Here is a 110,736-nt window from a genome sequence, read left to right as displayed (position 1 = left end):
CGGTCACGCTCACGTCGAGCGCGCGGCCATAGCCGTTCGGCAGCAAATCGTCGATCACGAACGGGCCGGGCGGCACCGCGCGGTCATAGATCAACGTGCCGCCCTGGCGTATTTTCACGCGTGCGTTGCTCTTGGCCACGCCGCGCACGGTGGGCGCGTAACCTTGTTGCGAGGTCGGCAGCATCCGGTCGTCGCTTTCGACCTGCACGCCGGTGTAGCGGTAGGTATCGAACAGTTCGCCGCTGGTGTTCGACTGGCCGAGCGTGAGCCGCCCGCGCAGCGTGGTCAGATCGCGCTCGACGTAGGTCAGTGCGTTCTGGTATCGGGCGGCGCTTTTGGGCTGTGTGCTGAGCGAGCCGTCGTGGCGAACGTGCCATTCGCCGATGTTGAGGCCGGCCGAGAGCGACGTGAAGGTGCTCAGGTCGGCGTGGCCGTGCGTCTGGTTGCGGTACGCGCTGAACGTGTAGCCGACGTAGCCCGCCGTCACGCCGTCCTGCCATTGCGAGGTGTCGACGTAGCCGTGCGGCGTGCGCACCGTCAGCGCTTGCGGGATCGTCACGGCGAGCGTCAGCGTGTCGGGATCGAAGTGCGCCTGCGCGCCGTCGACGAGGTCTTCCAGCTCCAAGCAGGCGCTCGGCGCGTCGAGCTGCCGTAGCGCGGCGGCGTCGAGCTGCGCGGTGTCCACGCCGAACGTCGCGAGCTGCGCGCGCGACGTGCAGATCGCCGGGCGTGCGCGGGTGTTCTCGCCGCGCCGTGCGATATCGATGGTGTGCATCCCGATTTCCTTGCCGTTGACCGTGACGGCCGCGTCATAGCGCCCCGGCGCGATCGGGTTGCCGAACGCGAAGCGGGCCAGATCGACCTTGCGCGAGTCGGCCGCGCGCAGGAAGCTGCTGTTGAATTCGACGGGGGGCTGTCCGTCGGCGCGCGCAGCGTCGCACGATATCGCCAGCATCGTCGCGATCGCAATCGCGAAGGCGGTCGGGCGCGTGACGAAGACAGGCGTGGCGCAAGCGCGCGGACGAAGGGGCGACATGGCCAGGCTGGAAACGCGAAACGCGGGATCAGAACGGCCTGCGCTTCGCGACTGGAAGGCGGCGGAGCACGGGGATGGGAACCCGATGGCGTGGCGCCGGGCGAACGGCAGTGCGGCGCCGGCCGGGGGCGCTCAATGGCGGGTTACGGCTGGCCGAGCGCGGCATCGGCTGGCGTGATTGCGCCGAAGTCATTGATGCTTTCGTAGTGGACCGTCGCGCCGGCTGGCGCGCGATCGACGCCGGGCACCGGCACCGTGACGGTGTCGAACGGCGGGATCATCGGCGGATTCTCGATGCGACGTCCTTTGCCGCCTACCTCGATCGATGCGAGGCTGACGTGGAACGGCGTGGGGTTCACGATGCGCAGCGCGTGACCCGGCACCGCGTGGCGTGGCACGAGCGACCAGGTGAGCCGGGCCGCCGCGGCATTGGCGCTGCCGGGCAGATCGGCCGGCCGGAAGAACAGTTTCAGGCGGTTGCGGAACGCGAACTGCAGATGGTTGCGGTTCGTGCCGTCGGCCGGTTTCGCGGGAATTTCGAGCACGTTGAGCCAGAACACCGATTCGCGGTCGCCCGGTAGCGTGGCGCCGGTGTAGGCGATGCGCAGCGCCTGGCCGTTGCCGGCCTCCACGCGTGCGATGGGCGGTGTGATGACGAACGGCACGTCGATGGCTTCGGGCTCCGCGTCGCGGCGGCCATCGTCGATCCAGTTCTGCACCAGCACGGGCGAGGCGCCTTCGTTGCGGATCTGGACAGTCACCTGGCGGTCGTGCGCCGGGTAGACCACGCGGGTGCCGTCGAGGACCACACCGGCGAAGGCGGGCGCGACGGGCGAGAGCGTGAGCGCTGCGGCGGCGATGGCCGGCGCGGCGGGGCGGAACAGGGCGAGAGGATTCACGGATGGGGGCGTTGGGTGGGCGGCGCCCGTCTCACAGGGCGGCGCGCCGCAACCGGGTTACTGGTAGATGATCGAGTACGTGACGGCGCTTTGCACGTTGCCGCCGGTGGTCGCGCCGGTTGCGCGGTAGGCCACCGAAACGGGCATCGAGGCCGTGCCGTCCGGCTGCACTTCGACTGCCAGGTTGTTGGCCATCTGCGACGGGTCGCCGATCTTGATGTCGGTGTTCGTTTGCGGATCGATCAGCGCGAGCTTGACGTTCTTGGCTGCTTCGCCGTCGGCGGCGGTGTTGTTCAGCAGGCCGGTGGCCAGATCGACGTTCGGGCCGGACTCGAAATACGTGCGCACCGTGACCTTGTTGCTTTCGTCGTGTGCGCAGCCGGTGAGCTTGATCGAGAACGCCGTCTTGCCGGCCGTCGAGCCGTTGGCGGCCAGCGCGTTGGTCGACACCACCGGCAGCGTGACCGAGGTGGATGCACCGCCGCCGTTCACGTCGATTTTGCAGGTCGAGGCGCTGAGCTTGCCGGTGAACGTGATCGTGCCGTCGGCGGCGTGCGCGGCGGGCGCCGCGGCGAGCAGCGCCGCCGCGGCGCAGGACATGAGCGTCGATTGCTTCATCGAGAATTCCATCGAATTAAACAGGTGAGGGTTGCGATATGAGCGCCCAGTGCCGGTTGCCATGACGATGGCAATGAAAAGCGGATCGGATGCCGGACGGGGCGTAGGCGGGTGGCTCGACGAGTTGAGTCGGAATTGAGCGCGGAGCGAATTCTAATAATTGGATCGGCTCGATCTCGGACAAGTACCCCACAGATTCTGCCGATTTACGACAAAACGTCGCACAGTAAAGGCGCACGGCGAGCGTCGTGCGGCCGAAGCGAATTCGGCGATTTTCGCTTTCGATGGATGAATCGATCGGTGATTGGCCTGTTGTTTTTAGAGCGCGATATTCATTTTTATTGAATAACGATCGAATGAAGAAATCATGCGAATCGACGTACGTGAATAGCAATGTCAATGCGCCGTTTCTTTCGGAAATGGCTGGTTTTCGGAAAAACTTCGGGCGGTGCGAACGATCGAGATGACAGCTCGTGGATACGTCGTGAATTCCGCTTTATCCGATCACGGTCGCATTCAATGGCGCGCTGTGCGTGCCATTGAATGCGACTATGGCGATTGGCGTCGTGAATGGAGACGCAACCAGGATCATCATGCACATATGCAATCGATTTGCAGGGTGTCCGTCTCGATGGCTCGCGAAGTCCGAATGTCGCTTGACCGGAAGCCGGTGATCGGGGAGGGGGCGATGAAGGCCTCGTTCGTTTTTTCAAGCAGCAATACAAAAATGAGCGCTGCGCGAATCGAGCAGGCCGGCTAGTCGATGCTCACGACCGCGATCGCCGCCGCTCACGAGCGCGGCGACCGTATGTTGCGCGCGAGCAACCAGTGGGGCGGCCCGGCGCAGAAGGAACGCAAATCCCGCTACCTGTTTCGGGGCGACGGCGTGGCCGGCGAGGACGACTCGCGCGGCATCATCGTGCCTGAGCACCCGGCACTCGCCGTCGTCGTCCGGTCACCCGGTCGTACGCGCTGCCCGCATCCCGCGACGGATGCGGGCAGCTACGTTTTGAGGTATCACTGCGTGCTCAGGTTTTTACCTATGCAGCCGTCATACGAATCAACATCCCTACGCCCAAAGTGAGCCCGATGACCGAAACCCGTCCCGTCCTGCCCGTTGTCGCCACCGATCTGACGGCCGATGCGCCGCTGCCCTGGCCGCTGTTCGACGCCGGCGGCGCGCCGCTGATGCCGGCCGGCGCAACGCTCGACGCCGACGCCATCGCCTTCCTGTTCGCGCGTTTCGCGCCGGTGCGCCGTGTCGAACGCGACAGCGCCCAGGCCGACGGCCTGTCCGATGCGCAACTGGCCGACGCCGAAGCGAATGCGGCGGCGCTGCAATCGGCAGCGTCCGCGTCGGCGGCGCCGCGTCTGGCGTTGCCTGCGGACGCGATGATCGGCCTGCGCCGCCGCGGCTCGACGATGCGCCAGTTGAACCGCTTCCGCCTGCTCGGCACCCATCCGTCCGGCCCGCTGTTCGTGCGGCCGCTGCAGCCGCGCGCCGTGGATTTCTCACCGAACGATCAGGTCGATGCGATGGCGATCGGTCAGTCGGCCGTCTACTGGTTCACGTCGGTGGTCGAGGCGGTGGCGTACGAGCCGGCGCCGTATCTGATCCTGTCGACGCCCGCCAACTTGAAGCGCGTGCGCGAACGTCGCGATGCGCGCGTGCCGGTGCGGCTTGCCGCGCGCTACACGGCCGGCGATGTGCAAGGTGTGGGGTTGGTGCTCGACGTCAGCCCGAGCGGTTTTTCGATCGCGGCCGACCGTGCGCTGGCCGCCATTGGCGAAACGCTCGCCGTCGTGCTGCCGGTGGCCACCGAAACCGGTCATGTCGAGGCACTGACGTTGACGGGCATCGTGCGCGGCGTGGGCGAGCAAAACGACGCGTCGCCGGCCTGGCTCCACCACGTGGCCAACGAGACGATGACGGACGAAGCGCTGATGCGCCTGAAGGCGGCGCTGTTCGATTGGTCGATGCCGTATTGATGCGTTGATTGCCGGGCAGGGCACGCGGCGGCGTGTGGGACGCGCGTGAGGCGCGGTGCTGATGCGCGCCGCGCGCGCTGTGTTCAGTGGGCCTTGCGCGCGGTGCGCGTGGCTGCTTCGAGGCGGCCTTCGTGCCAGACGTCCGAAAGCCGGCTGCCGTTGCGGTACGGGTTCGGGCGGCGCGCGAAATAGTCGGCCACGCCCTGGCGATAGGCGCCGTACAGCGTCAGTGGCGGCGCGTCGATGACCGAGGGGCCGCTGCTGCGAACCGGCGATGCGTTGCGCGATTCGCGGATCAGGGTGCCGCCGTCGATCACGTCGAATTCGTTGATGTCCAGCAGCGAGTGTGCGACGCCTGCGATATCCATGTGAAGCTCCACGAGCGTGGGGGTGATATGGGTTGCAGGTATCTCAGCAATAAGCTTGCCAGCGTGAAAACTCCCATGAAATCAAGGGTTCGGGTATTGCGCGAGGGGTGATGTGGCCCGGGATGTTACGTGTGCGTAACGTGACGGAGGGCACGTGCGGGGAGCAACGAAAGGCAGCGGGAAAATTGTGAACGCGGCACACAAAAAAAGGCCGCTCGCAAGGAGCGGCCAATCGTCTCAACTCTCTAGGCTGGACACCCAGGTGCGATGCCCAACGAATCCATTCTGTCCGATCGGCTCCGGTTTGGGTATCGGGCAAGTCTTATTTCAAGGCGCATGCCGGCAACATGTCGGGTGTGCGTCGCGGCGTGTCGCGTTGGCCTGCGGTGGCTTGGGGGTATCGGCTTCGATGCGGCGGCTTCGTCGGGACTCGTCACGCCGGCAAGCCGCCGCTTCACAGCACGCCGATCGCATGCAGCATCGCGAACAGCGCCGCACCGCCCGCGATCAGCACCAGCGCGTTGATGCGCGTGCGCATCACGAGCGCGGTGGAGACGAGCGCCGTGGCGATCGCGATCCAGCCGCCATCGAGGCCCTGCAGCAGCGTATAGACCGCCGCGAGGATCAGCCCCGCCGCCACCGGCCGCAGCCCCGATTGCAGCGCGAGTTGCCACGGCGCGTCGCGATGGCGGGCCGTCAGGTGCGTGACGGCGACCATCACGAACGCGGTCGGGCCGAACAGCGAGAGCGTGGCCACCAGCGCGCCGGCGAGGCCGCCCACCTGGAAGCCGACCAGCGTGGCGAGCAGCGAGCCGGGGCCGGGCGCGAGCCGCGCGACCGCGAAATCGTTGACGAATTGCGCGTGCGTCATCCAGTGGTGGACGTCCACCACCTGCCGCTGCATGTCGGCAATGATGGTCTGGCCGCCGCCGACGGTGGCCACGGACAGCGGCGCGAACAGCGCGAACAGGGCGACGAGGGTGCGTGACATGGCGGGGCCTCAGGTGCGGCGGCCGCGCGTGAGCAGCCAGTATTCGTAGGCGACGTTGAGCACGCCGGCCGTCAGCACCGTCCACAGCACCGGCACCTTGAACACCGCGACCGCCACGAAGGTGGCCGCGAACACGCCGTAGGGCACCACGCGGCGCGGCAGCCGCCGCGCGGCCGTGATCGCCATCGACAGCGACAAGCCGATCGCCGCCGCCGCCGCACCGGCCAGCGCGATGTGCGCTACGGGGAAGCGCGTGATCTCGGCAAACAGCAAGCCGAGCAGCACGATCACCACGGCGGGCGGAAAGATGATCCCGCAGAAGCCCGCGAACACGCCGGGCCAGCCGCACAGCCGGTAGCCGATCCAGATCGCCAGGTTCTTGACGTTGACGCCGGGCAGCGCCTGCGACAGCGCGAGGCCGTCGAGGAATTCCTCCTCGGTCAGCCAGCCGCGCGTTTCGACGAATTCACGCATGAACCAGCCGCTCAGGCCGCCGCCGAAGCTGGTCAGGCCGATGCGCGAAAAGATCAGGAACAGGCCGGCCGTGGTGGGCCGTTTCGAGTCGGGGGTGGTGGATGTCATCGGGGTTCGGAGCGTGACGGGGGCGCGGCTGTCTCCGGCGCCGCACCGGGCGACGATAGCATCGCGGCGCGCGCAGCCGCAATCCGCACGGGCGCGAGGGGCGCGGTTTCGTGCGCGTGGAGCCAGATGGCGCGTGTTACGGCGGGTTACGGGCGGGCAGGGCGGCGTGGAGATGTCGATATGCATGCGATTGCATCGGTTCGCGCCGGTTCGCATCGACCCGCGTCGAAACGCAATCAACGCCCGCGCTTCGCCCGCCGATTGGCCGGCGCGGTTTCGGCCGCCGGCGGTGGTGCAGCGCTTCCTACCGGCCCTCCGCCCCCCACCCGCGGCTGCGAGAACTCCGCCGCGATGAAATCGACGAAGCTGCGCACGCGCGCCGACATCTGCAGCCGACGCGGATACACGGCGTAGATGTCCGCAGCCGGCGTCTCGCAATCGGGCAGCACCAGCACCAGTCGCCCATCGGCCAGATAGTCGAGCACGTCCCATTCCGCGCGCATCAGGATGCCGTGCCCGTCGAGCGCCCATTTGACGGCGATCTCGCCGTCGTTGGTGGTCAGGCTGCCGCCGATCCGCACCGCCTCGGTGGCGCGCGCACTGCCGCGGCCGTGCGTGAGCCGCCAGACGCCATAGGCCTCGTCGCCCTGGCGAATGCCGATGCAGTTGTGGCGCGCCAGGTCGGCCGGCTTGCGCGGCATGCCGCGCTCGGCCAGATAGGCCGGCGACGCACACAGCAGCCGGCGGTTCGACGCGAGCCGGCGCGCCACCACGCGCGTGTCGGGCGGCTCGCCGAAGCGGATGCAGATGTCGAAGCTGTCGTCGGTCAGCGGCGGCGGCGTGACCGACAACTGCAACTGCACGTCCACCTCGGGATAGCGGCGCGCATAGCGCGAGATGGCCGGGCCGACCGCGCTGCGGCCGAAGCCGAGCGTGGCGTTCACGCGCAGCAGGCCGCGCGGCTGGCCGTTGGCGTTCGACAGCAGATCGCCCAGTTGCTGGATCTCGTCGAGGATCTTCCGCGCCCGCTCCAGGTAGACATCGCCCTCGGGCGTCAGCGCCATCCGGCGCGTGGTGCGATTGACGAGCGCCACGCCCGCGCGCTGCTCCATCTGCGCAAGCCGCTTGCTGACCGCGGCCGGCGTGAGGCCCAACTCGCGCGCGGCGGCGCTGAGGCTGCCCGAGGCGGCGAGCGTCGAGAAGAACGCCAGGTCGGCGGGCTGCACGGCATCGGTCATGACGGCCACTTGTGAATCAAAGTTAAAGATGCTTTGAGTCTAGCACCGGTTTTTATACCGGCTGCCGCGTTACCGTCATTGCACTGACAGACAGCCAAACGGAGACAACTGCATGAAGACCTATCGCATCGCCACCATTCCCGGCGACGGCATCGGCAAGGAAGTGATCCCGGCCGGCCGCCGCGTGCTCGAAACGCTGGCCGCCTCGGGCGCGGGCTTCGGGTTCGATTTCGAGGATTTCGACTGGGGCGCCGATTACTACCGCCAGCACGGCGTGATGATGCCGGCCGACGGGCTGGACGCGCTGCGCGACAAGGACGCGATCCTGTTCGGCTCGGCCGGCGACCCCGACGTGCCCGACCACATCACGCTGTGGGGCCTGCGCCTGAAGATCTGCCAGGGCTTCGATCAATACGCGAACGTGCGCCCGACGCGCATCCTGCCGGGCATCGATGCGCCGCTCAAGCGCTGCGGCCCGAAGGACATGGATTGGGTGATCGTGCGCGAGAACTCCGAGGGCGAATACGCGGGCGTGGGCGGCCGCGTGCATCAGGGCCACCCGATCGAGGCCGCCACCGACGTGTCGATGATGACGCGCGCCGGCGTCGAGCGGATCATGCGCTTCGCGTTCCGGCTGGCGCAGTCGCGCCCGCGCAAGCTGCTGACGGTGATCACCAAGAGCAACGCGCAGCGTCACGCGATGGTGATGTGGGACGAGATCGCCAACCAGATCGCCAAGGAATTCCCGGACGTGAAGTGGGACAAGGAACTGGTCGACGCCTCCACCGCGCGCATGATCAACCGCCCGGCCTCGCTCGACACGATCGTCGCCACCAACCTGCACGCCGACATCCTCAGCGACCTGGCCGCTGCGCTGGCCGGCAGCCTCGGCATCGCGCCGACCGGCAACATCGATCCCGAGCGTCGCTATCCGTCGATGTTCGAGCCGATCCACGGCTCGGCGTTCGACATCATGGGCAAGGGCGTCGCAAACCCGATCGGCACGTTCTGGTCGGTGGTGATGCTGCTCGAACACCTGGGCGAGCACGAGGCCGCCGCGCGCGTCATGCAGGCCGTGGAAGCGGTCACGGCGAACCCGGCGCTGCATACCGGCGACCTCGGCGGCAACGCCACCACCGAGCAGGTCACGGCGGCGGTGTGCGAGCGGCTGGCGCAGCGCGCGGCCGTCGCGGCCTGAAGCACGGCGGCGCGGGCCGTGGGCCCGCCGCCGCCGGTTGTTCTGTACGACATGCATCACGTTGCGCCGCGCGTCATTCGGGCGGCGCGCCATCGAACGGGGCCGTAGAAGCCCGTCGATCACGATATTCGGCTTCGTCGCGCGGCATCGCGCCGGGAGGCCGCAGGAGACACGCATGCACACCGATCTCGAGCGCCGCGTCACGCGCAAGCTCATGTGGCGGATCATTCCGTTCGTGATGCTGCTTTACTTCGTCAGCTTCCTCGACCGCGTCAACGTGGGCTTCGCCGCGCTGACCATGAACGCCGATCTGGGCCTCACGCCCACCGCGTTCGGCTTCGGCGGCGGCCTGTTCTTCATCGGCTACTTCCTGTTCGAGGTGCCGTCGAACCTGATTCTCAGCAAGGTCGGCGCGCGCATCTGGATCGCGCGCGTGATGATCTCGTGGGGCATCGTCTCGGCTGCCGCGGCGCTCGTCACCGGGCCGGCCAGCTTCTATTCGGTGCGCTTCCTGCTCGGCGTGGCCGAGGCCGGTTTCTTCCCCGGCATCATCTATTACCTCGCGCAGTGGTTCCCGACGCGCCAGCGCGCCGTGGCCGCCGCGTGGTTCATGGCCGCCGCGCCGATCTCGACCGCGATCGGCTCGCCGATGTCCGGCGCGATCATGCAGTTGCCGTCGGTGTTCGGCTTGCGCGACTGGCAGATGCTCTACGTGATCGAGGCCGTGCCGGCCGTGATCCTCGGCTTCGTGGTGCTGCGTGCGCTGACCGACAAGCCGGCCGACGCGCGCTGGCTCGCCGACGACGAGCGCGACTGGCTGATCGCCAAGCTGAAATCGGAAGCCGAGGCGCGGCACGCGCGCGTCGGCCACACCATCGGGCCGATCGCCGCGCTGCGCGACATGCGTGTGCTGGCGCTCGCGCTGATCTATTTCGGCACCTCGGCCGGGCTGTATACGCTCGGGCTGTGGGCGCCGCTGATCATCCGGCAATACGGCTTCGACGCCTTGCAGACGGGCCTGCTCAACGCGATTCCGAGCGTGCTGGCCGTGGTGGCGATGATCCTCTGGGCGCGGCATTCCGATCGCAGCGGCGAGCGCACCTGGCACGTGGTGATTCCGTGCGCGCTGGCGTGCGTCGGCTTCGTGTTCGCGGGCGGTGCGAGCACCATCGTCGGCGTGATTGCCGCGCTGGTGATCGTCAACATCGGCATCAGCGCCGCGAAGGCGCCGCTGTGGGCCATGCCGAGCCTGTTCCTGTCCGGCTCCGGCGCGGCGGCCGGGATCGCGATGATCAACTCGATCGGCAACCTGGGCGGCTTCGTCGGGCCGTTCGCGATCGGCTGGCTCAAGGGCGTGACGGGCAGTTATGCGGCGGGTTTGTATGTGGTGGGCGCCAGCCTGGCGTTGTCGGCGGTGTTGACGGTGGTGTTGAGCCGGCAGTCGGCGGCGCGCGGTGAGGCCGGGAATGCGGTGAGCGAGGGGCGGTAGGTGTGCGTTGGGCGTGAGCCGCGCCGCATCGTCATCGCGCGTGCGGGTCGAAGTAGGCCTGCCAGGTGGCGGGGTTCGCTTCCAGCCCTTCCACCCGTTTCAGTGCTGCCTGCGCCTCGGCCTGCGTCGTGCAGCCGAGCAGGGCGACGAACAGGTTGAAGTGCGTGTTGCGGTCCGTTGCGCCTTCGGCGACGGCCTGTTCGAGATGCTCGCGCGCCTGGGCGTGCTGCTGGAGATCGCACAGAACCGCGCCGAGACAGGTCAGCACGGCCACGTCGTGCGGGTGGCGCAGGCGTTCCGCATCGAGCAGCGCAGCGGCTTCGCGCAGCGTGCCGTCGTAGGCGGCCTGGTTGGCCCAGGCTCGATCGACGAGGGCACGGGCGGTTTGGAGGCAGGCGAGGGTGGGGGCGGTCATGGGCGGGTGTAGCGGCCGGCATGGTTGGATGCCCGTACCGTGCCTCGGCAGCGCTCAAAACACAAGGGCGCCCCGGATCGACTCCGGGGCGCCCTTGTTTCGATCGTCGCAGGCCGACTGGCGAACTAGCCGGCCTTCAACCTCAAACCGCGCTGGCGGCCTTGGCCGGCTTTTGCAGCTTGCCCTTGCCGGCGATCTTGATTTCCTCGAGCTTGATCTCGACGTGGCGCGAGAACACGTACTCGGCCGGACGTTGCTTGTCGATCGGGATATCCGGTGCGAACGCGCCGTCGGTCTTGATGCCCTTGCGGCTCAGTGCGAACGCCTTCAGCGGATGCGTGATGGTGTCGACCACGGCCGTGGCTTCGAAGCCGCAGTGGACCATGCAGTCCGCGCACTTCTCGTAGTTGCCGACGCCGTAGTTGTCCCACTCCGTCGTTTCCATCAGTTCCTTGAAGGTCTTCACGTAGCCTTCGCCGACCAGATAGCACGGCTTCTGCCAGCCGAACACGGTACGCGCCGGGTTGCCCCACGGCGTGCACTTGTAGGTCTGGTTGCCGGCCAGGAAGTCGAGGAACAGCGACGACTGGCTGAACGACCAGCGCTTGCCGCCCTCGCCGCGCTTGAAGATCTCGCGGAACAGGGTCTTGGTCTTGTCGCGGTTCAGGAAGTGCTGCTGATCCGGCGCGCGCTCGTAGGCGTAGCCCGGCGACACGGTGATGCCGTCGACGCCCATCGGCTCGAGCGTGTCGAAGAACTTCGCCACGCGCTCGGGGATCGCGTCGTTGAACAGCGTGCAATTGATGTTGACGCGGAAGCCGCGACGCTTGGCTTCCTTGATCGCGGCCACGGCCTTGTCGTACGTGCCTTCCTGCGACACGGAATGATCGTGCGCTTCGCGATCGCCGTCGAGGTGGACCGACCAGACGAAATACGGGCTCGGCTCGTAGTCGTCCATCTTCTTTTCCATCAGCAGCGCGTTCGTGCACAGGTACACGAACTTCTTGCGCTTCATGATGCCCTTGACGATTTCCGGCATGTCGCGGTGCAGCAGCGGCTCGCCGCCCGCGATCGAGACGATCGGCGCGCCGGCTTCATCGACGGCGCCCAGGCATTCCTCGACGGAAAGACGCTGGTTCAGGATCGGATCCGGATAGTCGATCTTGCCGCAGCCGTTACAGGCCAGGTTGCAGCGGAACAGTGGCTCGAGCATCAGCGCGAGCGGGTAGCGTTTGTTGCCGGACAGGTGGTTGCGCATGATGTATGCGCCGACCCGGACTTGCTGGAGCAGCGGAATAGACAATTGATGTCCTCCTTAGACTTCGCGGGCGACAGCTTGCAGAAGCTTCGCCGGCAACTTGAATTCGACCTTTTCCTCGCGACCGGTCATGGTGACGACGTCGACGGGGCCCAGCGCACGCAGCGCGGCAATCACGTCCTCGACCATTTCCTCGGGCGCCGACGCACCGGCCGTGAGGCCGATGGTTTGCGCGTTCGCGAGCCATTCGGCGCGCACTTCCGAACCATCGGCCACGAGATAGCTCGGCACACCGCTTTCGGTGCCGATCTCGCGCAGACGGTTCGAGTTCGAACTGTTCGTCGCGCCGACGACGATCAGTACGTCCACCTGGCTGCTCAGCTCGCGCACGGCGGCCTGGCGGTTTTGTGTTGCATAACAGATGTCGCGCGTGTCCGGGCCGACGATATCGGTGAACCTGCGCGTCAGTGCTTCGATGATGCCGCGCGTGTCGTCGACGGACAGCGTGGTCTGCGTCACGTAGGCAACCGGCGTATCGACCGGCAGGGACAGCGTGGCAACCTCGGCTTCGCTCTGCACGAGGGTGACTTCGCCGGGAATCTGGCCGATCGTGCCTTCGACTTCCGGGTGGCCGGCATGCCCGATCAGGATCAGGCGGCGGCCGCCCGCGACATACTGGCGGCCCTGCACGTGCACTTTCGTGACGAGCGGGCAGGTGGCGTCGAGCACATCCAGCCCGCGCGCCTCGGCATCCTTCTCGACCGTTTGCGCCACGCCATGGGCGCTGAAGATCGCGACGGCGCCGTGCGGCACCTCGTCGAGTTCCTCGACGAACTTCGCCCCTTTGTTGCGCAGGTTGTCGACGACGTGGCGGTTGTGAACGATTTCGTGCCGGACGTAGACAGGCGCGCCGTGCTGGAGCAGCGCCCGATCGACGATCTCGATCGCGCGGACTACACCGGCACAGAAGCCCCGGGGTTGGGCAAGAATGACACGCATAAAGGGCGAACTCCGACGACTACGCGGGGTTTGAGACGGCCGGCAGGCCGGCCCGATCGCCCCAACTCGATGTTATGGCGACCGGTTCGCATGCACCGACCGCCAGATTAATCGCGCATTTTAACGCTATCGGCCCGGTCGTGCTTTGGATGAGCTCGAAGGTGTTGCGGCGCAACCGAATTCGCCGTCGCAACCCGGCCCGCCGAACCCGGATAAACTACGCGGTTTTGAATGCGCCCTGCGGCGGAGCTTGGCCGCGCGGGCCTCACAGGCGATCCGGATGAAAGTCCAATTCAAGGGTGTGTCCCCGTATCTGGCGCTGCTGCAGCGCGTGCGCGGGTGGTCGGAAAACGGTGCGGCGGAGGGCGGGGTATGACGCTCCAGATCGTTTTTGGCCTGTCTTGTCTGTCCCTGGTTATCTGGTGCGTGCTGTTGTTCGCGCGCGGCGGTTTCTGGCGCGCCAACCCGCCGGCGCCGCTGCCCGCCCCGGCGCGCGCGGCCGGCGAATGGCCGGCGGTGGCGGTGGTCGTGCCGGCGCGCAATGAAGTGGACGTGATCGGCGAGGCCGTCACGTCGCTGGTGCGGCAGGATTATCCGGGCGCCTTCCACGTGATCGTGGTCGACGACCACAGCACCGACGGCACCGCCGACGCCGCGCGCGCCGCCGCGCTGGCTGCCCGGCACGCCGATCGCCTCACGGTGCTCGCCGCGCGCCCGTTGCCGGCCGGGTGGTCGGGCAAGGTCTGGGCGCAGTCGCAGGGCATCGCCGCGGTCCGCACGCTCGGCTTGCCGGCCGATTACCTGCTGCTGACCGATGCCGACATCGGCCATCCGGCCGACGCCGTGGCCCAACTGGTGACGCGCGCGCAGGCCGAGGGCCGCGATCTGGTCTCGCTGATGGTGCGCCTGCGCTGCGATTCGTTCTGGGAAAAGGCGCTGATTCCGGCATTCGTGTTCTTCTTCGCCAAGCTCTACCCGTTCTCGTGGATCAACGACACGCGCCGCAAGACGGCCGGCGCGGCCGGCGGCTGCATGCTGGTGCGGCGCGCGGCGCTGGAGGAAGCGGGCGGCATCGAATCGATTCGCGGCGCGCTGATCGACGACTGCAGCCTGGCCGCGCAGATCAAGCACCGCAGCGGCCGGCATCATCCGATCCGGCTCGACCTGGCCGATCGCAGCGTGTCGCTGCGCCCGTACGACAGCTGGCGCGACATCTGGAACATGATCGCGCGCACCGCGTTCACGCAGTTGCGCTACTCGCCGCTGCTGCTGGCCGGCACGCTGCTCGGCATGTCGATCATCTATCTGCTGCCGCCCGTCGCGGCGCTCGCGTACGGCGCGCAGGCCTGGCCGGCCTGGCTCGCGTGGGCGGCGATGAGCGCGTCCTATGCGCCGATGCTGGCCTATTACCGGCGTTCGCTGCTGTGGGCGCCCGCGCTGCCGCTGGTCGCGCTGTTCTACAACGGCGCGACGTTCGCGTCGGCGTGGCGTTACTGGCGAGGCAAGGGCGGGCAGTGGAAGGCGCGCGTGCAGGCGCCGGTCGAGCGTTAAGAGCGTTAAGGCGCGGACGGCGGCAGCGCTTGCGCACGCTCGAGCGCCGCGGCCACCGTCTTCCAGGTGTTGGCGAGCGCGAGCCGGTAATACAGCACCGCCGCCCGGTGGCGCAGCCGGTGCGTGAGCGAGCGCTCACGTCTGGCTTGCCGCGCGCGGATTTCGGCCACCAGCGTGCTCGTGTCGAAGCCGAGCCAGACCGGCGGAACCGGCGTCAGCAGGTTGGGGCCGCAGACGGGCGCGACCTCCTCGAAGAAGATCGTGCGCAGGGCGTCGAACGGAAAGCGCGCGAGTCTGGCCGCTTCGGTGTCGTAGTCGATCTCGTTATCGACGAAAAATTCGGACATGACGGCCCAGACGAATTCGCGCGTGGCGGGGTCCATCGGCGTGCTCAAGTCTGACCATCCTCCGCGTCGCGCATGCTTCAATGAAAAACGGCACATCGATCTCGCGATCGTGTGCCGTTTTGCCTTTGAGGCCGTTCCGGCCTGCCGCCCTTACTGCGTCAGCAGCATGTACATCTGGATCACCGTGTCCGGCGAGAACGTGAACGGCACCCAGCCGTAGCCGGTGTGACGCGCGACCAGCAGGCGGTCGCCGTTCGACTGCTTCTGCACCGCCATCATCGGATTGCGGGTCGACACGAAGCGCCAGCCGGCGGGCAGGCCCTTGGGCTGCTCGGTCGTCATCGAGGCGCGCGCGTGGGCGAGTTCCTCGATCAACTGGCTCAATTGCGACGGCGGGAACGGCACCTGGTGCGTGCCGATCGTGAGCGTCACGGCGTCCAGCGACGGGCGGGCGACGACGAGTTTCGCGTCGGCGCCGGTTTCGACGGCCTGCGGTGCCGGTGCGCCGGCCGCTTCGGTGGCCGTTGTTTCGGCTGCCGCGACGGCCTGTTCGAGCGCGGCTTCCTTCGCCGTGGCTTCGCGCAGCGCCGTTTCGGCCGCCGCCTTGTCGGAGGCGGCCTGGGCGGCGAGCAATTCGGCGGCGGCCTTGTCGGCCGAGGCGAGGGCGGCCGTGGCCTGCGCGGCCGCGCGCTCCGCTTCGAACTGCTCGGAGGCGTCGGCCAGCGCGGCGCGTTCCGCGCGCGTTTGCGCGGCGAGCGTATCGGCGGCTTCGCGGTCGCGCGCGGCTTGCGCCGCAGCTTCCTGCGCGGCGTCGCGCTCGGCGCGGGCCTGACGATGGGCGGCTTCGGCTGCGTCGAGATCGGCGGCGGCCTGCTGCATCAGCGCATCGGCGGCTTCACGGTCGGCTGCGGCTTGCTGGGTGGCGAGGTCGGCGGCGGCGGTGTCGCCGATGGCTTGCGCGGACACGACGGCCACCGCGGCGCTCGCCGCTTGCGTGTTCTCGGCCTCACGGCGCGCGGCGTGTGCCGCATCGCGATCGGCTGCTGCCTGCGCGGAGGCCGCTTCGGCAGCCGCGCGGTCGGCCGCGGCTTGCTGCCTGAGCGCCTCGGCGGCGGCGCGATCCTCGGCCGCCTGTTTCGCGGCGGCTTGCGCGGCTTCGTGATCCTCGGCGGCCTGCCGGGCCACCGTATGCGCGGCTTCGCGCTCGGCCAGCGCTTGCGAAATCGCGGCCTTGGCGGTGGCGCATTCGCTGGCGGCCTGCTGGGTGGCCAGCTCGGCGGCATCGCGTTCGGTGATGGCCTGCTTGATGGCGAGGTCGGCCGCTTCGCGTTCCGTCTGCGCCTGCTTTATTGCGCGTTCTGCGTTGTCGCGCTCGTGCGCGGCGCGCTTTGTTGCGGCTTCCGCGGCTTCGCGTTGCGCGGTGGCCTGCGTGAGCGTGGCATCGGCCGCTTCGCGATCGATCCCGACGCGCGCGGCCAGCGCCTCGGCCGAGGTTTTATCGGTGACGGCCTGTGCGGCGGCCGCTTCGGCGGCGGCCTGCACGGCGCGCATCTGTTCATGGAGGGCTTCGGTGGCCGCGCGATCGGCGCTGGCCTGCTTGGCGGCGAGGTGGGCCGCCGCTTGCCCGGCGGAAAACTGTTCGGCGGTGGCGCGTGCGGCGCTCGCTTCCTCACCGGCGGCCTGGGCGGCAGCCCGATCGGCGGCCGCGGATTCGATCGCGGCCTTCGCGGCGCCCGCGACCGTTTGCGCGGTGTGGATGAGCTGATCGATGCCCGCACCGAGCGCTTCGATCTGGTCGTTCAGGTTCATGCGTGCCTTCTCTACGTAGGACCCGCGATTTTAACCGGTGCATCGTGCCCGGTTCGACCTCGACGTGTAACAAAGTGCTGATAGCGCGGCGATGCCTGCCCGCCGCGCGTCGCCGACGCGTCAGCGCGTCAGGTAGCCGGCCTCGCGGAACCAGCCGAGCGCGTCGGCGAGACCTTCGCGGTAGGGCCGCGCGCGATAGCCGAGTTCGCGTTCGGCCTTGGCCGACGTGAAATACATCTTGTTCTTCGACATCTTCAGCCCGTCGACGGTCACGAACGGCTCGCGCTTGGTGAACTTCGCGACCACCTCGGCGGCGTACGCGATCGGGTAGAGCGGCCCGCGCGGCAGCGCGATGGTCGGCGGCTTGCGGCCGACCATCTGGGCGATGTCGGCCAGCATCTGCTGCAGCGGCAGGTTCTCGCCGCCGAGGATGTAGCGCTCGCCGATGCGGCCTTTTTCGAGCGCGAGGAAGTGGCCGTGCGCGACGTCGTCCACATGCACGAGGTTCAGCCCCGTATCGACGAAGGCCGGGATCTTGCCGGTGGCCGCCTCGACGATGATGCGGCCGGTCGGCGTGGGCTTCACGTCGCGCGGGCCGATCGGCGTGGACGGGTTGACGATCACGGCCGGCAGCCCGTCCTCGGCGATCATCCGTTCGACGGCGCGCTCGGCCAGCACCTTGCTGCGCTTGTAGACGCCGATCGCCTGCTCGGGCGTGAGCGGCGAGGTTTCGTCGGTGGACTGGCCGGAGCTGGTCACCTTCAAGGTGGCCACGCTGCTGGTATAGACGATGCGTTCGACGCCTTCGGCCAGCGCCGCGCGCATCGTCGCGACGGCGCCTTCGAGGTTGGCACGCTCGATCTCGAGCGGATCGGGCGCCCACAGCCGGTAATCGGCGGCCACGTGCAGCAGGTAGCGCACGCCGCGCAGCGCCTGGCGCATCGAGGCCTCGTCGCGCATGTCGCCGGTGACGATTTCGGCGTCGAGCCCGGCGACGTTGGTGCGCGGGCTGGAGGCGCGCACCAGCACGCGCACCCGATAGCCCTGGGCCTGCGCGATGCGCGCCACCGACGAGCCGACGAAGCCGGACGCGCCGGTCACGAGTACGAGATCGCGTTGTGTATCAGTCATGCCATTCCTTGATGTCGCGCGGTTCGAACGCGGTGCGCGGCGGTTATGCGTGATGCGCGATTGTACGTGCTGCGCATGGCGCGGGCGTCCGGCGCGCGCCATGCGACGCGACTACAATGCGGGGCTTTGATGCAAACGGATGAGGAGCGACATGAGCGGCAAGGATCTCGACGAACGGGTGGAAACCCTCTACGTGCGCGTGCGCGGCGTGGTGCAGGGTGTCGGCTTTCGTCATGCCACCGTGCGCGAGGCCCATGCGCTGAGGCTGCGCGGCTGGGTCTCCAATCTCGAGGACGGCTCGGTCGAGGCGATGATCCAGGGCCCGGCCGCCGACATCGACCGGATGCTCGCCTGGCTGCGTCACGGGCCGCCCGCCGCGCGCGTGAGCGAGGTGGAGTTCGAGGAGCGCCAGACCGACAAGCGCTTCGAGCGGTTCCAGCAAAACTGATCGGGGCCGGCGGGAGCGATGATTCAGGAATTTCCGGAAGCACGGCGCGGCCTCGCGCTGTCGGTGGCCGCGTCGGCGCTGTTCGCGTTGATGTCGGTGTATGCGAAGCTGCTCGCGCCGCTGACGGGCCTCGACATCTTCGCGTGGCGCATCGTCTGGACCTTGCCCGGCGCGCTCGCGCTGGTGGCGTTGCGCGGCCGCTTCGGCGAACTCGCCGCGCTGCTGCGGCGCATGCTCGGCAGCCGTCGCGTCGCGCTGGCCGTGATCGGCGGTGCGGCGTTGCTCGGCATGCAGCTGTGGCTGTTTCTGTGGGCGCCGCTGCACGGACGCATGCTCGAAGTGTCGCTGGGCTATTTCCTGTTGCCGCTGACGATGGTGCTGGTGGGGCGCTTCGTCTATCGCGAATCGCTGTCGCTGCTGCAATGGTGCGCGATCGCGTTCGCGGCGCTCGGCGTGGTGCACGAGCTGTGGGTGACGGGCGCGTTCGCGTGGCCGACGCTGGTGGTGGCGATCGGTTATCCGCCGTACTTCATGCTGCGCCGGCGCATGGATGTCGAGCCGCTCACGCTGTTCGCCGTCGAAATGCTCGCGTTGCTGCCGGTGGCGGTGCTCACGCTCGTCACGATCGGCACGCCGGTCGGCGGCCATGCGATGCTGCTGTCGGTGTGGCTGCCGGGCCTCGGCGTGCTGTCGACGCTCGCGCTCGGCTGTTATCTGAAATCGAGCCGCATGCTGCCGATGGCGCTGTTCGGCATCCTCGGCTACGTGGAGCCGGTATTGATCGTCGCGGCCGCCGTGCTGCTGCTCGGCGAATCGCTGAGCGCGCAGCAACTCGGCACCTACGGCCCGATCTGGATCGCCGTCGCCCTGACGGCCTGGCACAGCTATCTGATCATGCGGCGCGTGCAGGCGCACTGACCCCGCTCGGCGGCTTGCACCTCGCCTGTGCGCGCCGCGCTCCTTCCTGCATTTTCTTTCGGATCACGTAGTGAATTCCACGCATGTCATTTCGATTGTTTCGTTCTGCGATCAAAACTCGCGAAAATCGATGACGGATCGCTGACGCTTGTCTGGCAAGGCTGACAGTCACGGATCGGAAGAATTGGTTGCATTTTGTTACTTAGGGTATGCCCGTAGCGACGTATAGACTTTCCGGACCGTCCCACTTTCGTATGCGGTCCCTTTCCGATGAACGGTCCAGTCTTCGCCCCGGCGCTCCGGCGCACGCGAGTCAGGCATACGTGTCTCGCCGCGCGCTTGTCGTCGCTCCTCGCTACGCAGTCCTTCGCTTTGCTCTCGATGCCCGGTCGGGCTTCCGCTCGCGCGCCGCTTTGTTCCGAGCGTGCGTCATGGCAGTGACCAACGTGCGCAATGCGGCCGCGCCGGCGCGCTCGGGCCGCGTGATCGAGATCGACTTCTTTCGCGGCATCGTGCTGTTGATGATCGTCGTCGACCATATCGGCGGCAGCATCGTATCGAAGTTCACGCTGCATTCGTTCGCGCTGTGCGATGCGGCCGAAGTGTTCGTGTTCCTCGGCGGTTTCGCGGCGGCGAGCGCGTTCGTCTCGATGTCGGAGCGCTATGGCGCCGATGTCGCGCGCCGGCGCTTCATGCGGCGCGCGGTGCAGATCTATCGCGCGTTCCTGGCCACCACCACGTTGATGCTGGTGGTGTCCGCCGTGCTCGATCATTACGGCATCGAATCGCCGAACCTCGCGCTCGACGATGTCAGCGTGATGCTGGCCACGCCGCTGACCGGCCTGATCGAAGTGCTGACGTTCCAGCGCCAGCCGTATCTGGCGTCGGTGCTGCCGATGTACGTGCTGTTCGCGCTGGCCGTGCCGGCCATCGTGCCGCTCGCGCGCCGCTGGCCTGTGTGGTTGTTCGCCGGCAGTTTCGCCGCGTGGCTCGCGTCAGGGTGGCTCGGCACGCAGCTGCTCGATACGCCCTCGTTCAAGTGGAGCTTCAACCCGTTCGCGTGGCAACTGATGTTCGTGCTCGGCGCGCTGGTGCGCTGCCAGCCGATCTATCGCGGCCTCGCGGCCGGGCGCTACGGCGCGGTGCTGACCGGCGTGGCGCTCGGCATCGTGCTGGTGTGCGCGTACTACAAGCTGTTCTCGGGGCTGCCGTTGCCCGAAGGCTTGATGAAGCGCGACCTGGCGTGGCCGCGCGTGCTCAGTTTCCTGGCGGTGGCGTGGTTGATGGCCGACCTCGTGCGTTCGGGCTGGGTGGGCAAGCTCGCGCGTGCGGTGCAGCCGGTGGTGGCCGTGGGGCAGCGTGGGCTGGTGTGCTATGTGGTGGGCACCGCGATCTCGCTCACGCTCGATTCGCTGATGCACCACGCGGCGATGAGCCCGCGCTTCTCGCCGTTCGGCGTGGGCCTCGCGGCCGACACGATCGCGCTCGGTTGCCTGTTGACGCTCGCGAGTTCGGGTGGCTGGTGGCAGCGCATGCGGCGTGCGCCCGCGTAGGACGCAACGCGATCGAGCAACGAGGTAAAGCGCCGGGCTTCGGCGCTTTTTTCGTTCCGGCCCGCTTCGCTCACCGCGAAGGTGAGCGAATACGGGAGGCGGATTCAGGGGTGGTGGTGGCGTCGCTATCGGCTTCGTCGGCGGTGTCCGACGGTTCGGCGGCGCGAGCCAGTTCGGCATCCGCTTCGGCCGCCGCCCGCGCGGCGCGCAGCGCGGTGCAGCGTTGCGCACGACGGATATCGGCCAGCGTGCGCACGATCCGCATCGTCCTTTTGTTCATCTCACTCTCCAGCAGGCCCGGGTGCGGGCTGCTTTCAGTGTAGGACGCCGTGGCGCGCTTCGCCGGCCGACTGTGGCGCGCGCGCCGCGCGCCGAGGGATATTACTGAGTTGCCGCGCCGTTTGCGTGCAGGGCGGCGCTCTCTTGTTCGCGCGCCTGCGCGTGGCTCTGATGCGCGCGCGAAAGCTTCGCCATCAGCGGCAGCAGCAGGCACGACACGAGCGTGCCGCCCACCGCCACCCAGCCGAGCGTCGAGAACAGGTGCACATACAGCGGCAGCGACGCCGTGGCGGGCAGGTCGTGCGACGGCATCTTCGCGAGATTCGCGACCACGCTGCCCAGATACTGCGAAATGCCGGTGGCGACGAAGTACGCGCCCATCATGAAGCCTCCCATGCGCGCCGGCACGTAGCGCGCGATCATCGCGAGGCCGAGGCCGCTGACGAGCAGCTCGCCGAGCGAGTAGAGGCCGTAGCCGCCGACCATGAACCACGACGACACGCGGCCGTCCACCGCGAAGCGCCCGCTCGCCGCGAACACGAAGAAGCCGGCCGCCACCACGGCGAAGCCGAGCATGTACTTGAGCGCCACCGGCACGTTCACGCCGCGGTTCGCCAGCGAGTTGTAGATCCACACGAGCACCGGGCTCAACAGCATGATCCAGATCGGATTGAGCGCCTGGAACTGGCCCGCTCTCCAGGTGAACAGCGTGGTGCCGAACAGCATGAAACCCGGATCGACGTTACGGAATGCGAACAAGGTCAGCGAGGTGGACATCTGCTGATAGAAGATGAAGAACAGGATCACCTGCGCGATCAGCACCAGCGCGGCGATCAGGCCCGAGCGCTCCGAGCGGTTGGCCTTCGCGATCATGTAGATGAAGATCGCCAGCACCACGAACGCGGCGGTCCAGACGGCCGCGACCGCCAGCGCCTTGTGGCCGAGCAGGAACGTGGTGATCAGCGCGAGCATCACGCCGCCGCCCGCGACGGCCGCCGCGCGGCCCCAGCGAATCGGCGCGTCGTCGGGCTGCGAGCCGACATGCCTGAGCGTGCGCTGCATCAGCGTGTAGTTGACGAGGCCCACCAGCATCCCGGCGCAGCACACCGCGAAGGCCGGATGCCAGCCCCAGCGATCCTTGATCCACGGCGTGATCAGCATCGAAACGGTCGAGCCGATATTGACCGCCATGTAGTAGATCGTGAACGCGCTGTCGAGGCGCGCGTCGTCACCTTCGTAGATGCGCCGCACGAGGTTCGCGGCATTGGCCTTGAACAGGCCGTTGCCCACCACCATCACGCCGAGCGATGCGTAGAGGAACTGAAGATTGTCGTTCGGCATCGCGAGCATCAGGTAGCCGAGGCCGAGCACGGCGGCGCCGATCAGCATCGTGCGGCGCGTGCCGAGCACGTGATCGCCGATCCAGCCGCCAACCGACGGCGCCGCGTAGATCAGCGCCACGAACGCGCCCCAGATCAGGTTCGCGTTGCTGTCGTCGAAGCCGAGCTTCTCGACCATGAACAGCACCATCAGCGCGACCATGCCGTAATAGCCGAAGCGCTCCCACATTTCGATCAGAAAGACCGTTGCGAATGATCGCGTTTTGGAAACAGGTGTCGAGACGGGCATCGTTGTCCTCGAATATCGTTTTTAGCGCCGCATCGTGGGTGACGGATGCGGCGGATTCGGAATGTCGCGGCGCCGGAAGGCGGCGCGTCGGCAAGAGGGGCGATGCTCAGGCGGGTGGGGCGGTGCTCGCGTGATGACGACAACGTTTGCATCGCGGCCGTGCGGCGCGAGGGATTGCGGCGGCGTTGGCACGCATCGCGTGCGCGGGGCTTGGAACGGCATTCATGTTGGATGAACCTCGGGGCGACCGGATAGGGGCGCGTAAAACGGAGCGGCAGGCAGCCGGTGGGCTGGTGCCGGCCATGACGATGGGCCGGACGCGAGGTGGTCGCGCTTCGGTGCGGCCGCGATTGTCATGACGCGGTTGCCGTCCGTCACTTCGGGAAATCCCGCGACCGATGCGGCGACAACCCGTTTTTCCGTGACCGCGATGGCACGCTGCGCAAACTCTTCCCTAAGGAATGCTGCGAATCGAGCACGAATTGCACGAGCGATCTGGCAAGATGACGCTTCGCAGCAGCGTTGCGCGGGGTGCGCCAAGGCGCAGGCCGTCTCGTTGACACGGTCACGAAGACGAAGATTAAGCCATATCGATCAAACTTCGTTGCTTTCCATCAAACTTTTTTTGACGATCGGATTTCGGCCTGCTATGGTTGCTTCCACTGAAAATACGCAGCCCCGAAGTGCGGCTCTGGAACTGGGCGGAAAGATTCGTGCGCTCAGGCAGCGCCTGAAGCGCACGCTTGACGATACGGCCACTGCCGCAGGTATTTCAAAGCCGTTTTTGTCCCAGGTCGAGCGTGGCCTGGCTTCGCCGTCCATCACCTCGTTGGCCGGCATTGCGCAGGCGCTCGGCGTGAACGTGCAGTATTTCGTCGAGACGCCGAGCGAGGAACGTTCGGTGTGCCGTGGCGAGCAATTGCGCTTTTTCAGCTTCGCCGACTCGACCAATCTGTTCGGACGACTGACGAACGTGTCGGCCGGCCGGCAGCTCGAAGCGATTCTCGTGCGCATGCCGCCGGGGCAGAAGCGCTCGGAAGTCACGACGCATGCAGGGGAGGAATTCCTGTACGTGATCGAGGGCGAAGTATCGTTGACGCTGGAAGGCAAGACGTTCGTCGTGCAGGCCGGCGACAGCGCGCATTACCTGTCGACCGTGCCGCATAGCTGGGTCAACACCGCGAAGCAGGAATCGGTGGTGGTCTGGGTCGGTACGCCGCGACTCTTCTAAAAACCGGGTCATCTGCCGTTCCTCCGAACGGGGTGCCCCTTCGGAGATAATCAGGATAACGACATGATCGTCACGTCGCACAGCCCCCCGCGCTTCTCCTAGCCACATCAAAAACACGCAGCGCCCACCGTTCGCTGAGCCGTCGGCTTTTCCGCTTTTCATCGTCACGCCTATCGCGCCGTTTCCAAAGCCGCGAGGGCAGCGCTCGCGCGCCTGCCGTGTTTGACGTTTGCGGCCAGTGGCAAGCGTGCGCCTTGACGATGCGCTCGCGCGGCGGCGCAGGCCAAACCTGAGAGACACCATAACGATGAATCGAACCGCCACTCCGCGGCGTACGCGCCGTGCGTCGCGCCTCGCCTGGATGCTTCCCGTGCTGGCCGGGATCGCCGCCGCACCTGCGCATGCCGACGACGCGCCTGCCGCATCCGCCGCGCCTTCACTGGCGCAAGCCACCACGCCGAACGCCGTGATCGATGCCGAAGCGAACCAGGCGCCGTCGCCCGTGCCGAGCATCGACGCCTCCGCGCAATCGAAATCGCGTGGTTTCGTGCAGGACAGCCACCTCGAACTGATGTTCCGCAACTACGCCGACGCGCTCGACGCGAAGGGTGGCCCGCATCGTCATGCGTGGATTCAGGCGGTGATGGCGAATTTCGAATCGGGCTACACCGGCGGGCTGATCGGCTTCGGCGTGGATGCTTCGGTGTACGCAGCATTGAAGCTCGACGGCGGCGCGGGCGGCGGCAACATGGTGCACGTCGCGAAGGGCGGTGGCGGATCGAATCAGCTCGGCTGGGCCTACCCCGGCGTGTACGACGTGAAGGCGCGAATTTCGAACACGGTGATCAAGTACGGTCTGCAGATCGTCGACAACCCGTTCATGGAGCCGCACGACAATCGTGCGCTGCCGCCGACCTTTCTCGGCGCAACCATCGTCAGCAACGAATTCCGCAACGTGATGCTCGAAGCGGGCAGCTTCACGAAGACCGATGCACGCGGCCGTTCGACCTTGGTCGATCTGACCTCGCAATACGGCGGCACACGAATCGACCGGCTCACGTATGCGGGCGGCACCTGGGATTACTCGCCCACCGGCTCCGTCGCGCTCTACGCGAACCAGGCCGAGAACGTGTGGAACCAGTATTACGCGTCGGTGCGGCAGAGCTACGGCGCGCCGAGCGGCGTGAAGTGGACGGGCTTCGGCAACGTCTATTCGACACACGATACGGGCGACGCGCGGCAAGGCAAGATCGACAACAACGCGTACAGCCTGTCGCTCGCCGCGCAGCATGGCCCGCATGAATTGCTGCTCGGTTTCCAGCAAGTGCTCGGCGATCAATACTTCGATTACCTGAACGAAACCAACGGCATCTTCCTGGTCGATTCGATGGACGTGGACTACAACGCGCCGCACGAAAAATCGCTGCAGTTGCGCTACACGTTCTACGGCAAGGATGCCGGGCTGCCCGGCTTCAAGGCGATGGTGTGGGGGTTGACGGGCTGGGGCGCGGACGGTTCGGCGGGCGCCGCGAACGATCCGACGCACGCCGGCATCTACTGGAAGGACGGCCTGCCGGTGCAGGGCCGCCACCACGAGTTCGGTTTCATCCCTTCGTACACGATCCAGAGCGGCCGCCTCAAGGATACGAAGATCACCTTCATCGCGATGTGGCACGTCGGATCGGCGCACTATTCGGACAGCACCAATCAGGAATACCGATTGGTTGTGAACCTGCCCGTGTCGGTGTTCTGAGCGACGGCGGCCGGGGTCAGGCCGTTTTCGGCGCGGGCGCGATGCCGGCCGGTTCGATGCCGGCAATGCCGGCCAGCGCGTGGCCCGTGTCGCGCCACGCGTCGAGGCCGCCGCGCAGCGTGAGGGCGTCGGTGAAGCCGGCGTCCGACAGGCGCTTGGCCATCAACGCGGCCGACACCTCGTTCGGGCACGAGCAATACACCACGAACTTCTGCCCGAGCGGATAGCGAAGCGAGAATTCGCGCACGTTGCGCTCGTCGGCGAACACCGCGCCCGGAATCGAGAACGGATCGAGGCGGCGATGTTCGGGCGAGCGCACGTCCACCACCACCGGCAGCGCCGACGGGTCGGCGAGCATCATCCGTTCGAGTTCGGCCACGTCGATGCGCGCATTGGCGAGCGTACGCAGCAGCGCGCGGCGACGCGACCAGCGCACGCTCGCATACAGCAGGAGCAGCAGGCCGATCAGCACCAGCGCCGCCTGGCCGAACTGGCTCGCACCGGTAAACAGCCAGTCGATCTGCTCGGCGAACAGCAACCCGACCAGCAGGCCGACCGCGGCCCACAACAACGCGCCGAGCGCGTCGTAGCCGACGAACGTGCGGTAAGGCGTGCCGAGCGCGCCGGCCATCGGCACCGAAACCAGTGAGAGGCCCGGCACGAAGCGCGCGATCGCCAGCACGCGCACGCCCCAGCGACCGAAGAACTGCTCGGTTTTTTTCACGCAACTGTCGCGTGACAGCGACAGCCGGCAGAGCGTCTTGAGCGTGCGGCCGCCGAAGCGGCGCCCGGCCAGATACCAGGCGGAATCGCCGAGCACCGCGGCGGCCACGGCGAGCAGCAGCACCGGCAGCAATTGCATGCCGATCATGTCGGGGTGCAGGGTGGCCATCGCGCCGAACAGGATGAGCGTCGGCATCGCGGGCACGGGCAGGCCGAGCGCGGCTGCCAGCACATTGACGAACACGATGAGCGGTCCGTAGCGGACGACGAGATCATGCAGCATGGCGAACGTGGCGCGAAAAAGAGGCGATGAGTGGAAGCAACGCAGATGGGCCGATTATCGGCCTTTTTCAAGTCAACTGAGCGTAGGTCGGGCGACCGGATGAAGCGGTGAGCAAAGCGAGCGGCGCTTGCTCACCGTAACGACAGGGAATCAGGAGGGCGTGCGGGCGAAGGTGGCGGCAATGTGCGATTCGCCGGGCAGCTCCGCGCCATGAGAACGGATCGCGGCGATCAGCTCGGCCGGCGTGATTTCGTAGCGCACTTCGCGATGGATGCCGGGCTTGCGCTCGTCGACCTCGATCAGCAACACGCTTTTACCGTCGTCGGTGGCTTCGAGCCGCAGCGAGCGCAGCTCGCGGCCATCGGCCGAATCCAGTTCGCTCAGGAGGGCCATCGCCCCGGAAGCACCGGTCGTGCGCATCGAACAAGTCCTCGTATCGTGTCAATGGAAGATGTTGTCTTGCGAACTGCTCCAGCGCAGTGTAACGCGAACCGGTCAGTTGCAACGACAATTTCGAGATTCGAGACGCCGCAAAACGGACGGCAGGTCTGACATATCGCGTTCATCGAACTGACCATTGGGACGGCCCGGAACGGCCGGCCGAGGTGGCGCGGCGACGCGGAAAATCGATGCCGATCCGGGCGGCCGGCGGCGCGGTTTTTTTGATTCGGCGAAGAGGGGATGCGGCGGCCTGGGCAGCGAACGGGCTGCGCGGCGTGGCGCCACGCAGCCATGCACCAAGGTGTTGCGCGCGCCGCCATGCCGGCCGGCGCGCCGCGCGATCCGTCAGACCAGGCCGGTTGCGTAGTAGAAGGCGATCACGAAGAACACGGCGAGCGTCTTGATCACGGTGACCGCGAAGATGTCGCGATACGACTCGCGGTGCGTGAGGCCGGTCACGGCCAGCAGCGTGATCACCGCGCCGTTGTGCGGCAACGTATCCATGCCGCCGCTGGCCATCGCCACCACGCGGTGCAGGACTTCCATCGGAATGTGCGCGGCTTCCGCGCCCTTGATGAAGGTATCCGACATGGCGGCGAGCGCGATGCTCATGCCGCCCGAGGCGGAGCCGGTGATGCCGGCCAGCGAGCTGACCGACACGGCCGCGTTGACGAGCGGATTCGGGATGCTCTTGAGCGCGTCGCTCACCACCAGGAAGCCCGGCAGCGCGGCGATCACGCCACCGAAACCGTATTCCGACGCGGTGTTCATGGCGGCCAGCAACGCACCGCCGACGGCCGTCTTGGTGCCGGTCGCGAAACGCGCGCTCACGCGCGGGAACGCCGTGATCACCACCAGCAGGATGCCCAGCAGCAGCGCGGCCTCGACCGACCAGATCGCTACCACCGTCTTGATCGGCGTGGTGACCGGCGCGTGCAGGCCCGGCAGCACTTCGGGCGGCACCGTATAGCTCGCGCCGCTGTACCACTGCGGGATCCACTTGGTCAGCAGGAAGTTCGCGACGCCCACCAGCACCAGCGGCGCGACAGCGAGTATCGGGTTCGGCAGCGAGCTGGTTTCGACGCGCTCCGGCTCGTTGACGAGCGACGTGCCGTAGCCCTCGCCCTTGGCCATCGCGGCGCGACGACGCCATTCGAGGTAGGTCAGGCCCACGATGATGATGAACACCGAGCCGATCGTGCCGAGCACGGGCGCGGCCCATGCGGTGGTCTTGAAGAACGTGGACGGGATGATGTTCTGGATCTGCGGCGTGCCCGGCAGCGAATCCATCGTGAACGAGAACGCGCCGAGGGCGATCGCACCCGGCATCAGCCGCTTCGGAATGTTGCTCTGGCGATAGAGTTCGGCCGCGAACGGATAGACGGCGAACACCACCACGAACAGCGACACGCCGCCGTAAGTCAGCAACGCGCAGACCGCGACGATCACCGCATTGGCGCGCGAGCGCCCGATATAGCGGATCGCGGCGGCGACGATCGACTCCGAGAAGCCGGACAGCTCGATCACCTTGCCGAACACGGCGCCGAGCAGGAACACGGGGAAGTACAGTTTGACGAAGCCGACCATCTTCTCCATGAAGATGCCCGAGAAGACGGGGGCGACGGCAGCGGGATCGGTGAGCAGCACGGCGCCCAGTGCGGCGATCGGCGCGAACAGGATCACGCTGTAGCCGCGGTAGGCGGCGAACATCAGGAACGCCAGCGCAGCAAGGACGATGATGAATGACAAGTGAGTCTCCTATTTATTGATTCTTTCGATGTGGCCGGTGTGTGCCCGTCCACACGTGCTGCCGGGGCGTGTGCTGCCCGATTTGCAGAACGACGCTGTAACGCAGGTTCCATGCCAGAGTGCTTGCTGCCTCGGCTCTCGGCCGATACGTGCCGATTTGTTCGGAATTTTCCAGCGTGCGGTGCGATTGTCGCGATCGATTCTACCGAAGCTGTCCCGATTCCAGGACAAAGCCAGTTGCGTGGTGCCGGAAAACGACATCGAACGTCGTCCGGGCGAGGCCGAGCCGGTTTTAGGCGTGTGTCTACACAATGAGATAATCCGTCCCGATTCGGAGACGGCACGCATGCTCCGACGATAAACGGAGACGACGACACCATGATGAACGACTGGTCGAACCTGCCGGCAGGCTACGGCGATGTGCTGGCGCGGGCCGCCGAATCGCTGTTCCGCACCTTCGAGCATTCGAGCGCCGGTACGCTGATCGTCGACCGCGATGCGCGCGTGGTCTGGATCAATTCCCGTTATGCGGCGCGCTTCGGCTTCGCCGATCCGCAGCAGGCAATCGGGCTCGATTGCGAGGCGGTGATCCCGCATAGCCTGATGCGGGAAGTGGTGGCGACCGGGCGGCCCACCCTGCTCGACATCATGGAAACCGGCCGCGAGCCGCTCGTCGTCACGCGTCTGCCGCTGCTCGACGAAGCCGGCGAGACGGTGGGTGCGATCGGCTTCGCCCTGTTCGACGAACTGAAGACACTCACGCCACTGTTCGCGCGCTATATGCAGGTGCAGCAGGAGTTGCTTGCCGCGCAGCGTTCGCTGGCGCAGGCGCGCCGGCCGAAATACACGTTCGCGAGTTTCGTCGGCACCAGCGCGGCGAGCCTGGAAACCAAGCGGCAAGCGCGCCGTGCCGCGCTCGTGGATGCGCCGGTGCTGCTGCTCGGCGAAACCGGCACCGGCAAGGAACTGCTCGCGCATGCGATCCACGCGGCGTCCGCGCGCGCCTCGAAGCCGCTCGTGACCGTCAACGTGGCGGCGATTCCCGATGCCCTGCTCGAAACCGAATTCTTCGGCGCGGCGCCGGGCGCCTACACCGGCGCGGACCGCAAGGGCCGTATCGGCAAGTTCGAGCTGGCCGATGGCGGCACGCTGCTGCTCGACGAGATCGGCGACATGCCGTTGCCGCTGCAGGGCAAGCTGCTGCGCGTGCTGCAGGACAAGGAGTTCGAGCCGGTGGGCTCCAACCGGATCGTGCGCGCCGACGTGCGGATCATCGCGGCGACCTCGGCCGATCTGCCGGCGCTGGTCGCAACCGGCCGCTTCCGTGCCGATCTCTATTACCGGCTCAACGTGCTGACGTTGAACCTGCCGCCGCTGCGCGAACGCGCCTCGGATATCGAGGCGCTCGTTTACGCGACGCTGGAAGAACTGGCCGCGCAGCACGGGCACGCCGCGCACTGCACCCTGACCGCCGACGCCTTGCGCCTGCTCGCCGCGCAAACCTGGCCCGGCAACGTGCGCGAGCTGCGCAACACGCTCGAACGCGCGTTGATGTTGTCGGACAGCGCGCTGATCGACGCCGAGGTGCTGGCGCCGTTCGTGGGCGCGGGCACGGCGGCGGGCGCGATGGGCTCGCGTGCGACGGATATCGTGCGGGAGGCGATGCCGGCTGAAGCCGAGCCCGATGTCGCCCCCGAAACCGTTGCGCCGGCAACCGTCGCCTACGCCGAAGCGTTTGCCGAATGGGAACGACGCTTCCTCAACGAAGCGCTGGCGGCGAGCGGCGGCCGCGTTGTCGAAGCCGCCGCCCGCATCGGCATCGGGCGCGCCACCTTTTACAAGAAGATCGCCGCGCTCGGTATCGAGGCCTGAAACCGCCGCATCGGCCGATGCGGCCCGATCGCGTTTATTTTTCAAGTTCCGCAATCGTGCCGCCGAGTGCGTTTCGGCGTAACGATTGCGAAACCGGGTGACGGCTGAATATACCGGGCGGTATATCGAATGTTTAAGAATATTCAGCATGTTTCAACAAGATAAAACTGATGTATGACCTTGAATATGGCTTCGGTATGCGAAGTTGGCGATACGGCGCGATCGCACGGCTTGCGTTTAACGGCTCAATGCTGCCCGTCGCCGTGAACTTGTCAGGTCTTGCCAGGCAGCCGGTAAGCCGTGGTTCGCGCAGCAATCGCCGCGCCGGGTTGGTGTTGCCGCCGGTGCTTTCGTGCGGTGCAAAGCCGTTCCCTATCCTGTTTCGAAACGAGGATGCCGCACCCGGCTCGCGTATAGGGGCGACGGGTTTGTCCGTTGAACCGTTTGCCTCAAAAATGACGTGTTTTCTGGTCGGCCGAATCGACTGCCACGCCATATGGCATGGCATACTCGCGTCGTCTCGAAAGCACACAGACCGGAACCCTCCATGACACATCGATTGGCGATGGTGCCCTCGGCACGCAAGCCGACCGCACGACTTTTCCTGGCGTTTGCCCTGTTCGCCAGCCTCGCAGGCTGCGGCGGCGGTGCACCGTTATTTACTTCCGATGGGCGCGCCACGACGCAGGTTTCCTGCCCCGCCGGCGGCCCGTGGGATACCTGTTTCGAGAATGCGCGCGGCATTTGCGGCGGCGATGTCGATACGATCCAGCAATCCGTCGATAACGGCAGCCGCACGCTGCTGTTCGCATGTAAAGCCAAAAGCACCAATTGAGCGGTGGCGTCTCGTCGGTCAGCCGGGACGCAATACGAAAAAATATCAACCCCGCGTAATTTGATTTCTATACTGTCCAAATAACCAAACACGGAGTGCGATCCGATATGGCGACTTATAGGCAACTGACCGTGCAGCTCGAGAAGCTGCAGCAGAAAATCGACAAGGAACGCGAAAAGGCCACCACCGACGCGATTGCCGATATCAAGGCGAAAATCGCGGAATACGACATCACGCCTGAAGAGCTTGGTTTCCGCGACGCTGCCACTGCCGCCAAACCGAAGAAGCCGCTCCCTGCCAAATACCTGAACGTGAAGACGGGCGACACCTGGAGCGGGCGGGGGCGCGCGCCGGCCTGGCTCGGCAAGAATCGGAACCGCTTCCTGATCAAGGAGTGATTCCCGAAAAACCTCACCTTTGGCGCTTTCTCCAACGGTGCGAATCGGCCGCAGGTCGTTCGCGCCGTTTTGTTTTTGCGGTTTCACGCTCGTGTGAAACAATTCGGAAATTGTGTTTCCCGAAATCAATCCAACGCAATGATGCGTAAATTGCCGGTTAAATACCAATAATGACCGGTGATTTCGGCTATTTTGCGCATCGGCATCGCGCATTGGCACGTTGAACCGGGTTCGCCGCCACGCGCCGCTCGGCGCCGTGCGGCACGCACCTGGAAGGCACTCCCGAATCTCCTCACCCTCGATCCCGAACGTTCTCACCTTGCCTCCCGCATTGGCTCACCTTTGCATGACGGATGCCGGCCTGCCGCCTGCCATCGCGTCGTGCGATCGAGAGACATCGTGATGTGGATCTGCGCGCCGCGGTAGTCGGCCGTTCGGCATATAGGCAGCCCCGGGGCCTTCGCCTATGCTACGGCTCACCGTCGCGTCTCACGCGGCAACCCGAGAAGGAGGCACCGTGACCGTTCGCAATCTCGATGCGTTGTTCCAGCCGAAGTCAGTCGCCGTGGTGGGCGCGTCGCGCCGCGAAGGCAGTATTGGTGCGATCGTCTGGCGCCGCGTGCTCGATGGCGACTTCGGCGGGCCGGTGTGGCCCGTCAATCCCAAGTACGACGAACTGAGCGACTTGCGCGTGTATGCGCGTGTCTCGCAGTTGCCGGCGCCGCCGTCGATGGCGGTGGTCTGCACGCCGCCCGCCACCTGGCCAGGCATCGTCAAGCAGCTCGGCGCGCTGGGCGCGCGGGGGGCGATTCTGGTCGGCGAAGCTCGCACGGCGGGCGAGCGCGCTTCGGTCGAGCGTGCGCTCGAAGCGGCGAAGCCGTACTTGTTGCGCATCGTCGGCCCCGGCAGCCTCGGCATCGTCACGCCGCGCCTGAACGCGCATTTCGGTGCACCGGCCTATCGCGCCACGGCGGGTGGCGTGGCCTGGGTATCGCAGTCGAACGCGCTCACCAATGCCGCGCTCGGCTGGGCGCATGCGCGCGGGCTCGGTTTCTCGCACGCGGTCGCGCTGGGCGACGAGGCCGATGTCGATGCGGGCGACGTGCTCGATTACCTCGCGAGCGATCCGTCCACCAAAGCGATCCTGCTCGAACTCGACAGCGTGAAATCGGCGCGCAAGTTCATGTCGGCCGCCCGCGCGGCCGCGCGCAACAAGCCGGTGCTGGCTTTGCGCACAGGCCGCGCCGATCCCGGCGATGCGCTCTATACGGCGGCGTTCCAGCGTGCCGGCATGGTGCGCGTGGAGGCGCTCGACGATCTGCTCGACGAGATCGAAACGCTCGGCATCGGCCGCATCGCCACCAGCAACGCGGCCACCGTGATCACGAGCGATGCGGGCGTGGCGAAGCTCGCCGTGGATGCACTCGGCGCAGCGGGCGACCTGACGCTCGCGCCCTGGTCGCCCGCCGCCACGGCCGCATTGGCGGCCGTGATGCCGATGCCGCGGGGGATCGAGGCCGGCAACCCGCTGCTGCTCGGCGACGATGCGCGGCCCGAAGCGTTCGGCGCGGCGGTACGTGCGCTCGGCGCGCAAGGTCATGCCGGCACGCTATTCGTTGTACATGCAACTTCTCACAGCGCGCCCGTGGATGCCGTGGCACGCGAGCTGATCGAGGCGCAGCGCACGGCTCCGCGCGGTATCGTCGCGTGCTTTTTCGGCGGTGTCGATGCGGCCGTGCGCGATGCGCTGCACACGAACGGCATTCCCGTGCACACCACGCCGCAACGGTTGGCGCGTGCTTATGCACGCCTCGTCGATTACCGTCTCGGCCGCGAACTGCTGATGCAGACGCCGGAGGGCTTGCCGCCCGAAACCCCGGCCTCGGTCGCACAGGCGCAGGAAGAAGCGCGCGCTGCCGCCGCGCGTGGCCCCGTCGAGTCGAGCGGCGAGGAGGCGGCGAACTGGCTCGCGCACTTCGGCTTGCGGGCCGCGCGCGACGGTGCGCCCGATGCCGATTCGCTGATCGTCACGGTGGGTGTCGAGATGATGGACGATCAGAACTTCGGCCCGGTGTTCCGCTATTCGGTGCCGTCGGCCGATGGCGCTTCCTCACCGTTCGTCGTGTATGCCTTGCCGCCGTTCAACACCGTGCTGGCGCGCGCGGTGGTGCGTCGTTCGCCGTACGCGCAGCGGGCCGCGCCGGAGCCGTTGCTCGAAGCGCTGATGGCGCTGTCGCAGGCGGTGTGCGAGGTGCGGGAGTTGGTCGGGCTGTCGCTGGCGTTGCGCGTGTTGACGCAACGCGTCGAGATTGGCGACGTGCATTTGCGGTTCGCCACCGGGCGCGGGCGGCTGGCGATCATGCCGTATCCGCGCCGGCTGGAGCAGCGCGTCGATTGGCGCGGCACCACGATGACGGTGAGGCCGATTCGCCCCGAGGACGAGGCTGCGCACACGGCGTTGCTCGGCGCGATGACGCCCGACGATCTGCGCATGCGCTTCTTCGGTTCGATCCGCAGCTTCGATCACTCGCAGGTCGCGCGCATGACGCAGATCGACTACGACCGCGAGATGGCGCTGATCGCCACGGCCGAGGTAGTGGGAGGGCAGCGGCAGACGCTCGGCGTGGTGCGCGCCGTGGCCGATCCCGACAACGAAACCGCCGAATTCGCGATCGCGATTCGTCCCGATCAGAAGGGCAATGGCCTGGGCCGTTTGCTGATGGCGCAGATCATCGATTACGCGCGTTCGCGCGGCACCCGGTGGTTGATCGGCGAGGCCTTGCGCGAGAACGGCGCGATGATCGGCCTTGCACGGGCAGCGGGATTCACGGTGTCGTCGGGCGAAGAGCCGAGTGTGGTTGCATTCCGCATGAAGCTGCAGGCGTGAGCGCGTTGCCGGAGATGCAACGAAGGTGAGGAGATTCGGGAGGGTGAAGGTGAGGCTTTGCAGGAGGAGGCGCCGGGGCGATACAGCGACGCACAATGCGGTCGCTGCTGCGGCATAGCCCCGGCGCAGGCGGGCATGAAGCCCGCGCCGCACGCGATTTACGCGGCGAGCTTGGTGGCGGCGTCGTCGATCAGCGGACGCGACAGCGCGAGCTCTTCGAGCAGCGGTTCGGTATAAACGGCGCCGGTTTCGCGTTCGAGGCGGGCGATGGTCAGGGCCGAGCGCGCCGTGTCCTTCGGCATGGCGATGAAGCGTTTCACCGATTCGCCGCCCGTGAAGGCGTCGAACAGGGCGGCGCGCACGTCGTCGGGCAGCGTCTTGGTCCACTGGTAGGGCTTGCCGTTGAACGTGATGGACGGCGGCAGCACGCGCTCCTTCTTGCTGGCCGAGATCAGGCCGTAGGTGCGAGCCGCGTCGCCGATCTGTTCGGGCGAGAACAGTTCGTCGGGCGAGATATCGAATTGCGTGATGTACGACTCGATCGCCTGCATGGCGGCCGCGCGGTCGTCGCGCTTTTTCTGCGCGCGGGCAACGATATCGCGCAGTTCATCCGCCTCTTCGGGCGTGATCGTGAAGCTTGCCTGCTTCTGCTGAAGTTCGGAGAAACGCTGGAATTCGAGATCGGTCAGAAGTTTGGCCATGAGGGTCATCGTGAGCGCGCCGCTCGGTAAGCGGGCGTCGTTTGCGGAAGGGGCCGCCATTTTAGCGTCGTGCGGCGATGCGATCCAGCACGCGCTTGCCGTTTCCGGTTCGTGCGGCGGTTGCGAGCCGGTGCAAGCGAGCACCGGCGGGCCTCTCGCGGCTTGCGCGCCGTTGCGCCGCACGAGGGATTCGCTGGGCGAGACCCCGCTCGATGTCCGCTCGCGGCCCCATTCGTGCCTCAGCCAGGCTCAGGCTCGGCTCAGGCTCGGCTCAAGCCCGGCTCAAGCCGCGTGCAGGTCGCTCATCGACAGCCCGCCCGCGGTGCGGCGCAGCAGTTCGGTGACGTCGTCGAGCGACGGGCCGCCGGCTGCGTCGATCCGCTGCACGTACGGGCAGGTCAGCACCGCGATGGCGTGGCCCGATGGCCCGAGCACCGGGAACGCCAGATCGGTGACGCCGTAGGCGCGACGCGATTCCTGGCGGAGACAGCCGTCGGCGCGCAGGGTCGTGGCGGTGGCTTCGAATGCGGCGGCGTCGAACGGCGCCGCGCCGGCCAGCTTCGCGTGTTGGCCGGCCATGTGCTCGCGCTGGCCTCGGGTCTGGAACGCCAGCATCAATTGACCGCAGGCGGTGTCGGCCAGGCCGACGCGCGAGCCGAGGCGCACGGTGATGCCCCACGCGCCCGGGTCGTCCACCTGCGCGATCACGAGCAGGCTGCCGCGATCGTAGACGGACAAGTGGCAGGACTGGCCGGCCGTGTCGGCGAAACGCTGCATCAGCGGCAGCGCCTCGTCGATCAGGCGGCTCATCGGCGGATGGCGGTGGGCGAGCGCGAACAGCTTGAGGCTCAGCGTGTAGCGGTCGCCTCCCGACGAACGCGTGACGTACTGGCGCGCCACCAGGCGTTCGAGCATCCGGTAGATCTCGCTCGCATTGCGGCTCAGTTGCTTGGTGATTTCGGTGCGGGTCAGGCCTTCTTTCTGCTCCGCAAGCAGTTCGAGGATGTCGAGCCCCTTGTCGAGCGCCGGTGCGCGGTAACGCTCGACTTCCTCGAGGGGGCAGGGGGGCGTGGCGGGTTTCGAGAAAGCTGCAGGTGTGATCGGCATGGTGATTCGTCATTGCATGGCCGGGCGCTCGTGAGCCGATGAAGCGGCGAGCGTGCCCGGCCTGGGCTTACAGGAATTGCAGTCGGCGTGGCGCATCTGGCAGTGAACGCGCTCCGCCGCCATCGGGCGAACGCCCGGAGCAGGGGAATCGATGGCGCTGTTTATCGAGCGGAGGTAAACGAAAAGAAATGGATCGTAGGCATGATATCGCCCGGTTGGCGAGCGAATTTAGTGGTGGGGTTCGAGCCGAGTTTCCTCGATCGGGCGAGAGGCCCGCCGCTTCGTGGTGATGGTCGTGTCCGAGCGTTGTCAACGTGTTGTCATGTGACAACATCCGATGCGATCGTGACCCGATAATCGTCGTATTTCCCCAAGCATTGCGTCGGCAGCGTGTCCGTTTATCGCACGCGCCGGCATGTGCAACGGCGGTTTGCCGGCCGCCGCGCGCGGGTGGCAACGCAGGCACAATCGGTCGTCGCCGCCGGTCCGGCGGTTCAACCGCAGGAAGCTCGTCATGAAACTGTTGCGTTACGGCCCGGTGGGCCAGGAAAAGCCCGGTCTGCTCGATGCGCAAGGCCAGATCCGCGATCTGTCGGCGGTGATCCCCGATCTTGCTGGCGACGCGCTGTCGGATGTGTCGTTCGAGCGGCTGCGTGCGCTCGATGTCGGTGCGCTCCCGCTCGTGCCTGGCGCGCCGCGCATCGGCGCGTGCGTTGGCCAGATCGGCAAGTTCGTCTGCATTGGTCTGAACTATGCCGATCACGCGGCGGAATCGGGGCTGGCCGTGCCCACCGAACCCGTGGTGTTCGCGAAATGGACGAGCGCAGTGTGCGGGCCGGACGACGGCATCGAAATTCCGCGCGATTCGGTCAAGACCGATTGGGAAGTGGAACTCGGCGTGGTGATCGGGCGCGCCTGCAAGAACGTCGACGAAGCCGATGCGCTCGACTACGTGGCCGGCTACTGCGTGATCAACGATGTGTCCGAGCGCGAATGGCAGATCGAGCGCGGCGGCCAATGGGACAAGGGCAAGGGGTTCGACACGTTCGGCCCGATCGGCCCGTGGCTCGTCACGCGCGACGAGGTGGCCGATCCGCAGCAGCTCGACCTGTGGCTCGAAGTGGATGGCCATCGCTACCAGAACGGCAACACGCGCACGATGATCTTCGGCGTCGCGAAGGTGATCGCCTACCTGTCGCGCTGCATGAGCCTCCAACCCGGCGACGTGATCTCGACCGGCACGCCGCCCGGCGTGGGGATGGGCGTGAAGCCGTCGCCCGTCTATCTGAAGCCGGGCCAGACGGTGCGTCTCGGGATCGCCGGCCTCGGCGAGCAACGTCAGACGACGCGCGCCGCTGTCTGAACCCGGCGGGCCGTTCAGCGGCCCCGAGCCGGTTCCGGAAAGATCCGGCAACACGCCGCAGCACGCCGAAACATTCGCACGGAAATCATCGCCGCCGATGGATGGTTGCTTGCGCACCTAATAAGTGCACCCGCGCTTTTCCGCATCTTCTCCCGCGCTTCGCGGCATCGCGCGCCGTGGCCGCCCCCGATTCAATTCGCCACCCGCATCCTTTTCAGCGGTCGCTGATTTATTACAGAGCCGGAGAACTCCCGTAAAAAAACATCGTTGCGCTATTCAGGAAATCGCCTCGAAACCGGGTTGCACCTCGATTAGTCCAACCCCGTAAATTGCCGGGAAATTGCTGAAAAGCCAGCGCCGGCAAGGCTTTCCAAAGTGCCATTCGGCATCGGCGGGCACGATGCCGGGCGACTTGTCGGATCCGTTTCCCGACCCCCAATTCTTATCAATGAATCGGGAATGGAAATTCATCAATTATTCCAGGTAGGTAAGCGGTCTTTCGTGACGTTTCAGATAGTTGTTTCGTGCGAATCTCGATTCGCGTCGCGGTTTGCCCGAATGGCGGGCGCATCGCACGACGTCTTTTCCACGAAATGCTACGGAGCTCACCATGGATCGCGTTAATCCTTCCCTTCTCGCCACCGGTTCGCTGCTTGTCGACCCGATCATCCCGCCCGTCGATCTGCCGCTGCGCAGCGAACGTCTGCCATTTACGATCCGCGCCGTCTACGACGAAGCGGATCTCGAGCGCGTGGTGGCCATGCGCCGCTCGGCCTATGGCCGTCACACGCCGGAATTCGCCGACACGATGGCGGTCGAGGCGATCGACCGCCGTCACGACACGGTCGTGCTGCTGGCCGAATCGCGTCTCGATCGGGAGCCGGTCGGCACCATGCGGATTCAGACCAACGCGCACGGGCCGTTGCCGCTTCAAGGGTCGGTGGCGCTGCCCGATTGGCTGACCGATTGCCGGCTCGCCGAAGCAACCCGGCTGGCGGTGCGCGGCGGCATGATCGGCCGCGCGGTGAAAGTCGCGCTGTGCAAGGCCTTGTTCACGTACTGCCGTGAAGCGGCAATCGACTGGATGGTGATCACGGCGCGCTCGCCGCTCGATCGTGATTACCAGTCGATGTTGTTCGACGACGTGTTCGGCGCGAACGAGTTCTTCCCGATGGCGCACGTCGGCGGCATGCCGCACCGGGTGCTGGCCAAGCCGGTTGCGGCGGCGCAGCGCCGCTGGGCGGAAGTACAGCATCCTCTGTATGGCTATGTGTTCGAGACGCACCATCCGGACATCGACGTGACGCCGCGCCGGGCCTGATGCACGGGCCGGGCCGCAGCGTTTCGCGATGCCCGGCACGCCCGGCCTTCGGGCCGGGCGCATGGGCCGCTGTCGGTCATCATCCTTCACATTTAAAGGCAGCGGAACGCATGAAGGCCGATTAGAATCGGGAACGTTTCGGGGTGCGACAGGAGGAGAGGAGTTATGCGGTTGTCCGAGTGGGTTTCAGAATTCAGACAGCTGACCAGCGGGCGATTTTTCGACCGCGGCTTCGATCTGTTCTCCATCTATCTCGTCCCCGCGCTGCTCGCCGTTGCCACGGCGCTGTTCTTCTCGGTGTCGCCGTCGGGCAATGTGGCGATCGACACCGTCCCGCTCGGCTTCCACGCCTATATCGATCGCACCGGCCAGGCCTCGCGGGCCGATGCCGCGCGCGAGCTGAATGCCGCGCCCGTCACCCTGCGCTTCGGCACCCATCTTTCCGAATATCCGGTCTGGATGCGGCTCGATGGCCAGCCGGCCGCCGCGCAACCCGATACCCACAATTACGTCGCCTTCGCGTCGCGGCACGCCAAATCGCTGTCGTGCTGGAACGCCGATACGCTCGCGCCGCTCGGCAGCGCCGACCGCATCACCACGCAAGGCGCGATGCAGACGGCCGCCGCCGGTTTCGCGCTGCGTATCGACGCGGCCAACGACGGTGCGGCGATCCTCTGCCGCGGCTTCTACAGCGGCCCGGCCTACGTCACGGCGAGCCGCCTGACCGGGCGCGCGCTGTCGGCCACGCGCCTGCAGTTCGAGCGCAGCGCCTCGCTGATCTGCGGCGGCCTGCTGACGCTGGCGATCTTCATCTTCGTCACGGCCGTGATCAACCGCGAGTGGACCTACGTGGTGTTCGCGGTGTGGTTGGTCGGCAACCAGCGCCTGGCCGCCAACGCGCTCGGCTTCGACAACATCTGGCTCGACCACACGATCCCGCCGAACTGGATCGACTTCGTCCGGCAACTGACGTTCTCGGTGTATTACATCGTGACGGTCTCGCTGTTCGGGCGGCTGTTCCGCCGCGAGATCGGCCAGGTTTCGCTGCTGTGGCTGCTGAAGATCGTCCAGGTAGGCGGCGGCCTGATGCTGCTGCTGGCCGTGGTGCTGCCGTACCGGCTGTATATCCCCGCGCTGTGGGCGCTGGCCGGCATCGGCATGTTGATGCTGCTGTTCGTGCTCGCGCAGATGCTGCTGCGCGCCCGCACGCGCACCGTGATCTGGTATGTGGCGTCGCTGTCGGTGGTGCTGTTCTCGATCCTGTCCGAAGTGTTCGCGGCCGCGCTCGGCACGCGCATGCTGTTCGGCGTGCTGAACCCGGTGGCCACCTCGCTGGCGTCGAGCATGATGGCCGCGTTCGCGATCGCCGAGCAGATGCGCGCCGACCGCGCCCGCCGCCAGAAATCCGAAACCGAACTGCGCAATACCTACGAACTGACGCCGATCGGCCTGTTCACGCTCGATCCCGACGGCCGCTTCGCGCGCGCGAACCCGGCGTTGCTGTCGATGCTCGGCCTCGATCGCGATACCTACCGCGAGCGGCTCTGGATCGACTTCTTCGACAAGGGCTCGTGGACGCAACTGCGCGAGCTGGCCATGCGGGGCGGCGCGAGCGCCGTCGAAATCAACGGTGCGCACGACGCGCACACCATGAACCACCGCTACTCGCTGCGCGCGATCTTCTCCGAGAACGCCTACGAAGGCTCGCTGGAGGAAGTCACCGAGCGCGCCGAGGCCGTCGCGCGGCTGCATTACCTGGCCGAGCACGATTCGCTGACGCGCGCGCTGAACCGGCGCGGCATCGAGCATGTGATGGAAGGCCTGCTGGCGGCGCGCACCCCCTGGTCGGTCGCCTATGTCGATCTTGACCGCTTCAAGCTGATCAACGACATGTTCGGCCACGCCTCCGGCGACGAGGTGCTGCGCCAGCTCGTGGTGCGCATGAAGTCCTGCCTCGACGGGCGCGGCGTCATCGGCCGGATCGGCGGCGACGAATTCGTCTGCGTATTCGCCAACACCAGCGTCGACGAGGCCGCCGCGCTGTGCCTGCGCCTCGAAAGCGCGGTCAGCGGCTTGCCCTACCCCATCGGCAGCCGCGCGTTCCGCGTGCGCGCCTCGATCGGCGTGGTCGAATGCATGCCGAACATGTCGGTGCAGGACGTAGTGGCGCACGCGGATCTCGCCTGCCGCGAGTCGAAGCGCGACGGCAACGGCAAGGTGATCGTCTACCGCAGCGACGCGCTCGACGTCGAGCGCCGCTCGCGCGATATCGCGCTGATCGGCACGCTCAAGGAAGACACCATCCCCGACGGGCTGCTGCTGGCCATGCAGCCGATCGTGTCGGTCACGCATGCGAGCGAGGCGCTCGATTTCGAGGTGCTGCTGCGGCTGCGTCGCGAGGACGGCACGGTCCTGAGCGCGGTCGATTTCATCGATGCGTTCGAGCGCTCCGGCACGATCGGCGCGATCGATTTGTGGGTGCTGTCGATGGTGCTCGACTGGATCGAGGCCAACCGGCACACGCTGGTCAAGACGCGCTTCATCTGCGTGAATTTGAGCGGCGCGTCGCTGAACGACGAGCGCGTGGTGGCCGAAATCTTCCGGCGGCTCGAGGCGCATGCGTCGATCGTCCATTTCCTGTGCCTGGAGATCACCGAGACGGTGGCGCTGCACGACCTCAAGACGAGCCAGCATTTCATCGCGCGCGCGCACGACATGGGCATCCGCATCGCGCTCGACGATTTCGGCGCGGGCCACACGTCGTTCAAGTACCTGAAGGCGCTGTCGGCCGACGCGCTGAAGATCGACGGCGAGTTCGTGAAGACCATGTGCGAGCATCCGGCCGACATCGCGATCGTCGAATCGATCGTCAACCTCGCCAAGAACCTCGGCATGCGCACCATCGCCGAATGGGTCGAGGACGTGAAGACCTTCGAGGCGCTGCGCTCGATCGGCGTGGATTACGTGCAGGGTTACGCGGTGGGGCGCCCGACCGCGCCCGAGCGGATTCTCGCGGCCGTCTCCGGCCTCGACTTCGTGGAGATCGACGCGATCCGGCGCGTGCTGGCCGAGCCGGCGAATGCCGAGACGGGCGGCCCGTCGTTCGAGGCAGGCTGAAGCCGGGCGGCGCGTTGGAACCCGCGGGAAGGTGTGGCGTGAAGAGCGGCGCGCAACGCCGGCCCGATGCGAGGAGAGGAGGAGACCCGCAATCGAGACCGGCGCGCGCCGCAAGCCGTGAACAACGAGAAATACAACAAGCGGCACCGCAAATGGGAACCGCAGCCCGGGCCGGCGAACCGGCCCGGTTTCACATCATCAGAAGTCGGTCGTCATCGACAGCCAGATCGAACGCGGAGCGCCTTGCGACAGATAGCTGTAATTCGACACCGCCGCCCAGTACGACTTGTTCGCCACGTTACGCACCGTCACGCGGAAGGTTGTGTCCTTCTTGAACAGTTGGGTCGTGTAGCGTGCGCCGAGATCGAAGCGGTTCCACGACGGGATCGTCATCGTGTTGGCCGTATCGACATATTCCGAGCTGGTGTGAATCCAGCGCGCAGTCAGTGTTGCGCCCGGCAGCATCGGCAGGTCGTATTCGGCGTTCGCCGTAAACGTGAACTTCGGTACGCCGATCGGGCGATTGCCGTCGGTCGCGCCGTTCAACGTATTGCGCAGCGTTGCATCGATATAGCTCATGCCGGCAATCAGACGCAATCCCTTCATCGGCTCGCCGTTAATCGACAGTTCCGCGCCGCGGTGACGTTCTTCGCCGTCCGCAGCAAAGACGTTGGTCGTCGGGTTCGTGTATGCCGATGGCTTTTCGATTTGATAGAGCGCGAACGCAGCGCCGAAGCTGCCGGCGTCGTACTTGGTGCCGACCTCGTACTGCTTCGAACGATACGGAGCGAGCGTCTGACCGTAATTGTTCGCGGTCGTTGGCGCGGAGTCTCCTTGGGTCAGTGCTTCCGAGCGGTTCGCGTAGATCGCCCAGTTGTCTGTCGGCTTGACCACAAGGCCGAACACCGGCGTGGTGACCGACTGGCTGTAGACGCTGCTGACCGGACCGGAATACAGATAGTTGGTGGTGGAGAGCGACTGGTTGCGCGCGCCGATCGTGAACAGTACGCGATCATGGAAAAAGCCGAGCGTGTCCGAGACGGCGACACTGCGCGTCCATGTCATCACGGTCGTGCTCGGGTCCGCCGGGTTACCGCCAACGTAGGTCGTGGGCGGATACGGTACGGCTGCCGGATTGTCGAGCGAACCGGGGTAGGTACCAGATGGGAGCGTGTAGGCCGTGCGCGTGTCCAGGCGCGAGAACGCGGCACCGACCGCCACCATGTGCGAAACGGGGCCGGTCGAGAAATGGCCGCGCACACCGGTTTCGGCCGACTGGGCATTCTGCTTGTACGGCACGCCCATACGGCTCATCGTCACGGCGCCCGTCGACACGTTGTAGGTCGGCGACACATACTCGCCGTTCTCGTCGGTGTGACGCATGCCGCCCGCGACATAGGCCGTCCAGCCGGGCGCGAAGTCGTATTCGGCACGCAGGATACCGACGGTGTCTTCCAGGTCGCTGAACGCCCAGGGTTGCGAGTAGTTACCGGTGGCCGACGGCGGAGCCGGGATCGCGCCCGAACCCGTGGTGTAGACCGTGCTGCGGCCTTCGTCGGTACGGTCACGCTGATGCAGGAAATCCGCGTACAGGCGCAGCTTGTCGCCGCGATAGTCGAGCGACAGCGACTGCGTGGTGGCGCGATGGTGCGCGTCGTCGATGTCGGTCGAGCCGCCGCTGGTGGCCTGGTTGGCGCGGATGCCGAACTGGCCTTCGCTGCCGAAGCGGCGGCCGATGTCGATGTGCTCGCCCACTTGGCCGCCGGTGCTGCCGTCGAGCGTGACACGCGTGAGCGGCTTGTCGTCGGCACGCTTGAGCTGGATGTTGATGCCGCCGCCGACGGCCGAGCCGTTCGGCGACGCGCCGCTCAGGAACGCGTTGGCGCCTTTCAGCACGTCGACACGCTCCACCGCATCGGTGGCAACAAGCTGGCGCGGCGTGACGCCGTACAGGCCGTTCATCGAGATGTCGTCGCCGGCCAGCGTGAAGCCGCGAATCACGAAGGTCTGCGAGAAGTTGCCGTAGCCGAACGCGCTCCGCACGGCCGGATCGTTATCGAGCACGTCCGCCAGCGTACGCGCCTGCTGGTCTTCGATCAGCTTCGACGTGTAGGTGGTCATGCTGAACGGCACGTTGATGTTGCGCTGCTTGCCGAGCACGCCGTAATCCGCGCCGCGCGCCACTTGGCCGCCGCCGAAGGTCGGCGACAGGTCGCCGGGCAGCTCCTCGAGCTTGCCCTTGACGGCGACGGTCGGCAGCACGGCGGTGGCGGACGCGCTGGCCGGTGCGGCGGTGCTGGTTTGCGCCGAAGCGGCGGCAGGGAAGGCGCAGGCTGCCGCAAGCGACAGGCAGGCCCAGGAAATCGGCGAAAGAGCCCAGGCGGGCGAAGGGTTGCTGGATGACATAGGACGCACTAACGGATTGATGAAATCTCCGTCCCAGGGCGTCGTTCGGAATCCGGGCGGGCCGGCCATTCCGTCAATCGGTCCTGCGAGCATTGGACGAAGCGGGACGGCACTTTTTATTGAGACGCGACTATAAATTAAATGCGAATCATTGTCATCTTCAAAGTAATTCTCATGTCGGAATGTAACAACAGGCGGGGTGAAGGACGGGTAGGTGGGCGTGAAGGCCCCGCCGGGCGGGCTTCGCGGGGATGTCGGGGCGAGCCGGTGCGGCGCTGAGGCCGCCCGACGCGCCGCCTCAGCGGGGGCGTTTCGGCTTGACGGCGTGGGTGCCGGTGCCTGCGGCGGTGGCGGCCAGCTTGCGCCACAGCGTCGTCTTGCTGATGCCGAGCACGGCGCAGGCGCGCTCGCGGTCGCCATCGCAGGCGTCGAGCACGGCGCGGATTTCGTCGGCTTCGACGCGGCGGCGGCGTTCGTGGAGTGTCGGCGCGGCGTCCTGCGGTGCGGCGAGCGCCTCCGTGCCGACGCTCTCGCCCGGTACGAACAGCTCCGGCGCGATCGCGTACAGCGCATCGAGCGACAACGGCGCACTGCCGTCATCGCTTTCTCTATCGCTCTCGTCTTCCGCCAATTCCACCGCGATCCGCTCGATCACGTTCTGCAACTCGCGCACGTTGCCCGGCCAGCGGTGCCGCGCCAGCGCGCTCGCCACCGGCGCGACGATGCGCGCCGCATCCCCGGCGTCGCGCACGCGCGTGGCGAGCCGAGGCTCGCGCCGCGCCGCCTGCGCGAGCAGTTCGGCGGCCAGCGCGGCGATATCGGCGGGCCGCTCGCGCAGCGGCGGCAGCGCGATGTTGAGGATGTTGAGCCGGTAGTAGAGATCGGCGCGGAAGCTGCCGGCCTCCACCGCGTCGAGCAGCGTGCGGTGCGTGGCGGCCACGATCCGCACGTCGATGCGGATCGGTTCGGTCGAGCCGAGCCGCACCACCTCGCGCTCCTGCAACACGCGCAGCAGCCGGCTTTGCAGCGACAGCGGCATTTCGCCGATTTCGTCGAGAAACAGCGTGCCGCGATGCGCGGCTTCGAACAGGCCCGCCTTGCCGCCGCGCCGCGCGCCGGTGAACGCGCCCTCGTCATAGCCGAACAGCTCGCTTTCGAGCAGCGCTTCGGGGAACGCGCCGCAATTCATCGCCACGAACGGGAACGCGCGGCGCGCGCTCAGGGCGTGCAGGCTCTGCGCGATCATTTCCTTGCCGGTGCCGCTTTCGCCGAGCACCAGCACGGTGGCGTCCGATTTGGCATAGCGGCGCGCCAGCTCGCGCACGCGCGCCATCGGCGCGGATTCGCCGATCACGTCGTCGAGCCGGTAGCGCGCCGAAAAGCGCTGCGCGTGCGGCTGCGAACGCAGCGTGCGGTCGAGCCGCTCCACCGCGCGCGATTCCTGGAACGTCAGCACGCTGCCGGTGGCCGCGCCGCTGGCCGCCAGCGGACCGCGATGCACCACGTAGCGCACGCCGCGCACGGTCGCCAGCGTGTCGCCGTCGGCGCCGCGCAGCGCGGCCAGCTCGGGCGTCAGGTCGTCGAGCACGCGGCCCACGGCCGCTTGCGGATCGACGCCGAGCGCCAGCGCCAGCCGCGCGTTGATGGCCTCCACGCGGCCGCGCGCGTCGAGCGCCACCACGCCGTCGCGCAAGTGCTGGAGCAGGTTGTCGAGGCGCTGGCGGCGCAGCCCCTCGGCGTGCGTGGCGTGCGCCACTTCGAGCGCGGTATCCACGGCCGCGCGCACCGCGGCGTGCGAATAGAGGAACACGGTGTTCATGCCGGCCGCGCTGGCGAGATCGGTCACGAGGCCGGGGCCGACCACGGTATCGATGCCGCGCGCCTGCAGCTCGCGCACGCGCGCCTCGGCTTCCGGGCGCGACTGGTAGCTGGCGAACACGATGTCCAGCCCGAACGCGGCGGCGAAGCGGCGCAGGTCGGCCGGCGTGTCGCCGTAGCTGACCAGCGCGACGGGCGCGGCGGCGTCGCGCCGGGCGCGCGCCAGCGCATGCAGCAGGTCGTGGCCGGTGGGGCTGACCAGCACCACCGGCACGTCCACATGGGTTTTCAGGTACATGCCGTTCGAGCCGGCCGCGACGATCGCGTCGGGCCGCTCCGTGCCGGCCGTCGCCAGCGCGGCGATCGCCTCGTCGTAGCCGCTCACCACGATCCGCAGATCGGCGCGCGCGGCGTATTCGTCGGCCAGGTCGCGAAACAGCGCGCGCAGCCGGCTGATGCCGACCGCCCAGATGCGCGGGCGAAGGGGCGGGGCGGGATCGGGCGTCATGGCGGCTGGGATCGATGGCGATCGACGGAAGCGGGCGTGCATTATCGCCGTTGCATTTCAAATTTGAAATCGCGGGTTTCCATAATGAACTCTATTTGTGCCGCACCGAATCGCATTTCGATTGCGAATCAGCCACTTAGCGCCGAACATCGAGGCTGGCCCGGGTCTTGCACTATCCAGCGGCAACGACACATGTCAGGAGACACTCGATGGGCAGTTCCCCGCTTTCCAGCGCCGGCGCGAGATTTCGCGCCGCCGTCGCCGCCGAATCGCCGCTGCAGGTGGTGGGCGCGATTACCGCCTACGCCGCCAAGATGGCCGAGGCCAGCGGCTTCAAGGCCGTCTATCTGTCGGGCGGCGGCGTGGCCGCCAATTCGCTCGGCATGCCCGATCTCGGCATCAGCACCATGGACGACGTGCTGATCGACGCGAACCGCATCACCAACGCCACCGATCTGCCGCTGCTGGTCGATATCGACACCGGCTGGGGCGGCGCCTTCAACATCGCGCGCACCATCCGTTCGTTCATCAAGGCCGGCGTGGCGGCCGTGCACCTGGAAGACCAGGTCGGCCAGAAGCGCTGCGGCCACCGGCCCGGCAAGGAATGCGTGCCGACCGCCGAGATGGTCGACCGCATCAAGGCGGCGGTCGACGCGCGCACCGACGATCAGTTCGTCATCATGGCCCGCACCGATGTGGCCGCCGTCGAGGGGCTGGACGCGGCGATCGAGCGCGCGCAGGCCTATGTCGAGGCCGGCGCGGACATGATCTTCCCCGAGGCGATGAAGACGCTCGACGATTACCGTCGCGTCAAGGCGGCGGTTCAGGTGCCGATCCTCGCGAACCTCACGGAATTCGGCTCCACGCCGATGTTCACGCTCGACGAGCTGCGCGGCGTGAACGTCGATATCGCGCTTTACTGCTGCGGCGCGTATCGTGCGATGAACAAGGCGGCGTTGAACTTCTACGAGACCGTGCGCCGCGACGGCACCCAGAAGGCCGCCGTCCCGACCATGCAGACGCGCGCGGAGCTGTACGACTTCCTCGGCTACCACGCCTACGAAGACAAGCTCGACGAACTGTTCAGCCAGGGCCGGCACTGAGCCGCCCGAGCCGCCTGTCGCCAGGCAACGCAAACCAAGAACGGACCCTCCACCCGGATCAGGAGTACATCAGATGAGCGAGACGAAAGACGCGGCCCCGGCCGCAGCGGGCGGCTTCAAGCCGAAGAAATCGGTGGCGCTGTCGGGCGTGACCGCCGGCAACACCGCGCTGTGCACGGTCGGCCGCACCGGCAACGATCTGCACTATCGCGGTTACGACATCCTCGACGTGGCCGAAACCTGCGAGTTCGAGGAAATCGCCTACCTGCTGGTGCACGAAAAGCTGCCGTCGCGGGCCGAACTGGCCGCCTACAAGAGCAAGCTGCGCGCGATGCGCGGCCTGCCGTCCGCGCTGAAAACGGCGCTGGAGGCGATTCCCGCCTCGGCGCACCCGATGGACGTGATGCGCACCGGCGTGTCGGTGCTCGGCACCGTGCTGCCCGAGAAGGACGATCACAACCTGCCCGGCGCGCGCGACATCGCCGACCGCCTGATGGCCTCGCTCGGCTCGATGCTGCTGTACTGGTATCACTGGTCGCACAACGGCCGCCGCATCGAAACCGAAACCGACGACGATTCGATCGGCGGCCATTTCCTGCACCTGCTGCACGGCAAGACGCCGTCGAAGGCGTGGGTCGATGCGATGCACGTCTCGCTGATCCTCTACGCCGAGCACGAATTCAACGCATCCACGTTCACGACGCGCGTGATCGCGGGCACCGGCTCCGACATCTATTCGGCCATCACCGGCGGGATCGGCGCGCTGCGCGGCCCGAAGCACGGCGGCGCGAACGAGGTGGCGTACGAAATCCAGAGCCGCTACCGCGACGCCGACGACGCCGAGGCCGACATCCGCCGCCGCGTCGAGAACAAGGAAGTCGTGATCGGCTTCGGCCATCCGGTCTACACGATCTCGGACCCGCGCAACAAGGTCATCAAGGAAGTCGCGCGCAAGCTGTCGAAGGAGGCCGGCGACACGCGGCTGTACGAGATCGCCGAGCGGCTCGAATCGGTCATGTGGGACGCCAAGAAAATGTTCCCGAACCTCGACTGGTTCAGCGCCGTGTCGTACCGCCAGATGGGCGTGCCGACCGCGATGTTTACGCCGCTGTTCGTGATCGCGCGCACCTCCGGCTGGAGCGCGCACATCATCGAGCAGCGCGTCGACAACAAGATCATCCGACCGAGCGCCAACTACACCGGGCCGGAAGACCTGAAGTTCGTGCCGATCGAGCAACGCTGATCGCGCCCGGGGCGGCCCACGGGCCGCCCTTCGTTGAACTCCCCGCAAGCCCAGAACATGAATACCGCCAATCGCAAACCGCTGCCCGGCACCGGGCTGGATTATTTCGACGCGCGCGCCGCCGTCGAGGCCCTCGCGCCCGGCGCGTGGGACACGCTGCCCTACACCTCGCGCGTGCTGGCCGAGAACCTGGTGCGCCGTTGCGAGCCCGCGCGGCTCGACGACGCGCTGCGCCAGCTGATCGAACGCCGCCGCGACAGCGACTTCCCGTGGTACCCGGCGCGCGTCGTCTGCCACGACATCCTCGGCCAGACCGCGCTGGTCGATCTCGCCGGCCTGCGCGACGCGATCGCGGCGGGCGGCGGCGATCCGGCCAAGGTCAATCCGGTGGTGCCGGTGCAACTGATCGTCGATCACTCGCTGGCCGTGGAATGCGGCGGCTTCGATCCCGATGCGTTCGCCAAGAATCGCGCGATCGAGGATCGCCGCAACGAGGATCGCTTCCACTTCATCGACTGGACCAAGACGGCCTTCGAGAACGTGGACGTGATCCCGCCCGGCAACGGCATCATGCATCAGATCAACCTGGAGAAGATGTCGCCGGTGATCGGCACGCAGGACGGCGTGGCCTATCCCGATACCTGCGTCGGCACCGACAGCCACACGCCGCACGTGGATGCGCTCGGCGTGATCGCGATCGGCGTGGGCGGCCTCGAAGCCGAGAACGTGATGCTCGGCCGCGCGTCGTGGATGCGGCTGCCCGACATCGTCGGCGTGGAGCTGACCGGCGAGCGCCAGCCCGGCATTACCGCCACCGACATCGTGCTCGCGCTGACCGAATTTCTGCGCAAGCAGAAGGTGGTGGGCGCGTACCTCGAATTCCGCGGTGCCGGCGCGGCCAGCCTGACGCTCGGCGACCGCGCGACGATCTCGAACATGGCGCCCGAATACGGCGCCACCGCCGCGATGTTCTTCATCGACGGCCGCACGCTCGACTATCTGCGCCTGACCGGCCGCAGCGACGAGCAGGTCGCGCTGGTCGAAACCTACGCGAAGACGGCCGGCCTGTGGGCCGACAGCCTCGTGAACGCGCAGTACGAACGCACGCTCGCGTTCGACCTGTCGACGGTGGTGCGCAACATGGCCGGCCCGTCGAACCCGCACAAGCGGCTGCCGACGCGCGAGCTGGCCGAGCGCGGCATCGCCGCGCCGCACGAGGACATCGCCGGGCAGATGCCCGACGGCGCGGTGATCATCGCCGCCATCACGAGCTGCACCAACACCAGCAACCCGCGCAACGTGATCGCGGCCGGCCTGCTGGCGCGCAACGCGCGTGCGCGCGGCCTGGCCCGCAAGCCGTGGGTGAAAAGTTCGCTCGCGCCCGGCTCGAAAACGGTCGAGCTGTACCTGAAGGAAGCGGGGCTGCTGGCCGATCTCGAAGCGCTCGGCTTCGGCATCGTCGCGTTCGCCTGCACCACCTGCAACGGCATGTCGGGCGCGCTCGACGCCGATATCCAGCAGGAAATCGTCGCGCGCGACCTGTACGCCACGGCGGTGCTGTCCGGCAATCGCAACTTCGACGGCCGCATCCACCCGTACGCGAAGCAGGCGTTCCTGGCCTCGCCGCCGCTGGTGGTGGCCTACGCGATCGCCGGCACGATCCGCTTCGACATCGAGAACGACGTGCTCGGCGAGGATGCCGACGGCAAGCCGGTCTTGCTCGCCGATATCTGGCCCGACGACGCCGAGATCGACGCGATCGTCGCCGCGAGCGTCAAGCCCGAGCAGTTCCGGCTGGTGTACGAGCCGATGTTCGCGCGCACCGAGCAGGCGGGCGCCAGCGTCGCGCCGCTCTACGACTGGCGGCCGCAAAGCACCTACATCCGCCGGCCGCCTTACTGGGAAGGCGCGCTGGCGGGCGAGCGCACGCTGGCCGGGATGCGCGCGCTGGCGGTGCTCGGCGACAACATCACCACCGATCACCTGTCGCCGTCGAACGCGATCATGGCCAATAGCGCGGCCGGCGAATATCTCGCCAAGATGGGCGTGCCCGAGGAGGATTTCAATTCCTACGCCACCCATCGCGGCGATCACCTGACCGCGCAGCGCGCCACGTTCGCCAACCCCACGCTCGTCAACGAGATGGCGGTGGTGGACGGCGCCGTGAAAAAGGGCTCGCTCGCGCGCATCGAGCCGGAGGGCAAGGTGGTGCGGATGTGGGAGGCGATCGAAACCTACATGGAGCGCAAGCAGCCGCTGATCGTGGTCGCGGGCGCGGATTACGGCCAGGGATCGTCGCGCGACTGGGCGGCCAAGGGCGTGCGGCTCGCGGGCGTGGAGGCGATCGTCGCGGAGGGCTTCGAGCGAATCCACCGCACCAACCTGATCGGGATGGGCGTGCTGCCGCTCGAATTCAAGCCCGACGCGAACCGCCTGACGCTCGGCATCGACGGCACCGAAACCTTCGACGTGATCGGCGAGCGCAAGCCGCGTGCCGACCTGACGCTGGTGATCCACCGCGCCAACGGCACGCGCGTGGAGGTGCCGGTGACGTGCCGGCTCGATACCGCCGAGGAAGTGTCGATCTACGAGGCGGGCGGCGTGCTGCAACGCTTCGCGCAGGATTTCCTCGAATCGTCGCAGGCAGCGTGAGCGTCGCGGCCGGCGCGTGCGACGGCCCATTGCATCGGGCGGGGCGGCTGCGGCCGCCTCGCGTTCGGGCGGCCCGCACGCCGCCCTCGTCATTTCAGGAAGCATCACCATGGCCCACGTTCCCCAAATCCGGATTCCCGCCACCTATTTGCGCGGCGGCACCAGCAAGGGCGTGTTCTTCCGGCTGGACGACCTGCCGGAAGCCGCCCGCACGCCCGGCGCGGCGCGCGACGCGCTGCTGCTGCGCGTGATCGGCAGCCCCGACCCGTACGGCAAGCAGACCGACGGCATGGGCGGCGCCACCTCCAGCACCAGCAAGACGGTGATCGTGTCGCGCAGCACGCGGCCCGGTCACGATGTGGATTACCTGTTCGGCCAGGTCGCGATCGACAAGGCGTTCATCGACTGGAGCGGCAACTGCGGCAACCTGTCGGCGGCGGTCGGGCCGTTCGCGATTTCCGGCGGGCTGGTCGAGGCGTCGCGGGTGCCGGAAAACGGCGTGGCCGTGGTGCGCATCTGGCAGGCCAACATCGGCAAGACCATCGTTGCGCATGTGCCGATCACGAACGGCGAGGTGCAGGAAACCGGCGATTTCGAACTCGACGGCGTGACGTTCCCCGCCGCCGAAGTGCAGCTCGAATTCATGGACCCGGCCGCCGACGAAGACGGCGCGGGCGGCGCGATGTTCCCGACCGGGCATCTGGTGGACGACCTGGAGGTGCCCGGCATCGGCACGCTGAAGGCCACCATGATCAACGCCGGCATTCCGACCATCTTCGTCAACGCCGAGGCGATCGGCTACACCGGCACCGAACTGCAGGGCGCGATCAACGGCGACGACGCCGCGCTCCAGCGCTTCGAGACGATCCGCGCCTACGGCGCGCTGCGCATGGGCCTGATCCGCTCGCTCGACGAGATCGCGCAGCGCCAGCACACGCCGAAGATCGCGTTCGTCGCGCCGCCGGCCGATTACGTGGCGTCGAGCGGCAAGGCAGTCGGCGCGAAGGATGTGGACCTGCTGGTGCGCGCGATGTCGATGGGCAAGCTGCACCACGCGATGATGGGCACGGCGGCCGTGGCGATCGGCACCGCCGCCGCGATCCCGGGCACGCTCGTCAATCTGGCGGCTGGCGGCGGCGAGCGCGAGGCGGTGCGCTTCGGGCATCCGTCGGGCACGCTGCGGGTGGGCGCGCAGGCCAGTCAGATTGGCGGCGAGTGGGTGGTCACCAAGGCGATCATGAGCCGCAGCGCGCGGGTGCTGATGGAAGGCACGGTGCGCGTGCCGGGCGATGCGTTTTGAGCGGTGTCGATTGATCGATGCTTGAACGGCGCGGGGCGCGCTGCGCGCCCCGCCCGAATCCGGTGCGGCCCGCGTGTCAGGCCGCCGTCTCCTGCGCCAGTTCGGCGCGGTCGTCCCCGAGCCGGTTGATGGTGCCCTGCGCCACCGCCACCAACCGCTCCTCCTTGCCGTTCACCACGAATACATGACATTGGCAGGTGGCCTGATTGCGGCCGCCGTGCAGCAGCTTCGCGCGCGCGAGCAGGCGGCCGCTGGTGGCCGGACGCAGGTAGTTGATCTTGTATTCGCCGGTGACCACGCGGGGGCCGAGCGCGAGCGCGCCCGCGAAGGTCAGGGCGTTGTCGGCCAGATAGCTGATCACGCCGCCGTGCACGAAACCGTGCTGTTGCCTGAGCTCGTCCCGGATCGGCAGGCTGAGCGCGACTTCGTCTCCGCCGATGGTCATCAGTTCCGTACCGAGCAGCATGCTGAACGGCTGGGCGAGAAGCGCGCCGCGCGCGTGATCCACGATGTCCGTCATCGACCTTCCTTGGCAGTGGGCGGGGCCGTGCCCCGTGCAACCGACAGGGGGCCGGCGCTTGCGCTTCACTCTAGGAAGCGCCCGGCCGATACGCAAGGAGATTCGCGGCGCGATGGCCGCTCATCCGCACCGCACGCGCGGCACGCGGCTTGCTTGACGGGCGCTGCCCGGCGCTCCGCGCTCAACGCGCGCCGGGCAGCGCCGCGTAGGCGGTGACGAGGTGGTAGGGCGTGGTGGACGGCAGGTCGGCGCGCGCGATCGCGCCGTCGGCCGTCTTGCATTCGAACCAGCCGCGCGGATGCAGGAAGCGCGCCGCGAAGCGTTCGGTCTGCACGGCCAGATCGGGCGAGCCGGGTTGCGCGCCGCGCGTGGCGAGCGCGCGCAGGTATTCGGTCTGCGCCCAGATCCGCTGGGTGGCGTCGAGGCACACGCCGTGCGCGTCGGTGGCCGCGCACACACCGCCCGTGACGGTATCCACGCCATGCCGTTCCGCGAACCGGTACGCGCGTTCGAGCGCGTCGGCCAGCCCGGTCGGGGCCAGCCGCGCGCCGGCCTCGTGCACCAGATAGAACCATTCGAACTGGTGGCCCGGCTCGAAGCGGTTGCCTTCGCTGCCCAGCGGCAGTTCCGCGACGCAGCCGGTGCCCGGATCGACGAAGCGCCGTTCGACCGCCTGCGCGGTGCGCAGCAGGGCCGCGTCGAAGGCGGCGTCGCCGAACGCGCTGGCGGCCGCGAGCCACGCTTCGGTCAGGTGCATCAGCGGGTTTTGCAGCGGCGGGCCGTCGAGTCGAGAGAAATTCTCGGCGCGTGCGGCGTCGAGGCAGGCGTCGCCGGGGGCCGGCGCGAAACGATCCTCGATCAGCGCGGCGGTGTGTTCGGCACGCTGGCGCGCGTCGCGATTGCCGGTGGCGGCGAAGTACGCCGCGCAGGCGAACACGATGAACGCGTGGGTGTAGAGATCCTTGCTGCGGTCGAGCGGCGCGCCTTGCGCATCGACGCTGTAGAACCAGCCGCCGTGTTGCCGATCGAGGAAGTTCCGGCACAATCCGTCGAACAGGGTATCCGCCTGAGCCAGGTCGCCCGCGTTCGCAAACACGAACAACTGACGCGCGCAGGCCATCGCACGGAACCGCGTGACGGGCAGCGGGGCGTGGGTATCGGGCGCAACGGCCTCGAACGGAAGCCCCATCGACGGGTCGAACCCTGGCCCGCGCCACAGCGGCAGCACGATTTCCGCGAAATGCCGGCGCAAGTCGGCGGCCTGGTCGATGGCGGGGCGGGTAGCGGACATCATCAAAACTCGTTGGTCTATCAAGGTGCGGCGGCGCGCCGGCGGCCGGGCGAAGCGCCCGTGGCCGGCGTCATTGCGCCGACACAATAACAGGAAGGAGAGAACGCATGCTCAACAACTTCGAACTCATCATGCGGCTCGTTCTCGCGGCCGTACTCGGCAGCGTGGTCGGTTTCGAACGCGAACGGCTGTCGTGGGCCGCCGGCCTGCGCACCCACATGCTGGTGTGCGTCGGCTCGGCGCTGATCATGATCGTGTCCGCGTTCGGTTTCGCCGACGTGCTCGGCAAGCCGCAGATCGTGCTCGATCCGTCGCGGATCGCCGCGCAGGTCGTGTCGGGCATCGGCTTTCTCGGCGCGGGCTCGATCCTGATGCGCGGCGAGATCGTGCGCGGCCTGACCACGGCCGCGAGCCTGTGGTCGGTGGCGGCGGTCGGGCTGGCAGTGGGCGGCGGGCTCTACGTGGCCGCGATCGCGGCCACTGTGATCGTGCTGGTGATCCTGGCCGGCATCAAGCCGCTCGAAAAGCGCTACATCACCGTGCGCCAGCGCCGCCACATGACGCTGCTGGTCGAACGCGGCTCGCTGACCTTTTCGACGCTGCACACGGCGCTCGGCACCGACAGCGCGCGCGTCAAGCAATTCATCGTGCAGCAGAGCGAGGAGCAGCCCGAATGCGACGACGTGACGATCTCGCTGGCGCGCGTCTCGTCCCTCGAATACGAGCGGATCGCCACGCAATTGCGCAAGCTGCCGGGCGTGCAGTTGTTCAAGGAGCAGGAGGGTTTGGCCGGCGCGGAATGAGGCGAAACAAAGGCGCGTTGCGGGCGCGCCGCACTTCGCGCGGGACGAGCGGGCGGCCGTGCGACAATGCGGCCTTTCCGTCCCCGAGGCTGCTGGTTGCCGGGCATCCGGGCCGGCTCGCAGGCGATCGACATCGAGTGGTCGCGTCTGACGGGGCGGCGCGGATCGCGATGTCCGCGGCCCTTGCTCCATGATCGAATCCCGAGTGCCATCCCGTCCCCGTTCCCCCCGCTCTCCCCGTGCGACGAAGCCGGCTCGCCGGCGCAGCGCCGCCGCGGCGAGCGGCGATTCGCCCGCGCGCGCGACCTTGCGTGTCGAGGGTGACGGCGCGGTGGCGCCGGCTTCCGTGTCTGCTGCGGTGGATGAAACGGCAGCAGCGGTGGCGGATGTGCAGGGCGAGCACGCGATCGACTTGTTCGGCGCGGTGCCGCCCGGTGCGCATGACGGGCAGGCTCGGAGTGCGGTGGCGGTGGCCGCCGAGCACGAGGCCGCCGTGGAGGCTGTGGAAGCCTTGGCGCAGAGTTCGCAGCAAGGCAGCTTCGATGGCTTCGATTTGCCTGCCGAAGCAGCGACGGTGGAGGGGCAGGCTTCGGTTGCTGTGCCGGCTTCGTCAACAGCCTCGTCAACGACGAGCGACGCACTCGCGCAAGCCATCGCGAACACGGATGCCGTTGCCGAGGCGATGGCGCACGAAGCGGAACCTGCCGTCGATGTGACCGAAGTGGTCGCGGCGGTGCAGGAGGCGGTGGCGGGTTTGGCGGCCGCCGACGTGGTTGCGGCGTCGGGCGCTTCGGCCCCCGACACCACCGCCGCGCAAGCCAAGGCAGGTGCCGCCAAGCGCGGTGGTGGCCGACGTGCCGAATCGGGCGCGGCGAAGCGCAAGGCCGCGCCGGCCGTGGCGGCGGACGCGACGCCCGCGACGCCCGCGCCGGTCAGCGAGGCCATTCGCAAGCCGGCATCGGCCGTGAATCCGAGCCCGAGCCTCGCCGCCGAAGCCGCGCCCACGCCGGCCGAGGCGGCCCCTGTCATCGATCTCGACGCGCAACTGAATCCGCTGTCCGATCGCCTGCGCGCGCTGCAGCTCGAAACCGTCGACCTGCGCCGCGCGGCCGACCGCGAGATGCGTCGCGTGAACCGCCTGCTGCTCGCGCTCGCGGCGGTGGTGCTGATCGCGATCGTGGCGCTGGGCCTGCAGACGACGGCGCTGTCGAGCGCGCATCGCGACGCCGACGCACTGCAACGCCGGGTCGATCACCTGACTTCCTCGCAGGAAACCCAGCAGGCCAATCTTGCTGCGATGCAGCAGCGTGCCGACGAACTCGGCGTGCAGGTACAGCGCCTGACCAATCGCAGCGCCGTGGCTCCGCGTCCGCAACCGGCGCGCCGCGAACGCCGCCCTCGCTAGGTACAACAGGCTTCGACCCTGAAATGATCAAGCCGGCCGTCTTGCGACGCGCCGGCTTTTTTATTCGGGGCGGCATGCTATGCGTCGGCATGTCGCGTCGCGTTTACCGCACAGAATGCTGCGGCGCACTAGATTTGATTGGGGAAAACCCTTAATATTCGTTCCTAGGGAAAACCCTGATCACCACTGCCCAGCCGGGAGCCGCACATGACCCTCATCTTCGCCCTGCTTCAAAAGATCGACGATCTGTTCGTTTCGCCGCATCTGCCGCTCGACCGCGACTACTCGTACGCTGCCCGCCACGCGGAAGCCGAGCGTCAGCGCAAGTCGCACATCTCGCGTTTCGGCCTGCTGCGCCGCTGATTTCCGCCGCATTCCTGCTGCCGTACGTTCGATTCGTGTCCCCGATTCGTCACGATTCGTCCCGCTGAAAACCAAGAAGCTCGCGCGCCGCATGACGGTGCGCGAGCTTCTTGGCATTGGTGCGCGCCAGACGGCGCGCCGGTTTCAGCGTGCTTCGCCCTTCCACATCTTCAGCAGCAACGCGTTCGTGACCACGCTCACGCTCGAGAACGCCATCGCCGCGCCCGCGAGCATCGGGTTCAGCAGCCCGGCCGCTGCCAGCGGCACCCCCACCAAGTTGTAGACGAACGCCCAGAACAGGTTCTGACGGATCTTGCGATAGGTGCGGCGCGAGATGTCGATCGCGGCCGCCACCAGCGCCGGATCGCCGCGCATCAGCGTGATGCCGGCCGTGTTCATCGCCACGTCGGTGCCGGTAGCCATCGCGATGCCGATGTCGGCGGCGGCCAGCGCCGGCGCGTCGTTGATGCCGTCGCCCACCATCGCCACCACGCCGCCCTGCGCGGCCGCCTTCAGTTCGCCGATCACGCGCGCCTTGTCGTCCGGCAGCACCTGGCTGTGGACGTCGTCGATGCCGAGTTCGCGCGCGACGGCCGCCGCGCTGCCGCGGTTGTCGCCCGTCACCAGCACCGTGCGGATGCCGAGCGCCTGGAGCTGCGCGATCGCGTCGCGCGCGCCGGGCTTCACCGTGTCGCCGAAACCGATCAGCGCGAGCGCCGCGCGCGGCGCGTCGAGCCGCATCAGCCACGACACCGTGTTGCCGGCCGCTTCGAGTTCGGCGGCGCGGGCGCTGGCCGCGCCCGGCACGTCGATCTCCAGTTCCGTCAGCCAGCGTGCGCTGCCGATCGCATAGCGCGTGCCGTCGACGCGCGCTTCGACGCCGCGTCCGGCCACGGCTTTGGCGTCGCTGACGTTGCCGGCGTGGTCGACGCGATCGGTTGCCGTTTCGGCGTCGAACGCCGCGACCAGCGCTTGCGCCAGCGGATGATCGCTGCGCCGCTGGATCGCCGCGGCGATCGCGAGCGCGTCGCCGCGCGCCGTGCCGATCGACTCGAAGGCGGTGACCGACGGCTTGCCTTCGGTCAGCGTGCCGGTCTTGTCGAACGCCACCACCTCGATGCGTTGCGCGAGTTCGAGCGCGAGCGCGTCCTGGATCAGCACGCCGTGCTTCGCGGCCACGCCGGTGCCGGCCATGATCGCGGCCGGCGTGGCGAGCCCCAGCGCGCACGGGCAGGCGATCACCAGTACCGCCACGGCGTTGAGGATCGCCGTTTCGGCCGGCGCACCGGCCAGCAGCCAGCCGGCGAACGTCAGCAGCGCGAGCGCGAGGATGGTCGGCACGAACACGGCGCTGACGCGATCCACCAGGCGCTGGATCGGCGCCTTTTCGGCCTGCGCCGATTCGACCAGGCGGATGATGCGCGACAGCGTGGTTTCCGCGCCCACGGCCGTGGTTTCCACCGTCAGCGCGCCTTCGGCGTTGATCGCGCCGGCCGTCACGCGGTCGCCGGCCGATTTGGCGACCGGCAGGCTTTCACCCGTGATCAGCGATTCGTCCACGTGCGACGCGCCTTCGACGATCGTGCCGTCCACCGGGAAGCGCTCGCCGGGCCGCACCGCGACGCGCGAGCCGACGCGCAGCGCGGCCAGCGGCACCTCGCGTTCCGTGCCGTGCTCGACGAGCCGCGCGCGCTCGGGGCGCAGCGCGTTCAGGGCGCGGATCGCGTCGGTGGTCTGGCGCTTCGCGCGCGCTTCGAGCCATTTGCCGAAGCGCACCAGCGTGACGATCACCGCCGCCGCCTCGAAATACAGATGTTCGGTGTGGCCCGGCGCGCGCAGCAGTTGCCAGACGCTGAGGCCGAACGCGGCCGAGGTGCCGAGCGCGACGAGCAGATCCATGTTGCCGGCGCGGGCGCGCACGGCGTGCCACGCGGCGCGATAGAAGCGCGCGCCGAAGCCGAACTGCACCACGGCCGCGAGCACGAATTCGAGCGGCGCGGGCAGCATCAGCGACGCGCCGAACAGCGCCGCGACCATCGGCGCGACGAGCGGGGCGGTCAGCACGGCCGAGCCGATCAGCAGGAGCAGGTCGCGGCGGGCCTCGGCGGCCTTGCGCGCTTCGCCGCTCGGGCGGGGGGCTGAGGACGGTTGGGCGTCGGCTGGCGTGGCGGCGGCCGTCGCGGAGGCACGGTAGCCGGCCTGTTCGACGGCGGCGATCAGTTGCGCGGCCGACAGCGATGGGTTGCCGCTGATGCTGGCGCGTTCGGTAGCGAGGTTGACCGAGGCGCGGGACACGCCGGGCACTTGCGCGAGCGCGTTTTCGACGCGGCTGGAACAGGACGCGCAGGTCATGCCGCCGATATCGAGTTCGATCGGTTGGGGTGTGGCGGCGGCGGTGCTTGAGGCCGCTTCGGCGGTTTCGTCGGGCGTGGCGCGATAGCCGGCTTTTTCAACGGCGGCGATCAATTGCGCGGCCGACAGCGAGCCGTTGCCGCTGATGCTGGCGCGTTCGGTCGCGAGGTTGACCGAGGCGCGAGACACGCCGGGCACCTGCGCGAGTGCCTTCTCGACGCGGCTGGAGCAGGACGCGCAGGTCATGCCGCCGATGTCGAGTTCGAATGTCGTCGTGGAAGGTGCTTCGGCTTCCGGTGCGATGTTCGCGACCTTCTTCGGACGCGGTTTCGGCATCGGCACGAACGTGACGGCAACCGGTGCGGGTTCGGGCTTTGGTGGGTCGGCTTCGATCGCGGGCGTTGCCTTGATCGCGCCGACCGCGTCGATGCGTTCAGCCGGATAGCCGGCCGTGGTTGCGGCGTCGATCAGCGTTTGGACGTCGGTTTCCGCACCGGGAGCCAGTTCGACCGTGGCTTGCGAGGCGGCCAGATCGACCTTCGCCTGAGCCACGCCCGGCACTTGCGCGAGCGCCTTCTCGACGCGGCGGGCACAGCCGCCGCAAGTCATTCCGCTGACGTGAAGCATCAACGGAGCGGGCGCGATTCGTTCCGCCGGATAGCCGGCCGTGGTTGCGGCGTCGATCAGCGCCTGGATATCGGTTTCAGCACCGGGAGCCAGTTCGACCGTGGCTTGCGAGGCGGCCAGATCGACCTTCGCCTGCGCCACGCCCGGCACTTGTGCGAGTGCCTTCTCGACGCGGCGGGCACAGCCGCCACAGGTCATGCCGCTCACGTTGAGCGTGACCGGAGGCGCCACAGCCGCAGCGGGCGTCGCAGCCGCCACCCGCCCCCGCACCTCCGCCCGATATCCGGCCGCCGCCACCGCCTCGACCAACTGCCCCGCATCGACATCCGGGGACGCGCTGACCGTGGCGGAATGGCCCGCCAGATCGACTTGCGCGGCATGCACGCCCGGCACCTCGGCCAGCGCTTTTTCGACGCGGCGCGCGCAGCCGCCGCAGGTCATGCCTTCGACGCCCAGCTCGGTGGTGTCGAAGGCAGCGGGATGGGACAGATCGTTCATCGTGAAATCCGGTCAAGCGCGGCCGAAGCCGACGATGACCGAAGTATCAAGCTTCCCATGATGGGAAAGTCAAGGGCTTTTTCAAACTTCATCAAAATCGCGCAAAGCCAATACCGGGAAGGCTTCCGGGTGTTTTCCCGGCGCTCGCTATCTCGCAAATTTCCCCAGATTCCCTCAGAATCTTGCTAAGGCATACGCCAAATTTACGCCAACGGGAGAGGGGATTGGCAACGTATCGTAAGCGCGGCTCGACGTGGCGAGCGGAGGTGGCTAAGGGCGGGGTGCGTGACTCGGCGACGTTCGACACAAAGGCGGAGGCCGTAGCCTGGGCGACGAAGGTTGAAGCAGAGATCGACAGCGGCAAGCGACGTTCGATTGCGAAGGTTAGCAAGACGCTGTCCGATGCGTTCGACGAATATATTAAACGGATTTCGCCCGGCAAGGCGGGGCACGACTGGAACGTCGAGCGAATAGCATTCCTCCGCAGTGAGTTGGATTTCGCCGGCGACCAACTGAGAAAAATTAAGGCAGCTCACGTAGAGGCGTGGCGGGATAAGAGGTTGGCATCGGTGAAGGCGTCGACCGTGAATCGCGATCTAAATTTGCTGTCGGCCGTTTTCGAGGCGGCCGTGTCTGAATGGCGATGGATCGCGACGAATCCCGTGCATGGGGTGAAGAGGCCAAAGAATCCGCCTTCGCGTACGCGCAGGGTGTCCGAGGAGGACGTGAAAGTCATGGCGGCCGCGCTCGGCCTGACCGATGACGGCGTTCCAAGCAGCGGAAGGCATTACACGGCGATAGCATTTATGTTCGCGATCGAGACAGGCATGCGGCGGGGTGAAATTATCGGCCTTACATGGCCAAATATATTTCTCGAAAAGCGTTACGTGCGTATCCCGAAATCAAAAAATGGGGATGCCCGGGATGTGCCGCTCTCAACGAAGGCTGTTTCGTTGCTTCGCCGCCTACCAAATATCGACGGCGAGCCGAAATGTTTCCCTATCTCGACGTCGAGTGTGAATCACGCATGGTGGGAGGCTCGCCGCGAGGCCAAGAAGGGCTTTCCGGAGGTGGGGGATTTAAATTTCCACGACTCGAGACACGAAGCGACGACGCGCCTATCGAGGCGGCTGAGCGTTCTGGCCTTGGCGAAGATGATCGGTCACCGCGATCTGAAATCGTTGATGATTTATTACGACGAGACGGCCGCCGAACTGGCGGCACGCCTCGATTAGGTGGCCTTGCGCGGCCGGCCCTTGCGCGGCGTCGGTAGGTGGCCGCGGTTGCGGCGCGCCCAGTCGACGACGTCGCTCGCAAACCAGCGGCGCTGAGCCTGCGGCGTGTCGACGGGGCGAACGCCCGGGGGGAAATCTGGGCGCGTTACGACACGAAGCTCAACTGTCTGCTTCGACAAGCCGAACCACTTTGCGATTTGCTCGGTGCTCCATAAGGTTTCTTCGAGCTTTCTGGGTTGGGCGAGCGCGTCGACCAGGCGGCGCAGCTCGGCGATGAATTGTTCCGGTTCGCTCATGTTCATGGGCAGTCCTCCATGGTGATGCGCGCCCCGCCTAGTGCGGGGCTTTTTCCTTGATCGGTCATGCCGACCTCCATAACAAAATCACTTTCTTGAATGAACTCGCGTCGCAGTCATTTCGATATGAATTAGGTGTGATAGCGTTGCCGTCCACATACAAAAAAGGGGTTATAAATGGCTATTCAAAAAGAGGCAGGGCCCGGTCGAGTGCAGCGCTCGGATCAAGCCGCATCGCTGACGCTGCTTCACCTCGATCTCGCCAAGCAGATCGTTAAACAGATTCATCCGCAAGGCGGAGCTGACCTCGACGTTGAAGTCGCAAAGATCATCGCGACGAACTATCAAACGCTAATACTCAATAAGTAACCCTTCTATTGCGACGGTCGTTCCGCGTCTCCGGATGCGGGATTTTCCCGATAGGCGATCGGTGCATCGATCGCCGCTCTCACGGCTTCCCACTTCTCCGCGGGAAAGCCGACTTGGCAGAAGATCTGATCGCCTTCCTGGCGATACGTAGCTCGAACCAGTCATCGAACGTTTCTGCCCGCTCGTCCGACGTCGTTGGCTGTGATGTTCGAATGGCCGCGCCGGCCTTCCTATCCATTCCGCACGATCCGCAGCGAGGCTGTCGGCGAGGGCGCTCAGCCCGATCGACGCGAGGCGACCTACGTTCTCGTTGGCGACGGCAGCATTGCTTGGCTTTTTCATGCCTCGCCCCCTTCATCCGTCTACAGCGGACCGGTGTCGCACCATTAGTAGGGCGTGCGCGCCGGCACTCCCTGCGGCAACGGCGAGTGCTTCGGCTTGGCCGCCTGCTTCGCGCGGATCTTGAGCACCATCGCCGGCTCGCTGATCCGGGTCAGTTCGGTTTCGCCGGCCTGGTGCATGTCCAGCCCACTCGCGAGGCACAGGGCCGCCAGCGTGACCATGACGCCGCCGACTTCCTGCGCCGGCTCGCCGATGGGTCTGCCGAAGGTGTAGTTGACGAGCTGGTGGGCTTCGCTGGCCGTGCAGCCCAGCGCCTGCGCCAGTTCGAGCGCTTCTTCGAGGAACCGGTGATTGCGCTCGATGCGATCGGCCGCGATCACCGGCCCGAAGCATTCGAGCATCCACGGCTGGACGCATGCCTGGAACGGCTCGCGCGCCTCGGCCGGTGCGGCGGCCTGCGACGCCTCGTCGTGTAGTGCAACGATGATGCGCATCGCAGCGAACACCGGATAGGTCCGCTCGATCTCCTCTTCATCCAATCCTTCGGTATTCGGATCGGTGTCGCCGAGCTTCCTATCGAGCAAATCCATCGCGCGCCTCAGGGGTGCCCCATAGCTCGCTGGCACGAGGGCGGCCGCCTGCTGGTCGGCCGCGGCCGGCGCAGCGCCGCTCCACTTTGCATCCGGCCCGGGCTTCACGAAGCTACCGCACCATCCGTCTCTTTCTCCGCATTCGCATTGCGGCGATCGACCGCGCAGCGTGCTGGGATCGATTGAATAGCGGCCGCAGTAAGAGCAACGAGCGATAGCGCCTTCGTCATGACAAGGTGTCGCTGGGATGCCGTTCAAGGGGCCGGCAGGGGTCGGTGCGGTCGCGTGCGGGCCGATGTTCAGCAGCCGGCTGGGCGTGTTGGTTTTGTCGGTCATTTCAGATATCGCCTTTAATTACGAGATACGCAGTTCGACGTTGTCGTCGCCGACGACAAAGAGATTCACATCGGCCAGCCGGTAGGTGTTGTTGTTGCCGTACACCACGTACTCCCAGCCGCCTTGATGCTGAATGTGAACGGGAAAGCGCTCTCCGGGTTTCGATTGTCCGTAGTACTTACTATTTCGTTTTATCTTCGCGTAGATCTGCTGGCACATAGCTCCGCCTAAACGGCTACCGGCCGCACGTTGCCGGTCTTCAGGTTGATGAACGCACCACACCACGTCAGGCGGGCGTGCCGGAAGAATTCCCAGAGGATGGCCAGGCCCTGCGTGACGACGGCCTGATTGATAAACAGCTCCTGCTTTTCGAGAGCTTCGGCGAGGCTGCAGCTCGGCGTGTCGTCCTCGGGAATCGTCGTGTCGATCAGCTCGGGCAACACGTCATACGGCCAGCGCAGCGGCGTGCTGCCGCCGTCGCGGGAATTCCCGCTGACTTTCTTGTGCGCGCCGAGCAGCACCTGCGCGTCGCTCGCGCGGTTGCCGAGATCCATCACATAACAATTCGACGCCGCCAGCGTCGGCTCGAGCTTCGCGCGGGCGGCCGCGCTGTCAACGCACATAATCGCCAGATCGGGGCCGCCTCGGATCAGCTGGTCCGGGCCGGCGTGCACCGGCCGGCCGGTCCAGTCGAGTCCGAAGAAAGCATTCACGCGGTGTGTGAGCACGACGCTTTTGTGTTGACCGACGTCGGCAGGGCTGAACATTTGGCGGCCGACGTTCGCGCTGCTGACGGTGTCCGCGTCGAAGGCGGTAACGTGCAGGCCGGCGTGGCCAAGCTCGACGAGCGCGTGATTTAGCCGGGCCAGGCCGCTCAGCATCTGCGAGCCGGTGCCTCCGCATCCGATCAGCGTCACGCGCACGCGGCGGTCGCCCATGAATCGGGCGGGCGTGTTGTGCTGTTTCATCAAAGCGTTCTCCACCACGGCGCGCCGACGTCGCGGCCGATCTGCGCAGCGCATTCGGTAATTGCTCGGCACGTCGCGCGCTCGCGCTCCGACTTTGCCGCCGCCGGCGTGTCCCGCGCGTCGATGCTGTCGTGCGAGAACTGACGGAACGCGCCGGCGCCAGCGTAGGCCGCGACATAGTCGGCGTGGTGGGTCGTATCGATGCGCGCGGCGGCCGCCAAATCGAATGCGTCGGCCTTCGATTTCATCGGGTCAAACGACTGCCAGTCGGCGCCGACGTGCGTGCGAACAAACAGGCCGGTCACGTCGCGCACCTTGTGCCGGCGCGATTCCCATCCAGCCGCGCGTGCGGCAAGTTCGAGAATTTCAATCAGGTTCACGCTGCGGTCTCCTGTTTGGCGAAAAACGCCTCGACGGGAACGCGCAGCGTGATCGCCTTGCCGAGGGCGCAAAGGCGGAACGCGACGCTCGGCGTGCCAGTGCCGATGCCGCCGATCACGCCGGCGATCTTCACCTCGCCGGCGTCGTCCAGATCGTCCTGCGCGCTGAATCCCGCCGGGCCGGCGCCGTGACTGTGCAGATCCATCGCGAGGCTTTCGTCGTCGGCGAGCGTCGGGCGGTTGATCGTGATCTCGGTCGGCGACGAGCGGATTACCTCGACCGAACGGTACGTCAGTTCGTTGCTCGTGCTGTTCCAGATCAGGCAGGCGGCATGCTCATTCGGCATTGCGGCGGCCGACTCGTCGGCGAACTGGCGGAAGTGCGCGGCGGCCGCGCCGAGGCGTCCGAACGCGAATTCAATTTTCGGCTCGATCGAACCGTAGGGCGGGCGCGGGCCGGCGCTGTCGAGCGGCGTGATCTGCTGGATGAGGTGCAGCCACGGCCGGCGGATCTCGACGAACAGGCCTTCGGCCGCGAGCAGGAAGCGGTGGCCGACGTCGAGCAGCGGGGCAAATTCGGCGTGGCGCGGCACGGCCGCTACCGGCGCGCTGTCGAACAGCGCGTTGTCGAGCGCGATGTTCTCGTCGTCGGCCCGCGCGGCAATCGCGCGCTGCTGGCCTGCCGTGACTTCGTCGGCGACGGCGCGCGTGAATGTCGACAGCGCTTTACCGAGCTGCTCGAGCACTGCACCGGTTGCGGTCTCGAATTCGTTTTTGATGGTTTCGATTCTGCTCATGACGATTAACTCCGTTGCGTGATTTTTTTGATGGTGGCGGCGACGTTCATTTCGGTTCTGATCAGCCGCTCGGTGGGAAATTGCGCGCCGTCAAGCAACTCGACCCAGAGGTCAGCCGCGCTGCCTCCGTTGATCAGCTTCGGGGCGTTCGCGTGGGTGAATCTGCTGCGGAAAAACTCATCGGCTTCGTACCGCTCGATGTCAGTCGGCGTCGGATTGGCTGCAATGTCCACGTTGCCGGTGCAAATACTGCCGTCGGCGCTGACGTTGAAGTACGGCGCTTGATAGACAGGCGTGTCGGGCGTTGGCCTGCGGTTTTCCGCGAGCGCGAAAACGTAGCGAGACTCGCCTCGCGCGACGAATAGCAGCGCAGGGTGGTGCGTGGCCGCTGAGCGTTCGCCTATCGGCGCATCGGCGGAAAACCAAACCTGCCGCTGTGCGGCCGGCGTCCACCAGGCGACGACACCGGGCGCGGTAAAGATCGCGCGCTCGTGGATGAAACCCTCGTGCCCGACTTGTTTCGATGCAACGGCGACGAAATCGGCCAGTTGCGCGCGCGTGATCGGCGTGCCGGCCATCAGCGTCGGTGCGCCATCGACCACGCGGGCCGAGTGGCTCGTGACATAGACCTGGTTGTCGTGCGCATTCTTGTAGATGAGCAGGGCGGAATGTAGGTCGAGCGACACGTCGCCGTTCCCATAAACATCGACGCGGCTCATACGCGCACCTGTACCTTGACGGGTTCGCCGTCGATATCTGACCCGTCGTGCGTCGAGATCAGCGTGACCAAATGCGAAACGGCTTTGGCGAGCTTCGCCGTATTGCGCATGCGATCAAGCCAACTACCGAGCGCGCGGCCGTCGGTGGAGATGTGAAGCGCCGTGCACGACTCGGGGTCGCCGCACTGCATTTCGCCTTGCCAGAAGTCGTCGAGAATCCGCCCCAAGTTGTCCCCTTTGTCCCAAGCGAGAATCAGGGAATAGTCGAGGCAGTATTCGCTGGTGTCTTTCAGATCGACGCGCGCGAAAGGGCCGCTGGTGGTGATGATTCGGTGGATCTCGTCGCACGCGTCGATGGCCGCCCACGCTTGTAGGTTCGTGTCGTAATGCCGGCGCACCTCGCGCGCGTCGAGCGTGCGCTCGGGCTTCACCGCCCACGCGGGGGCGCTCGCAAAGAAATCGGCACGCCGCGGAACGTCGATGTGCGCGAGAAACTCCTCATCGGGCAGCACCGGCTGGCCCGGCTCGTGGTGAGCGTCGCGAAGTTCCTCGATTGCTGCGACTTCGTCGTAGTTGCCGTGCCAGTAGATGTACTCGGCCAGCCCCATTGCCTCGTGCGGCGTGCACACGGACGGCATGTAGTGGTGACAAACTTCGTACAGGACGGCGAGCACCGTTTGCCCGAGGCCTTGCTGGATCGATTCGAGGCGTCGAATTCCCGAGCCAATAAATCGGATCGGGCCGCTTCCTGCCCCTTGTTCCGTGACGATGCGTACGAGCGCGGTGTTCTGCGGGCGGCATCCGTTTTTACCTTCGTCGCTGATCGCAAGGCACCAGTCGAACGGGCCAATATCGCTGGTGATCTCTTTCCAGATTCGCGGCAGCGCCTTCAAGGCCAAGTCGCTCTCGGTCGACGAGTCGTCGAGCTTTGCGGCGTCGGCTTCGGTCAACTGGCGACCGCGCAACAGAGCCAGCGACAACCGGCGCATGAAATCTGCGTCGTCGCCGAGCGTGTAGCGCGTCGGCACGTCGGGCGCGATGCGGGGCAGGGTGAGCGGGGCGGCGATCATGGCAGCAGCGGAACCTGGGATGACGGCAGGCGCAGGCGTTCGGCCGTGTTGTCGTTGTTCGATGCGACACGCGCCACGCTGAATGCGAGGGCGGCGTCGTACTTGCCGATCTGAGTCGGCAGCCGTTGGGCCTGCGTCAGCGTGTTGGTGCGCAGTCGCTTGCTCATTTCGCGCAGCGTCAGGCCTTTCGTGCCGACGGCGCGCCGGAAGGTATAGACGTTGCGGTTTCCCTTGACGGTCGGGCCTTCGATTTCGGCGTTGGTCAGTTCCGGGTAGGTCTGCGAGTAGAAGTCGCGGACCTGCTGCAGCGTGAATGCCGGCGCCGGGTCGGCGAGCTTGGCGCCGTTGTAGATGAATTCGCGCGCGAGAGCTTGGATTTCCATGATGTTGGCTCCGTGCGATCAGTACATGTCGACGCCGTCGTCGGCTGCGGCCGGCGCGATCGGGGCGGCTTCGACCGGCGCCGGTGCTGCTGCAAGCGCGGGCGCGTCGGCGGTCGGTGCGTCGGCGGCTACCGGGCCTGCGCTGGCGTTGTCGTCGAGGATGGACGTCTGGCGCGGGTCCGCTTGCGGCTCTTGGCCTGCGTCGCTGCTGCCGGCGCCTGCGTCGGTGGCCTTGTTCTTCGGCGGCCGGCCGCGGCCGCGCTTTTCTGCAGCCCCGGCTGCGTCGGCCTTCGGTGCGGTCAGTTCGGCGGCCTTGCCGCTGGCGTTGTTGGCCGATGCGCATGCGCGGGCTTGGTCGAGAACAGACAGCGCGCCCGGTTGATACACGGCGACCGCTTCGGCGAACTGCTCGTCGAGTTCCGCCGGCGTGCCTGCGACCGAAAGCGGCCAGAGCTTTTGCTCTTTCTTCGTCGGTTGCGGCGTGACGTTGACGCGCAGCTGGCCGCCGCCTTCGTCGGAGATCAGGATATTGAGCGGCGCGACGAGCGCCAGCTCATGCAAAGACTGAAACAGTGACATGCGAAAACCCCTTATGGTGGTGGTGTGTCAGGCCGCGAGGCCGTCGTAATTGCGATCAGCAAAATCGGGATCGCCCGGGTATCGGCCGGTGCCGTCGGCCCGATGCCAGCAATACAAAGATCCGCGACGATGGGGGAACCAGTAGCCAGAGCAGCCAAAGCAGCGCATGCGTCCCGCGTTCCGGTTGTTCATCCATTTGTCGACGCGATACGAACGCCTACCGCACGCGGTGCAGGCCGGTAGGCGTTCGTATCGATCGGGATGGCGGGGCAGGCAACGGCGCCGCGTGCAGTGGCGGCAACGAACATGGCAGCGAGGCATCGGTCAGTCCTCGGCGTCGCCGGCCTGCATGCGCTTGATGTCGAAGCGGCCGCGCGCGCGCTCGCGATTCTCGCGGGCGCGATGCGACGATTCGAGCGTGCGGCGCACGCTGTCGCGCTTGACGGCCTCGTCGAAGCTGCCGCGCATGCGCAGCAACTGCCACTCGACGCGCAGCAGGTGAAGTGGAACGGTCGATTTCTGCATGGCGGCCTCACGCATCGCGCGTCGCGATGATCGGCGCCGCTGGCGCCGGCTCGTCGTCCATCGTCCAGATGACGCAGGCAATGCCGACGCCGAGCCAAAGCAGGACGATTTTCCAGAGGGGCATCGGCGCGTTCATGCAGCCACCTTCGGAGAAGTGTCGCGGCAGAGATGGGCCATATCGGCAGCGATCGCCAGCTTGTCGGCGAGATCCGAGAGTCCGCGCCCGCGTAGTGCGCCGGACATCGCGCAAATAAAGTCACGCTGGGGCCGGCCAGAGAAGTCGTCGGGATTGGCTGGTTGGGCGGCAACCTCGAGGCATTCGATAAACGCGGCCTCGAGCTGTTTTGCGCTACGGACGTTTGTCATCGCGCACCTCAAATGCCGTAGGCCGGCGCGATAGCGCTGGCGATGAGGTAGAGGCCGAGCAGGCCGACTAACGGATGCCAGTCGCGGCGCGCCAGAAGGTGCGCGGCGCGCAGCCAGTGCTTATTCAGTGCATGCATTTCGTTCACCTCACATGGCGTCAGACGCCGACTAAGTGAGGCGGATGGTAGCGTAACGCGAACGATGGTGCAATAGCGTAACGCGAACTCTATTTATCCGAGCGCGAACGATTTCTGTAGGATAGAAGTAAGGTGCAAATTCTTACGATCCCTGATACTGTACGTATATACAGTACTTTGGGCTGTCCTGTTTAGGTGCGCGTTGGGAAAATGAAAAGAGCAATTCAGCGTGATGTGGCGATTTCGGTGGGGGCCGACGAGCCAGCGGAGGCCGCGCCAAGATTGGCGTTGGCGGATGTGGCGGGGAGGTTTCGCCCGGAGGCGGTGTCGACCCTGACGATTACGGTGGGGGAGGATGGCGCTATCAGCCATCGAATTCGTGTGCTGCCGGAACATCGGCAAGAGGTTGCCGACTGGCTGATAGCGTTGGCGCACCGGATCGGCGCGCCGGATTAACTCGCTTTGCGCTTTTGAGTTGAGGCGCCGGCTTTGCCCGGCGTATCGCCTTCTTCTACGAAGGCTGTCGCGTGGCGGGCTTGCGAAGATTGGGCGATCAGCCCGTTCACGAAGCCCATAACCTGGGCGCGTTGTATTTCCGTCAGGCGACTCCAGCCGGCGATGATCTCGGGATCGTTGTCGAGCCAGCCAATTTCTTTGCCGGTCATCTGCTCGATGTGGCGCGCCGCGTCATCGGAAATGCCGCGTGGCTTGCCGGTGCGCGAGTCCTTCGACGCATTGACCCATTGCCGGATCTGAATGTCGGTCTTCCCGATCAAGTCGGAGAGGCGCCCGGCACCGCCGACCTCGTCGATGAGGGCGCGGAGTTGTTCTCGCCTGATTTCGTGGCACGTTTTCATTGTCCGTATTGCATCCGATATCAGCTTCGACTGGAATTCGCGAAACGCGATTGACCGTACGGTAGCGTTACGCTATCGTTCGCGTCATGGAACTGACTACCTACCTCTCAAGTGCCGACGCGCCGTCGGCTGCCGACTTCGCGCGTTCGCTGGGGACCGCGCCGTCGGTCATCAGCCAGTGGCGCACTGGCGCCCGGCCCGTCCCAATCAAAAGCTGCGTTGCGATTGAGCGCGCGACCGACGGCGCCGTCACGCGCCGCGACCTTCGGGAAGACTGGCGCGACGTTTGGCCCGAGCTGACCGATTGGACGATGCGCTGTCGCATGCCCGCGACGCTCAGCGCGATCCGATTGCTGGGCATCGGTATTCATGGCTGCCGATCGGAGGCGGTGGCTACGTTCAACAGGTTCGAAATAAATCGTTCGTAAGCGCGCAGGTCGCGCTCGACCTGATTCGACGATTGGATTATTCCGCGCGAGCGCTGCTTGAACTGCGTTTGCGCGGGCTTCGGGGTGCGTGCGATGCGAAAGCGTGTAGGTTTCATGGCCTGTTTTTTCGTGGTGGATTAAACGGGGCAGGACGAATCCTACGGAACTTCGCGACACGTTAACAGGATGAAATGCAGTGAATTCCAAAGGTAAATTGTGACCAACAAATATAGCCAAACGGCTTGGATCGACGTGCTTTACACGTCCGTCCTAAATACGCCGGGAAAGGTGGAGGACGCCGCGCGATTTTTGACCGAAAGGCGCGGCACGCGAATTTCCGGGGAGGCGCTTCGCTGCCGCCTGCGCGAGGTCGAGGAAACGCGGATTTCCGGGGAGATGTTCGAACTACTCGTCGAGTGGATGCTGGAAAAGAACCAGCCGCACGCGCTCGATGCGGTGCACGCATTCAATGCCCGCTTTGGGCTGGTGGCCACGGCGGTGGAGCGGCCGGACGGCGAGCAGACTGTCGATGCGCTGGTGCGCTCCGTGCTGACCGTTGCGCGTGGCGCCGGCTCGCTGGCAGACGAGGTTGAGCGGGCGGCAAAGGCTGTCGCGATCGGGCGCAACGAGGCCGAGGCGATTGAGCGCGTCGGGCGCGATGCGCAGCGAGAGATTGAAAAGACTATCGGGATCGCACGCCGCGTCGCGTTGCGCCGTCGGCGCCGTCGCGCCTAACTGATTAATTTCGGAGAACGTTGGAATGGGCGAATTAGACCCATCGGATGCGCTCGCCCGCACGTCGGCGCCGGAGGCTGAGCAAAGTGTTATCGGCGCTCTGCTGTTGAGCAATGAAGCATTCGAGGATATTTCCGGGTTAATCGGCGAGAGCGATTTTACGGTCGGCGATAACGTCGTGATTTTTCGCGCCATTCGTGACCTGATTCAGCGTGGTGCGGTGGCCGACGCCATCACCGTGTACGAGCGGCTCCGCTCGACAGACGCGCGCGTCGATGAGCCGCTGGCGTATCTAAACGACCTTGTGCAGTCGACGCCGAGCGCCGCGAACATTCGCGGGTATGCCGAGATCGTGCGCAATCGATCGATTTCTCGTCGCATGCTGCGCGTCGCCGAGCGCATGCGTCAGGCCGTGCTGCAGCCGAACGGCCGCAGTCCGCTGGAGCTGCTCGATTTGGCTCAGTCGACGCTGATGCAGATTGTCGATCAGAACCAGACGGCCGACGCGGAATTCCGACCAATCGCGAGCGCGCTCACGGCGGTAATTGAGCAGCTCGACGAGCGCTACACCGCAGGCGGCGCCGCGCAGATCGGGGGCGTCGCAACGGGATATCTCGACCTTGATCGAGTGACCGACGGCATGCACGGCGGGGAGTTGATTATTTTGGCGGGCCGTCCGTCGATGGGCAAAACCTCGCTGGCAATGAATATTGCCGAGCACGTTGCCGTTGCGTTGCGCCTGCCAGTCGCGGTGCTGTCTCTCGAAATGCCTGATGAGCAGCTGGCGACGCGAATGCTGGCCGGCGCGGCCCGTATCAATCAACACAAGCTGCGCACGGCGAACCTGCGAGACGAGGATTGGACGCGCATCACGCATGGCACGACTGTTCTCGCGGACGCGCCGATTCACCTGCTCGACGCGTCGTCGATCACGCCGCTGCAATTCAAGGCGAAGCTGCGCCGCCTGCAGCGCCAGGTCGGGAAGCTCGGGCTGATCATTGTGGATTATTTGCAGCTCATGTCCGGCGATGGTGGTGGCGAAAATCGAACGACCGAGGTTTCGCAGATATCGCGCGAGCTGAAGAAAACCGCAAAGGAATTTGGCGTGCCGCTGATCGCGTTGTCGCAACTAAATCGCGGCCTAGAGCAGCGCCCGAATAAGCGCCCGATGATGTCGGATCTGCGCGAGTCGGGCGCTATCGAGCAGGACGCGGACGTCATCCAATTTATCTACCGAGACGAGGTGTACAACCCCGACAGCCAAGACAAAGGCACGGCCGAGCTGATCATTGCGAAACAGCGTAACGGGCCGCTCGCGACCATTCGACTAGGATTCCTAAACGAGTTGGCGCGCTTCGAGAATTACGCACAACCTTCGGGGGCATATTGATGGCAGTGCCAACCTCATATACATGGCGCCGCGCAATGACTGAGAGTGACCTTGGCAGCACGACAAAACTCGTGTTGTTCGTGATCGCGGAATACGCCAATGCGGCGGATGACACCTGCTGGCCGTCGCTGGAGACGATCGCCGAGAAGGCGAGCTTGTCCGAGCGTGCGGTAACAACGCACTTGGAAATAGCTATTAGCGGCGGATGGTTGATCCGATGGAAGACCAGGCGTCGGGATAGGCGGTGGGCGCATTGCCACTATCGGCTCGCGTGGCCGGATGACGTCGCTCGTCGCCTTCGGGATGACATTGATATCGGGCTGGCGGCGGTTGCATTCGAGCCCTCGACAGAAGGTGCTCAAAAAGTAGGCAACCTACATGAACGACGTTCAGGTAATGCCGGGGAGTTACTGGAAGCTGGTTCCAGTAATGCTCAAAAATTGAGCAACCTACCTGAACCACGTTCCAATTGCGGCGATGAGTTACTGGAATCTGGTTCCGAAGCTGCTGAAGAAATAGGCAACTTGGTGGAACCCGGTTCCGAAGTTGCCTACGATTTAAGCAGCGAAGGGGTGGATTTTGAAAGTTACTGGAACGTGCTTCCAACTAACAACCCAGTAGTCAGAGTTTACGAAACACCCTCTCTTTCTAATGCACCCCCGGCGGTAATTCTGGGGGGTGAGGGTACAAGCAGAGAGGAAGATCGTCAAGAGCCGGGCGGCGAAATGTTGGCGCGATGGATGGCTGACCGCCTGCTCGACAGCGATCCGGGCGCGGCGCGGCCGTCGATTGCGGAATGGGCAACTGCCGTCGATGAGATGCGCGTCGAGGATGGGCGAGCGGCAAAGCACATCGCTTGCCTCTGGGCTTGGGCGCTGGCGGATGGCTTCTGGACCACCGTCGTCACGCATCCGTCGCAGCTCCGGAAGCATTGGGAAAAGCTGCGCAAGCGGCGCAACAGTTCGCTGCGAAAGGCGGGAGCGCCGGTAGCTGCATCGCCTGCCGGCGACGATCGAATCTGTTCGCACGTCGACGAGAGTGGCCAGCGATGCACGCACGTCGCGACATCAATCCTCGGCGCGGGATCGTCGCGTCGAGGCTACTGCCGGCAGCACGTCGGCATCTACGAATAACAAACGGGGTTGGTATGACGTTCGACGAACGAATGGAAAATTGGAAGCGCGCCGAGGCCGGGCGCGGTGGTGGCGGTGGTCGTGATTCGCTGGTGGCGAGCATCTATTTCCCGTCGGTGGGCGGTCGGTCGGTGGACTCAACGCTCGACGTCGCGGACGCAGCGAAAGTCGAGGCCGCGGTGCGGCGCCTGCATCCGTCGCACCGCGATCTGCTGCGCATGCTGTACCTCTGGAACGCGAAGCCGGAATTCATTTGCCGTCGGCTTCGCATCAAGGTCTGGCCTGCACGTCATCTCGAACTGGAGACGGCTAAGGCTCGGCGTGCGCTGCTCGACCTGCTGACGCCGCCGGCGCCGCCGCGTGTGTTCGTGTCGATGCAGGCCGTCATCGATCGGATTGGAGAGAAGCCTCTTGCGGAATCGAAATAGCTCGCTTACACTCCGCTCCACAATCTGATTCCGGTTCCTACCGAGTGACGCGGCCCTTGCCGGGTCGTGTCACGTCAGGACGAACCTCAAAGGCCTCGACAGCGCAAGCGTCGGGGCCTTTTGCTTTCAGGTCGCGAGTACGAAAATCCAGCCCGCCCGGTGTATGCCGCGCGGGCTTTTTGCATTGGCGCGCTGCGCCGCTCCCGAGGGCAACCCATGAAGAACCTGTATGCGCGCTTTGTCTTGTGGCTGGCGCAGCCGCTCGTCGATCAGGTCGAGGTCGACAAGATCACGCTGTCCGCGTCGATCGACGGTCTGGCAGCGGCGTGCCGTGCGAACGCCAATGCGATCGCGGCCGAGCAGGCTGCGCGCCAGGCCGGCGACGGCGCTCTGTCGGATCGCATTCAGCCGTTCGAATTCTGATGCCGAAGAAAGCGCCGACTCCATGCCGCCATCGCGGATGCGGTCGCCTCGTCGAGACGCCCGGCTACTGCGATGAGCACAAGGCCGACGCCGTCGGCTGGCGGCCCGACCGCGAGCGCGGCAACCGACGCGAGCGTGGCCTCGCGCCGAACTGGGAGCGCACGCGCGCCGAGATCCTGAAGCGCGACAAGGGCTTGTGCCAAGCGTGCCTGCGCCGCGATCGCGTGACGTTGGCGACGACGGTGGACCACATCGTGAACCGCGCCGAGGGTGGTACGGACGATCCGGCGAACCTCGAATCGTTGTGCGACGCGTGCCACAAGGCGAAGACCGCGAAGGAAGCGGCCCGCGCCCGTGCGCGTCGACGTCGCGGCCGTCCGGCCTCGACAGTCGACGGGGCGCTCGACAGTTGGAACACGCCTGGGGGGTAGGGGGTTCAATCTCTGCGGCCTGTCCGGCTTCGACCGCACGTTCAGCTTCGATTTTATGGCGACCATTTTTGAGAGAGGGGGGGGGTTAAGACTCTCGCCTTGTAGAGCCGATGAAACAAGCCTTGGTGGCTTTTTCGTCGGCTTTTTCTTTGGGAGGGCTCTATGGCCTCGTTTGACGATGTGAGCGGGCCGCCGGATGCGGCCGAAACGTCGGTGCCGGTCGAGGCGGTTGGAAAGCAAATCCAGTCGCCAAAGCCGCCGCCCGGCGTCCACTTCGACTCCCAGCACCGGAAGGTCTGGGACTACCTCTGTTCGGCGCTGCGCGATGAGGGCGTGCCGCATCGCACTGCAGGCGTCGCGCTCGCGATCATCTGCACCGACTTCGTGCGGTGGGTGAAAACCGAGGTGCAGCTGCGCGACTTCGAGCGGATCAATAACGGATCGTTCATGACGGTCACGCCGAACGGTCACGCTCAGCCGCACCAGCTGTACTACGCGGCGAAGTCTCTGAAGGAGGGGCTGCTCAAGTGTCTTCCCGAAGCGTGTTTGACACTGCCGTCGATGCTGATCGCGAAGTCGAAGATGCAGGACGAGAACCCGCAGGACGATTTGTTCGATCAGCTGACGGGACACGCTCAGTCTCACCCGAGCGCCTTGAACGTCTAGCCCCGGCCGCGCCCGAGCTGTGGGACGTCGAGTACGGATTGCCGGTGCTGCGCGGCGAGGTGGTGGTCGGCGAGTTTGTGTTTCTCGGCGTGCTTCGGCACTACGAGGATCTCGTCGACGGCCCGGCCCGTGGCCTGGTGTTCAGTGCCGCGCATGCGTGGCATTGCATCCGCTATATCGAATCGTCGTTCCTGCATATCAAGGGCGCGCTGGCCGGCCAGTGCCTGACGCTCGATCCGTGGCAGCGGTTCTTTACCGCCGTGCTGATCGGGTGGCGCCGGACCGGGTCCGGCCTGCGTCGCTTTCGTGTTGGCTACGAGGAAGTCGCGCGGAAGAACGGTAAGTCGACGTGGAAGGCGGGGCTGGCCGACTACCTGTTCCTGATGGATCGGGAGATCGGCCCCGAGGTGTACACGATCGCGACGACGCGCGAGCAGGCGATGAGCGTTTTCAAACCGGCGCTCGACAACTACAAGCGCCGGCACCGCAAATCGAAGAAATTCGCCAAGGTCGTGAAGATTTACGACGGCGCGAACCAGGAGCGTATCGCGCTAGGCAGCGGCGTATTCAAGCCGCTGCCGGCGAACGCGGAGTCGCTCGACGGTTTGAACCCGTCTGTTTGCGTGGTCGACGAACTGCACGCCCACCCGACGCGCGAGGTGTGGGACGTGATGGAGTCGGCATTCGGCGCGCGGCAGCAGCCGCTGTTGCTGGCGATCACCACGGCCGGGTACATCCTCGACGGGATCTGCACGGAGATCCGCGGATATCTGGTCGCGGTGCTGCGTGGGTTGAAGGTCGACGATGCGTTCTTCGGGTTCATTTTCACGCTCGACGTCGGCGACGATCCGTTCAATCCGGAAGTGTGGGTCAAGTCGAACCCGAGCCTCGGGAGCGCGAAGACCCGCGATTACATGGTCGCCCAGGCGACGAAAGCGAAGGATCTGCCGAGCGCGAAGGCGAATTTCTTCACGAAGGATTTGAATGTCTGGGTTAGCTCGGCGCTGACTTGGTTCGACGTGAACGTGTGGGATCGCGGCGGCGAGAAATTCAACGAGCGGCAGCTGCGCGGCCGGCGTTGCTTCGGCAGCCTCGACCTCGCGAGCACGACTGACCTTACCGCGTTCGTGTTGACTTTTCCTCCGATTGATGAGGATGACGAATGGTTCGTTCTGGTCTATTGCTTCGTGCCGCGAGCCAAGGTCGATAGCCAGTCGAAAAGCGATATGGCGCCGTACGCAAAATGGGAGGCCGAGGGCTGGCTCACCGTGACCGACGGCGACGTGCTCGACTTCAAGGTCGTGCGCGACAAGGTGATCGAGGCGCACGAAATATTTGAGCTCGTCGAATGTGGCTTCGACGTGTGGAACGCGACGCACCTCGCTAACGAGCTGATCGAGGCCGGCGTGAACATGGTGCAGGTGCCGCAAAGCGTTGCCGGCCTGTCGCCGGGCGCGAAGTTGCTCGAGCGCCTGGTGTACGGCAAGAAATGGCGTCACGGCGGGAACCCGGTGTATCGCTGGGCGGCGCAGAACGTCGCGCTTTACATCGACGGCAACGAAAACATAAAGCCGGATAAGAAGCGGTCGAGCGGCCGTATCGATCCGATTGTCGCAACCTGCGGCGCGCTTAGCCGCGCGCTGCTGCATGAAACGCCGGACGATCCGTACGCGGAGCGCGGTCTCAGGAGTCTTTGATGCGTGATTTTCTCTTTCGTATCCGGCGTGCGCTGGAGGCGTTGTCGCGCGCGCGCAATCCGGTGCGGCTGATCCAGCGTCAGCCGATCGGCGACGACGGCGCGCTTGACGTAGCCGACGGTGACATCGTGGTGGTGCGCTGCGTTGCGCATCCGGCCGAGGAAATGCGGCAGGCGTTGGAGCGTCAGTTTCTCGCGGCGTTTCCGCGGCGCGTGCGCATTCTCGTGCTCGGCCCCGGGATCGACTTCGATGTGCTGACGGCGGCGCCTGCGCGCGAGAGCGGGGAGGCCTGATGGGATTCCTCGCCAAGAGCGCCGGGCCGGGCGTCATCGATTCGTCGCAGGCGCTCGCCGACATGATCGGCTTGTCGTACGAGTCGCTGACCGGCGTGAACGTTTCGGCCGAGACGGCGATGCGGTTCTCGACGGTGTTCTCGTGCGTGCGCGTCATCTCCGAGTCGCTCGGCATGCTGCCTTGCTCGCTGAAGCGCCGCGTCGGCGAGACGCGGAGCAGCGCATCGGACCATCCGGTCGACCGGATTATCCGCGTGGCGGCGAACGAGTTCATGACGTCGGCCGAGTGGAACGAGCTGGTGGGCCTGACGCTCGCTCAGCACGGCAATTTCTACGCGTGGAAAAACGTCGTTCGCGACGAGCTGCGTGAGCTGTTGCCGCTCAATCCAGCGTGCGTTACGCCGAAGCTCGATGCGGGCTGGAACGTGACTTATCAGGTGACATTTCCGTCGGGGGCGACGCGCACGCTCGGTGCGTCCGAGGTTTTGCATATTCGGCTGTTTGCACGCGATGGGCTCACCGGTATCAACCCCATTCAGTACAACCGCGAGACGATCGGCCTCGGCATCGCGGCCGAGCGCCAGGGCGCGCGTTGGTTCAAGCAAGGCACGCGAATTTCCGGGGTGCTGTCGACAGACGGCTCTTTGAAGGACGACGCCTACAAGCGCATTCGTGCTGACTGGGAGCGGACCTACAGCGGCGACGAGAACGCGTGGAAGGTCGCGATCCTCGAGGCCGGCTTGAAGTTTCAGCCGGTCGCGATGAACGCCGCCGATGTGCAATGGCTGGAGGGGCGAAAGATGCAGCGCTCCGAAATCTGCGGGCTGTACCGCGTGCCGCCGCACAAGATCGGCGACCTCGAGCGCGCGACATTCACGAACATCGAGCAGCAGAGTCTCGATTTCGTGATCGATTGCATGGTGCCGTACGTGGTGAAGATCGAGCAGCGCTATGCGGCCTCGCTGCTGTCGCCGAAAGACCAGGCCGAGTATTACGCGCACTTCAACCTCAATGCGTTGATGCGAGCGGACATGCAGACGCGGTCGAATTTCTACATGCGCATGCAGCAGTGCGGTGCGCTGAGCTCGAACGAAATCCGTGCGCTCGAGGATCTCAACCCGCGGGAAGGCGGCGACGTGTATCTCACGCCGGTAAATATGGCGGTCAACGGCGGTTCTGGAAAGGAAAAGAGCGATGGCAGTTAAACGAATGGATGTCGGCTTCCAGATCAAGGCCGTCAAGGATACGGGGGAATTCGAGGGCTACGGATCGGTGTTCGGCGTCGTCGATTCGTATGGCGACGTTGTGCAGCCGGGCGCGTTCACGAAATCGCTCTCGAACTGGGCCGCGAAGGGCCGGCTGCCCGCGATGCTCTGGCAGCACAAATCGGACGAGCCGATCGGCATCTACACGGCCATGCACGAGGACCAGCACGGCCTGTACGTCGCCGGGCAGTTGCTGATCGACGACGATCCGACGGCGCGCCGCGCGTACGCGCACATGAAGGCAGGTTCGATTTCGGGCCTGTCGATCGGCTATCAGTTGGCCGATGGCGGTTGGTCGTACGACAGCGGGAAGGGTGTTTTCCTGCTGAGCGAGATCGATCTGTGGGAGGTATCGCCGGTGACATTCCCCGCGAACGACGAGGCTCGCGTGCAGACGGTCAAAAGCGCGCTCGCGGCCGGCAGCGTGCCGGATGAGCGGTCGCTCGAGTTGCTGCTGCGCGACATGGGATTCAGTGCGAGCCAGGCCTCCGGCCTGCTCGCGAAAGGGTATGGGGCGCTCGGCGATCGCGTCGAGGTCAGTGGGCTGGCCGATCTGAAGTCGGCGATCGAGGCGCGCGGTAAGGCGCTCGTTTAATTCATAGGGGAAGCATATGGAAGCATTGGTCGAAATCAAGCGGCTCGTTCAGGAGCAGGGCGTCGCGTGGGAAGAATTCAAAAAGCAGAACGACGCCCGCATCAACAACCTCGAGAAAGGCGGTAGCGGCGCCGACTACGAGGCGAAGCTCAGCAACATCAATACGACGCTCGACGAGCTGAAGTCGGCGCTCAAGTCGCTCGAAACGAAATCCGGTCGCCTGCCGCTGCCGGGCCAGGACGACGCTGCGGACCCGGAATACAAGTCGAATTTTCTCGGCTTCATGCGCAAGGGTGCGAACGAAGTTGATCTGCGTGCAAAATCGGTGAACACCGGATCGGATTCCGACGGCGGTATCGCCGTGCCGCAGGAGTTCGACCAGAACATCCTGCAGCTGCTCCAGCGCGAGACGCCGATGCGTGAAGTGGCCGCGCAGATCACGATCAGCACCGACGATTACAAGAAGCTCGTCAATCTCGGTGGCAGTGGGTCGGGCTGGGTGGGCGAAACCGACGAGCGGCCGACGACGGCCAATTCGAAGTTGGCGCAGATTTCGTCGTTCTTCGGCGAGATCTACGCGAACCCGAATGCTACGCAGCGTTCGCTCGACGATATCTTCTTCGACGTCGAGGCGTGGATCTCGTCCGAAGTCGTGCAGGAATTCACCGACCAGGAAAACGCGGCGTTCACGGCCGGCGACGGGAACAAAAAGCCGAAGGGCTTTCTGGCGTACGCCAGCAACAATAAGCGCGACGACGATCGCGATTTCGGCACGCTTCAGTTCGTGGGTTCCGGCGCGGCGGCTGCAATCTCCGCCGACGGCCTGCTCGACCTCGTGTACGCGACGAAGAAGGGCTATCGCAAGAACGGCTCGTGGATGCTCAATGGCCTGACGGTCTCCGCGGTGCGCAAGCTGAAGGACGAGCGCGGCGACTACATCTGGCAACCGGGCCTGCAGTCGGGCGAGCCGGATCGCCTGCTCGGTTACGCGGCGGTCGAGAACGACGACATGCCCGACGTCGCGGCTGGCGCGTTCCCGATTGCCTTCGGCGATTGGAAGCGCGGCTATCAGATCGTCGACCGCGTTGGCGTGCGTGTGCTGCGCGATCCGTATACCAACAAGCCGTTCGTGCAGTTCTATACGACGAAGCGTGTTGGCGGTGGCGTTCTCGACAGCAATGCGCTGAAGCTGATGAAGATCGACGCGGCCGCCGCTGCTGGCGGCGGCGCCTAAGCCAATCAGGCGGCCGGGAGACCGGCCGCCTGCAACGATTCGGGGGAGTCGTGGACAAGCGATATGCAAACCGCGCGCTGAGCATGCCCGATGCGCGAGACCCGCGCGGACGGCTGCCGCGCCCGCGGATGAATGCTGCGGTGGCTCGGCCGGCGCCGGGCGCTCCGCGCGTGCCGGCGCGATTGGTCAAGGGAGGTGGTCGTGATTGATCTCGCCCGCGCGAAATTGCAGTGTCGGGTTGAATCGGCTGATGAGGATGTGCTGCTGCAGGGTTACATCGCGTCGGCCCGCATCGGCCTCGAAGGCTATCTGAAGCGAAAGCTGTACGAGACGGCCGCCGCGCTCGAGGCAGCCGCCGACGGCTCCGGCCTGGTGATGACCGAGGCGCACGACCAGGCGATGCTGCTGCTGATCGGCGAGTGGTACGCCAATCGCGAGCCGACAGCCGGCGCGTTGCCCGCTGCGGTCGCGTGGCTGGTTGAAGGCGACCGCTTTTACACGGTGTGACCATGAAAGCCGGAAAACTTACCGAGCGGGTCGATATCGAGCGCGCCGGCGGCGCTACCAATGAGAATGGCGAGGCATTGCCGGATTCGTGGGTGCTGCATGCGCGCGTGTGGGCGAATGTCGAATTCATCAACGGCGTGAAGCACGTCGTGTCGGGCGCGACGCGTTCGTCGGCGGTGGCCAGCGTGCGCATTCGGTATCGATCGGATATCGACGCGACGATGCGCGTGCGTTACCTCGGGCAGATTTTCGACATCGTTGCCGTGCTGCCGAATCGCGGCGCTGGCCACGTCGATCTGTCCGTCAAGACAGGAGAAAGCTATGTCGGTGCAGGTGATCGGCCTCAGTGACCTGCAGAAAGATTTGCAGAAGCTGGCCAAGTCGCAGACGCGCGCGGTCCTGCGCAAGGCGACGGTGGCCGGTGCGAAGGTGCTCGCGGCCGGCGCTCGAAAGCGTGCTCCGAAAGAGACCGGGAAGCTGCGCAAGAACATCAAGGCGGCAGCGCTGAAGCAAAAGGATGCACCGGGTTTGGCGGTCGCGGGCGTGCGCGTGAGCACGAAGGGCGGTGCCGATTCGCCCACGAATGCGTTCTATTGGCGTTTCGTCGAACTCGGCACGCGCTATAGCCGAGCCGAGCCGTTCATCCGGCCTGCATTCGACCAGGGCATCGGCGAGGCCGAGTCGGCGGTTCGTACCGAGATCGCGCGCGCGATCGACAAAATTACAGGGGGCTTCGGTTGAGCACGGTCGTTATTCGCGATGTGCTGGCCGGCCTGGCCGGCGGCAACGGTTTCATCGGCCTTGCTCCGGCAGGGACGGCGGCGCCGTATTTCGTCGTAAGCCTCGTGAGCGGCGAGCGTGAGATGGCGCTCGGCGGTTTGACGGGTGGTCGGTCTGGTTCGTACCAGGTGGATTTCTACGCCGCAACGTACGCGACGGCCGATTCGATGGCCGATCAGGCTTGCGATTTGATGGGAGCGGCGACGGCGCAGTTTTCGCTCGGCGCCGTGACGGATCTGCCCGACGACTATTCGAGCGTCGACAAGACGTTCCGCGTCAGTCTGGAGTTTGGCGTGCAGTTCTGACGCCGCTGTTTCGTGTTGAATTTTCGCCCGCCTCGCGCGGGCATTTTTATTTGGAGGCTCTATGGCCGGTAAAAGCAAGCGCATCAAGTCGCAGGGGCTGAAGCTCGAAATCTCGAGCTTGCCGAGCGAGGATCTCGACGCCCAAGGGCTGGTGTTCGTCGACCTGAGCACGTCGGGCAAGCAGGTTTCGTTTCAGGGCGGCCAGTCCGACGAAATCGACACGACTACGTTCGCCAGTGACGAGAAGGAATTCGAGCTCGGCCTCGGCGATCCGGGCGAGCTGTCGATCGAGGGCAACTACAAGCCGAGCGACGCCGGCCAGGCGGTGCTGCTCGCAGCGCACACGAGCAAGGCGAAGTACGTGATCCGCGTGTCGTTCGCCGACGAGGATTCGACGAAGTTCCTCGTGGTCGGCATGGTGCGTCAGTACCAATGGCAGGCGGCCGTCAACGGCGTCGTGTCGTCGACGTACAGCCTGCGGCTGAGCGGCGGTTCGAAGATCGTCACGACGCCGGCCGCGGGCTAATCGACGTCACCCACCATTCACCAGGAAATCATCATGACAACCCCGATCGCAATGGCGACCGCCGCGGCGCTGCGCGCTGCAATCCTCGATCCGCTCGTCGGCTGGCCTGTAGAAGTGCTGGACGTGCCCGAATGGGGCGGCCCGATAACGGTCCGCTCGCCGTCGAAAGACGATAAGGATTTCTGGCTGGGCGAGCTGACTGCGCTGGCTGATGTCCAGCCCGAGGACGACGTCGATACGCGGACTCGCAAGTTTCTGTCGGTGCCGGAAGCCGAACACGTCAAATCGCACGCTCGGTTGTTCGTGCGCGTCGCGTTCTATCGTGACGAAGACGGCCGTGGCAAGCGCCTGCTCTCGGATATCGACGTCGGCGACGTGGCCGCAACGTTCGGGCCAATTCACGAGCGCGTCGTCGCGAAGGCGATCGAGATCGGCAAGCTGAACGTCGATCCGATCGAAGACGGAAAAAACGTGCCCGCCGAAACCCAACCCTCCGCCTAGAAATGGCGCTTGCGCTCCGGCTCGGCCGCACGTTGGCCGAGCTGCGCGCGCAGATGACAGCCGAAGAATTCAGCCTCTGGCAGTGGTTCGACTCGGAATCGCCGATCTCGGACGATCGAGGCGATTTCCTTGCGGCGATGATGGCGTCGTCGGCTTTCCAGGCGCAGGGCGGCAAGGTGAAGCTGTCCGATATGCTGCCGAACTGGAGCGGCGAACCGGCCGTCGATGTTGGCGAAGCCGAGGACGAGAGCGAGGGCGAGGCGGGGGATATGGAGGGCGGCGGTTCGTTTAAATCCGTACTCCTAAGTATGGCGAAGTAGGCGGAAAAATATGGCAACCAGTCTGCGGGAATTAGTCGTCGCCGTGACGGCGAACACGTCGGCGTTCGATGCGCGCATGCGTGGGATGGTGTCGTCGTCGGGGTCGTATTTCGGTGCGGTGGTTGCGGGCGCGCGTACGGTCGACGATGCGCTCGTGGCGAACGCCGCGAGTGTGCAGGTGACGGTGCGCGCGCTGGAGGGCGCGAGCGGTGCGCTTCGCGAGTTTGCTGGCGCGGCCGCGGCTGCATTCAGCGTGCACCAGCTGATTGAGTATGCGGACGAATGGACGAACCTGAGCAACCGGCTCAAGATCGTCACGCGTGATCAGGCGGATTTTGCCGTCGCGCAGCAGGCCGTGCTGGATATCGCGCGCGAGACGCGGCAGCCGCTCGACGCGACGGCCGAGCTGTATCAGCGGATCGCGAACAACACGCAGAATCTCGGCCTGACCATTCGGCAGGTCGGGCCGCTGGTGCAGACGATCAGCAAGGCCGTCGCGCTGTCCGGCGTGTCGGCCGACACTGCGCGGCAGGGCATTGTGCAGCTCGGCCAAGCGTTCGCGTCAGGCCAGCTGCGTGGTCAGGATTTGAACAGCGTGCTCGAGGAACTGCCGGCCGTCGCCGATGCGATCGCGCGCGGTATGGGTACATCGTCGGCGCGCCTGAAGGCGATGGCCGAGGAAGGCAAGCTAACGGTTACGAACCTGGTCGACGCGTTGAATAACGCGGCGAACAGCACCGATACGCTGTTCGGCAAGCAGGACATTACGGTCGGCCAGTCGATGACGCGGCTGCAGACGGAGGTGCTGGCGTACGTCGGCCATGCGAACGAGGCGACCGGTGCGAGCGGCAAGCTGTCGTCGGCGATTCTGTACGTCGCCGACAATCTGTCGGCGATCGTTTCCGTGTCGGCTTCGCTGGCGGCCGGCCGGCTCGGCGTGTATTTTGTGCAGACGTCGGTGGCGGCGGCGACTGCGGCGAAGGCGTGGATTGCCTCGCGCGCGGCGCTGGCGGCGGAGACGGTTCAGCAGCGCGATTCGGCTGCTGCTGCGTTGCAGAAGGCCACGGCCGACGCGGAGGCGGCCGCGATGGCGCTGCAGCGCGCGCAGGCTACCGAGGCGGCCACCGCTGCGGAGCTGGCCGGCCTGCGGGCGATGCGTGAAAGCCTCGCGCTGCAAACCGCGCTGACGGCAGGCTCAATCGAGTACACGCAGGCGAAGATCGCCGAGGCGCGGGCGATTGAGGCTGCGGCGGCCGCGCAGGTGGCCACCGCGCGCGGCAACTTGTCGAACAGCCAGGAGATCGGCGCGCGCATTATCGGCACGCCGTACGCGGCGATTATCGCGCGCGAGACGGTTGCGGCGCAGGCCGAGCTGGAACGATCGGAGGCGGCGCTGTCGCTGGCGCAGCAGCGCCGCGTGGCGCTGGAAGCCGCGCTCAACAAGGGGCAGATCGACCGGCAGCAGTACACGGTTTCGCTAGCGGCGGCAGACAAGGCGCTGGCGGCGGCCGAGCGCGATGTGACGCTTGCCGAGCAGGCGCGCGCGCGAGCCGATACGGCGGCTGCCGCGTCGACTGCGCGGTTGGCTGCGGCGACCGAGGCGGCGGCCGCGTCGCAGGTCGCATTCGCCAGCGCCGGCACGATGGCGCGCTCGATCGGCACCGGGTTGCTCGGCGTGTTCGGTGGCTTGCCGGGCATCTTGGCGACAGTGGCCACGGTGGCGCTCGGCGCGGCCGTCAACTGGCTGGTGTTCCGCGACAACGCGGCGAGTGCCACGTCGAGCATCATCGACATGAAGGCGCCGATCGACGAGATCATCGGCAAGTACCGGCAGCTCACGCCTCTGCTGCAAGAGGCGGAGCGTATGCGCGCGAAGCACTCGCAGCAGGACGCGGTGGCCAGTGTGGATTCCGGGTATCGCGGCTTGGCAATGCGCGCTTCCCAGGCCGTTACGCCGGTTGTGTACGACGGCTCGATTCCGCTGGTGTCCGACAGCGACCAGAAGGCGCTGGATCAGTTTCTCGCGGGGCTGGATCGTATCAAGTCCGCCGACATGGGCGTCGACGCTAAGTCGCAGCAGATCAGCGGCCTGATTGCAGCGTTTGTCGGTGCGACGGGTAGCAGTAGCGATCTGCGCGAGGAAATGGTGAGGGCGGCCGGCTCGATCGATACCGCGGCGCTTGCATCGCAGAAAAGCGCCCAGGCATTCGACGCAATGAACGCGGCTGCGGGCAACGCGGCCGACGGGATCAAGCTGCTGACCGACGCGAATAATTTCTTCGCGAAGGGCATGGCGGTCGAGGCCTGGGAAAAGTACATCACGAAGATCAAGGAGGAATCCGACGTCGTCGGGCTGTCTGCCCAGGCCAAGGCCGAGTACGAGGCGCGCTCGAAGGGCGCGAACGACGCGCAGGCCAAGCAGGTCGGGCTGCTCGCGGGCCGGGCCGAGTCGTACAAAAAGCTTGAGAAGGCAATCGAGGACAAGGACGGCAAGGCCGCCTCGGGCGCACGCACGAACATCGACAACCTGACGCGTGAGCTGGCGCTCATGAATCAGCAGATGGTCGTGGCCGCGGCGCTGTCGGAATTTCAGGCCGCGATCAACAGCAAGAAATACGACAAATATGGCTTCACGGCTGATGCGGCCGTCGCGGCCGCCGCGGTGCGCGGCAAGAAAGCCTACGACGACACGCTGAAGGAAGCGGCCGATCAGTCGGCGAAGGTGGCGGCGAACGCCGCGGAAAACCCTAAAAAGACGCATGCGCGGGCGGTCACGACGCCCGAGGGCGATCGCACGCTGGAGAACATCCAGCAGCGCATCGCGCAGCTCAAGGTCGAGGCGGTGGCGTCCGACAAGCTGACGCAGTCGGAAAAGGATCTGCTGGCGTTCGATCAGAAGATCACCGATCTGCGCAGCAAGCGCACGGCGCTGACGGCCGCCGACAAGAGCACGCTGCAAAGCGCCGACGCGATCCGAGCCGCGTACACGACGGCGGCGAACCTGGAGCATGAGGTTCGCCAGCGCGAGGCGATCAACAAGCTGAAGGAGCGCAGCGCGCAGCTCGACGCTGAGGTCGCGGATTATTCGAGCGAGCGTGCGCGCGAGGTGCAGCGCTCGCTTGACGCGCTGTCGCAGGGTGACAATGCGCGCGATCTGAACACGTCGATCAGCCGCGTCAGCGACGAATTCCGCCGCCGGCGCGACGAGCTTACGAAGGGCGCCCGTAAGGACGGCACGCTGAACACGCCGGAATACACGGGCGAGATCGCCAAGCTGAACGCGGCCGAGCAGGATCAGGTCGAGCGGGAGCGCGGCTATCTGGCGCAGCGCCTGGCGCTGCAGTCCGATTGGCGCGTTGGTGCGTCGCGTGCGATGGCGCTCTATCAGGAGTCGGCGACAAGCGCGGCGCAGTATGCCGAGGATGCATTCACGAACCTGTTCAAGAGGTCGGAGGATGCGCTCGAATCGTTCGTGACGACCGGTAAGCTCGACTTCAAATCGCTGATCACCAGCATGCTCGCGGATCTCGCGCGCTACGAGGCGCGCGCGGCGATCTCGCAGGGCGCGAGCTGGCTGAGCACGGCGCTTGGCCTAGGCGCGTCGGCGATCAGTTCAAGCGCGCTGATGGGCGGCGCCTCGGTGGCCGGCAACTACGGCGTCGGTCAGAACACGTACGGTTTTACGATCGCGCGAGCGAGCGGCGGGATCGTGCGCGGTGCAGGCACGGCGACGAGCGACAGCATCGACGCGAAGCTGTCCGACGGCGAGTTCGTGGTTCGTGCGGCGGCGGTGCAGCGGCCCGGTGTGCGAGGCCTGCTCGAGCGCATCAACGGGCAAGGCATGGGGGCGGCGGTATCGAGCGGTTTCGCTCGCTTCGCCTCGGGCGGGCTCGTTGGAGGTGGTGGCGCGGCCGGCGCGGCCGGCGGCCTCGCGCTGTCGATCTCGGCTCCGGTCACGGTGCAGAACGGGGCCGGCTCGGGTGGTGCGGCAAACGACGGCCTCGCCGCGCAGTTACAGTCGATGATCCAGTCGATGATGAAAGCCTTCCTGACCGAGCAGCTTCGGCCAGGTGGCCTACTTTGGAAAATGCAGTACCAGCGTTAATTTTCGGCCCGCCGCGTGCGGGCCTTTTTCATGGGCGCTCGCATGACAGAGACTTTTTCGTGGTCGCCGGCGCTCGGCGGCCAAGGCGATACGACGTGGTCGGTGCGCGAGGCGAAGTTCGGCGACGGCTTTACGCAGCGCGTCGAGGACGGGATCAATAACGAGTCGGATTCGTGGCAGCTCACGTTTCGCGGCCGTCGTGAAGTGGTGATGCCAATCCGCGATTTTCTGAGCAAGCATCGCGGCGCGCGTGCGTTTTTCTTTACCCCGCCTGGTGGCGAGCAGGGGCTGTATGTGTGCAAGGCGATGAGCCGGGTTTTCAACACCGCGACCGTCTTCACGATTACGGCCACGTTCGAACAAACTTTTTCTCCGTGACCTATGACGACTTTCGAGCTAATCAACCTCGGCAACGACAATGCCGGGACCGGTGGCGACAGCTATCGATCGGGGAACGACAAGATGAACCGAAACCTGGCGCGCCTCGAGCGCACGGTCGCTGGTGATATCACGTACGTTGCCGATACCAAGGCGCTCGACGCGACGCACCTGGGGAAGCGTGTCGGTTTATTGTTTCAGGATGCAGGCAAGTCCTTGCCAATGCCGGTGGCGAGCACGACGCCGAACAATTCTACGATCCTGCTCTGGAACCTCGCGCAGGCCGTCAGCATCGTGCCGCAGAACAACGAAGGTATCGATATGGGGTCGCTGCAGAACGGCGACTGGGCGTTGTACCAGTGCGATAACGGGTACGGCTGGCACTGCGTCGCGCGCGGTCGGATCGGCTGGAACGAGATCGTGTCAGGCAACCTCTCGGTGCGTGGCGCGTTCGATGTGGCCAACACGATCACGACGCGAAGCGAAATCATCGGCGGTGCCGGTTCGGACGAGGGGCGCGTTCGCCTTGGTGGCTCGCCGGGCTATTTCTATTCGTCGTCTGCTGGTGCGGGATTCTGGGGCGGCAGTGCCGGCGGATCGTTTCAGTTCACGATGAACGACAAGAAATTCCGCATCAACGGGAGCGAGGTCGCTATCAAGAGCGGTCAGCGGAACATTTCGCTCGGCAGCAGCGCAAGCGAGCAAATCCCGTCGAATGGCTCGAATTCCGATCAGCTCGGCCAGGTCTTCGGCTTCGCCTACACACACCCGACAGAGGGTGCCGGTGTCCTGTTTGTTACGGCTCTGATGCGTCTCGGTTGGCTTTCGGGGAATGCGTTCTTTCTCGCGCTGGAACTGCGCCTGTACGACACGGTCGCGCAGACTTTTGTCGTGGTCGAGAGCTGGGGCGTCGATTTCAACCAGGGCGACATGGGACTGTATTGGGCCAAATCGGTCTCGATTCCCCTCGCTCAATCAGGCCTGATTCCGGGGCGCAATTACGAGATCCGGCTGTACGCAGGAAAGACGTCGGACGGTCGCTGCCAGATCGGCCTGCGTGGCGCCGGCGTCGCGTTCTAGGGAGGCAGCATGGGTGTCATCGCGGATTCGCAACTGCTGCAGCCGGGCGCAGAGGTGCTGTTGTACGAACTCGACGCCACGGCCATAGGAGGTGACGTCGCCTACTTCCACGGCCATCGACAGGTCGAGCCGATTACGTGGCGCGGCGTCGACTACACCGCTTGGCCCCTCGAGGCGAAGGGCTTCGAGGTGTCGGGTTCCGGCACGCAGGCCCAGCCCACGCTGCAGGTCGGCAATTTGGACGGTTCGATTTCGGCCTTGTGCCTTGCGCTCGATGACATGGTCGGGGCGACCGTCACGCGTCGGCGCACGCTCGTGACGTATCTCGACGCGGCGAATTTTCCCGACGGAAATCCGAGCGCTGACCCAGGCGAGGAATTCCCGCCAGAGCTTTGGGAGATCGAGCGGAAGTCGCACGAGGATAACGAGTACGTCGAATTCGAGCTGTCGTCGCCGCTGGATTTTCAGGGCGAGCAGTTGCCCCGCCGGCAGATCATCGCCGGCATGTGCAGCTGGGAATACCGGTCGGCCGAGTGCGGCTACACGGGCGGGCCGTGCGCCGACGAGAACGATGTGCCGACCGCCGATGCCGAAAAGGACCGATGCGGCTTGCGGGTGCGTTCCTGCAAGCTCCGCTTCGGCGAGAACAATGAGTTGCCGTACGGCGGCTTTCCAGCAGCGGGCCTGGTCCGCACCTGATCCATGGAAACGAAAACTCTCAACGCGATTCGCGCTCACGCGATTCGTGCTTATCCGCTCGAGTCTTGCGGGCTGGTGGTGGTCGCGCGCGGACGCGAGCAGTACGTCGAATGCAGCAATGCCGCGACCGGTGGTGATCACTTCGTGCTGCCGGCGCAGGAATTTGCGGATGCCGAGGATCGCGGCGCGGTGGTGGCGGTGGTGCACTCGCATCCGGACGCGCCGGCCGCCGCATCCGAGGCCGATCAGGCCGCCTGCGAGGCGTCGGGCATCGCGTGGCACATCGTCGAGGTGCGGCGCGACGATAGCGGCGCGGTGTTGGTCGGCGACCTGGTCACGATCGAGCCATGCGGCTTTCAGGTTCCGCTCGTCGGCCGATCGTTCGCGCACGGCGTGCTCGACTGCTACACGCTTGTCCGTGACTGGTGGCGTACCGAGCGGGGCGTCGTGCTGCGCGATTTCGCGCGGCGCGACGAGTGGTGGTGGCAAGGCGGCGATCTGTACATGCAGCACTATCGCGACGCCGGTTTCGAGCCAGTCGTGGATGGTGCCGAGCTGCAGCGCGGCGACGTGATTCTGATGCAGGTGCGCGCCGATGTGCCGAATCACGCCGGCGTTTATCTGGGCGACGGGACGATGCTGCACCACCTGTATGGGCGTCTGTCGAGTCGCGATCCGTATGGCGGTTATTGGCGCGAAATCACGCGCCTCGTTGTGAGGTACGAGCGATGAGCGAGCGAGTTCGAACCATTCGTCTGTACGGCGCGCTCGGCACGCGCTTCGGCCGCGTGCATCGCTACGTCGTGAGCAGCGCGGCCGACGCTGTCCGGGCGCTCTGCATGATGGTGCCGGGCTTCGAGCGCGACCTGGTGTCGAGCCGCGACCGCGGCGTCGGCTACGCGGTGCTGGTCGGCAAGCGTCACCTCGCGCTAGAGCAGCTGGGCCAGCCTGCCGGCGGCGACGATATTCGCATTGCTCCGGTGCTTCAGGGGGCTAAATCCGGCGGCCTGTTCCAGATCCTGATCGGCGCCGCAATGATCGCGGCGTCGTTCATTCCGGGCCTGAACGTCGCGCTTTGGGCCGGGGCATCGGGCTTCTTTCTGGGGACCGGTATCGCGATGGCTGCCGGCGGAATGGCTCAGTTGCTCGCTCCGTCGCCAGAGGGATTGTCGACGAAGGATGCACCGGAGAACACGCCGAGCGCGGTGTTCAATGGTCCGGTCAACACGACGGCGCAGGGCGGCCCGGTGCCGTTGCTCTATGGCGAACTGGAGATCGGATCGGCGGTAGCGTCGGCCGGCATCTATGCGGAAGATCAGATGTAGGGGAAATATGAGCGATATCGTTGGGTACAAGAAAAGCGGCGGCGGCAGCAGCGGCCCGGTAGAGGCCCCGGATTCGGCGCGATCGATCTCCTATGCGCGCGTGCTCGATATTCTCTCCGAGGGAGAGATCGAGGGGCCGGTCAACGGGCTGCAATCAGTTTTCTTCGATGGCACGCCTCTGCAGAATTCCGACGGCTCATTCAACTTCACGGGCGCGACGGTGGAATTCCGGCCTGGTTCGCAGGACCAGACTTACATCGCGGGTTTTCCGGAGGTCGATAACGACATCGGCGTTAGCGTCGAGCTGAAAGGTGACGCGCCATACGTGCGTGCAGTGACAAACCTTGATCTGTCGGCGCTGCGCGTCCGGATCTCGACGCAGCAATGGCAGAAGGCGGATACGTCGACAGGTAACGTGGGCGGCTATCGCGTCGACTACAGGATCGAGGTCGCGACCGATGGCGGGGCATATCAGGTGATGCTCGTCTCGGCCTTCGATTTCAAGGTGTCGTCGAAATACGAGCGGACGCACCGCATCAACCTGCCGCCGGCACGTGCCGGCTGGGTGTTGCGGGTCGTGCGGCTAACGCCGAACGCCAACAGCGCGACGGTGGCCGACACGATGACGATCGAATCCGTCACGGAAGTGATCGACGCGAAGCTCCGATATCCAAATTCGGCGCTCGCCGGAATTTCGATCGACGCGTCGCAGTTCAATCGAATTCCGACACGCTCGTATCGGATGCGAGGCCGCCGCGTTCGCGTGCCGTCGAATTACGATCCGGTGACGCGCAGCTATGTCGGCGCTTGGGATGGAACGTTCAAGGTCGCGTACACGAATAACCCGGCCTGGATTTTCTACGATCTGGCGCTGCATCCGCGTTACGGCATGGGGCATCGCATCAACCCGTCGCAGCTCGATCGGTACGAGCTGTATCGCATCGGCCAGTATTGCGACGAACTGGTGCCCGACGGGCTGGGTGGACAGGAACCGCGTATGACCTGCAACCTGTATTTGCAGACGCGCGGCGATGCGACGAAGGTATTGAACGATCTGGCCAGCGTGTTCCGCGGCATGACCTACTGGGCTCAGTCGCAGATTTGGGCGGTGGCGGACATGCCAGCCGACCCGGTCTACACGTATACGGCCGGCAACGTGATCGGCGGGAAGTTCGTGCGGCAAGGCACCAGCCGGAAAACACGCTACACGGTGGCGCTGGTTTCGTGGTGCGATCCGTCGAATCACTTTCAGCAGGTCGTCGAGCCGGTCGAAGATCGGCAGGGAAAGCTGCGGTATGGCGTGCGTACAACGGAGCTGACCGCGATCGGTTGCACGTCGCGCGGCCAGGCTATTCGCTTAGGCAAGCACGCGCTGCTGACGTCGAAGCTCGAAACCCAGGAGGTGGCGTTCTCGGTCGGCCTCGATGGCGTGTTCGCGCGGCCTGGGCAGATCGTGCGCATCGCGGATTCGGCGCTGGCTGGGCGGCCAATCAGCGGCCGTATTCATGCTGTAGATGGGCGGACGATCACGGTGGATCGTGATCCGGTCGTGAAGCGCGGCGACACGCTGATCGTGAACCTGCCGAGCGGCCGCAATGAGGCGCGCATCGTGTCCGCCGTGGTCGGGCGTGCGGTGACGGTGTCGGCAGACTGGCCGATTTCGCCGGTCGCCGAGGCGGTGTGGGCGGTCGACGCGGACGATCTGGCTATCCCGACCTATCGGATTGTTTCGGTGGCCGAGCGTCGCGACGAAAAGACGTTTCAGTTTGATATCACGGCGGTGCAGCACGAGCCGGGGAAATTCGACAACGTCGATTTCGGCACGACAATCGAGGCCCGGCCAATTACGGTTACGCCGCCATCGGTGCAGCCGCCGCCGAGCAACGTCCGTTTGTCCTCGTATTCGCGCATTGATCAGGGCATCGCAGTCACCTCGATGGTCGTTGCCTGGGACGCGGTGCAGGGCGCGGTGCGTTACGAGGTGTGGTGGCGTCGCGATAACGGCGACTGGATTCTCGCCGGCCGGACGGGCGCGGGCAGCATCGAGGTGGAGGGGATTTATGCGGGACAGTACGTCGGGCGTGTGATCGCCTACAACGCGCTCAACCTACCGTCGCTGCCGGCCGTGAGCGTGGCCACGCAGCTGCAGGGAAAGACGACGCCGCCGCCGGTGGTGACGTTCCTGCGGACGGCCGAAAAGCTGTTCGGCATCGGCATCGAATGGGGCTTCCCGGACGGTGCCGAGGACACGCAGCGCACCGAGGTTTGGTATAGCGAGGTCAATGATCGAACGCGTGCGCAGCGGCTCGGGGATTTTCCGTATCCCCAGAACGCGTACACCATGCCCGGCCTCGCGGCTGGCGTGCAGTTCTTTTTTTGGGTGCGCCTGGTTGATCGGTCGGGCAACGTTGGCGCATGGTTCCCGGGCAGTGATGGCGTCATGGGCCAGTCTGGATCTGATGCCGGGCCTATCCTCGAGTACATCCGCGGCCAGCTCGACAAGGATTCGCTGGTCGCGTCGCTGCGCGAGCCGATTGAGCAGATTCCGGCGATCGCTAAACAGGCGAGCGACAACGCGGCCGCGATCGTGGCGGAGGTGAGGAATCGCACCGACGCGCTGCAAAGCGAGGCTGACGCTCGCGCTGCCGCACTTGCGCAGGAGGTCCGCGATCGTGCCGATGCGCTCGCGGAAGAGGCGCTGGCACGCGGCGCCGCAGTGTCTTCGGAAAGCGAGGCGCGGCAGTCCGCAGATGAGTCGCTGGGTCGGCGGATCGATACCGTGTCGGCTGCAGCCGGTGACGTTGCGGCTGCCATTCAGGAGGAGGCAGAGGCGCGTGTAGCGGCTGACGCGGCGACGGCGCGGCGTGTCGAAACCATCGAGGCGAAGTGGTCGCCGGCCCTGGCCGGCGATGCGTCGGGCCTTGCTGGCGACGATTCGAAGCTGGTCGGCGTATACACCGAGCGCGATGCAATGGCCGATGCCGTATCGGCGGTTGGCCGGCGTGTCGATGCGGTAACGGCGACTGTCGGCAAGACGTCGGCGTTCCTCACGTCTGAGCAAACCGCGCGTGTCAATGCGGATGGCGCACTCGGGCAGCGGATTGACGTGGTGGCGGCGCAGGCAGCGGATAACGCGGCGGCGATCTTGAGCGAGTCAACGGCGCGCGCCGGCGCAGATGGCGCGCTTAGCCAGCGCATTGATGCGGTGAAGGCCGCGGCCGGCGACAACGCTGCAGCGATCACGGCCGAGGCGACTGCGCGGGCCAGTGCTGACGCTGCGACGGCGAAGCGTGTCGACGGCGTCGAGGCGAAGTGGTCGCCGGCGCTTGCCGGCGATGCGGGCGGTCTGGCTGGCGATGCGTCGAAGTTGGTCGGCGTGTCCACCGAGCGCGATGCGATGGCCGATGCCGTTTCGGCGGTTGGCCGACGCGTTGACGCAGTTTCTGCTGCGGTGGGGAAGGCGTCGGCGTTTTTGACGTCGGAGCAAACCGCGCGCGTCAATGCGGATGGTGCGCTCGGCCAGCGCGTCGACATCGTCGCGGCTTCCGTGAAGGACAACGCCGCGGCGATCACTGCGGAGACGACGGCGCGCGCTGACGCAGTGTCGGCGCTGGGCCAGCAGATCACAACGGTGCAGGGCCAGGTCGGCGATGTGCGCGGCACGGTGCAGCAGAACACGCAGGCCATCGCGGATCAGGCGGCGGCAACGGCGCGGCAGCTCTTTGATGTGCAGGCGCAGGTCGGCAACACGAATGCGGCGGTGCAGACGGTTTCGCAGTCGGTCGCGACGCTCGACGGTCAGGTGTCGGCTTCGTACCAGATCAAAACGCAGGTGACTGCTGGTGGCCATACGGTAATGGCTGGCATTACAACCGGCGTGACGGGTGACGGCGAGACGGTCGAGGGCAGGGTGATTGTTGACGCTTCGACGTTCGCGGTGATCGATTCCAGCACCGATGTACTCGGCACGCCGTTCGTGGTGAAAAACGGGCAGGTCTTTATCTCGCAGGCATTTATTGATGCGGGCTGGCTGACCACTGCGATGGTCGGCAACTACATCCAGTCGGATAACTACGTTTCCGGCCGAACGGGTTGGCGTCTCGATCGCAATGGGAATTACGAAAACAACGGCACGGGCGGCAGCGGTCGAAAGGTCGAGACGAATACTTCAACTCGGTTTTACGACGCGGCCGGAACGTTGCGAATCGACATCAGTGTGTGATGGCTAAATTTGACTTGTACAACGAGGACAGCTCGCTTCAGTTCAGTTTGTCGAGCCGGCTTTGCCGTTACATCGGATCGATTCAGGTGGGCAACGGGTCGGGACAGTTCACCGTCCCGACCCGTGGCGGCGGCCCAGCATGGGGATATTTCACGCTACTGGGATCGGCACGGCTCGCGCAGAAGCAATTGCGGATCTACGGCAACGTGTTGATGTGGTCGGTCTTTACTGACGACGGGTCGCCGGTGCTTTTGAACTACGGGGAATATTGATGCCGATCACGGTGATCAATGACGCAGGGACGGTGCTGCTCGACGATACGTATCAGAACCTGGCGCTCGTCTATCACACCGCTGTCTCGACCCAGGCGCTGGGCGCGGCGCATGAATCGGATTACTACAGCGCGAATATGAATTCTGGTGCGGGGTTTGTTTTGACCGTGGCTGATTCGCAGGTCGGTAATCCTCTCGTCGCTGTGCGATGTACGTCCCAGGTCGTTGCTGTTGCCGAGTCGTATCGAACCGGTGCGGCGACAACATTCCTCATTAAGTCGCGCGATCCGGTTTGGTTCGATCTGTACGTGTTCGGGCTGCCGCAAGTTATCGGCGGAAACGGCGATATGAAGCTGTTCAATGCGTCCGGCGTGAAGACGTTTGATAGCTCGCTGAAGTATTGCCGGGTCGTTGATTTCGTACAGGTCTATCCGTCGAGCCCTTCGATATTGCCTCCGCCGGCGCTCGGCAATACGGGCTGGGCGATGCCTTGGGCGGTAAGCCGTGGCTATGACGGATCTCGGATTTACGCTGCGGCGCAGGTTTCCTCCGAACGTTTCTGGGACGAGGATGGGCGCGGCAGTCAGGACATGTACATCACTGAGAGAACGATCGGCAGTCAATTCAGCGGCGGGTCCGTTCGCTTCGACTATGCGTTTACGCGACAGGGTATCGGCGGCGGCGATGGTGGGTATGACGCGCACGGCGCGCTTGAGGCTTCTTTCTTGGTGCTCGATGTGACTGGATATTGACGTCGAGCATCGCATTTCTTTGACGGGTGGGATATGGAAAATCAAAACGTGGAGGCGACCGACGCGGCTGCCGTCGAGCCGACGCCGATCGTGATCGCGCCGAGTGCGCCGGTCGCTGCAGCACCGAGCGAGCTGCGCAAGTACGTGATCGCGGATGCGCAGGGCCGTATCTTTGTCGCGGGTACGGTGCCGAACGACAGCACGGCACTCGCCCCGGTGCTGCTCGGCGGGCGGACCGTGTTCGGAGCCGGCTCGGCCGATAGCGATTATGTGACGGCGGCGGATGAGATCGCCGCGCGGCCGAGCAACCCGGCGGTGCTGGATGGCCTGGTGCTCGGCAGCCTGCCGGTCCCGTGCGAGATCGTGGTCGACGGCGAGGCATACCAGTGCGCCGACGCCGACTGCGAGCTGGAATTCGAAAACCCGGGAACGTACGTGGTGACGGTGCGCGCGTTCCCCTGTCTCGACAAGACTTTCAACGTGGAGGTGAAAGCAAATGAAGCTGCTGCACAAAGCTAGTCCGGTGCCGGCCGCGCCGGCGGTGCTGACGATCGATCAGAAATTGTCGGCCGTCGCGAGCGCGCTCGCAGCGTTGCGCGCGGCCGGCGCCGTGTTTCCTGCGGATGTCGTCGCTTGGCTCGACAGCGAGCAGGTGGCCGCGGCGCCGGCGGCGCAATAACGAGATCGGCGCACAAAGCCGAATGCAGTGCGGATGCCGCCCACCAGGGCGGCGTTTTCGTTTACGGGGGATAGATGAGGGTGACTCCGGTGGAGGCTGCCAGCTACGCGGGCAGCGCAGTGTCGATGGGCGCGGGTATGACTTTCGACCATCTGGGCGTGGTCGTGGGGATCGTGACCGCGATCCTGACGGCGGCGATCAATGCAATCTACGTGTACCGCAAGGACAAGCGCGAGGAGCGCGAATCGAACGCGCGGCTGCACGAAATCGAGGAAAAGCACTATGGCGGGTAAGAAAACGCTGGTGGGTGTGGTGGGGGCTGCTGCGGCAGCCCTTTTGATTTCTATCGTTCCGGGCTTTGAGGGAACGCGTCTGGTTGGCTACGTCGATCCGGTGGGTATCCCGACGAAGTGCATGGGGGATACGCACGACGTTGTCGTCGGCAAGCGCTACAGCGATGCCGAATGCAGCGCGTCGCTCGATACGCAGCTGATCGCACATTCCGAGCCGGTTCTGCGCTGCACGCCCGGCCTCGCCGGCCATCCGTTTCAGCTCGCGGCCGCCGTGAGCTTCGCCTACAACGTCGGCGCCAGCGCGTACTGCGGCAGTGCCGTCGCGCAGCGATTCAACGCGGGTAACTGGCCGGCCGCGTGCCGTGCCATGAACGAGACCGACGACGGAAAGCCGCGCTGGGTATTCGCGAATTGCCGGAAAGTGCGCGATCCGAAAACGGGCGAATTGAAAACCGTGTGCGACACGCTGCCGGGCCTCGTGAAGCGCAGGGCGGCGGAGCGCTCGCTCTGCGAAAGGGGGCTGTGATGGGTAAGGCGTGGATCGGATATCTCATCGTCGCCGCGCTCGCCGGCGTGGCCGGCGCGTTCGGTGCGCATGTCGTCGATGGGCGCGAGCTGGCGGTCGAGCGCGCCGGCCGCGCCGACGACGCCCGGCTGCACGCCGAGCAGCTGCAGGTGATGTCGCGCGCGGCGCTCGACGCCGAGCAGCGCGCGATCGCCGCGCACGACAAGGCGGCGGCCGACATCGCGGCCGCCGACAAGCAACGAACCAAAGAAAGGATCAAGCATGAAAACGAGAGTCGCGATTATCGCGCTGCTTTGCGCTCGGGTACTGAGCGGCTGCGCATCGCCGTCGCAAGCTGTACCGCCGTCGGTGGCGGTGGTGTCGACGTGCCCAGCGCTGCCGGCGCCGCCGGCGTGGGCGATGGTTCGACCGCCTACGCAGACGTCGACGCAGCGACTGCGGAGCGCATTTTCGCCGTCGCAGGAGACGACGAAAACGAAATCGACAAACTGAGGATGTTGCAGGACTACGTCTGCAAGGTTCGGCCGGGAACGGCGGGCTGCAGCGAGCAGTAAAGAACAGGGCGGCCGATCAGCGCGCGGGAACGCGCTGGCCGGTCGCCTTTCCACTGTCTTAGCCAGTGAATCAGCCAAGGCCCTGTTACCCACCGGTGGGCGGGCCGGATTTTACACCAAGTTATCGAACGGCTTTCACAATGGCAAAACCAATTATTCCGTGGATCGGCGGTAAGCGCCGCCTCGCGACGCATCTCCTGCCGCGCTTTCCGGCACACGAAACCTACGTCGAAGTTTTCGCGGGTGGAGCCGCGTTATTTTTCATGCGGCCGCCGGCGAAGGTCGAGGTGGTCAACGACGTGAACGGCGAACTGGTGAACCTGTACCGGGTGGTGCAGCATCACCTCGAGGAATTCGTTAGGCAGTTCAAATGGGCGCTGACCAGCCGGCAGGTTTTCGAGTGGCTCAAGTTGACGATCCCGGAAACCCTCACCGACATCCAGCGCGCCGCGCGCTTCTATTACCTGCAGAAAAATTGCTTCGGCGGCAAGGTCGAATCTCAGACGTTCGGGATTGCCGCGACATCGCCGCCGCGGCTGAATCTGCTGCGTATTGAGGAGGAGCTGTCGGCCGCGCACCTTCGTTTGGCCGGTGCGTACGTCGAGCGGCTCGACTGGTCCGATTGCGTCGACCGCTACGATCGTCCGGCGACGTTCTTCTATCTCGATCCGCCGTACCTCGAGACGGAAGGGTATGGCGTGTCGTTCCCGTTGTCCGAGTACGAGAAAATGGCGGCCAAGCTGCGCGGGATCAAGGGGCGCGCGATCGTGAGCTTGAACGACCATCCGGAGATCCGGTGCGTGTTCGATGGGTTCCACATCGAGGCGGTGCCGATTCAGTACACCGTTGGCGGCGGCGGAGGCGTCGACAGGCAAGAATTGATCATCTCCAACTGGGACGTGGCCGCGGAGCCAGTCGGGCTTTTTTAGCGGCGGTGCGCAGGCCGAGTAATCTCAATCTGGCCCGTTTTTGTTTTGAGGCACAGCTCGTGTGGTCTCCTGTGTCCATGACGACCTAGAGGCGGAGCAAATCTACTCCGCTTCTAACAAAAAAGGCACCCGAAGGTGCCTTTTGATGCCTCGAAATGTCGAGTGCTACTTACGCGGCCACCGCCAGCTCATGCGCATCTTCGAGCTGCACGGTCAAACCGTCCAGTCGAGCGCGCAACTTCTTCGCGGCGAGGTTGAGATCACGCAACATCTCGAGCATTTCACGCTCGGCGTCATTGCGTGCGCAGTCAAGAAAACTCACGTTTTGCATGGTCATGGCAGTCACCCGGATGGAGAGTACAGTACGACAATAAATTCTTAGAAGAATGCTTGTTCTTTCAGTTTTTCAACAGCTTGGTTGTAAAGCTCTTCGTCGTCCGCCACGATCGCGGCGGCGACATTCTCCAGCTTGGAGAGTTGTTCCTTGGTGTTCATCAGGAGACGAACGGTGTCATGGTCGAGATCAAGCGAGCCAAGCCGGCTCGCGATCGTATCGAGCATTCCTGACACCAATTTCATGTCCTCAAGAATCTGCGGAACATTTGGGTCTTCAATGATCCGAATGCCCGTTAAGCCGAAAAGTCGTGACTGATTGATTACGGTGTTGCTGGCCGCAAACACGTCAGCCCACGTATCGGCAACCAACTTGCCTGCTTGGATCGAAAACGGACTCGGAGCCATTGTTATTGTTCAACCCCTAGGTTGTGGCCCCAAAAAAAATGGTCTCAAGGGCCGCGTGGAAAGCCGAGTAGCTTAGCACGCACAACAACAAAATCCAACTAAATCAACGATCCACGTTACCAATATGTGTCATCTGGCAAAAATTTCAAGCCCACTTTGGTAACGAAAAAACACCACGTCAGGTTGACAGCGTCGCGCACCAACCGCAACCCTTGTCGTACAGCAAGTCTGTACACCGAACGTACCACAAGGAAATGATTTCAGCATTGTGTGCGATGAAGATCGCATGTAACAACTTCGCAATCGAGCGAAGTTACTTCGTGTTTGCAATCGAATTCTAGCTCGCAAGTTTCGAGGCTGTATGAATCGTTTGTGTCGAAAGGTACGCCAAATTTACGCCAAAATCTAGCAGTGGCTTTGCTGGGTATAGGATTTTTGACATTTATTGGTCCCATGATGGGAAGGTCAAGCGTTTTATCGACGAATCGGCAAACCGACAAAGCGACGAACCGGGGCCGACGCCCCTCAGCCGCCCAGTTCGCCGAGGAGCGAGATATGCAGCGGCTCCGCCAGCAGCGGTTTCACGGTTGCCGCGAACGCCTGGAAATGCGCCGTGCGCTCGTGCTGGGCGATCGCGTCGCGATCGCGCCAGCGTTCGATGAAGACGATCCGGTCGGCGCGATCGGTGTCGCGGTAGGGGATGTAGGTGAGGCAGCCGGCTTCCTCGCGGCTCGGGCCGGCGACGCGTTGGGCGGCTTCGGCGAGCGCATCGCCGGTGCCCGGGGCACCCTGCAGAACGGCGACCAATTGAATTTCGGATGACATCGTGTGAACTCCTGACAAGGGATGGAAATGCCGACAAGCCCGATTCAGCCGAACAAGGCCTCGAGCCGCAAGCTGTGCGAACGGCCGATCCAGACGGCCGAATCGCGATGGTCGCGCAGCGCGTCGCCGGTGTTCGGGTGGACGAACACGTCGAGCGCGCCGTGGTTCAGCGCCAGCCAGCCGAGCACGGGCGTCAGCTCGGCGCCTTCGAACGCCAGTTGATACGACCACATCGGATGCGGGCCGACCGGGCGCTCGTGAAAGCGGCCGATCTGCACGCGCTGGCCGAGCTGTTCGCCGATCGTCTCGCGCAAGGCCCAGGCGGCGTCGCGGCTCGCGGCGTCGAAGTAGATATGCGCGTGCCAGCTCGTGATGCCGGCGGGATCGAGAAGAGTCATGAGCGGATTGGGAGAAGGAAGCGAACGCTCATTGTGCGCGTTTTCGCCGATGGCTTCCTTCCGGCGCCCAGCGGCCGCGCCCGTCGCGCGCCGCTTCGAGCATGCGTGTGCTTATTTCATCAATCGGTATCGTTTTCATCGGATTGTCGTGTTTTTAGGATGCAATGCGCTTCGACCCCGGATAAGGTGTGCATTCACACTGTTTTTGTTGCAATGCGCGCGGTACGATGCACGCCGTTCGACGCGTCGAATGCAGCCCGCCACACGCTACGAGGAAGACCCGCGCGTATCGGCTGCCGGTCAACATGTGCAGCCGGAACAGGCTGCGCCGTGCGCCCAAACCAATGACAATCTCTCGCCAAATTTTTGCCGCCCGGCTCAGCGCCGGCGCGGCTGCCGTTCTCGTGTTGCTCGCCGGCTGCGCTTCGCAGCAGCAGCAACAGCCCGACGTCGTCGCCAGCAAGACGGGCTGGATGCGCAGCGAAGTCGCCGATTCCTATGTGTATGCCTACCCGCTCGTGATGATGGATGTCGCGCGGGAGGCCGCCACGTCCGGCGGTGGCGCGACGCCCTACAACACGCTGCGCTACGATGCCGCGCTGCCCGCGCCCGGCGCGATCAATCCGCCGCTGCCGGGCGTCGATACGCTCGATGCGAGCGGCTGGCTCGACGTGAGCGCCGAGCCGGCGATCGTGTCGCTGCCCGACGCGCGCGGCCGTTATCTCGACGTGCGCGTGCTCGACATGTGGACCAACGTGGCGTGGTCGTCGGGCGCGGATACGGCCGGGCGCGGGCAAACGATTGCCTTCGTCGGCCCCGATTTCCACGGCACGCTGCCGGCCAACGTGCGGCGCGTGGACCTGCCATCGCAGTACGCATGGATCGGCGTGCAGGTGCGCACCGGTGGTGGCCGCGATCTGGCCGAAGCGCGGCGGCGCCAGCACGCGGTGCGCGTGACGCCGCTGTCGGCCTATTCGGCGCGGCCGTCGCGCGCCGAGGCGAAGGCGGCGAAGGATGCCGCCAAGCTTGCCGACACGCCGGCCGATGCCGCCACGGCGGCTACCGCGGCCGACCGCGTCGCCGCGCTCGACGCGAAGGCGTTCTTCTCGCGCTTCGCGGCCGCGTTGCACGACAATCCGCCGCCGCAAGCGGACCCGCACGTCGCGCAGGTGCTCGACGAGATCGGCTTGCAGCCCGGCACGCCGGTGGACTGGAGCGGCGAGAAGCTGGCGGCGGCCACGCGCGGCGTGGAGGATGCGCGCACGCGGTTGACCGCGCCACCGGCGAACGTGCTGTCGGCCGACGGCTGGCACTGGCTCGGCGGCGACGCCGGCCATTACGGCCAGGATTACGCGTTGCGCGCCTACGCGGCGGCCACCGGCTTCGGCACGGGCACGCGCGACGACGAAACGGTGGCGGTGGTAGCCGCCGACAACGACGGCAACACGCTGAACGGCGCGAACCGCTACGTGCTGCATTTCGCGTCGCGCGACCTGCCGCCGGTGCGCGCGTTCTGGTCGCTGACGCCGTACACGGCCGAGGGCGCGTTGCCCGATGTGGGCAAGGCGCGCCGCTCGATCGGCGGTTACGACCGGCTGCAGCGCAACCGCGACGGCTCGGTCGACATCGTCGTGTCGGCCGCTTCGCCGGGCCGCGCGCATGCGGCGAACTGGCTGCCCGCGCCGCGCGCCGATTTCCGGCTCGCGTTGCGGTTGTATGCGCCGAAGCCGGAGGCGACCGATGGGACGTGGCAGCCGCCGGCGGTGATCAAGCGTTGAGGGGTGCGTGATCGGCGGGGCTCATATTCGGATCGTCCGCACCGGCTATGATCCTGCGCACAAGAAATCAATCCGATTCAAGGCCGCGGGGGATCACGTCAGATGTCGTTTGCGTCAAGCGCTGGTCGGCACGAGCCGTCACGCGGGGGCCGATTAACGTTGTGGCCGGCCGCATTCTGGCTCGGATGGCTGGCCTTGTGCTGCCTGCTGTGGATGGGCAGCCGCGACAGTGTCATCACACACTTGATGGCGTTGCTCGGCTTCTCGATCCTCGCGATCGTGGCCTGTGTCGAGACTATACGGGCCGTGCTGAGACGGCGTTGGCGGGTTCTTCTGTCAGTGCTGCTCGGGCCGTTGCTCAGTGCCGGCGGGCTCGTGCTGGTGGCGAATCGCACGGTCGATCTGGATCGCCTTCATTTTCTCGTCGTTGAATATCCGCATGAGCACACGCTGCGCGGCATGCCGGGCGACGCCATGAAGTTCGGGAGCTGGGACTGGGGCATCGTCGCGCCGTTGGCGGGGCCGGGTACGGCTTACCGTCTCGTGTTCGATGCCACCGGGCGTTTTCTGCTGCAACAACAGGCGAAGGAAGGTACGAGCCTGTATGCACGTCCGATGGGTGACGGCTTTTATCTGGTCGCCGAAGCCGAGGACAACGGCGATGTCTGCATGCAGATCGGCGATCTCTCCACGGCCTTGCGGCGCGAGGGGTTTGGACGCAAGAGTATCAACGACGAGCAACGGCGCACCTGCGAGTTGCAGGTTGCCGCGTCGATCAGGCAGGCCGTCGCCGAAGGCTTCTTGCACGCCAGCCCGAGCCCCGCATCTTGACCCGCGCCCTCTTCATCTGCAGCCGCAACCGGCTGCGCAGCCCCACCGCCGAAACCGTGTTCGCCGGATGGCCCGGCATCGAAACCGATTCGGCCGGCCTGGCGCCCGATGCCGACACACCCGTGTCGCCCGAGCATCTCGCGTGGGCCGAGATCGTGTTCGTGATGGAGCGTTCGCACAAGGCAAAGTTGTCGAAGGCGTTCGCCGCGCACTTGCGCGGCAAGCGTGTGGTCTGCCTCGATATTCCGGACAACTATGCGTACATGCAGCCCGAGCTGATCGCGCTGCTGGAGCGCAAGGCCGGGCCCTTGCTGCGGCCGTGATCTCGATGGCCGCGCATTAATTGCCCGCGCCCGCCGCCATGCTCGCGATCATCCACGCCTTCAGCGCCGCCGCGCTCGGCGGCAGCGCTTCCGTGCGCGGATGCACGAGGTAATAGCCGTTCGGCAACGGCAGCGCGGCGTCGAACGGCTCGACCAGCGTGCCCGCCGCCAACTCCGCTTCCACCAGCACCGGGCTCGTCAGCACCACGCCTTGCGCGCGCACGGCCGCCTCGATCGCCATCAGCGATTGATCGAACTGGATGCCGGCGATGGCGTCGATTCCAGCGTCGTCGAGCGGGCCGAAGCGCGCCAGCCACGCGTGCCAGTGCGGATGCAGCGTGTTGTGCAGCAACGTGGCGGCAACGAGGTCGCCGGGGCGCTTGAGCTTCAGGCGCTTCGCATAGGCGGGGCTGCAATAGGCGTGCGCCGCATCGGCGCAGAGCCGCTCGACCGCCAGATTGGCGTCGATGCCATCGAAGTGACGCACGGCCAGATCGACACCATCGAGTTCGAAATCGACGATCGCGACCGACGTCGACAGGCTCAACGCGATGCCCGGATGCGCCTGCAACAGGTCGGCCATGCGCGGCGCGAACCACTTGGCGGCGAAGCTCGGCGGCATGGAAATCCGCAGGCTGTGGTTGCGGCGCTCGCGCACGCGCCGGCTTGCCTGGACGATTTCCGCGAGCGCGGGCTGGATGCGCGCGAAATAGGCGCGCCCCTCGGCGGTTGGCGTGACCTGGCGGATCTGCCGCACGAACAGCGCGATGCCGAGCCAGTCCTCCAGCTTCTGAATCTGCTGGCCGACCGCCCCCGGCGTCACGCTCAACTCCTGCGCGGCAAGAGTAAAACTGCCCAGGCGCATCGCGGCTTCCATGGCTACCAAGGCTTTCATCGGCGGAACGGGTTTCATGATGAAGTTTTTCTATGTCATGGCGGAATTTATATGGTTTGTACCGCATCGGCGCAATCCCGACAATCCGGAGCACGACAATCCTTCGAACCCGCCGCCATGAATCCCGCTTATCTCGCCTTCGTCGCGCTCGGCCTCATCTGGGGCACCAACTTCCTGTTCATGAAGTGGGCGAGCGTGGATATCTCCACCATGCAGATCGTGTTCCTCCGCACATTGTTCGGATTCCTGCCGATCCTGGTCGCGGCACTGATCCGGGGCGATCTGAAATGGCGACACCTGCGCCACGCGCATCATTTCCTCGTGATGTCGCTGCTGGCCACGGTGATCTACTACTATGCGTTCGCGAAGGGTGCGGCGCTGTTGCCTTCGAGCGTGGCCGGCATGTTGAGCGGGGCGATTCCGGTGTTCGCGTTCATCGCCGCGTGGGCGTTGCTGCGGCAGGAACGCCCCACGGCGCGGATGTTGATCGGCATCGCCTGCGGTTTCGCAGGGGTCCTGATGATTGCGCAGCCGTGGCGGGCGCACGGTGCGGGCGTGAACCTGGCCGGCGTGGCGTATATGGTGGCCGGCTCGTTCAGCGTGGGTTGTTCGTTCGTTTATGCGCGCCGGTATTTGTCGGGCCTCGACCTGTCGCCGCTGGCGCTGTCGACCTGGCAGATCGGCTTCGCGCTGGCGGTACTGAGCGGCGTGACCGATTTCCACGGCATCTCGGCCGTCACTCACGACACGCGCGCCGCGCTCGGGCTGGTGCTGGGCCTTGGGCTGACCGGCACGGGCGTGGCCTACATCCTGTACTACTTCATCGTCGGGCGGCTCGGTGCAGTGGCCGCGTCGGGCGTGACCTACATCCCGCCAGTCGTGGCGCTGGTGCTGGGCGTGTCGATCGGGCATGAGACGGCGCAGGTGCTCGATCTGGCGGCGATGGTGGGGATCTTCGCGGGGGTCTATCTGCTTCAGCGCGGCAAGCCGCGCGCGGCGGCGCAAAACGGCGCTGCGGGGCATCGCGCACAAGTGCGATAGAACGACGAGGCACGTGCCGATCGCGGTCGCTTTCGGCTTGCAAAGCTCAACCGGCCAAACGCGCTTCCTCATACGCCCGCCTGAGCCGGCCCGCTCCTTCCTGAATCTCCTCCATCCCTGGGGCTGCGAACGAGAAGCGCAGCGCATGCGGATCGACCTGATCCGCATAGAACGCCTTGCCCGGCACGAAAAGCACCTTGTTCTCGATCGCGCGGGCCAGCAGCGTATCGGCGGCCACGTCGGCCATGCGTGCCCACACGAACATGCCGCCCTGCGGCTCGTGGAACGCCACGGCCTCGCCGAGCTGCGCACGCAACGCGCCGCACAGCGCCTCGCTCTTGCGCCGATACGCGGCCGTGATGCGCGGCAGGTGGCGATCGAGCGCGCCGTCGGCTAGATATTCGGCGGCGGTGGCCTGCGGCCACGGCGCGCTGCACAGGTCCACCGTCTGCTTGGCCACCACGCAGCGGCGCGTGATCTCGGCCGGCGCGACGCTCCAGCCCACCCGCAAGCCCGGCGCGACGATCTTCGAAAGGCTCGCGAAATGCACGATCCAGTCGCGCGAGCCGGGCACCTCGGCACTGAGCGCAAGCATCGACGGCAACGCCTCGCCCGAAAAACGCAGGTCGCCGTAGGGGTCGTCCTCGACGATCACGAAGCGGTGTTGCGCGGCAAGCTTCAGGAGTGCGATGCGACGCGCGCGCGACAGCGTGGCGCCGGTCGGGTTGGCGAAGGTCGGCACCGTATAGAGCAGGCGCGGCGCCGCTACCGCGCCCGAATCGAGCAGGGCGGCCAGCGCAGCCACGTCGAGGCCGTCACCGTCCACCGGCACGGTCACGATTTTCGCCTGCTGCAAGCGCAGCGCCTGCAGCGTGGCCGGATAGGCCGGCTGCTCGGTGAGCACCACGTCGCCGGGGCTGACCAGCACGCGCAGCAGCAGGTCGAGGCCCTGTTGGGAGCCGGTGGTGACGAGCAATTCCTCGGGCGCGCAGGGCGCGCCGCGCTGTGCCATCAGCTTGAGCAACTGCTGCTTCAGCTCGGGCAGGCCGTCGGTCGGGCCGTATTGCAGGCAGCGCACCGGCGTGCGAAACGCGCGCGCCGACGCCTCTCCGAGCCCCTCCACGTCGAACAGGTCGCTGGCCGGGTAGCCGCCCGCGAAGGAAATCATGCCGGGCACGCTCAGGTATTTGAACAGCTCCCGGATCGGCGAGCCCGTAGGGTGTTGGAACGGCGCGGTGAATGCGTACATGTCGGTCGATCAGGAAGGCGGGTGGGGAAGGCTAGACGACGTTGCGCTCCACGATCGGGCGGTTTTCGAGCACGCGCGCCCAACTGAGCGACGACAGGTCGAGCGAGCCGTAGCGGCCCGACAGGATCAGCTCGCTGACGCCGCGCCCGGTGGCCGGCCCTTGCTGAAGGCCGTGCCCGCTGTAGCCGTTGGCGAACACGCAGTTGTCGATGTCGGGGTGGTAACCGATGATCGCGTTGTGGTCGAACACGTTGTATTCGTAGTAGCCGGACCAGCAGTTCTCCACGCGTAGCGCTTCGAATTCCGGCACGCGATGCGCGAGCGTCGGCCAGATCACGTCGTCGAACAGCGCGTGATCGACTTCGTCGAGCGGCAGGTCGTCCGGATCGTTGTCGGGCGACGGCGAGGTGCCGGTGATGTAGGTGTTGCCCTCGGGGCGGAAGTACACGCCGGTCGGGTCGATCAGCAGCGGGCTGTGCGCCAGGCGCGCCGGCGACGACACGTTGAAGATGCTGCGGCGGCGCGCATGCACGGGAATCTCGATGCCCATCAGGGTGGCGATCTTGCGGGCCCAGGCGCCGGCCGCGTTGACCAGCGTGTCGCACGCGTAGCGTTCGCCCTTGGCGTCCACCACGTGCGTGACCTTGCGGCCGTCGAGCACGAGGCCCGTCACGTCGGTGGCCACGTAGCGAGCGCCGAGCGCCTGCGCCTTCTTGCGCAGCGCTTGCACCAGCCCGTAGCCGTCGAACCAGCCTTCGCCGCTGCGGCCGTACGCGCCGGCGGCGAGATCGTCGACGTTGAGCCAGGGGAATTTGGCCTTCAGCGCGTCGGCGTGCATCAGGTCGATGTCCGCGCCGAGGCTTTGCTGGAGCGCGTGGTTCTCGCGCAGGATGGCTTCGCCGGCCGGCGTGGCGAGGAACAGGTAGCCGCCTTCGTGCAGTTCGATCTGCGGGCGGTGGCCGTCCACTTCGAGCAAGCCGCCGATCTCGCGCAGGAACGCGATGCCGTACAGCGACATCTGGATCGACAGCGGCGTGGAGAACTGCTGCCGGATCGACGCGGCCGACAGCGCCGACGACGAGCGCGCGTAGCTCGGGTCGCGTTCGATCACGGTGACGGACACCGTCGGGTCCGACGCACGCAGGAAATACGCGATGGAACTGCCGATCACGCCGCCGCCAACGATAACGACTTGAGAACTCACGTCTGGCTCCACATTGGAGAATTCAGGATGACTGATGATTGCATCCGGATCGATCGATGAAAATGCTGAATGGCGATGGAGCGGATGGGGTTGGAGGGGGCGTGCGGCGTCCCCCTCCCGCCGGGCTGCCGACCCGGCGCGGTTGTTTAGTCGAGGTTGAAGTCGATGCCTTGCGCGAGCGGCAGCGCCGATGAATAGTTGACCGTGTTGGTCGCGCGGCGCATGTAGCCCTTCCACGCGTCCGAACCCGATTCGCGGCCGCCGCCGGTTTCCTTCTCGCCGCCGAACGCACCGCCGATTTCCGCGCCGCTCGGGCCGATGTTGACGTTGGCGATGCCGCAGTCGCTGCCCGAATCGGACAGGAAGCGCTCGCTTTCGCGCAGGTCGGTGGTGAACACGCACGACGACAGGCCGTGGTGCGCGGCGTTGTTCGCGTCGATTGCATCGTTGAACGTGCTGTACTTCAGCACGTAGAGGATCGGCGCGAAGGTTTCGGTCAGCACCACATCGGTTTGCGACGGCATTTCGACGATCGCCGGGCGCACGTAGAAGCCCTTCTCGTTGCCGGCCACCGTGTGACGCTCGCCGCCGAACACCTTGCCGCCCTGGCCCTTGG

114 protein-coding genes and 2 pseudogenes (2 of these 116 only partly in view) are annotated in these 110,736 nt (G+C 65.9%); 67 read left to right on the top strand and 49 right to left on the bottom strand.

The window, feature by feature from the left end; all coding sequences use genetic code 11:
- From AB4850_RS14695 to AB4850_RS14685, 3 genes are all read right to left on the bottom strand, one after another.
- Positions 1-1,036, bottom strand: partial view of a fimbria/pilus outer membrane usher protein gene (locus AB4850_RS14695; protein ID WP_414440537.1) — the 5' end (the start) only. It extends 1,559 nt beyond the left edge of the window; only the first 1,036 of its 2,595 coding nucleotides appear in the window; its start codon is at positions 1,034-1,036; its stop codon lies off the left edge, out of view.
- A 143-nt stretch (positions 1,037-1,179) separates the two neighbouring features.
- Entirely contained in the window at positions 1,180-1,935 is a 756-nt protein-coding gene (locus tag AB4850_RS14690; protein ID WP_414440536.1) for a molecular chaperone, read from the bottom strand.
- Between the two features lie 57 nt (positions 1,936-1,992).
- Entirely contained in the window at positions 1,993-2,553 is a 561-nt protein-coding gene (locus AB4850_RS14685) for a fimbrial protein (RefSeq protein ID WP_414440535.1), read from the bottom strand.
- Positions 2,554-3,316: 763 nt separating this feature from the next.
- Between AB4850_RS14685 and AB4850_RS14680 the strand changes: the two genes are divergently transcribed.
- Both AB4850_RS14680 and AB4850_RS14675 read left to right on the top strand, forming a co-directional pair.
- Positions 3,317-3,637, top strand: coding sequence for a hypothetical protein (locus tag AB4850_RS14680; RefSeq protein WP_414440534.1), 321 nt, complete (start codon positions 3,317-3,319; stop codon positions 3,635-3,637).
- 5 nt (positions 3,638-3,642) lie between these two features.
- Positions 3,643-4,542 carry a PilZ domain-containing protein gene (locus tag AB4850_RS14675; protein WP_414440533.1) on the top strand — a complete coding sequence of 300 codons (900 nt, stop codon included), beginning with the start codon at positions 3,643-3,645 and terminating at the stop codon, positions 4,540-4,542.
- A gap of 83 nt (positions 4,543-4,625) precedes the next feature.
- Here the strand turns inward: AB4850_RS14675 and AB4850_RS14670 are convergent, their stop codons facing one another.
- From AB4850_RS14670 to AB4850_RS14655, 4 genes are all read right to left on the bottom strand, one after another.
- Positions 4,626-4,910 (bottom strand): hypothetical protein, encoded by a 285-nt coding sequence (locus AB4850_RS14670; protein ID WP_414440532.1) that lies wholly within the window; start codon positions 4,908-4,910, stop codon positions 4,626-4,628.
- Positions 4,911-5,364: 454 nt separating this feature from the next.
- The gene (locus AB4850_RS14665; RefSeq protein WP_414440531.1) at positions 5,365-5,901 is read right to left on the bottom strand and encodes a chromate transporter; all 537 of its coding nucleotides are present in this window, start codon (positions 5,899-5,901) and stop codon (positions 5,365-5,367) included.
- Positions 5,902-5,910: 9 nt separating this feature from the next.
- Positions 5,911-6,483: a chromate transporter gene (locus AB4850_RS14660; RefSeq protein WP_414442035.1), complete on the bottom strand. Its 573-nt coding sequence runs from the start codon at positions 6,481-6,483 to the stop codon at positions 5,911-5,913.
- Positions 6,484-6,719: 236 nt separating this feature from the next.
- Positions 6,720-7,721 carry a LysR substrate-binding domain-containing protein gene (locus AB4850_RS14655; protein WP_414440530.1) on the bottom strand — a complete coding sequence of 334 codons (1,002 nt, stop codon included), beginning with the start codon at positions 7,719-7,721 and terminating at the stop codon, positions 6,720-6,722.
- A gap of 112 nt (positions 7,722-7,833) precedes the next feature.
- On the opposite strand from AB4850_RS14655, the gene AB4850_RS14650 reads away from it, so the two are divergent.
- The gene (locus AB4850_RS14650) at positions 7,834-8,919 is read left to right on the top strand and encodes a tartrate dehydrogenase (protein ID WP_414440529.1); all 1,086 of its coding nucleotides are present in this window, start codon (positions 7,834-7,836) and stop codon (positions 8,917-8,919) included.
- 175 nt (positions 8,920-9,094) lie between these two features.
- Positions 9,095-10,408, top strand: a complete 1,314-nt coding sequence (locus AB4850_RS14645) for an MFS transporter (RefSeq protein WP_414440528.1) — start codon at positions 9,095-9,097, stop codon at positions 10,406-10,408.
- 31 nt (positions 10,409-10,439) lie between these two features.
- Here the strand turns inward: AB4850_RS14645 and AB4850_RS14640 are convergent, their stop codons facing one another.
- The 3 genes from AB4850_RS14640 to ispH form a co-directional block, all read right to left on the bottom strand.
- Positions 10,440-10,823, bottom strand: a complete 384-nt coding sequence (locus AB4850_RS14640; RefSeq protein ID WP_414440527.1) for a hypothetical protein — start codon at positions 10,821-10,823, stop codon at positions 10,440-10,442.
- A gap of 142 nt (positions 10,824-10,965) precedes the next feature.
- On the bottom strand, positions 10,966-12,126 hold the full coding sequence (gene hpnH / locus AB4850_RS14635) for an adenosyl-hopene transferase HpnH (RefSeq protein ID WP_414440526.1): 1,161 nt from the start codon (positions 12,124-12,126) through the stop codon (positions 10,966-10,968).
- 12 nt (positions 12,127-12,138) lie between these two features.
- Positions 12,139-13,080 carry a 4-hydroxy-3-methylbut-2-enyl diphosphate reductase gene (gene ispH, locus AB4850_RS14630; protein WP_414440525.1) on the bottom strand — a complete coding sequence of 314 codons (942 nt, stop codon included), beginning with the start codon at positions 13,078-13,080 and terminating at the stop codon, positions 12,139-12,141.
- 372 nt (positions 13,081-13,452) lie between these two features.
- Between ispH and AB4850_RS14625 the strand changes: the two genes are divergently transcribed.
- Positions 13,453-14,631, top strand: coding sequence for a glycosyltransferase (locus tag AB4850_RS14625; RefSeq protein WP_414440524.1), 1,179 nt, complete (start codon positions 13,453-13,455; stop codon positions 14,629-14,631).
- Positions 14,632-14,636: 5 nt separating this feature from the next.
- On the opposite strand, the gene AB4850_RS14620 is transcribed toward AB4850_RS14625, so the two are convergent.
- The 3 genes from AB4850_RS14620 to hpnA all read right to left on the bottom strand — a co-directional run bounded on the left by AB4850_RS14620 (position 14,637) and on the right by hpnA (position 17,918).
- Entirely contained in the window at positions 14,637-15,026 is a 390-nt protein-coding gene (locus tag AB4850_RS14620) for a hypothetical protein (RefSeq protein ID WP_414440523.1), read from the bottom strand.
- A gap of 102 nt (positions 15,027-15,128) precedes the next feature.
- Positions 15,129-16,787: a hypothetical protein gene (locus tag AB4850_RS14615; RefSeq protein ID WP_414440522.1), complete on the bottom strand. Its 1,659-nt coding sequence runs from the start codon at positions 16,785-16,787 to the stop codon at positions 15,129-15,131.
- Positions 16,788-16,907: 120 nt separating this feature from the next.
- On the bottom strand, positions 16,908-17,918 hold the full coding sequence (gene hpnA, locus AB4850_RS14610) for a hopanoid-associated sugar epimerase (RefSeq protein WP_414440521.1): 1,011 nt from the start codon (positions 17,916-17,918) through the stop codon (positions 16,908-16,910).
- A gap of 151 nt (positions 17,919-18,069) precedes the next feature.
- Here hpnA and AB4850_RS14605 point away from each other — a divergent pair, with 151 nt between their 5' ends.
- The 3 genes from AB4850_RS14605 to AB4850_RS14595 all read left to right on the top strand — a co-directional run bounded on the left by AB4850_RS14605 (position 18,070) and on the right by AB4850_RS14595 (position 20,837).
- Positions 18,070-18,366 (top strand): acylphosphatase, encoded by a 297-nt coding sequence (locus AB4850_RS14605; protein WP_414440520.1) that lies wholly within the window; start codon positions 18,070-18,072, stop codon positions 18,364-18,366.
- 18 nt (positions 18,367-18,384) lie between these two features.
- Positions 18,385-19,284: an EamA family transporter RarD gene (gene rarD, locus AB4850_RS14600; protein WP_414440519.1), complete on the top strand. Its 900-nt coding sequence runs from the start codon at positions 18,385-18,387 to the stop codon at positions 19,282-19,284.
- Between the two features lie 431 nt (positions 19,285-19,715).
- Entirely contained in the window at positions 19,716-20,837 is a 1,122-nt protein-coding gene (locus tag AB4850_RS14595) for an OpgC domain-containing protein (protein WP_414440518.1), read from the top strand.
- 70 nt (positions 20,838-20,907) lie between these two features.
- Here the strand turns inward: AB4850_RS14595 and AB4850_RS14590 are convergent, their stop codons facing one another.
- Positions 20,908-21,117 (bottom strand): hypothetical protein, encoded by a 210-nt coding sequence (locus AB4850_RS14590; protein ID WP_414440517.1) that lies wholly within the window; start codon positions 21,115-21,117, stop codon positions 20,908-20,910.
- A 101-nt stretch (positions 21,118-21,218) separates the two neighbouring features.
- Positions 21,219-22,745, bottom strand: coding sequence for a peptide MFS transporter (locus AB4850_RS14585; RefSeq protein ID WP_414440516.1), 1,527 nt, complete (start codon positions 22,743-22,745; stop codon positions 21,219-21,221).
- 649 nt (positions 22,746-23,394) lie between these two features.
- On the opposite strand from AB4850_RS14585, the gene AB4850_RS14580 reads away from it, so the two are divergent.
- Positions 23,395-23,976 (top strand): cupin domain-containing protein, encoded by a 582-nt coding sequence (locus tag AB4850_RS14580; protein WP_414442034.1) that lies wholly within the window; start codon positions 23,395-23,397, stop codon positions 23,974-23,976.
- A gap of 307 nt (positions 23,977-24,283) precedes the next feature.
- The gene (locus AB4850_RS14575) at positions 24,284-25,729 is read left to right on the top strand and encodes an OprD family porin (protein ID WP_414440515.1); all 1,446 of its coding nucleotides are present in this window, start codon (positions 24,284-24,286) and stop codon (positions 25,727-25,729) included.
- Between the two features lie 16 nt (positions 25,730-25,745).
- Here the strand turns inward: AB4850_RS14575 and AB4850_RS14570 are convergent, their stop codons facing one another.
- The 3 genes from AB4850_RS14570 to AB4850_RS14560 form a co-directional block, all read right to left on the bottom strand.
- Positions 25,746-26,735: a DedA family protein/thiosulfate sulfurtransferase GlpE gene (locus tag AB4850_RS14570; RefSeq protein WP_414440514.1), complete on the bottom strand. Its 990-nt coding sequence runs from the start codon at positions 26,733-26,735 to the stop codon at positions 25,746-25,748.
- A 150-nt stretch (positions 26,736-26,885) separates the two neighbouring features.
- A complete protein-coding gene (locus AB4850_RS14565; protein ID WP_414440513.1) occupies positions 26,886-27,155 on the bottom strand; it encodes a hypothetical protein in 270 nt (89 codons plus the stop codon).
- A 366-nt stretch (positions 27,156-27,521) separates the two neighbouring features.
- Positions 27,522-28,925 carry a GntP family permease gene (locus tag AB4850_RS14560; RefSeq protein WP_414440512.1) on the bottom strand — a complete coding sequence of 468 codons (1,404 nt, stop codon included), beginning with the start codon at positions 28,923-28,925 and terminating at the stop codon, positions 27,522-27,524.
- Positions 28,926-29,303: 378 nt separating this feature from the next.
- On the opposite strand from AB4850_RS14560, the pseudogene AB4850_RS14555 reads away from it, so the two are divergent.
- From AB4850_RS14555 to AB4850_RS14535, 5 genes and pseudogenes are all read left to right on the top strand, one after another.
- Positions 29,304-30,558: pseudogene (locus tag AB4850_RS14555) on the top strand (sigma-54 interaction domain-containing protein); the annotation flags it as partial.
- Positions 30,559-30,644: 86 nt separating this feature from the next.
- Positions 30,645-30,797 (top strand): annotated as a pseudogene (locus tag AB4850_RS14550) (helix-turn-helix domain-containing protein); the annotation flags it as partial.
- A gap of 547 nt (positions 30,798-31,344) precedes the next feature.
- Positions 31,345-31,632 carry a hypothetical protein gene (locus AB4850_RS14545; protein ID WP_414440511.1) on the top strand — a complete coding sequence of 96 codons (288 nt, stop codon included), beginning with the start codon at positions 31,345-31,347 and terminating at the stop codon, positions 31,630-31,632.
- Positions 31,633-31,739: 107 nt separating this feature from the next.
- On the top strand, positions 31,740-32,030 hold the full coding sequence (locus AB4850_RS14540) for an H-NS family nucleoid-associated regulatory protein (protein ID WP_414442033.1): 291 nt from the start codon (positions 31,740-31,742) through the stop codon (positions 32,028-32,030).
- Positions 32,031-32,547: 517 nt separating this feature from the next.
- On the top strand, positions 32,548-34,917 hold the full coding sequence (locus AB4850_RS14535) for a GNAT family N-acetyltransferase (RefSeq protein WP_414440510.1): 2,370 nt from the start codon (positions 32,548-32,550) through the stop codon (positions 34,915-34,917).
- A gap of 158 nt (positions 34,918-35,075) precedes the next feature.
- Here the strand turns inward: AB4850_RS14535 and AB4850_RS14530 are convergent, their stop codons facing one another.
- Both AB4850_RS14530 and AB4850_RS14525 read right to left on the bottom strand, forming a co-directional pair.
- Positions 35,076-35,627: a hypothetical protein gene (locus AB4850_RS14530; RefSeq protein ID WP_414440509.1), complete on the bottom strand. Its 552-nt coding sequence runs from the start codon at positions 35,625-35,627 to the stop codon at positions 35,076-35,078.
- Positions 35,628-35,900: 273 nt separating this feature from the next.
- The gene (locus AB4850_RS14525) at positions 35,901-36,725 is read right to left on the bottom strand and encodes an IclR family transcriptional regulator (protein ID WP_414440508.1); all 825 of its coding nucleotides are present in this window, start codon (positions 36,723-36,725) and stop codon (positions 35,901-35,903) included.
- Positions 36,726-37,239: 514 nt separating this feature from the next.
- Here AB4850_RS14525 and AB4850_RS14520 point away from each other — a divergent pair.
- The gene (locus AB4850_RS14520; RefSeq protein WP_414440507.1) at positions 37,240-38,088 is read left to right on the top strand and encodes an ureidoglycolate lyase; all 849 of its coding nucleotides are present in this window, start codon (positions 37,240-37,242) and stop codon (positions 38,086-38,088) included.
- A 276-nt stretch (positions 38,089-38,364) separates the two neighbouring features.
- On the opposite strand, the gene AB4850_RS14515 is transcribed toward AB4850_RS14520, so the two are convergent.
- The gene (locus AB4850_RS14515; RefSeq protein WP_414440506.1) at positions 38,365-38,559 is read right to left on the bottom strand and encodes a hypothetical protein; all 195 of its coding nucleotides are present in this window, start codon (positions 38,557-38,559) and stop codon (positions 38,365-38,367) included.
- A gap of 139 nt (positions 38,560-38,698) precedes the next feature.
- Between AB4850_RS14515 and AB4850_RS14510 the strand changes: the two genes are divergently transcribed.
- Both AB4850_RS14510 and AB4850_RS14505 read left to right on the top strand, forming a co-directional pair.
- Positions 38,699-39,409 (top strand): N-acyl amino acid synthase FeeM domain-containing protein, encoded by a 711-nt coding sequence (locus AB4850_RS14510; protein WP_414440505.1) that lies wholly within the window; start codon positions 38,699-38,701, stop codon positions 39,407-39,409.
- A gap of 165 nt (positions 39,410-39,574) precedes the next feature.
- On the top strand, positions 39,575-42,526 hold the full coding sequence (locus AB4850_RS14505) for a putative bifunctional diguanylate cyclase/phosphodiesterase (protein ID WP_414440504.1): 2,952 nt from the start codon (positions 39,575-39,577) through the stop codon (positions 42,524-42,526).
- 198 nt (positions 42,527-42,724) lie between these two features.
- Here the strand turns inward: AB4850_RS14505 and AB4850_RS14500 are convergent, their stop codons facing one another.
- A complete protein-coding gene (locus AB4850_RS14500; protein WP_414440503.1) occupies positions 42,725-44,932 on the bottom strand; it encodes a TonB-dependent receptor in 2,208 nt (735 codons plus the stop codon).
- Between the two features lie 298 nt (positions 44,933-45,230).
- Positions 45,231-47,258, bottom strand: coding sequence for a propionate catabolism operon regulatory protein PrpR (gene prpR, locus AB4850_RS14495; RefSeq protein WP_414440502.1), 2,028 nt, complete (start codon positions 47,256-47,258; stop codon positions 45,231-45,233).
- 209 nt (positions 47,259-47,467) lie between these two features.
- Between prpR and prpB the strand changes: the two genes are divergently transcribed.
- The 4 genes from prpB (at position 47,468) to prpF (ending at position 53,556) form a co-directional block, all read left to right on the top strand.
- Positions 47,468-48,361, top strand: a complete 894-nt coding sequence (gene prpB, locus AB4850_RS14490) for a methylisocitrate lyase (RefSeq protein ID WP_414440501.1) — start codon at positions 47,468-47,470, stop codon at positions 48,359-48,361.
- Between the two features lie 73 nt (positions 48,362-48,434).
- Complete coding sequence (prpC, locus tag AB4850_RS14485; protein ID WP_414440500.1) at positions 48,435-49,604, top strand: 2-methylcitrate synthase; 1,170 nt, start codon at positions 48,435-48,437, stop codon at positions 49,602-49,604.
- 57 nt (positions 49,605-49,661) lie between these two features.
- Positions 49,662-52,256 carry a Fe/S-dependent 2-methylisocitrate dehydratase AcnD gene (gene acnD / locus AB4850_RS14480; RefSeq protein ID WP_414440499.1) on the top strand — a complete coding sequence of 865 codons (2,595 nt, stop codon included), beginning with the start codon at positions 49,662-49,664 and terminating at the stop codon, positions 52,254-52,256.
- A gap of 109 nt (positions 52,257-52,365) precedes the next feature.
- Positions 52,366-53,556, top strand: a complete 1,191-nt coding sequence (gene prpF / locus AB4850_RS14475) for a 2-methylaconitate cis-trans isomerase PrpF (protein ID WP_414440498.1) — start codon at positions 52,366-52,368, stop codon at positions 53,554-53,556.
- Positions 53,557-53,632: 76 nt separating this feature from the next.
- Here the strand turns inward: prpF and AB4850_RS14470 are convergent, their stop codons facing one another.
- Positions 53,633-54,076: a PaaI family thioesterase gene (locus tag AB4850_RS14470; RefSeq protein WP_414440497.1), complete on the bottom strand. Its 444-nt coding sequence runs from the start codon at positions 54,074-54,076 to the stop codon at positions 53,633-53,635.
- Between the two features lie 181 nt (positions 54,077-54,257).
- On the bottom strand, positions 54,258-55,367 hold the full coding sequence (locus AB4850_RS14465; RefSeq protein WP_414440496.1) for an AGE family epimerase/isomerase: 1,110 nt from the start codon (positions 55,365-55,367) through the stop codon (positions 54,258-54,260).
- Positions 55,368-55,474: 107 nt separating this feature from the next.
- On the opposite strand from AB4850_RS14465, the gene AB4850_RS14460 reads away from it, so the two are divergent.
- From AB4850_RS14460 to AB4850_RS14450, 3 genes are all read left to right on the top strand, one after another.
- Positions 55,475-56,170 (top strand): MgtC/SapB family protein, encoded by a 696-nt coding sequence (locus tag AB4850_RS14460; protein ID WP_414440495.1) that lies wholly within the window; start codon positions 55,475-55,477, stop codon positions 56,168-56,170.
- A 307-nt stretch (positions 56,171-56,477) separates the two neighbouring features.
- Positions 56,478-57,575 (top strand): hypothetical protein, encoded by a 1,098-nt coding sequence (locus AB4850_RS14455; protein ID WP_414440494.1) that lies wholly within the window; start codon positions 56,478-56,480, stop codon positions 57,573-57,575.
- A 207-nt stretch (positions 57,576-57,782) separates the two neighbouring features.
- A complete protein-coding gene (locus tag AB4850_RS14450; RefSeq protein ID WP_414440493.1) occupies positions 57,783-57,938 on the top strand; it encodes a hypothetical protein in 156 nt (51 codons plus the stop codon).
- Positions 57,939-58,082: 144 nt separating this feature from the next.
- On the opposite strand, the gene AB4850_RS14445 is transcribed toward AB4850_RS14450, so the two are convergent.
- Complete coding sequence (locus AB4850_RS14445) at positions 58,083-61,415, bottom strand: heavy metal translocating P-type ATPase (RefSeq protein WP_414440492.1); 3,333 nt, start codon at positions 61,413-61,415, stop codon at positions 58,083-58,085.
- Between the two features lie 224 nt (positions 61,416-61,639).
- Here AB4850_RS14445 and AB4850_RS14440 point away from each other — a divergent pair, with 224 nt between their 5' ends.
- On the top strand, positions 61,640-62,650 hold the full coding sequence (locus AB4850_RS14440; protein WP_414440491.1) for a tyrosine-type recombinase/integrase: 1,011 nt from the start codon (positions 61,640-61,642) through the stop codon (positions 62,648-62,650).
- Here the strand turns inward: AB4850_RS14440 and AB4850_RS14435 are convergent.
- Positions 62,647-62,952 (bottom strand): hypothetical protein, encoded by a 306-nt coding sequence (locus AB4850_RS14435; RefSeq protein ID WP_414440490.1) that lies wholly within the window; start codon positions 62,950-62,952, stop codon positions 62,647-62,649. The genes AB4850_RS14440 and AB4850_RS14435 overlap by 4 nt on opposite strands.
- Positions 62,953-63,123: 171 nt before the next feature.
- Between AB4850_RS14435 and AB4850_RS14430 the strand changes: the two genes are divergently transcribed.
- Entirely contained in the window at positions 63,124-63,315 is a 192-nt protein-coding gene (locus AB4850_RS14430) for a hypothetical protein (protein WP_414440489.1), read from the top strand.
- Between the two features lie 386 nt (positions 63,316-63,701).
- On the opposite strand, the gene AB4850_RS14425 is transcribed toward AB4850_RS14430, so the two are convergent.
- From AB4850_RS14425 to AB4850_RS14365, 13 genes are all read right to left on the bottom strand, one after another.
- Positions 63,702-64,583, bottom strand: a complete 882-nt coding sequence (locus tag AB4850_RS14425) for a hypothetical protein (RefSeq protein ID WP_414440488.1) — start codon at positions 64,581-64,583, stop codon at positions 63,702-63,704.
- Between the two features lie 18 nt (positions 64,584-64,601).
- The gene (locus tag AB4850_RS14420; protein ID WP_414440487.1) at positions 64,602-64,802 is read right to left on the bottom strand and encodes a hypothetical protein; all 201 of its coding nucleotides are present in this window, start codon (positions 64,800-64,802) and stop codon (positions 64,602-64,604) included.
- Between the two features lie 8 nt (positions 64,803-64,810).
- Positions 64,811-65,551: a PRTRC system ThiF family protein gene (locus AB4850_RS14415; protein ID WP_414440486.1), complete on the bottom strand. Its 741-nt coding sequence runs from the start codon at positions 65,549-65,551 to the stop codon at positions 64,811-64,813.
- Positions 65,551-65,856, bottom strand: coding sequence for a hypothetical protein (locus AB4850_RS14410; RefSeq protein WP_414440485.1), 306 nt, complete (start codon positions 65,854-65,856; stop codon positions 65,551-65,553). Before AB4850_RS14410 ends, AB4850_RS14415 begins: the two co-directional genes overlap by 1 nt.
- A 71-nt stretch (positions 65,857-65,927) precedes the next feature.
- Positions 65,928-66,728: a PRTRC system protein A gene (locus AB4850_RS14405; RefSeq protein ID WP_414440484.1), complete on the bottom strand. Its 801-nt coding sequence runs from the start codon at positions 66,726-66,728 to the stop codon at positions 65,928-65,930.
- Positions 66,729-66,733: 5 nt separating this feature from the next.
- Complete coding sequence (locus AB4850_RS14400; RefSeq protein WP_414440483.1) at positions 66,734-67,447, bottom strand: PRTRC system protein B; 714 nt, start codon at positions 67,445-67,447, stop codon at positions 66,734-66,736.
- Positions 67,444-68,517 (bottom strand): PRTRC system protein F, encoded by a 1,074-nt coding sequence (locus AB4850_RS14395; protein ID WP_414440482.1) that lies wholly within the window; start codon positions 68,515-68,517, stop codon positions 67,444-67,446. Before AB4850_RS14395 ends, AB4850_RS14400 begins: the two co-directional genes overlap by 4 nt.
- Positions 68,514-68,900 (bottom strand): PRTRC system protein C, encoded by a 387-nt coding sequence (locus tag AB4850_RS14390; RefSeq protein ID WP_414440481.1) that lies wholly within the window; start codon positions 68,898-68,900, stop codon positions 68,514-68,516. Before AB4850_RS14390 ends, AB4850_RS14395 begins: the two co-directional genes overlap by 4 nt.
- 18 nt (positions 68,901-68,918) lie before the next feature.
- Positions 68,919-69,479 carry a PRTRC system protein E gene (locus AB4850_RS14385; RefSeq protein ID WP_414440480.1) on the bottom strand — a complete coding sequence of 187 codons (561 nt, stop codon included), beginning with the start codon at positions 69,477-69,479 and terminating at the stop codon, positions 68,919-68,921.
- A gap of 324 nt (positions 69,480-69,803) precedes the next feature.
- Positions 69,804-70,004, bottom strand: coding sequence for a hypothetical protein (locus AB4850_RS14380; RefSeq protein WP_414440479.1), 201 nt, complete (start codon positions 70,002-70,004; stop codon positions 69,804-69,806).
- 7 nt (positions 70,005-70,011) lie between these two features.
- Positions 70,012-70,140: a hypothetical protein gene (locus AB4850_RS14375; RefSeq protein WP_414440478.1), complete on the bottom strand. Its 129-nt coding sequence runs from the start codon at positions 70,138-70,140 to the stop codon at positions 70,012-70,014.
- Positions 70,137-70,370: a hypothetical protein gene (locus AB4850_RS14370; RefSeq protein WP_414440477.1), complete on the bottom strand. Its 234-nt coding sequence runs from the start codon at positions 70,368-70,370 to the stop codon at positions 70,137-70,139. The genes AB4850_RS14375 and AB4850_RS14370 overlap by 4 nt, the downstream gene beginning before the upstream one ends.
- 8 nt (positions 70,371-70,378) lie before the next feature.
- Positions 70,379-70,507: a hypothetical protein gene (locus AB4850_RS14365; protein ID WP_414440476.1), complete on the bottom strand. Its 129-nt coding sequence runs from the start codon at positions 70,505-70,507 to the stop codon at positions 70,379-70,381.
- Between the two features lie 210 nt (positions 70,508-70,717).
- Between AB4850_RS14365 and AB4850_RS14360 the strand changes: the two genes are divergently transcribed.
- The gene (locus AB4850_RS14360) at positions 70,718-70,963 is read left to right on the top strand and encodes a hypothetical protein (RefSeq protein ID WP_414440475.1); all 246 of its coding nucleotides are present in this window, start codon (positions 70,718-70,720) and stop codon (positions 70,961-70,963) included.
- Here the strand turns inward: AB4850_RS14360 and AB4850_RS14355 are convergent.
- Positions 70,960-71,364 carry a hypothetical protein gene (locus tag AB4850_RS14355; protein WP_414440474.1) on the bottom strand — a complete coding sequence of 135 codons (405 nt, stop codon included), beginning with the start codon at positions 71,362-71,364 and terminating at the stop codon, positions 70,960-70,962. The two genes, AB4850_RS14360 and AB4850_RS14355, sit on opposite strands and share 4 nt — an antisense overlap.
- Positions 71,365-71,450: 86 nt before the next feature.
- Here AB4850_RS14355 and AB4850_RS14350 point away from each other — a divergent pair, with 86 nt between their 5' ends.
- From AB4850_RS14350 to AB4850_RS14180, 35 genes are all read left to right on the top strand, one after another.
- Positions 71,451-71,792 carry a transcriptional regulator gene (locus tag AB4850_RS14350; RefSeq protein ID WP_414440473.1) on the top strand — a complete coding sequence of 114 codons (342 nt, stop codon included), beginning with the start codon at positions 71,451-71,453 and terminating at the stop codon, positions 71,790-71,792.
- Positions 71,793-72,008: 216 nt separating this feature from the next.
- A complete protein-coding gene (locus tag AB4850_RS14345; protein ID WP_414440472.1) occupies positions 72,009-72,527 on the top strand; it encodes a hypothetical protein in 519 nt (172 codons plus the stop codon).
- A 25-nt stretch (positions 72,528-72,552) separates the two neighbouring features.
- Entirely contained in the window at positions 72,553-73,917 is a 1,365-nt protein-coding gene (gene dnaB / locus AB4850_RS14340; RefSeq protein ID WP_414440471.1) for a replicative DNA helicase, read from the top strand.
- A gap of 35 nt (positions 73,918-73,952) precedes the next feature.
- Positions 73,953-75,050, top strand: a complete 1,098-nt coding sequence (locus tag AB4850_RS14335) for a helix-turn-helix domain-containing protein (RefSeq protein WP_414440470.1) — start codon at positions 73,953-73,955, stop codon at positions 75,048-75,050.
- A 14-nt stretch (positions 75,051-75,064) separates the two neighbouring features.
- A complete protein-coding gene (locus AB4850_RS14330) occupies positions 75,065-75,478 on the top strand; it encodes a hypothetical protein (RefSeq protein ID WP_414440469.1) in 414 nt (137 codons plus the stop codon).
- Between the two features lie 216 nt (positions 75,479-75,694).
- Positions 75,695-75,901, top strand: coding sequence for a hypothetical protein (locus AB4850_RS14325; RefSeq protein WP_414440468.1), 207 nt, complete (start codon positions 75,695-75,697; stop codon positions 75,899-75,901).
- Positions 75,901-76,332 carry an HNH endonuclease gene (locus AB4850_RS14320; RefSeq protein WP_414440467.1) on the top strand — a complete coding sequence of 144 codons (432 nt, stop codon included), beginning with the start codon at positions 75,901-75,903 and terminating at the stop codon, positions 76,330-76,332. The genes AB4850_RS14325 and AB4850_RS14320 overlap by 1 nt, the downstream gene beginning before the upstream one ends.
- 162 nt (positions 76,333-76,494) lie before the next feature.
- On the top strand, positions 76,495-76,998 hold the full coding sequence (locus AB4850_RS14315) for a hypothetical protein (protein ID WP_414440466.1): 504 nt from the start codon (positions 76,495-76,497) through the stop codon (positions 76,996-76,998).
- A gap of 44 nt (positions 76,999-77,042) precedes the next feature.
- On the top strand, positions 77,043-78,695 hold the full coding sequence (locus AB4850_RS14310; protein ID WP_414442032.1) for a terminase large subunit: 1,653 nt from the start codon (positions 77,043-77,045) through the stop codon (positions 78,693-78,695).
- Positions 78,692-78,988 carry a hypothetical protein gene (locus tag AB4850_RS14305; protein WP_414440465.1) on the top strand — a complete coding sequence of 99 codons (297 nt, stop codon included), beginning with the start codon at positions 78,692-78,694 and terminating at the stop codon, positions 78,986-78,988. Before AB4850_RS14310 ends, AB4850_RS14305 begins: the two co-directional genes overlap by 4 nt.
- Entirely contained in the window at positions 78,988-80,193 is a 1,206-nt protein-coding gene (locus tag AB4850_RS14300) for a phage portal protein (protein WP_414440464.1), read from the top strand. Before AB4850_RS14305 ends, AB4850_RS14300 begins: the two co-directional genes overlap by 1 nt.
- Positions 80,183-80,848 carry an HK97 family phage prohead protease gene (locus tag AB4850_RS14295; protein ID WP_414440463.1) on the top strand — a complete coding sequence of 222 codons (666 nt, stop codon included), beginning with the start codon at positions 80,183-80,185 and terminating at the stop codon, positions 80,846-80,848. Before AB4850_RS14300 ends, AB4850_RS14295 begins: the two co-directional genes overlap by 11 nt.
- A gap of 16 nt (positions 80,849-80,864) precedes the next feature.
- Positions 80,865-82,082, top strand: a complete 1,218-nt coding sequence (locus tag AB4850_RS14290; RefSeq protein ID WP_414440462.1) for a phage major capsid protein — start codon at positions 80,865-80,867, stop codon at positions 82,080-82,082.
- A 201-nt stretch (positions 82,083-82,283) separates the two neighbouring features.
- Positions 82,284-82,589: a head-tail connector protein gene (locus tag AB4850_RS14285; protein ID WP_414440461.1), complete on the top strand. Its 306-nt coding sequence runs from the start codon at positions 82,284-82,286 to the stop codon at positions 82,587-82,589.
- Between the two features lie 2 nt (positions 82,590-82,591).
- Positions 82,592-82,939 (top strand): phage head closure protein, encoded by a 348-nt coding sequence (locus AB4850_RS14280; RefSeq protein WP_414440460.1) that lies wholly within the window; start codon positions 82,592-82,594, stop codon positions 82,937-82,939.
- A complete protein-coding gene (locus tag AB4850_RS14275; RefSeq protein WP_414440459.1) occupies positions 82,911-83,330 on the top strand; it encodes an HK97-gp10 family putative phage morphogenesis protein in 420 nt (139 codons plus the stop codon). The genes AB4850_RS14280 and AB4850_RS14275 overlap by 29 nt, the downstream gene beginning before the upstream one ends.
- Complete coding sequence (locus AB4850_RS14270) at positions 83,327-83,674, top strand: hypothetical protein (protein ID WP_414440458.1); 348 nt, start codon at positions 83,327-83,329, stop codon at positions 83,672-83,674. Before AB4850_RS14275 ends, AB4850_RS14270 begins: the two co-directional genes overlap by 4 nt.
- Before the next feature lie 61 nt (positions 83,675-83,735).
- Positions 83,736-84,200 carry a phage tail protein gene (locus AB4850_RS14265; RefSeq protein ID WP_414440457.1) on the top strand — a complete coding sequence of 155 codons (465 nt, stop codon included), beginning with the start codon at positions 83,736-83,738 and terminating at the stop codon, positions 84,198-84,200.
- Between the two features lie 33 nt (positions 84,201-84,233).
- A complete protein-coding gene (locus AB4850_RS14260) occupies positions 84,234-84,701 on the top strand; it encodes a phage tail assembly chaperone (protein ID WP_414440456.1) in 468 nt (155 codons plus the stop codon).
- A 2-nt stretch (positions 84,702-84,703) separates the two neighbouring features.
- Positions 84,704-85,021 (top strand): DUF4035 domain-containing protein, encoded by a 318-nt coding sequence (locus AB4850_RS14255; RefSeq protein ID WP_414440455.1) that lies wholly within the window; start codon positions 84,704-84,706, stop codon positions 85,019-85,021.
- A gap of 10 nt (positions 85,022-85,031) precedes the next feature.
- Positions 85,032-89,126 carry a tape measure protein gene (locus AB4850_RS14250; RefSeq protein ID WP_414440454.1) on the top strand — a complete coding sequence of 1,365 codons (4,095 nt, stop codon included), beginning with the start codon at positions 85,032-85,034 and terminating at the stop codon, positions 89,124-89,126.
- Positions 89,127-89,156: 30 nt separating this feature from the next.
- The gene (locus AB4850_RS14245; protein ID WP_414440453.1) at positions 89,157-89,504 is read left to right on the top strand and encodes a phage tail protein; all 348 of its coding nucleotides are present in this window, start codon (positions 89,157-89,159) and stop codon (positions 89,502-89,504) included.
- A gap of 3 nt (positions 89,505-89,507) precedes the next feature.
- Positions 89,508-90,584: a hypothetical protein gene (locus AB4850_RS14240; protein WP_414440452.1), complete on the top strand. Its 1,077-nt coding sequence runs from the start codon at positions 89,508-89,510 to the stop codon at positions 90,582-90,584.
- Between the two features lie 9 nt (positions 90,585-90,593).
- Positions 90,594-91,283, top strand: coding sequence for a phage minor tail protein L (locus AB4850_RS14235; RefSeq protein WP_414440451.1), 690 nt, complete (start codon positions 90,594-90,596; stop codon positions 91,281-91,283).
- Between the two features lie 3 nt (positions 91,284-91,286).
- Positions 91,287-92,015: a C40 family peptidase gene (locus AB4850_RS14230; RefSeq protein WP_414440450.1), complete on the top strand. Its 729-nt coding sequence runs from the start codon at positions 91,287-91,289 to the stop codon at positions 92,013-92,015.
- Positions 92,012-92,608, top strand: coding sequence for a tail assembly protein (locus AB4850_RS14225; protein WP_414440449.1), 597 nt, complete (start codon positions 92,012-92,014; stop codon positions 92,606-92,608). The genes AB4850_RS14230 and AB4850_RS14225 overlap by 4 nt, the downstream gene beginning before the upstream one ends.
- Positions 92,609-92,615: 7 nt before the next feature.
- Positions 92,616-96,830: a phage tail protein gene (locus tag AB4850_RS14220; protein WP_414440448.1), complete on the top strand. Its 4,215-nt coding sequence runs from the start codon at positions 92,616-92,618 to the stop codon at positions 96,828-96,830.
- Entirely contained in the window at positions 96,830-97,102 is a 273-nt protein-coding gene (locus tag AB4850_RS14215) for a hypothetical protein (protein WP_414440447.1), read from the top strand. The genes AB4850_RS14220 and AB4850_RS14215 overlap by 1 nt, the downstream gene beginning before the upstream one ends.
- Positions 97,102-97,854 (top strand): hypothetical protein, encoded by a 753-nt coding sequence (locus tag AB4850_RS14210; protein ID WP_414440446.1) that lies wholly within the window; start codon positions 97,102-97,104, stop codon positions 97,852-97,854. Before AB4850_RS14215 ends, AB4850_RS14210 begins: the two co-directional genes overlap by 1 nt.
- 48 nt (positions 97,855-97,902) lie before the next feature.
- A complete protein-coding gene (locus tag AB4850_RS14205) occupies positions 97,903-98,373 on the top strand; it encodes a hypothetical protein (RefSeq protein WP_414440445.1) in 471 nt (156 codons plus the stop codon).
- On the top strand, positions 98,351-98,533 hold the full coding sequence (locus AB4850_RS14200; RefSeq protein WP_414440444.1) for a hypothetical protein: 183 nt from the start codon (positions 98,351-98,353) through the stop codon (positions 98,531-98,533). Before AB4850_RS14205 ends, AB4850_RS14200 begins: the two co-directional genes overlap by 23 nt.
- A 74-nt stretch (positions 98,534-98,607) precedes the next feature.
- Positions 98,608-98,826: a holin gene (locus tag AB4850_RS14195; RefSeq protein ID WP_414440443.1), complete on the top strand. Its 219-nt coding sequence runs from the start codon at positions 98,608-98,610 to the stop codon at positions 98,824-98,826.
- Positions 98,816-99,352, top strand: a complete 537-nt coding sequence (locus AB4850_RS14190; protein ID WP_414440442.1) for a lysozyme — start codon at positions 98,816-98,818, stop codon at positions 99,350-99,352. The genes AB4850_RS14195 and AB4850_RS14190 overlap by 11 nt, the downstream gene beginning before the upstream one ends.
- On the top strand, positions 99,352-99,906 hold the full coding sequence (locus tag AB4850_RS14185) for a lysis system i-spanin subunit Rz (RefSeq protein ID WP_414440441.1): 555 nt from the start codon (positions 99,352-99,354) through the stop codon (positions 99,904-99,906). The genes AB4850_RS14190 and AB4850_RS14185 overlap by 1 nt, the downstream gene beginning before the upstream one ends.
- Before the next feature lie 140 nt (positions 99,907-100,046).
- Positions 100,047-100,835 carry a DNA adenine methylase gene (locus AB4850_RS14180; RefSeq protein ID WP_414440440.1) on the top strand — a complete coding sequence of 263 codons (789 nt, stop codon included), beginning with the start codon at positions 100,047-100,049 and terminating at the stop codon, positions 100,833-100,835.
- Between the two features lie 169 nt (positions 100,836-101,004).
- Here AB4850_RS14180 and AB4850_RS14175 read toward each other — a convergent pair whose 3' ends face one another.
- From AB4850_RS14175 to AB4850_RS14160, 4 genes are all read right to left on the bottom strand, one after another.
- Positions 101,005-101,172 carry a hypothetical protein gene (locus AB4850_RS14175; protein WP_414440439.1) on the bottom strand — a complete coding sequence of 56 codons (168 nt, stop codon included), beginning with the start codon at positions 101,170-101,172 and terminating at the stop codon, positions 101,005-101,007.
- Positions 101,173-101,213: 41 nt separating this feature from the next.
- Complete coding sequence (locus AB4850_RS14170; RefSeq protein WP_414440438.1) at positions 101,214-101,576, bottom strand: hypothetical protein; 363 nt, start codon at positions 101,574-101,576, stop codon at positions 101,214-101,216.
- Between the two features lie 525 nt (positions 101,577-102,101).
- Positions 102,102-102,401: a putative quinol monooxygenase gene (locus tag AB4850_RS14165; RefSeq protein WP_414440437.1), complete on the bottom strand. Its 300-nt coding sequence runs from the start codon at positions 102,399-102,401 to the stop codon at positions 102,102-102,104.
- 44 nt (positions 102,402-102,445) lie between these two features.
- The gene (locus AB4850_RS14160) at positions 102,446-102,799 is read right to left on the bottom strand and encodes a DOPA 4,5-dioxygenase family protein (protein WP_414440436.1); all 354 of its coding nucleotides are present in this window, start codon (positions 102,797-102,799) and stop codon (positions 102,446-102,448) included.
- Positions 102,800-103,143: 344 nt separating this feature from the next.
- On the opposite strand from AB4850_RS14160, the gene AB4850_RS14155 reads away from it, so the two are divergent.
- The 3 genes from AB4850_RS14155 to AB4850_RS14145 all read left to right on the top strand — a co-directional run bounded on the left by AB4850_RS14155 (position 103,144) and on the right by AB4850_RS14145 (position 105,731).
- On the top strand, positions 103,144-104,577 hold the full coding sequence (locus tag AB4850_RS14155) for a DUF1254 domain-containing protein (protein WP_414440435.1): 1,434 nt from the start codon (positions 103,144-103,146) through the stop codon (positions 104,575-104,577).
- Between the two features lie 159 nt (positions 104,578-104,736).
- Complete coding sequence (locus tag AB4850_RS14150) at positions 104,737-105,408, top strand: hypothetical protein (protein ID WP_414440434.1); 672 nt, start codon at positions 104,737-104,739, stop codon at positions 105,406-105,408.
- Positions 105,405-105,731, top strand: coding sequence for a low molecular weight protein tyrosine phosphatase family protein (locus AB4850_RS14145; RefSeq protein ID WP_414440433.1), 327 nt, complete (start codon positions 105,405-105,407; stop codon positions 105,729-105,731). Before AB4850_RS14150 ends, AB4850_RS14145 begins: the two co-directional genes overlap by 4 nt.
- A gap of 16 nt (positions 105,732-105,747) precedes the next feature.
- Here AB4850_RS14145 and AB4850_RS14140 read toward each other — a convergent pair whose 3' ends face one another.
- Positions 105,748-106,644 (bottom strand): LysR substrate-binding domain-containing protein, encoded by an 897-nt coding sequence (locus AB4850_RS14140; protein WP_414440432.1) that lies wholly within the window; start codon positions 106,642-106,644, stop codon positions 105,748-105,750.
- A gap of 99 nt (positions 106,645-106,743) precedes the next feature.
- Here AB4850_RS14140 and AB4850_RS14135 point away from each other — a divergent pair, with 99 nt between their 5' ends.
- Positions 106,744-107,667 carry a DMT family transporter gene (locus tag AB4850_RS14135; RefSeq protein WP_414440431.1) on the top strand — a complete coding sequence of 308 codons (924 nt, stop codon included), beginning with the start codon at positions 106,744-106,746 and terminating at the stop codon, positions 107,665-107,667.
- A 46-nt stretch (positions 107,668-107,713) separates the two neighbouring features.
- On the opposite strand, the gene AB4850_RS14130 is transcribed toward AB4850_RS14135, so the two are convergent.
- The 3 genes from AB4850_RS14130 to AB4850_RS14120 all read right to left on the bottom strand — a co-directional run.
- Positions 107,714-108,916 (bottom strand): PLP-dependent aminotransferase family protein, encoded by a 1,203-nt coding sequence (locus AB4850_RS14130; RefSeq protein WP_414440430.1) that lies wholly within the window; start codon positions 108,914-108,916, stop codon positions 107,714-107,716.
- 31 nt (positions 108,917-108,947) lie between these two features.
- Positions 108,948-110,120 carry an NAD(P)/FAD-dependent oxidoreductase gene (locus AB4850_RS14125; RefSeq protein WP_414440429.1) on the bottom strand — a complete coding sequence of 391 codons (1,173 nt, stop codon included), beginning with the start codon at positions 110,118-110,120 and terminating at the stop codon, positions 108,948-108,950.
- A 146-nt stretch (positions 110,121-110,266) separates the two neighbouring features.
- Positions 110,267-110,736: the 3' portion of an aldehyde dehydrogenase family protein gene (locus tag AB4850_RS14120; RefSeq protein ID WP_414440428.1), read on the bottom strand. 1,030 nt of this gene lie beyond the right edge of the window; 470 of the gene's 1,500 nt are visible here — the last part of the coding sequence; the start codon falls outside the window, past its right edge; the stop codon is at positions 110,267-110,269.

Source organism: Burkholderia sp. 22PA0106 (assembly GCF_047497155.1).
Lineage (GTDB): Bacteria > Pseudomonadota > Gammaproteobacteria > Burkholderiales > Burkholderiaceae > Burkholderia.
Note: the sequence above shows the minus strand (reverse complement) of the source record. Positions and strands in the feature narration are given on the sequence as shown.

What these genes read in the sequence shown, in the direction of transcription:
- AB4850_RS14565 (WP_414440513.1), bottom strand. Translation starts at nt 27,155, where the DNA reads ATGCGCACGACCGGTGCTTCCGGGGCGATGGCCCTCCTGAGCGAACTG.
- AB4850_RS14160 (WP_414440436.1), bottom strand. Translation starts at nt 102,799, where the DNA reads ATGACTCTTCTCGATCCCGCCGGCATCACGAGCTGGCACGCGCATATC.
- AB4850_RS14225 (WP_414440449.1), top strand. Translation starts at nt 92,012, where the DNA reads ATGAGCGAGCGAGTTCGAACCATTCGTCTGTACGGCGCGCTCGGCACG.
- AB4850_RS14650 (WP_414440529.1), top strand. Translation starts at nt 7,834, where the DNA reads ATGAAGACCTATCGCATCGCCACCATTCCCGGCGACGGCATCGGCAAG.
- AB4850_RS14680 (WP_414440534.1), top strand. Translation starts at nt 3,317, where the DNA reads ATGCTCACGACCGCGATCGCCGCCGCTCACGAGCGCGGCGACCGTATG.
- AB4850_RS14240 (WP_414440452.1), top strand. Translation starts at nt 89,508, where the DNA reads ATGACGACTTTCGAGCTAATCAACCTCGGCAACGACAATGCCGGGACC.
- AB4850_RS14355 (WP_414440474.1), bottom strand. Translation starts at nt 71,364, where the DNA reads ATGAAAACGTGCCACGAAATCAGGCGAGAACAACTCCGCGCCCTCATC.
- AB4850_RS14180 (WP_414440440.1), top strand. Translation starts at nt 100,047, where the DNA reads ATGGCAAAACCAATTATTCCGTGGATCGGCGGTAAGCGCCGCCTCGCG.
- AB4850_RS14645 (WP_414440528.1), top strand. Translation starts at nt 9,095, where the DNA reads ATGCACACCGATCTCGAGCGCCGCGTCACGCGCAAGCTCATGTGGCGG.
- AB4850_RS14595 (WP_414440518.1), top strand. Translation starts at nt 19,716, where the DNA reads ATGGCAGTGACCAACGTGCGCAATGCGGCCGCGCCGGCGCGCTCGGGC.
- AB4850_RS14290 (WP_414440462.1), top strand. Translation starts at nt 80,865, where the DNA reads ATGGAAGCATTGGTCGAAATCAAGCGGCTCGTTCAGGAGCAGGGCGTC.
- AB4850_RS14520 (WP_414440507.1), top strand. Translation starts at nt 37,240, where the DNA reads ATGAAACTGTTGCGTTACGGCCCGGTGGGCCAGGAAAAGCCCGGTCTG.
- rarD (WP_414440519.1), top strand. Translation starts at nt 18,385, where the DNA reads ATGATTCAGGAATTTCCGGAAGCACGGCGCGGCCTCGCGCTGTCGGTG.
- AB4850_RS14210 (WP_414440446.1), top strand. Translation starts at nt 97,102, where the DNA reads ATGCCGATCACGGTGATCAATGACGCAGGGACGGTGCTGCTCGACGAT.
- AB4850_RS14130 (WP_414440430.1), bottom strand. Translation starts at nt 108,916, where the DNA reads ATGTACGCATTCACCGCGCCGTTCCAACACCCTACGGGCTCGCCGATC.
- AB4850_RS14185 (WP_414440441.1), top strand. Translation starts at nt 99,352, where the DNA reads ATGGGTAAGGCGTGGATCGGATATCTCATCGTCGCCGCGCTCGCCGGC.
- AB4850_RS14195 (WP_414440443.1), top strand. Translation starts at nt 98,608, where the DNA reads ATGAGGGTGACTCCGGTGGAGGCTGCCAGCTACGCGGGCAGCGCAGTG.
- AB4850_RS14420 (WP_414440487.1), bottom strand. Translation starts at nt 64,802, where the DNA reads ATGTGCCAGCAGATCTACGCGAAGATAAAACGAAATAGTAAGTACTAC.
- AB4850_RS14615 (WP_414440522.1), bottom strand. Translation starts at nt 16,787, where the DNA reads ATGAACCTGAACGACCAGATCGAAGCGCTCGGTGCGGGCATCGATCAG.
- AB4850_RS14370 (WP_414440477.1), bottom strand. Translation starts at nt 70,370, where the DNA reads ATGACAAACGTCCGTAGCGCAAAACAGCTCGAGGCCGCGTTTATCGAA.
- AB4850_RS14625 (WP_414440524.1), top strand. Translation starts at nt 13,453, where the DNA reads ATGACGCTCCAGATCGTTTTTGGCCTGTCTTGTCTGTCCCTGGTTATC.
- AB4850_RS14655 (WP_414440530.1), bottom strand. Translation starts at nt 7,721, where the DNA reads ATGACCGATGCCGTGCAGCCCGCCGACCTGGCGTTCTTCTCGACGCTC.
- AB4850_RS14430 (WP_414440489.1), top strand. Translation starts at nt 63,124, where the DNA reads ATGGCTATTCAAAAAGAGGCAGGGCCCGGTCGAGTGCAGCGCTCGGAT.
- AB4850_RS14515 (WP_414440506.1), bottom strand. Translation starts at nt 38,559, where the DNA reads ATGAATTTCCATTCCCGATTCATTGATAAGAATTGGGGGTCGGGAAAC.
- AB4850_RS14190 (WP_414440442.1), top strand. Translation starts at nt 98,816, where the DNA reads ATGGCGGGTAAGAAAACGCTGGTGGGTGTGGTGGGGGCTGCTGCGGCA.
- AB4850_RS14165 (WP_414440437.1), bottom strand. Translation starts at nt 102,401, where the DNA reads ATGTCATCCGAAATTCAATTGGTCGCCGTTCTGCAGGGTGCCCCGGGC.
- AB4850_RS14575 (WP_414440515.1), top strand. Translation starts at nt 24,284, where the DNA reads ATGAATCGAACCGCCACTCCGCGGCGTACGCGCCGTGCGTCGCGCCTC.
- AB4850_RS14330 (WP_414440469.1), top strand. Translation starts at nt 75,065, where the DNA reads ATGACGTTCGACGAACGAATGGAAAATTGGAAGCGCGCCGAGGCCGGG.
- AB4850_RS14250 (WP_414440454.1), top strand. Translation starts at nt 85,032, where the DNA reads ATGGCAACCAGTCTGCGGGAATTAGTCGTCGCCGTGACGGCGAACACG.
- acnD (WP_414440499.1), top strand. Translation starts at nt 49,662, where the DNA reads ATGAATACCGCCAATCGCAAACCGCTGCCCGGCACCGGGCTGGATTAT.
- prpF (WP_414440498.1), top strand. Translation starts at nt 52,366, where the DNA reads ATGGCCCACGTTCCCCAAATCCGGATTCCCGCCACCTATTTGCGCGGC.
- AB4850_RS14135 (WP_414440431.1), top strand. Translation starts at nt 106,744, where the DNA reads ATGAATCCCGCTTATCTCGCCTTCGTCGCGCTCGGCCTCATCTGGGGC.
- AB4850_RS14465 (WP_414440496.1), bottom strand. Translation starts at nt 55,367, where the DNA reads ATGTCCGCTACCCGCCCCGCCATCGACCAGGCCGCCGACTTGCGCCGG.
- AB4850_RS14540 (WP_414442033.1), top strand. Translation starts at nt 31,740, where the DNA reads ATGGCGACTTATAGGCAACTGACCGTGCAGCTCGAGAAGCTGCAGCAG.
- AB4850_RS14365 (WP_414440476.1), bottom strand. Translation starts at nt 70,507, where the DNA reads ATGCATGCACTGAATAAGCACTGGCTGCGCGCCGCGCACCTTCTGGCG.
- AB4850_RS14350 (WP_414440473.1), top strand. Translation starts at nt 71,451, where the DNA reads ATGGAACTGACTACCTACCTCTCAAGTGCCGACGCGCCGTCGGCTGCC.
- AB4850_RS14435 (WP_414440490.1), bottom strand. Translation starts at nt 62,952, where the DNA reads ATGAACATGAGCGAACCGGAACAATTCATCGCCGAGCTGCGCCGCCTG.
- AB4850_RS14445 (WP_414440492.1), bottom strand. Translation starts at nt 61,415, where the DNA reads ATGAACGATCTGTCCCATCCCGCTGCCTTCGACACCACCGAGCTGGGC.
- hpnA (WP_414440521.1), bottom strand. Translation starts at nt 17,918, where the DNA reads ATGACTGATACACAACGCGATCTCGTACTCGTGACCGGCGCGTCCGGC.
- AB4850_RS14580 (WP_414442034.1), top strand. Translation starts at nt 23,395, where the DNA reads ATGGTTGCTTCCACTGAAAATACGCAGCCCCGAAGTGCGGCTCTGGAA.
- prpB (WP_414440501.1), top strand. Translation starts at nt 47,468, where the DNA reads ATGGGCAGTTCCCCGCTTTCCAGCGCCGGCGCGAGATTTCGCGCCGCC.
- AB4850_RS14375 (WP_414440478.1), bottom strand. Translation starts at nt 70,140, where the DNA reads ATGAACGCGCCGATGCCCCTCTGGAAAATCGTCCTGCTTTGGCTCGGC.
- AB4850_RS14320 (WP_414440467.1), top strand. Translation starts at nt 75,901, where the DNA reads ATGCCGAAGAAAGCGCCGACTCCATGCCGCCATCGCGGATGCGGTCGC.
- AB4850_RS14525 (WP_414440508.1), bottom strand. Translation starts at nt 36,725, where the DNA reads ATGCCGATCACACCTGCAGCTTTCTCGAAACCCGCCACGCCCCCCTGC.
- AB4850_RS14510 (WP_414440505.1), top strand. Translation starts at nt 38,699, where the DNA reads ATGGATCGCGTTAATCCTTCCCTTCTCGCCACCGGTTCGCTGCTTGTC.
- AB4850_RS14300 (WP_414440464.1), top strand. Translation starts at nt 78,988, where the DNA reads ATGGGATTCCTCGCCAAGAGCGCCGGGCCGGGCGTCATCGATTCGTCG.
- AB4850_RS14260 (WP_414440456.1), top strand. Translation starts at nt 84,234, where the DNA reads ATGACAACCCCGATCGCAATGGCGACCGCCGCGGCGCTGCGCGCTGCA.
- AB4850_RS14380 (WP_414440479.1), bottom strand. Translation starts at nt 70,004, where the DNA reads ATGCAGAAATCGACCGTTCCACTTCACCTGCTGCGCGTCGAGTGGCAG.
- AB4850_RS14405 (WP_414440484.1), bottom strand. Translation starts at nt 66,728, where the DNA reads ATGAGCAGAATCGAAACCATCAAAAACGAATTCGAGACCGCAACCGGT.
- AB4850_RS14605 (WP_414440520.1), top strand. Translation starts at nt 18,070, where the DNA reads ATGAGCGGCAAGGATCTCGACGAACGGGTGGAAACCCTCTACGTGCGC.
- AB4850_RS14200 (WP_414440444.1), top strand. Translation starts at nt 98,351, where the DNA reads ATGAAGCTGCTGCACAAAGCTAGTCCGGTGCCGGCCGCGCCGGCGGTG.
- AB4850_RS14685 (WP_414440535.1), bottom strand. Translation starts at nt 2,553, where the DNA reads ATGAAGCAATCGACGCTCATGTCCTGCGCCGCGGCGGCGCTGCTCGCC.
- AB4850_RS14175 (WP_414440439.1), bottom strand. Translation starts at nt 101,172, where the DNA reads ATGACCATGCAAAACGTGAGTTTTCTTGACTGCGCACGCAATGACGCC.
- AB4850_RS14390 (WP_414440481.1), bottom strand. Translation starts at nt 68,900, where the DNA reads ATGGAAATCCAAGCTCTCGCGCGCGAATTCATCTACAACGGCGCCAAG.
- AB4850_RS14385 (WP_414440480.1), bottom strand. Translation starts at nt 69,479, where the DNA reads ATGTCACTGTTTCAGTCTTTGCATGAGCTGGCGCTCGTCGCGCCGCTC.
- AB4850_RS14220 (WP_414440448.1), top strand. Translation starts at nt 92,616, where the DNA reads ATGAGCGATATCGTTGGGTACAAGAAAAGCGGCGGCGGCAGCAGCGGC.
- AB4850_RS14280 (WP_414440460.1), top strand. Translation starts at nt 82,592, where the DNA reads ATGAAAGCCGGAAAACTTACCGAGCGGGTCGATATCGAGCGCGCCGGC.
- AB4850_RS14460 (WP_414440495.1), top strand. Translation starts at nt 55,475, where the DNA reads ATGCTCAACAACTTCGAACTCATCATGCGGCTCGTTCTCGCGGCCGTA.
- AB4850_RS14295 (WP_414440463.1), top strand. Translation starts at nt 80,183, where the DNA reads ATGGCAGTTAAACGAATGGATGTCGGCTTCCAGATCAAGGCCGTCAAG.
- AB4850_RS14230 (WP_414440450.1), top strand. Translation starts at nt 91,287, where the DNA reads ATGGAAACGAAAACTCTCAACGCGATTCGCGCTCACGCGATTCGTGCT.
- ispH (WP_414440525.1), bottom strand. Translation starts at nt 13,080, where the DNA reads ATGCGTGTCATTCTTGCCCAACCCCGGGGCTTCTGTGCCGGTGTAGTC.
- prpR (WP_414440502.1), bottom strand. Translation starts at nt 47,258, where the DNA reads ATGACGCCCGATCCCGCCCCGCCCCTTCGCCCGCGCATCTGGGCGGTC.
- AB4850_RS14140 (WP_414440432.1), bottom strand. Translation starts at nt 106,644, where the DNA reads ATGAAACCCGTTCCGCCGATGAAAGCCTTGGTAGCCATGGAAGCCGCG.
- AB4850_RS14470 (WP_414440497.1), bottom strand. Translation starts at nt 54,076, where the DNA reads ATGACGGACATCGTGGATCACGCGCGCGGCGCGCTTCTCGCCCAGCCG.
- AB4850_RS14665 (WP_414440531.1), bottom strand. Translation starts at nt 5,901, where the DNA reads ATGTCACGCACCCTCGTCGCCCTGTTCGCGCTGTTCGCGCCGCTGTCC.
- AB4850_RS14530 (WP_414440509.1), bottom strand. Translation starts at nt 35,627, where the DNA reads ATGACCCTCATGGCCAAACTTCTGACCGATCTCGAATTCCAGCGTTTC.
- dnaB (WP_414440471.1), top strand. Translation starts at nt 72,553, where the DNA reads ATGGGCGAATTAGACCCATCGGATGCGCTCGCCCGCACGTCGGCGCCG.
- AB4850_RS14360 (WP_414440475.1), top strand. Translation starts at nt 70,718, where the DNA reads ATGAAAAGAGCAATTCAGCGTGATGTGGCGATTTCGGTGGGGGCCGAC.
- AB4850_RS14585 (WP_414440516.1), bottom strand. Translation starts at nt 22,745, where the DNA reads ATGCCCGTCTCGACACCTGTTTCCAAAACGCGATCATTCGCAACGGTC.
- AB4850_RS14235 (WP_414440451.1), top strand. Translation starts at nt 90,594, where the DNA reads ATGGGTGTCATCGCGGATTCGCAACTGCTGCAGCCGGGCGCAGAGGTG.
- AB4850_RS14670 (WP_414440532.1), bottom strand. Translation starts at nt 4,910, where the DNA reads ATGGATATCGCAGGCGTCGCACACTCGCTGCTGGACATCAACGAATTC.
- AB4850_RS14275 (WP_414440459.1), top strand. Translation starts at nt 82,911, where the DNA reads ATGTCGGTGCAGGTGATCGGCCTCAGTGACCTGCAGAAAGATTTGCAG.
- AB4850_RS14170 (WP_414440438.1), bottom strand. Translation starts at nt 101,576, where the DNA reads ATGGCTCCGAGTCCGTTTTCGATCCAAGCAGGCAAGTTGGTTGCCGAT.
- AB4850_RS14570 (WP_414440514.1), bottom strand. Translation starts at nt 26,735, where the DNA reads ATGCTGCATGATCTCGTCGTCCGCTACGGACCGCTCATCGTGTTCGTC.
- AB4850_RS14315 (WP_414440466.1), top strand. Translation starts at nt 76,495, where the DNA reads ATGGCCTCGTTTGACGATGTGAGCGGGCCGCCGGATGCGGCCGAAACG.
- AB4850_RS14425 (WP_414440488.1), bottom strand. Translation starts at nt 64,583, where the DNA reads ATGACCGACAAAACCAACACGCCCAGCCGGCTGCTGAACATCGGCCCG.
- prpC (WP_414440500.1), top strand. Translation starts at nt 48,435, where the DNA reads ATGAGCGAGACGAAAGACGCGGCCCCGGCCGCAGCGGGCGGCTTCAAG.
- AB4850_RS14245 (WP_414440453.1), top strand. Translation starts at nt 89,157, where the DNA reads ATGGGCGCTCGCATGACAGAGACTTTTTCGTGGTCGCCGGCGCTCGGC.
- AB4850_RS14500 (WP_414440503.1), bottom strand. Translation starts at nt 44,932, where the DNA reads ATGTCATCCAGCAACCCTTCGCCCGCCTGGGCTCTTTCGCCGATTTCC.
- AB4850_RS14590 (WP_414440517.1), bottom strand. Translation starts at nt 21,117, where the DNA reads ATGAACAAAAGGACGATGCGGATCGTGCGCACGCTGGCCGATATCCGT.
- AB4850_RS14255 (WP_414440455.1), top strand. Translation starts at nt 84,704, where the DNA reads ATGGCGCTTGCGCTCCGGCTCGGCCGCACGTTGGCCGAGCTGCGCGCG.
- AB4850_RS14505 (WP_414440504.1), top strand. Translation starts at nt 39,575, where the DNA reads ATGCGGTTGTCCGAGTGGGTTTCAGAATTCAGACAGCTGACCAGCGGG.
- AB4850_RS14395 (WP_414440482.1), bottom strand. Translation starts at nt 68,517, where the DNA reads ATGATCGCCGCCCCGCTCACCCTGCCCCGCATCGCGCCCGACGTGCCG.
- AB4850_RS14450 (WP_414440493.1), top strand. Translation starts at nt 57,783, where the DNA reads ATGACCCTCATCTTCGCCCTGCTTCAAAAGATCGACGATCTGTTCGTT.
- AB4850_RS14335 (WP_414440470.1), top strand. Translation starts at nt 73,953, where the DNA reads ATGACTGAGAGTGACCTTGGCAGCACGACAAAACTCGTGTTGTTCGTG.
- AB4850_RS14155 (WP_414440435.1), top strand. Translation starts at nt 103,144, where the DNA reads ATGACAATCTCTCGCCAAATTTTTGCCGCCCGGCTCAGCGCCGGCGCG.
- AB4850_RS14400 (WP_414440483.1), bottom strand. Translation starts at nt 67,447, where the DNA reads ATGAGCCGCGTCGATGTTTATGGGAACGGCGACGTGTCGCTCGACCTA.
- AB4850_RS14675 (WP_414440533.1), top strand. Translation starts at nt 3,643, where the DNA reads ATGACCGAAACCCGTCCCGTCCTGCCCGTTGTCGCCACCGATCTGACG.
- AB4850_RS14640 (WP_414440527.1), bottom strand. Translation starts at nt 10,823, where the DNA reads ATGACCGCCCCCACCCTCGCCTGCCTCCAAACCGCCCGTGCCCTCGTC.
- AB4850_RS14415 (WP_414440486.1), bottom strand. Translation starts at nt 65,551, where the DNA reads ATGAAACAGCACAACACGCCCGCCCGATTCATGGGCGACCGCCGCGTG.
- AB4850_RS14265 (WP_414440457.1), top strand. Translation starts at nt 83,736, where the DNA reads ATGGCCGGTAAAAGCAAGCGCATCAAGTCGCAGGGGCTGAAGCTCGAA.
- AB4850_RS14215 (WP_414440447.1), top strand. Translation starts at nt 96,830, where the DNA reads ATGGCTAAATTTGACTTGTACAACGAGGACAGCTCGCTTCAGTTCAGT.
- AB4850_RS14545 (WP_414440511.1), top strand. Translation starts at nt 31,345, where the DNA reads ATGACACATCGATTGGCGATGGTGCCCTCGGCACGCAAGCCGACCGCA.
- AB4850_RS14660 (WP_414442035.1), bottom strand. Translation starts at nt 6,483, where the DNA reads ATGACATCCACCACCCCCGACTCGAAACGGCCCACCACGGCCGGCCTG.
- AB4850_RS14325 (WP_414440468.1), top strand. Translation starts at nt 75,695, where the DNA reads ATGAAGAACCTGTATGCGCGCTTTGTCTTGTGGCTGGCGCAGCCGCTC.